The 114,374-nt window shown below is 65.9% G+C and carries 104 protein-coding genes, 1 tRNA gene and 2 pseudogenes (2 of these 107 running past the window's edge); 57 read left to right on the plus strand and 50 right to left on the minus strand.

The features are described from left to right. The 3 genes from CXR02_RS09540 to CXR02_RS09550 form a co-directional block, all read left to right on the plus strand. Positions 1-1,190, plus strand: the 3' portion of a protein-coding gene (locus CXR02_RS09540; protein ID WP_104061775.1) for a geranylgeranyl reductase family protein. Its footprint begins 142 nt before the window's first position; the window shows 1,190 of its 1,332 coding nt (coding positions 143-1,332); its start codon lies beyond the left edge, outside the window; the stop codon is at positions 1,188-1,190. Continuing rightward, positions 1,187-2,287, plus strand: coding sequence for a polyprenyl synthetase family protein (locus tag CXR02_RS09545; RefSeq protein ID WP_104061776.1), 1,101 nt, complete (start codon positions 1,187-1,189; stop codon positions 2,285-2,287). Before CXR02_RS09540 ends, CXR02_RS09545 begins: the two co-directional genes overlap by 4 nt. Before the next feature lie 402 nt (positions 2,288-2,689). Then, a complete protein-coding gene (locus CXR02_RS09550) occupies positions 2,690-3,529 on the plus strand; it encodes a type IV toxin-antitoxin system AbiEi family antitoxin domain-containing protein (RefSeq protein ID WP_104061777.1) in 840 nt (279 codons plus the stop codon). A gap of 109 nt (positions 3,530-3,638) precedes the next feature. On the opposite strand, the gene CXR02_RS09555 is transcribed toward CXR02_RS09550, so the two are convergent. Together CXR02_RS09555 and CXR02_RS09560 are read right to left on the minus strand one after the other, a co-directional pair. Next, complete coding sequence (locus tag CXR02_RS09555) at positions 3,639-4,067, minus strand: hypothetical protein (RefSeq protein ID WP_056344779.1); 429 nt, start codon at positions 4,065-4,067, stop codon at positions 3,639-3,641. Between the two features lie 13 nt (positions 4,068-4,080). Then, complete coding sequence (locus tag CXR02_RS09560) at positions 4,081-4,791, minus strand: trimeric intracellular cation channel family protein (RefSeq protein WP_104061924.1); 711 nt, start codon at positions 4,789-4,791, stop codon at positions 4,081-4,083. Positions 4,792-4,852: 61 nt separating this feature from the next. Between CXR02_RS09560 and CXR02_RS09565 the strand changes: the two genes are divergently transcribed. The 11 genes from CXR02_RS09565 to CXR02_RS09615 all read left to right on the plus strand — a co-directional run bounded on the left by CXR02_RS09565 (position 4,853) and on the right by CXR02_RS09615 (position 16,484). Next, the gene (locus CXR02_RS09565) at positions 4,853-5,587 is read left to right on the plus strand and encodes a sirohydrochlorin chelatase (protein ID WP_104061925.1); all 735 of its coding nucleotides are present in this window, start codon (positions 4,853-4,855) and stop codon (positions 5,585-5,587) included. A 142-nt stretch (positions 5,588-5,729) separates the two neighbouring features. After that, complete coding sequence (locus tag CXR02_RS09570; RefSeq protein WP_058931585.1) at positions 5,730-7,475, plus strand: nitrite/sulfite reductase; 1,746 nt, start codon at positions 5,730-5,732, stop codon at positions 7,473-7,475. Next, positions 7,472-8,182 (plus strand): phosphoadenylyl-sulfate reductase, encoded by a 711-nt coding sequence (locus tag CXR02_RS09575; RefSeq protein ID WP_104061778.1) that lies wholly within the window; start codon positions 7,472-7,474, stop codon positions 8,180-8,182. Before CXR02_RS09570 ends, CXR02_RS09575 begins: the two co-directional genes overlap by 4 nt. Beyond that, positions 8,179-9,126: a sulfate adenylyltransferase subunit CysD gene (gene cysD, locus CXR02_RS09580; protein ID WP_056344773.1), complete on the plus strand. Its 948-nt coding sequence runs from the start codon at positions 8,179-8,181 to the stop codon at positions 9,124-9,126. The genes CXR02_RS09575 and cysD overlap by 4 nt, the downstream gene beginning before the upstream one ends. After that, complete coding sequence (locus CXR02_RS09585; RefSeq protein ID WP_104061779.1) at positions 9,127-10,560, plus strand: sulfate adenylyltransferase subunit 1; 1,434 nt, start codon at positions 9,127-9,129, stop codon at positions 10,558-10,560. Between the two features lie 128 nt (positions 10,561-10,688). Further along, positions 10,689-11,855: an RtcB family protein gene (locus tag CXR02_RS09590; RefSeq protein WP_104061926.1), complete on the plus strand. Its 1,167-nt coding sequence runs from the start codon at positions 10,689-10,691 to the stop codon at positions 11,853-11,855. A gap of 112 nt (positions 11,856-11,967) precedes the next feature. Beyond that, positions 11,968-13,104, plus strand: a complete 1,137-nt coding sequence (locus CXR02_RS09595) for an ABC transporter substrate-binding protein (RefSeq protein WP_104061780.1) — start codon at positions 11,968-11,970, stop codon at positions 13,102-13,104. 37 nt (positions 13,105-13,141) lie between these two features. Then, positions 13,142-13,867, plus strand: coding sequence for an ABC transporter ATP-binding protein (locus tag CXR02_RS09600; protein WP_104061781.1), 726 nt, complete (start codon positions 13,142-13,144; stop codon positions 13,865-13,867). Next, positions 13,857-14,822 carry an ABC transporter permease gene (locus CXR02_RS09605; protein WP_104061782.1) on the plus strand — a complete coding sequence of 322 codons (966 nt, stop codon included), beginning with the start codon at positions 13,857-13,859 and terminating at the stop codon, positions 14,820-14,822. Before CXR02_RS09600 ends, CXR02_RS09605 begins: the two co-directional genes overlap by 11 nt. A gap of 218 nt (positions 14,823-15,040) precedes the next feature. Further along, on the plus strand, positions 15,041-15,982 hold the full coding sequence (locus tag CXR02_RS09610) for a PLP-dependent cysteine synthase family protein (protein WP_104061783.1): 942 nt from the start codon (positions 15,041-15,043) through the stop codon (positions 15,980-15,982). A 52-nt stretch (positions 15,983-16,034) separates the two neighbouring features. Beyond that, positions 16,035-16,484, plus strand: coding sequence for an SRPBCC family protein (locus CXR02_RS09615; RefSeq protein WP_104061784.1), 450 nt, complete (start codon positions 16,035-16,037; stop codon positions 16,482-16,484). Between the two features lie 7 nt (positions 16,485-16,491). Here CXR02_RS09615 and CXR02_RS09620 read toward each other — a convergent pair whose 3' ends face one another. Continuing rightward, a complete protein-coding gene (locus tag CXR02_RS09620) occupies positions 16,492-16,986 on the minus strand; it encodes a cupin domain-containing protein (RefSeq protein WP_104061785.1) in 495 nt (164 codons plus the stop codon). Positions 16,987-17,061: 75 nt separating this feature from the next. On the opposite strand from CXR02_RS09620, the gene CXR02_RS09625 reads away from it, so the two are divergent. The 3 genes from CXR02_RS09625 (at position 17,062) to CXR02_RS09635 (ending at position 20,700) form a co-directional block, all read left to right on the plus strand. Then, positions 17,062-17,679: a TetR/AcrR family transcriptional regulator gene (locus tag CXR02_RS09625; protein ID WP_258060895.1), complete on the plus strand. Its 618-nt coding sequence runs from the start codon at positions 17,062-17,064 to the stop codon at positions 17,677-17,679. A 200-nt stretch (positions 17,680-17,879) separates the two neighbouring features. After that, positions 17,880-19,145, plus strand: coding sequence for a uroporphyrinogen-III C-methyltransferase (gene cobA / locus CXR02_RS09630; protein ID WP_104061787.1), 1,266 nt, complete (start codon positions 17,880-17,882; stop codon positions 19,143-19,145). Positions 19,146-19,233: 88 nt separating this feature from the next. After that, on the plus strand, positions 19,234-20,700 hold the full coding sequence (locus CXR02_RS09635) for an FAD-dependent oxidoreductase (protein ID WP_104061788.1): 1,467 nt from the start codon (positions 19,234-19,236) through the stop codon (positions 20,698-20,700). Between the two features lie 67 nt (positions 20,701-20,767). Here the strand turns inward: CXR02_RS09635 and CXR02_RS09640 are convergent, their stop codons facing one another. From CXR02_RS09640 to CXR02_RS09670, 7 genes are all read right to left on the minus strand, one after another. Continuing rightward, positions 20,768-22,144 (minus strand): MFS transporter, encoded by a 1,377-nt coding sequence (locus CXR02_RS09640; protein ID WP_104061789.1) that lies wholly within the window; start codon positions 22,142-22,144, stop codon positions 20,768-20,770. Between the two features lie 123 nt (positions 22,145-22,267). Continuing rightward, positions 22,268-22,720 carry a MaoC family dehydratase gene (locus tag CXR02_RS09645; RefSeq protein ID WP_104061790.1) on the minus strand — a complete coding sequence of 151 codons (453 nt, stop codon included), beginning with the start codon at positions 22,718-22,720 and terminating at the stop codon, positions 22,268-22,270. A 1-nt stretch (position 22,721) separates the two neighbouring features. Further along, positions 22,722-23,921, minus strand: a complete 1,200-nt coding sequence (locus CXR02_RS09650) for an acetyl-CoA C-acyltransferase (protein ID WP_104061791.1) — start codon at positions 23,919-23,921, stop codon at positions 22,722-22,724. Further along, positions 23,921-24,697 (minus strand): 3-oxoacyl-ACP reductase FabG, encoded by a 777-nt coding sequence (gene fabG, locus CXR02_RS09655; RefSeq protein ID WP_104061792.1) that lies wholly within the window; start codon positions 24,695-24,697, stop codon positions 23,921-23,923. The genes CXR02_RS09650 and fabG overlap by 1 nt, the downstream gene beginning before the upstream one ends. Positions 24,698-24,728: 31 nt before the next feature. Beyond that, positions 24,729-25,883 (minus strand): acyl-CoA dehydrogenase family protein, encoded by a 1,155-nt coding sequence (locus CXR02_RS09660; RefSeq protein ID WP_104061927.1) that lies wholly within the window; start codon positions 25,881-25,883, stop codon positions 24,729-24,731. 41 nt (positions 25,884-25,924) lie between these two features. Further along, a complete protein-coding gene (locus CXR02_RS09665; protein ID WP_104061793.1) occupies positions 25,925-26,365 on the minus strand; it encodes a thioesterase family protein in 441 nt (146 codons plus the stop codon). Then, complete coding sequence (locus CXR02_RS09670) at positions 26,358-27,611, minus strand: CaiB/BaiF CoA-transferase family protein (protein WP_104061794.1); 1,254 nt, start codon at positions 27,609-27,611, stop codon at positions 26,358-26,360. Before CXR02_RS09670 ends, CXR02_RS09665 begins: the two co-directional genes overlap by 8 nt. Positions 27,612-27,785: 174 nt before the next feature. Between CXR02_RS09670 and CXR02_RS09675 the strand changes: the two genes are divergently transcribed. Together CXR02_RS09675 and CXR02_RS09680 are read left to right on the plus strand one after the other, a co-directional pair. After that, a complete protein-coding gene (locus tag CXR02_RS09675) occupies positions 27,786-28,697 on the plus strand; it encodes a LysR substrate-binding domain-containing protein (protein WP_104061795.1) in 912 nt (303 codons plus the stop codon). 144 nt (positions 28,698-28,841) lie between these two features. After that, entirely contained in the window at positions 28,842-30,002 is a 1,161-nt protein-coding gene (locus CXR02_RS09680) for an acyl-CoA dehydrogenase family protein (RefSeq protein WP_104061796.1), read from the plus strand. Positions 30,003-30,242: 240 nt separating this feature from the next. Here CXR02_RS09680 and CXR02_RS09685 read toward each other — a convergent pair whose 3' ends face one another. Then, on the minus strand, positions 30,243-31,070 hold the full coding sequence (locus CXR02_RS09685; RefSeq protein WP_104061797.1) for a DUF1206 domain-containing protein: 828 nt from the start codon (positions 31,068-31,070) through the stop codon (positions 30,243-30,245). A 227-nt stretch (positions 31,071-31,297) separates the two neighbouring features. On the opposite strand from CXR02_RS09685, the gene CXR02_RS09690 reads away from it, so the two are divergent. Beyond that, a complete protein-coding gene (locus CXR02_RS09690; RefSeq protein ID WP_104061798.1) occupies positions 31,298-31,834 on the plus strand; it encodes a hypothetical protein in 537 nt (178 codons plus the stop codon). 195 nt (positions 31,835-32,029) lie between these two features. Here CXR02_RS09690 and CXR02_RS09695 read toward each other — a convergent pair whose 3' ends face one another. Further along, complete coding sequence (locus tag CXR02_RS09695; protein WP_104061799.1) at positions 32,030-33,214, minus strand: AI-2E family transporter; 1,185 nt, start codon at positions 33,212-33,214, stop codon at positions 32,030-32,032. A gap of 233 nt (positions 33,215-33,447) precedes the next feature. Here CXR02_RS09695 and CXR02_RS09700 point away from each other — a divergent pair. Further along, positions 33,448-34,536, plus strand: a pseudogene (locus CXR02_RS09700) (IS630 family transposase). A gap of 119 nt (positions 34,537-34,655) precedes the next feature. On the opposite strand, the gene CXR02_RS22875 reads toward CXR02_RS09700, so the two are convergent. From CXR02_RS22875 to CXR02_RS09710, 3 genes are all read right to left on the minus strand, one after another. Next, positions 34,656-34,781 carry a hypothetical protein gene (locus CXR02_RS22875; protein ID WP_258060897.1) on the minus strand — a complete coding sequence of 42 codons (126 nt, stop codon included), beginning with the start codon at positions 34,779-34,781 and terminating at the stop codon, positions 34,656-34,658. A gap of 198 nt (positions 34,782-34,979) precedes the next feature. Continuing rightward, a complete protein-coding gene (locus tag CXR02_RS22125) occupies positions 34,980-35,207 on the minus strand; it encodes a hypothetical protein (RefSeq protein ID WP_146072502.1) in 228 nt (75 codons plus the stop codon). Between the two features lie 434 nt (positions 35,208-35,641). Then, positions 35,642-36,499, minus strand: coding sequence for a hypothetical protein (locus CXR02_RS09710; protein WP_146072503.1), 858 nt, complete (start codon positions 36,497-36,499; stop codon positions 35,642-35,644). Positions 36,500-36,642: 143 nt separating this feature from the next. On the opposite strand from CXR02_RS09710, the gene CXR02_RS09715 reads away from it, so the two are divergent. Next, positions 36,643-38,574, plus strand: coding sequence for a sigma-70 family RNA polymerase sigma factor (locus tag CXR02_RS09715; RefSeq protein WP_104061802.1), 1,932 nt, complete (start codon positions 36,643-36,645; stop codon positions 38,572-38,574). 222 nt (positions 38,575-38,796) lie between these two features. Here CXR02_RS09715 and CXR02_RS09720 read toward each other — a convergent pair whose 3' ends face one another. Then, the gene (locus CXR02_RS09720; RefSeq protein WP_258060898.1) at positions 38,797-39,288 is read right to left on the minus strand and encodes a tRNA-dihydrouridine synthase; all 492 of its coding nucleotides are present in this window, start codon (positions 39,286-39,288) and stop codon (positions 38,797-38,799) included. 111 nt (positions 39,289-39,399) lie between these two features. Then, complete coding sequence (locus CXR02_RS22880) at positions 39,400-39,525, minus strand: hypothetical protein (protein WP_258060900.1); 126 nt, start codon at positions 39,523-39,525, stop codon at positions 39,400-39,402. Between the two features lie 131 nt (positions 39,526-39,656). Here CXR02_RS22880 and CXR02_RS09730 point away from each other — a divergent pair, with 131 nt between their 5' ends. Next, on the plus strand, positions 39,657-40,493 hold the full coding sequence (locus CXR02_RS09730; RefSeq protein ID WP_146072504.1) for a trypsin-like serine protease: 837 nt from the start codon (positions 39,657-39,659) through the stop codon (positions 40,491-40,493). A 94-nt stretch (positions 40,494-40,587) separates the two neighbouring features. On the opposite strand, the pseudogene CXR02_RS09735 reads toward CXR02_RS09730, so the two are convergent. The 3 genes and pseudogenes from CXR02_RS09735 to CXR02_RS09745 all read right to left on the minus strand — a co-directional run bounded on the left by CXR02_RS09735 (position 40,588) and on the right by CXR02_RS09745 (position 43,590). Continuing rightward, positions 40,588-41,603 (minus strand): annotated as a pseudogene (locus tag CXR02_RS09735) (IS630 family transposase). A 76-nt stretch (positions 41,604-41,679) separates the two neighbouring features. Then, on the minus strand, positions 41,680-42,360 hold the full coding sequence (locus CXR02_RS09740) for a FadR/GntR family transcriptional regulator (protein ID WP_104061805.1): 681 nt from the start codon (positions 42,358-42,360) through the stop codon (positions 41,680-41,682). Between the two features lie 6 nt (positions 42,361-42,366). Beyond that, positions 42,367-43,590 (minus strand): MFS transporter, encoded by a 1,224-nt coding sequence (locus CXR02_RS09745; RefSeq protein ID WP_104061806.1) that lies wholly within the window; start codon positions 43,588-43,590, stop codon positions 42,367-42,369. 167 nt (positions 43,591-43,757) lie between these two features. Between CXR02_RS09745 and CXR02_RS09750 the strand changes: the two genes are divergently transcribed. Then, complete coding sequence (locus CXR02_RS09750; RefSeq protein WP_104061807.1) at positions 43,758-45,422, plus strand: CYTH and CHAD domain-containing protein; 1,665 nt, start codon at positions 43,758-43,760, stop codon at positions 45,420-45,422. A gap of 10 nt (positions 45,423-45,432) precedes the next feature. Here the strand turns inward: CXR02_RS09750 and CXR02_RS09755 are convergent, their stop codons facing one another. Continuing rightward, positions 45,433-46,869 (minus strand): PucR family transcriptional regulator, encoded by a 1,437-nt coding sequence (locus tag CXR02_RS09755; protein ID WP_104061808.1) that lies wholly within the window; start codon positions 46,867-46,869, stop codon positions 45,433-45,435. A 158-nt stretch (positions 46,870-47,027) separates the two neighbouring features. Here CXR02_RS09755 and CXR02_RS09760 point away from each other — a divergent pair, with 158 nt between their 5' ends. Together CXR02_RS09760 and gabT are read left to right on the plus strand one after the other, a co-directional pair. Beyond that, positions 47,028-48,458, plus strand: a complete 1,431-nt coding sequence (locus tag CXR02_RS09760; RefSeq protein WP_104061929.1) for a gamma-aminobutyraldehyde dehydrogenase — start codon at positions 47,028-47,030, stop codon at positions 48,456-48,458. A 94-nt stretch (positions 48,459-48,552) separates the two neighbouring features. Next, complete coding sequence (gene gabT / locus CXR02_RS09765) at positions 48,553-49,923, plus strand: 4-aminobutyrate--2-oxoglutarate transaminase (RefSeq protein ID WP_104061809.1); 1,371 nt, start codon at positions 48,553-48,555, stop codon at positions 49,921-49,923. Positions 49,924-50,028: 105 nt separating this feature from the next. Here the strand turns inward: gabT and rarD are convergent, their stop codons facing one another. Next, on the minus strand, positions 50,029-50,973 hold the full coding sequence (rarD, locus tag CXR02_RS09770; protein WP_258060901.1) for an EamA family transporter RarD: 945 nt from the start codon (positions 50,971-50,973) through the stop codon (positions 50,029-50,031). Between the two features lie 135 nt (positions 50,974-51,108). On the opposite strand from rarD, the gene CXR02_RS09775 reads away from it, so the two are divergent. After that, a complete protein-coding gene (locus CXR02_RS09775) occupies positions 51,109-52,107 on the plus strand; it encodes a DNA topoisomerase IB (protein ID WP_104061811.1) in 999 nt (332 codons plus the stop codon). Between the two features lie 33 nt (positions 52,108-52,140). On the opposite strand, the gene CXR02_RS09780 is transcribed toward CXR02_RS09775, so the two are convergent. The 10 genes from CXR02_RS09780 to CXR02_RS09825 all read right to left on the minus strand — a co-directional run bounded on the left by CXR02_RS09780 (position 52,141) and on the right by CXR02_RS09825 (position 65,259). Beyond that, complete coding sequence (locus tag CXR02_RS09780; RefSeq protein WP_104061812.1) at positions 52,141-52,875, minus strand: class F sortase; 735 nt, start codon at positions 52,873-52,875, stop codon at positions 52,141-52,143. Then, positions 52,876-53,739, minus strand: a complete 864-nt coding sequence (locus CXR02_RS09785; protein WP_104061813.1) for a phosphate ABC transporter ATP-binding protein — start codon at positions 53,737-53,739, stop codon at positions 52,876-52,878. Between the two features lie 26 nt (positions 53,740-53,765). Continuing rightward, a complete protein-coding gene (locus CXR02_RS09790; protein ID WP_104061814.1) occupies positions 53,766-54,734 on the minus strand; it encodes a sortase in 969 nt (322 codons plus the stop codon). After that, the gene (locus CXR02_RS09795; protein WP_104061815.1) at positions 54,731-56,419 is read right to left on the minus strand and encodes a substrate-binding domain-containing protein; all 1,689 of its coding nucleotides are present in this window, start codon (positions 56,417-56,419) and stop codon (positions 54,731-54,733) included. Before CXR02_RS09795 ends, CXR02_RS09790 begins: the two co-directional genes overlap by 4 nt. Next, positions 56,416-57,696, minus strand: a complete 1,281-nt coding sequence (locus CXR02_RS09800) for a PstA family ABC transporter permease (RefSeq protein WP_219816411.1) — start codon at positions 57,694-57,696, stop codon at positions 56,416-56,418. The genes CXR02_RS09795 and CXR02_RS09800 overlap by 4 nt, the downstream gene beginning before the upstream one ends. 2 nt (positions 57,697-57,698) lie before the next feature. After that, the gene (pstC, locus tag CXR02_RS09805) at positions 57,699-58,718 is read right to left on the minus strand and encodes a phosphate ABC transporter permease subunit PstC (RefSeq protein ID WP_104061816.1); all 1,020 of its coding nucleotides are present in this window, start codon (positions 58,716-58,718) and stop codon (positions 57,699-57,701) included. Beyond that, positions 58,715-61,492, minus strand: a complete 2,778-nt coding sequence (locus CXR02_RS22365; protein ID WP_219816412.1) for a hypothetical protein — start codon at positions 61,490-61,492, stop codon at positions 58,715-58,717. The genes pstC and CXR02_RS22365 overlap by 4 nt, the downstream gene beginning before the upstream one ends. Before the next feature lie 237 nt (positions 61,493-61,729). Further along, on the minus strand, positions 61,730-62,950 hold the full coding sequence (locus tag CXR02_RS09815; RefSeq protein ID WP_146072505.1) for a hypothetical protein: 1,221 nt from the start codon (positions 62,948-62,950) through the stop codon (positions 61,730-61,732). Between the two features lie 216 nt (positions 62,951-63,166). Continuing rightward, positions 63,167-64,285 (minus strand): hypothetical protein, encoded by a 1,119-nt coding sequence (locus tag CXR02_RS09820; RefSeq protein WP_104061818.1) that lies wholly within the window; start codon positions 64,283-64,285, stop codon positions 63,167-63,169. Positions 64,286-64,464: 179 nt separating this feature from the next. Then, a complete protein-coding gene (locus CXR02_RS09825; RefSeq protein WP_146072506.1) occupies positions 64,465-65,259 on the minus strand; it encodes a hypothetical protein in 795 nt (264 codons plus the stop codon). A 116-nt stretch (positions 65,260-65,375) separates the two neighbouring features. Here CXR02_RS09825 and CXR02_RS09830 point away from each other — a divergent pair, with 116 nt between their 5' ends. From CXR02_RS09830 to CXR02_RS09885, 12 genes are all read left to right on the plus strand, one after another. Next, positions 65,376-66,830, plus strand: coding sequence for an FAD-dependent oxidoreductase (locus CXR02_RS09830; protein WP_104061820.1), 1,455 nt, complete (start codon positions 65,376-65,378; stop codon positions 66,828-66,830). 142 nt (positions 66,831-66,972) lie between these two features. After that, positions 66,973-68,376, plus strand: a complete 1,404-nt coding sequence (locus CXR02_RS09835; protein ID WP_104061821.1) for a helix-turn-helix domain-containing protein — start codon at positions 66,973-66,975, stop codon at positions 68,374-68,376. 168 nt (positions 68,377-68,544) lie between these two features. Beyond that, positions 68,545-70,068: an aldehyde dehydrogenase family protein gene (locus CXR02_RS09840; protein WP_104061822.1), complete on the plus strand. Its 1,524-nt coding sequence runs from the start codon at positions 68,545-68,547 to the stop codon at positions 70,066-70,068. Positions 70,069-70,196: 128 nt separating this feature from the next. After that, entirely contained in the window at positions 70,197-71,219 is a 1,023-nt protein-coding gene (gene adhP, locus CXR02_RS09845; protein WP_181037187.1) for an alcohol dehydrogenase AdhP, read from the plus strand. After that, a complete protein-coding gene (locus tag CXR02_RS09850) occupies positions 71,219-71,626 on the plus strand; it encodes a DUF779 domain-containing protein (RefSeq protein WP_104061823.1) in 408 nt (135 codons plus the stop codon). The genes adhP and CXR02_RS09850 overlap by 1 nt, the downstream gene beginning before the upstream one ends. Positions 71,627-71,801: 175 nt before the next feature. Continuing rightward, the gene (locus CXR02_RS09855) at positions 71,802-73,370 is read left to right on the plus strand and encodes an APC family permease (protein ID WP_104061824.1); all 1,569 of its coding nucleotides are present in this window, start codon (positions 71,802-71,804) and stop codon (positions 73,368-73,370) included. Positions 73,371-73,565: 195 nt separating this feature from the next. Next, on the plus strand, positions 73,566-74,939 hold the full coding sequence (locus CXR02_RS09860) for an MFS transporter (RefSeq protein WP_104061825.1): 1,374 nt from the start codon (positions 73,566-73,568) through the stop codon (positions 74,937-74,939). Then, positions 74,939-75,916: a C-terminal binding protein gene (locus CXR02_RS09865; protein WP_104061826.1), complete on the plus strand. Its 978-nt coding sequence runs from the start codon at positions 74,939-74,941 to the stop codon at positions 75,914-75,916. Before CXR02_RS09860 ends, CXR02_RS09865 begins: the two co-directional genes overlap by 1 nt. Next, complete coding sequence (locus CXR02_RS09870; protein WP_104061827.1) at positions 75,913-76,980, plus strand: zinc-binding dehydrogenase; 1,068 nt, start codon at positions 75,913-75,915, stop codon at positions 76,978-76,980. The genes CXR02_RS09865 and CXR02_RS09870 overlap by 4 nt, the downstream gene beginning before the upstream one ends. After that, complete coding sequence (locus tag CXR02_RS09875; RefSeq protein ID WP_104061828.1) at positions 76,977-77,747, plus strand: SDR family oxidoreductase; 771 nt, start codon at positions 76,977-76,979, stop codon at positions 77,745-77,747. Before CXR02_RS09870 ends, CXR02_RS09875 begins: the two co-directional genes overlap by 4 nt. Beyond that, on the plus strand, positions 77,744-78,409 hold the full coding sequence (locus CXR02_RS09880) for a bifunctional 4-hydroxy-2-oxoglutarate aldolase/2-dehydro-3-deoxy-phosphogluconate aldolase (protein WP_181037188.1): 666 nt from the start codon (positions 77,744-77,746) through the stop codon (positions 78,407-78,409). Before CXR02_RS09875 ends, CXR02_RS09880 begins: the two co-directional genes overlap by 4 nt. Continuing rightward, the gene (locus CXR02_RS09885) at positions 78,406-79,356 is read left to right on the plus strand and encodes a sugar kinase (RefSeq protein ID WP_258060902.1); all 951 of its coding nucleotides are present in this window, start codon (positions 78,406-78,408) and stop codon (positions 79,354-79,356) included. Before CXR02_RS09880 ends, CXR02_RS09885 begins: the two co-directional genes overlap by 4 nt. 128 nt (positions 79,357-79,484) lie before the next feature. Here CXR02_RS09885 and CXR02_RS09890 read toward each other — a convergent pair whose 3' ends face one another. The 5 genes from CXR02_RS09890 to CXR02_RS09910 all read right to left on the minus strand — a co-directional run bounded on the left by CXR02_RS09890 (position 79,485) and on the right by CXR02_RS09910 (position 83,840). After that, positions 79,485-80,258 (minus strand): IclR family transcriptional regulator, encoded by a 774-nt coding sequence (locus tag CXR02_RS09890; RefSeq protein ID WP_104061829.1) that lies wholly within the window; start codon positions 80,256-80,258, stop codon positions 79,485-79,487. A gap of 53 nt (positions 80,259-80,311) precedes the next feature. Next, positions 80,312-80,947 (minus strand): DUF2461 domain-containing protein, encoded by a 636-nt coding sequence (locus tag CXR02_RS09895; RefSeq protein ID WP_104061830.1) that lies wholly within the window; start codon positions 80,945-80,947, stop codon positions 80,312-80,314. Positions 80,948-81,067: 120 nt separating this feature from the next. Continuing rightward, positions 81,068-82,555: a catalase gene (locus CXR02_RS09900; protein ID WP_104061831.1), complete on the minus strand. Its 1,488-nt coding sequence runs from the start codon at positions 82,553-82,555 to the stop codon at positions 81,068-81,070. A 7-nt stretch (positions 82,556-82,562) separates the two neighbouring features. Then, positions 82,563-83,045, minus strand: coding sequence for a Fur family transcriptional regulator (locus CXR02_RS09905; RefSeq protein ID WP_104061832.1), 483 nt, complete (start codon positions 83,043-83,045; stop codon positions 82,563-82,565). Between the two features lie 30 nt (positions 83,046-83,075). Then, entirely contained in the window at positions 83,076-83,840 is a 765-nt protein-coding gene (locus CXR02_RS09910; RefSeq protein WP_104061833.1) for a hypothetical protein, read from the minus strand. A gap of 78 nt (positions 83,841-83,918) precedes the next feature. Here CXR02_RS09910 and CXR02_RS09915 point away from each other — a divergent pair, with 78 nt between their 5' ends. After that, a complete protein-coding gene (locus tag CXR02_RS09915; protein ID WP_104061834.1) occupies positions 83,919-85,190 on the plus strand; it encodes an MFS transporter in 1,272 nt (423 codons plus the stop codon). Positions 85,191-85,253: 63 nt separating this feature from the next. After that, complete coding sequence (gene htpX / locus CXR02_RS09920) at positions 85,254-86,120, plus strand: zinc metalloprotease HtpX (RefSeq protein WP_104061934.1); 867 nt, start codon at positions 85,254-85,256, stop codon at positions 86,118-86,120. 186 nt (positions 86,121-86,306) lie between these two features. Here htpX and CXR02_RS09925 read toward each other — a convergent pair whose 3' ends face one another. After that, a complete protein-coding gene (locus tag CXR02_RS09925) occupies positions 86,307-86,798 on the minus strand; it encodes a YajQ family cyclic di-GMP-binding protein (RefSeq protein ID WP_104061835.1) in 492 nt (163 codons plus the stop codon). 225 nt (positions 86,799-87,023) lie between these two features. On the opposite strand from CXR02_RS09925, the gene CXR02_RS09930 reads away from it, so the two are divergent. Both CXR02_RS09930 and CXR02_RS09935 read left to right on the plus strand, forming a co-directional pair. Beyond that, positions 87,024-87,278 carry a hypothetical protein gene (locus CXR02_RS09930; protein ID WP_104061836.1) on the plus strand — a complete coding sequence of 85 codons (255 nt, stop codon included), beginning with the start codon at positions 87,024-87,026 and terminating at the stop codon, positions 87,276-87,278. 181 nt (positions 87,279-87,459) lie between these two features. Continuing rightward, positions 87,460-87,541 (plus strand) — tRNA-Tyr (locus CXR02_RS09935). Positions 87,542-87,607: 66 nt separating this feature from the next. On the opposite strand, the gene CXR02_RS09940 is transcribed toward CXR02_RS09935, so the two are convergent. Continuing rightward, positions 87,608-88,264 (minus strand): site-specific integrase, encoded by a 657-nt coding sequence (locus CXR02_RS09940; RefSeq protein ID WP_146072507.1) that lies wholly within the window; start codon positions 88,262-88,264, stop codon positions 87,608-87,610. Here CXR02_RS09940 and CXR02_RS09945 point away from each other — a divergent pair. Next, positions 88,214-88,603 (plus strand): hypothetical protein, encoded by a 390-nt coding sequence (locus tag CXR02_RS09945; protein ID WP_104061838.1) that lies wholly within the window; start codon positions 88,214-88,216, stop codon positions 88,601-88,603. The two genes, CXR02_RS09940 and CXR02_RS09945, sit on opposite strands and share 51 nt — an antisense overlap. A gap of 465 nt (positions 88,604-89,068) precedes the next feature. Here the strand turns inward: CXR02_RS09945 and CXR02_RS09950 are convergent, their stop codons facing one another. Then, a complete protein-coding gene (locus CXR02_RS09950; RefSeq protein WP_104061839.1) occupies positions 89,069-91,222 on the minus strand; it encodes an acyltransferase family protein in 2,154 nt (717 codons plus the stop codon). Positions 91,223-91,886: 664 nt separating this feature from the next. On the opposite strand from CXR02_RS09950, the gene CXR02_RS09955 reads away from it, so the two are divergent. Further along, positions 91,887-92,558, plus strand: coding sequence for a hypothetical protein (locus CXR02_RS09955; protein ID WP_104061840.1), 672 nt, complete (start codon positions 91,887-91,889; stop codon positions 92,556-92,558). A gap of 178 nt (positions 92,559-92,736) precedes the next feature. Further along, positions 92,737-93,168: a CBS domain-containing protein gene (locus tag CXR02_RS09960; RefSeq protein WP_104061841.1), complete on the plus strand. Its 432-nt coding sequence runs from the start codon at positions 92,737-92,739 to the stop codon at positions 93,166-93,168. 107 nt (positions 93,169-93,275) lie between these two features. Here CXR02_RS09960 and CXR02_RS09965 read toward each other — a convergent pair whose 3' ends face one another. Further along, positions 93,276-94,265: a LysM domain-containing protein gene (locus tag CXR02_RS09965; RefSeq protein ID WP_104061842.1), complete on the minus strand. Its 990-nt coding sequence runs from the start codon at positions 94,263-94,265 to the stop codon at positions 93,276-93,278. 372 nt (positions 94,266-94,637) lie between these two features. Next, positions 94,638-95,372 (minus strand): potassium channel family protein, encoded by a 735-nt coding sequence (locus tag CXR02_RS09970; RefSeq protein WP_104061843.1) that lies wholly within the window; start codon positions 95,370-95,372, stop codon positions 94,638-94,640. A gap of 70 nt (positions 95,373-95,442) precedes the next feature. Between CXR02_RS09970 and CXR02_RS09975 the strand changes: the two genes are divergently transcribed. Next, the gene (locus tag CXR02_RS09975) at positions 95,443-96,012 is read left to right on the plus strand and encodes a thioesterase family protein (RefSeq protein ID WP_104061844.1); all 570 of its coding nucleotides are present in this window, start codon (positions 95,443-95,445) and stop codon (positions 96,010-96,012) included. 18 nt (positions 96,013-96,030) lie between these two features. On the opposite strand, the gene CXR02_RS09980 is transcribed toward CXR02_RS09975, so the two are convergent. Together CXR02_RS09980 and CXR02_RS09985 are read right to left on the minus strand one after the other, a co-directional pair. Continuing rightward, positions 96,031-96,831 carry an ABC transporter permease subunit gene (locus CXR02_RS09980; protein WP_104061845.1) on the minus strand — a complete coding sequence of 267 codons (801 nt, stop codon included), beginning with the start codon at positions 96,829-96,831 and terminating at the stop codon, positions 96,031-96,033. Continuing rightward, the gene (locus CXR02_RS09985) at positions 96,828-97,781 is read right to left on the minus strand and encodes an ABC transporter ATP-binding protein (protein WP_104061846.1); all 954 of its coding nucleotides are present in this window, start codon (positions 97,779-97,781) and stop codon (positions 96,828-96,830) included. Before CXR02_RS09985 ends, CXR02_RS09980 begins: the two co-directional genes overlap by 4 nt. A gap of 31 nt (positions 97,782-97,812) precedes the next feature. On the opposite strand from CXR02_RS09985, the gene CXR02_RS22885 reads away from it, so the two are divergent. Both CXR02_RS22885 and CXR02_RS09990 read left to right on the plus strand, forming a co-directional pair. After that, on the plus strand, positions 97,813-97,938 hold the full coding sequence (locus CXR02_RS22885; RefSeq protein WP_258060903.1) for a hypothetical protein: 126 nt from the start codon (positions 97,813-97,815) through the stop codon (positions 97,936-97,938). Between the two features lie 4 nt (positions 97,939-97,942). Next, positions 97,943-98,386, plus strand: coding sequence for a co-chaperone YbbN (locus tag CXR02_RS09990; RefSeq protein ID WP_104061847.1), 444 nt, complete (start codon positions 97,943-97,945; stop codon positions 98,384-98,386). A 91-nt stretch (positions 98,387-98,477) separates the two neighbouring features. Here CXR02_RS09990 and CXR02_RS09995 read toward each other — a convergent pair whose 3' ends face one another. After that, positions 98,478-98,756, minus strand: a complete 279-nt coding sequence (locus tag CXR02_RS09995) for a putative quinol monooxygenase (RefSeq protein ID WP_104061848.1) — start codon at positions 98,754-98,756, stop codon at positions 98,478-98,480. Positions 98,757-98,861: 105 nt separating this feature from the next. On the opposite strand from CXR02_RS09995, the gene CXR02_RS10000 reads away from it, so the two are divergent. Then, on the plus strand, positions 98,862-100,538 hold the full coding sequence (locus tag CXR02_RS10000; protein ID WP_104061849.1) for an AMP-binding protein: 1,677 nt from the start codon (positions 98,862-98,864) through the stop codon (positions 100,536-100,538). Between the two features lie 98 nt (positions 100,539-100,636). Here the strand turns inward: CXR02_RS10000 and CXR02_RS10005 are convergent, their stop codons facing one another. Next, positions 100,637-101,059 (minus strand): ester cyclase, encoded by a 423-nt coding sequence (locus tag CXR02_RS10005; protein ID WP_104061850.1) that lies wholly within the window; start codon positions 101,057-101,059, stop codon positions 100,637-100,639. A 194-nt stretch (positions 101,060-101,253) separates the two neighbouring features. Between CXR02_RS10005 and CXR02_RS22890 the strand changes: the two genes are divergently transcribed. Next, positions 101,254-102,936, plus strand: a complete 1,683-nt coding sequence (locus CXR02_RS22890; RefSeq protein WP_258060904.1) for a LuxR C-terminal-related transcriptional regulator — start codon at positions 101,254-101,256, stop codon at positions 102,934-102,936. Between the two features lie 18 nt (positions 102,937-102,954). On the opposite strand, the gene CXR02_RS10015 is transcribed toward CXR02_RS22890, so the two are convergent. From CXR02_RS10015 to CXR02_RS10025, 3 genes are all read right to left on the minus strand, one after another. After that, positions 102,955-103,758 carry an ABC transporter permease gene (locus CXR02_RS10015; RefSeq protein ID WP_104061852.1) on the minus strand — a complete coding sequence of 268 codons (804 nt, stop codon included), beginning with the start codon at positions 103,756-103,758 and terminating at the stop codon, positions 102,955-102,957. After that, positions 103,758-104,726 (minus strand): ATP-binding cassette domain-containing protein, encoded by a 969-nt coding sequence (locus tag CXR02_RS10020; protein WP_104061853.1) that lies wholly within the window; start codon positions 104,724-104,726, stop codon positions 103,758-103,760. The genes CXR02_RS10015 and CXR02_RS10020 overlap by 1 nt, the downstream gene beginning before the upstream one ends. 95 nt (positions 104,727-104,821) lie before the next feature. Continuing rightward, entirely contained in the window at positions 104,822-105,805 is a 984-nt protein-coding gene (locus CXR02_RS10025) for a DNA-3-methyladenine glycosylase (protein WP_104061854.1), read from the minus strand. Positions 105,806-105,936: 131 nt separating this feature from the next. On the opposite strand from CXR02_RS10025, the gene CXR02_RS10030 reads away from it, so the two are divergent. The 5 genes from CXR02_RS10030 to CXR02_RS10050 all read left to right on the plus strand — a co-directional run bounded on the left by CXR02_RS10030 (position 105,937) and on the right by CXR02_RS10050 (position 110,902). Then, positions 105,937-106,329 (plus strand): VOC family protein, encoded by a 393-nt coding sequence (locus CXR02_RS10030; protein WP_104061855.1) that lies wholly within the window; start codon positions 105,937-105,939, stop codon positions 106,327-106,329. A gap of 43 nt (positions 106,330-106,372) precedes the next feature. Then, positions 106,373-107,758, plus strand: coding sequence for a cystathionine beta-synthase (locus CXR02_RS10035; RefSeq protein WP_104061856.1), 1,386 nt, complete (start codon positions 106,373-106,375; stop codon positions 107,756-107,758). Positions 107,759-107,866: 108 nt separating this feature from the next. Further along, positions 107,867-109,027 (plus strand): cystathionine gamma-synthase, encoded by a 1,161-nt coding sequence (locus CXR02_RS10040; RefSeq protein WP_104061857.1) that lies wholly within the window; start codon positions 107,867-107,869, stop codon positions 109,025-109,027. A 79-nt stretch (positions 109,028-109,106) separates the two neighbouring features. Continuing rightward, positions 109,107-109,595: a helix-turn-helix domain-containing protein gene (locus CXR02_RS10045; protein WP_104061858.1), complete on the plus strand. Its 489-nt coding sequence runs from the start codon at positions 109,107-109,109 to the stop codon at positions 109,593-109,595. Then, positions 109,592-110,902, plus strand: a complete 1,311-nt coding sequence (locus CXR02_RS10050) for an MFS transporter (protein WP_104061859.1) — start codon at positions 109,592-109,594, stop codon at positions 110,900-110,902. Before CXR02_RS10045 ends, CXR02_RS10050 begins: the two co-directional genes overlap by 4 nt. Here the strand turns inward: CXR02_RS10050 and CXR02_RS10055 are convergent, their stop codons facing one another. Continuing rightward, positions 110,903-114,064 carry a glycoside hydrolase family 2 TIM barrel-domain containing protein gene (locus CXR02_RS10055; RefSeq protein ID WP_104061860.1) on the minus strand — a complete coding sequence of 1,054 codons (3,162 nt, stop codon included), beginning with the start codon at positions 114,062-114,064 and terminating at the stop codon, positions 110,903-110,905. A gap of 173 nt (positions 114,065-114,237) precedes the next feature. Here CXR02_RS10055 and CXR02_RS10060 point away from each other — a divergent pair, with 173 nt between their 5' ends. Then, on the plus strand, positions 114,238-114,374 hold the 5' portion of the coding sequence (locus tag CXR02_RS10060) for a TetR/AcrR family transcriptional regulator (protein ID WP_104061861.1). Its footprint extends 475 nt past the window's final position; 137 of the gene's 612 nt are visible here — the first part of the coding sequence; its start codon is at positions 114,238-114,240; its stop codon lies off the right edge, out of view.

Consider the following 114,374-nt stretch of genomic DNA (forward strand, 5'->3'; position numbering starts at 1 on the left):
CAGTACGCGAAATCCAGAAGCTCGGCCTGCCGCACCCTGAAGCGGACGGCTGGCGCCGGAACAAGGGCCTGCGCCTGATCGCGGGCGGCCGCACTATTGAGCTGCCCTGGCCCGAGGTTTCCGACTTTCCGCAGTACGGCCTCATCCGTACCCGCCTGGGCTTCGACGAGGAACTTGCCCGCCACGCCCAGGCTGCCGGCGCCGAAATCCTCGAGCGTAACAGCGTCACCGAAGCCCTGCGGTCTGAAGACGGCCGCGTGACCGGTGTCCGCGTAGCGCTCCTGGACGAGTCCGGACGCAAGACGGGGGAGTCACGCGACTTCAGTGCCGACGTCGTACTCGCCGCAGACGGCAACTCCACGCGAACCGCCGTGTCGCTGGGCATTCACAAGCGGGACGACCGCCCCCTCGGCGTCGCCGTCCGCACCTACTTCACGTCCCCCCGGCACAACGACGACTGGATGGAAGGCTGGCTGGAACTCCCCGGCCGCGACGGAAAACTGCTCCCCGGCTACGGCTGGGTGTTCGGCGTCGGCGACGGCACCTCCAACGTGGGCCTGGGCATCCTGAACTCGTCCAAGGATTTCGGCAAGCTCGACTACAAGCAGGTCCTGCGCGAATGGACCGCCGGCATGCCCGCCGACTGGGGCTTCACCCCCGAAAACCAGGTGGGCGAAATCCGCGGCGCCGCGCTGCCCATGGGCTTCAACCGCACCCCGCATTACTCGCCCGGCCTGCTCCTACTGGGCGACGCCGGCGGCATGGTCTCCCCGTTCAACGGCGAGGGCATCTCCTACGCGATGGAATCGGCGCGGTTCGCGGCCGAGTTCATCATTGACGCGTCCGCCCGTTCCTCTGCTGCGGGGGCAATGTACGACGCCGACGCGCACCTCGCGGGGTACGCGGACTATGTGCGGGGGCAGTGGGGATCGCACTTCACGCTGGGCCGGGCATTTGCCGCGCTGATTGGAAAACCCGCCGTTATGAAGCTCGCGCTGCGGACCGGGATGCCCATTCCCGTGCTGATGCGCTTTGTGGTGCGGCTGCTCGCAAACCTGACCGACCCGGCCGCGAAAGGCTTCGAGGACCGGGCCATCCGCGTCCTGGAATCGCTGGTTCCGGCCACCTCCAACACCCCACCGGCAACGAACCAGCGGTATCCGCAACAAAAAGTTAGGGTTAACCAGTGACTAACTCCGCAGACCACAGCTGGACGCACGCCGGGCACGGCCTGCCGGACTCCGAACCCAGCCTCAATACCACCGCCATTGCCACGGGACTGCAGCTGCCCGCCGGCTTTGCGGCCATCGCGGAGGACGCCGAGCTGGGCCCCGCCATCACCAATAACCTGGCCCGCGTGGAGAAGAAGCTCCGCGAGGCCATTGCCAACTCCGATCCGCTGGCTGATGCAACGTCGCGTCACCTCGTGGAAGCCGGCGGCAAGCGTATCCGGCCTCTGCTGACGCTGCTGTGCGCCCACCTTGGCGACGCCTCACTGCCTGCCGTCGTGCAGGCGGCCGTGGTGGTGGAGCTGACACACCTGGCAACGCTGTACCACGACGACGTCATGGACTCGGCCCCGTTCCGCCGCGGCGCCCCCACGGCCCACGAGGTCTGGGGAAACTCCGTGGCGGTCCTCACCGGCGACCTCATCTTTGCCCGCGCGTCCATCTTGGTGTCCGAGCTTGGTTCCCGTGCGCTGGGCATCCAGGCGCGGACGTTCGAGCGGCTGTGCCTGGGCCAGCTGCACGAGACTGTGGGCCCGCGCCCGGACGAAGATCCGGTGGAGCACTACCTGTCCGTCATCGCGGACAAGACCGGGTCCCTGGTGGCCGCGTCGGGCCAGCTCGGTGCCATCTTCGCCGGTGCCGACGAGGCCTACGAGGACCTGCTGGTGGAGTACGGCGAGAAGGTGGGCGTGGCCTTCCAGCTCGCCGACGACGTCATTGATGTCACCGGCGTCAAGGTGAAGTCCGGCAAGTCCCCGGGTACGGATCTCCGCGAGGGGGTGCCCACGCTGCCCGTGCTGTTCCTGCGGCGCGATGCTGCGGCCGGTGACCAGTCCGCCGTCGAACTCTTGGAGCTCATTGATGGGGACCTGACCTCCGACGCTGCCTTGGCTGCCGCCGTGGCCGGGCTGCGCGAGCACCCCGTCACTGCCGAGTCCTGGGTGGTTGCCCGCCGCTGGGCCGACGAAGCCATTGCGGCACTGGCGCCGCTTCCGGAGGGTGTTGTGAAGTCCTCGCTGTCCAACTTCGCCCTGGCTGTGGTGGACCGCGCCAGCTGATTCTCTTCTCTTGCAGCGGGGCCTCGGCCGGGTTGAACCTTGCCGGGGCCCTCGCTTTTTGCTTGGGGGAGCTCGTTAAATGCAATAGCCCCGGTTCTCAGCAACGAAACGAATCACACGTTGCGTCGAACCGGGGCTATATCTCCGTTCGCATCAGACCCGCCGGAGGCGTTTAGCGGATCCGTTAACAGTCTATGACAGCTTTGTCACAGGATGCAAGCCTGCTGTTACTGCGCGTGTCACAGGCTACTTCGTCCTTCGTGGGGCACATTGCGGCGTCCGATAGGCCTTCCGGGCTCAAGAGACGGCGTGTCCGTGTCGAAGTGCCCCGCGACGGCCGCGTTGTCCACATGCGCCACCTTGGGTCTGCCCTTTGCCGTGGTCCACGTGCACCGTGGAGTAATGGATATTGAGACTTTTCTCGGCGCGCGGGCAGGCGTAGCCCGGGCCTCGACGCTCCGAGAGGCCGGATTTTCCCGAATTTCCCTCGACAAAGCACTGGCGGCCGGGCGAATTGTGCGGATTCGACGAGGCATCTACAGCATGCCGCGAGAGGCAGGCGTGTTCGGGCTGGCGCTGCAGCACAACGCTCTGCTGACATGTCTGTCGGCCGCCCCCACGTACCAGCTGTGGACGATAAATGACGCTGGTCCCGTGCACCTCAGTCCAGGGCATAAGCGGACACCGCCGGGGACGCTGACCCACGGCCGATGTCTCCACCCGTCCCACTCATGGCTGCCGGTGGCCGGCCTGGCCGATGTCCTGATTCACTCGTTGCGTTGTTTGCCGGCAGTGGAATCGTTGGTCATGCTTCAGTGCGCAGCCCAGCAGGGCGACATCAGCCTGGACTTCTTGCGGCGGAAGCTCCCCGGAAACCGGAACGCCCGCGCCAGGGCCGTTCTGGACATGGTGATCCCTCGGGCGGATTCCATCCTGGAGGTGCTGGCCGACTACCATTTCCGGCGTGCGGGCCTCCATGTCCGAAGGCATGTAGAACTTCCAGGGGTTGGGGAGGTGGACTTTCTTATTGAGGAGTGTGTCGTGGTGGAAACCGACGGCGACACTCATCTCGAGCCCAGGCAGGTCAAAAAGGACCGAAAGCGCAACAATGCCACAGTCATCGGCGGACGGCTTGGCCTCAGATTCGGCTATGACGACGTTGTCTATCACCCTGAGCGGATGGTGGGCCAGGTGTTGGCAGTACTGGAACTGTCGCGGCAGGGGGCTTTCGGTGCGAGGTGAGTCGCGCCGTCGTGGGGCACTTTGGGCGACGTAGCCGAGTAAACCGGCTCAGCGCGCGGCGTGTCCGTGTCGAAGTGCCCCGTTTAGGCCGCGCGGGCCAGCGGGAAGCCTAGTTTTCTTCTTCGTCGTTGAAGGCCCACTCGAACATGTCGAAGACGAACTCGGAGAAGGTGCCTTCTTCGCTCTTCCACTGGCCGCGGGCGTTGTTGCGGCGGTACACGATGGGGTCCGGGATGCCGAGGTCGCCCACACGGAAGCCCCAGGTGAACTGTTCTTCCTCGTCCTCGAGGAACATCAGGAAGCCTTCGTCATCCACTTCCAGCTCCTCGGGATCCCAGAAGTAGTGGTACGCCTCCATGATGTCCTCGCAGCCGCCCACCGCCAGGTAAAACTCGCGCAGGACCAGGGGAACCTGGAACTGGTGTTCGGCGAGGGCCGCGTCCAGTTCGTCCGCAGGCAGGCCATCTTCTTCCTGCCATTCGTCCTCGAGATAGGTCGGAACAAGCGCGCGGAACTTCTCGAGGAACATGTCAGTCATGCTCATATCCTAGCTAACTGCGGCCTGCTCCCGAGCCGCTGCCGAAGCCGCCACCGGGGGTCCCGCCGCCGGAGCCCCGCCGGTGCCAGCCGTGCACGGCGAGTGGAACATACCAGGACCGGCGCCAGGCAACCACACGGAAAGCGAACACCACGGCCGCCACCGCACATGCTGTCAGCACGTTGAAGGCCCCGGTGACCCAGAGCAGAGCAGTCAACGCTGCCCCGCTGAAGGCCGGCAGCGCGTAGAGGTCGCGGGGGTTGAACAGCTGGGGCACCTCGTTCGCGGTGATGTCACGCAGCAGGCCGCCGCCCACGGCTGTGGTCACGCCGAGCAGCATGGCGGCCACCGGATTCATCCCCAGGGCCAGGGCCTTCAGCGTTCCGGTGATGCAGAAGAGGGCCAGCCCGCCGGCGTCGAACAGCACCAGCAGCGAGGTGTATCGCTGCACGCTGGAGTATAGGAAGTACACCAGGACGGTGGCCAGCACCGGGGGCACCAAGTAGGCGGGGTTGGAGAAGGCGGCCGGCGTGGTGTTGAGGATGATGTCGCGGATGACGCCGCCGCCGAGGGAGACCAGTGACGCCAGCAGCAGCGACCCCACCAGATCGAACTGCTTCCGTGCCGCCAACAATGACCCGGAGACGGCGAAGAAGAAAACTCCGGCCAGGTCCAGCCACACCAGGTCGATGTCGAACGGCAAAGTGTCGAACGGCGATGTCATGAGGCGTCCCGGCGGTTTCATGGTGGGCGGACAGGGCGGCTCCAACGTTACGCTAGCCCCTATGAACAACCCGATCATGATCGCCTGCGCCCATGGGACTTCCAGCACACAGGGCGCGGCGGAGGTCAACGCCCTGCGCACAGCCATCGCCGCCTTGCGCCCGGGCCTGGACGTTCGCGAGGCCTACGTGGACGTCCAGCAGCCGGACCTCGTGGACGTGGTGGAAGGCCTGCCCGAAGAGGACAAAGCCGTCGTGGTGCCCCTGCTGCTGAGCGTCGGATATCACGTCAAGGTGGACATCGCCCGGGCCGTGAAAAGCCGTCCGGGCAGCCTCGCCGCAGCGCCGCTCGGCCCGGACCCGCGGCTCGCGGCACTGCTGGACCAGCGCCTCCGGGAGGCCGGCGTCACGGACCGTGACGCGATTGTCCTCGCCGCCGCAGGGTCCTCCAATCCCAACGCCGCCGTCAGCGTGGAAGAGCTCGCCGACCAGCTCAGGGCGCTGCGGCGCAACCGGATTCTGCCCGCGTACGGTGCCTCTGCGAAGCCGTCCGTGCCCGACGCCGTCGCCATTCTTCGGCTGGAACTGGCCGGGGGCGCGGGGGCGGGGGAGTCCGCGGGGGCCGTGGACGACGGCGGCCGCGTGGTGATTGCCTCTTACCTCCTCGCGCCGGGGTTCTTCCACGACCAGCTGGCCAAGGCCGGCGCCGATCTCGTAACGGAACCACTGCTGCCGTCCCCGGTGCTTGCCGAGATCGCGCTGGAACGGTTCGACGCCGCCGTCGTACACGGTCAATAGCCGCCCGCCGGGAAACCGCAACCAAGCACAGCGCGTGGCCTTCTTCAAGGCTCTTCGGCGGTTCGTGACGAATTGTTTCCCTAGGTGACTTCCCGTTTCCGGACCTTTGTGACGCGCTTCGGCAGGCACCTACAGTCGATGCATGACTGATACAGCTCTAGCCGGAGCGTCCGTGGACCCCGCCGCCGCCAAGCGCCCTGCACGCGCCTCCCGCCCCGCCGCCAAGCCGCACGGGCAGTGGAAGGTCGACGGTAAGACCCCGCTGAACGCCAACGAAACCTGGAAACAGGAAGACGACGGCCTCAACGTGCGCGAGCGTATCGAGACCATCTACTCCAAGGACGGCTTCGACGCCATCCCCAGCCAGGACCTCCATGGCCGCTTCCGCTGGTGGGGCCTGTACACCCAGCGCAAGCCCGGAATCGACGGCGGCAAGACCGCCACGCTCGAGCCGCACGAGCTGGAAGACAAGTACTTCATGCTCCGGGTCAGGATCGACGGCGGGGCGCTCACCACCGAGCAGCTGCGCGTCATCGGCCAGATTTCCGTTGATTTCGGCCGGGATTCCGCCGACCTCACGGACCGCCAGAACATCCAGCTGCACTGGATCCGGGTGGAGGACATCCCCGAGATCTGGAACCGGCTTGAAGGTGTTGGCCTCTCCACCACCGAGGCCTGCGGCGACGTGCCCCGCGTCATCCTGGGCTCGCCCGTGGCCGGCATCGCCAAGGACGAGATCATCGACCCCACGCCGCTTATCGCGGAGCTGGGCGAGCGTTTCATCGGCAACCCGCTGCTGTCCAACCTGCCGCGCAAGTACAAGACCGCCATCACCGGCCACCCCAGCCAGGACGTGGTGCACGAGATCAACGACTTCGCCCTGGTAGGCGTCCGCCACCCCGAACTAGGCGTCGGCTACGACCTCTGGGCCGGCGGCGCGCTGTCCACCAACCCGATGCTCGGCAAGCGCCTCGGTGCCTTTGTGAAGCCCGAGGAAGCCGCCGAAGTATGGCTCGGCGTCACCAGCATCTTCCGCGACTACGGTTACCGCCGCATGCGCACCAAGGCCCGCCTGAAGTTCCTGATGGCTGACTGGGGTCCGGCGAAATTCCGCCAGATCCTCGAGGATGAATACCTGGGCTACAAGCTAGCCGACGGTCCCGCCGCGCCCAAGCCCACCACGCCGGGCGACCACATCGGTGTGCATGAGCAGAAGGACGGCAAATTCTTCATCGGCGCCACCCCGCTGGCCGGCCGCCTGTCCGGCGCCCAGTTGATCAAGCTCGCGGACACCCTTGAGGCCCGCGGCTCATACCGCCTGCGCACCACGCCGCACCAGAAACTCGTAGTGCTGGATGTTGCCAAGGACCACGTGGAACCGCTGGTTGCCGAGCTAGACGCCCTGGGCCTCTCCGCACGCCCGTCCGTGTTCCGCCGCGGCACCATCGCCTGCACCGGCATCGAATACTGCAAGCTGGCCATCGTGGAAACCAAGGTCACGGCCGCCACCGCCGTCGCTGACCTGGAACGCCGCCTGGCGGACCTCGCGGAGTCCGGCGAACTGCCGCACGCGCTGTCCCTGCACATCAACGGCTGCCCCAACTCCTGCGCCCGCATCCAGACCGCGGACATCGGCCTGAAGGGCATGATGCTGCCAACGCCCGACGGCGACCCCTCCCCGGGTTTCCAGGTCCACCTGGGCGGCGGGCTGGCTTCCAACAGCCGCGAAGAGGCTGGTTTGGGACGCACCGTCCGCGGCCTGAAGGTGTACGTCGAGGACCTGCCGGACTACGTGGAACGCGTTGTCCGCACGTTCGTGGCCCAGCGCGCCGAAGGCCAGACCTTCGCCGAGTGGGCCCACGCAGCAGACGAGGAGGCCCTCCAGTGACAACGGCACTCCGCACCCACGACGAGCTGAAGGCCATCGCCGAGTCCGGCGCTGCCGAGCTCGGCTGGGACGCCCCCGCCCGCGACGTGATCGCCTGGGTGGAGCGCAACTTCGACCTCTCAGCGGTCGCCGTCGCATGCTCCATGGCCGACGCCGTCCTTCCGGCTCTGGTCGCGGACCAGATGCCCGGCGTCGACGTCTTGTTCCTGGAGACCGGTTACCACTTCCCGGAAACCTATGCCACGCGTGACGAGGTGGCCGCGAACCTCCGCGTCAACGTGGTGGATGTGCTGCCTGAGAACACCGTGGAACAGCAGGACCGGCTCCTGGGCAAGGATCTTTTTGCCCGCGACGCCGCCCAGTGCTGTGCCCTCCGCAAGGTGGCCCCGCTGCGCCGCACGTTGGCCGGCTACGAACTCTGGTTCACCGGCGTCCGCCGCGACGAGGCTCCCACCCGGACGAACACCCCGCTGGTGACCTGGGACGAGGTCAACGGCCTCGTCAAGGTCAACCCTGTGGCCGCGTGGACGTTCGACCAGCTGGTCCAGTACTCCGACGACAACCTCCTACCCGTCAACCCGCTGCTTTCCCAGGGTTACCCCTCCATTGGCTGCCAGCCCTGCACCCGCAAGGTGGCGCCTGGAGACGACCCCCGCGCCGGCCGCTGGGCAGGCACCGACAAGACAGAATGCGGACTACACGTATGAGCACTTTCCTAACTGAGGAGACCACCCAGGTGACTGAAGCCGCCGTATCCACGCGCCTCTCCAGCCTGGACGCCCTCGAGTCCGAAGCGATCCACATCATTCGCGAAGTTGTGGCCGAGTTCGAGAAGCCGGCGCTGCTGTTCTCCGGCGGCAAGGACTCCGTGGTGATGCTGCACCTGGCCACCAAGGCCTTCTGGCCGGGCAAGGTCCCGTTCCCCGTGCTGCACGTGGATACGGGCCACAACTTCCCCGAGGTCATCGACTTCCGCGACCGCACCGTGGAGCGCCTGGGCCTCAAGCTCGTCGTCGGCTCCGTTCAGGAGTTCATCGACCGCGGCGAACTGGCCGAGCGCGCCGACGGCACCCGCAACCCGCTGCAGACCGTCCCGCTGCTGGACGCCATCTCGCAGAACAAGTTCGACGCCGTCTTCGGCGGCGGCCGCCGTGACGAGGACAAGGCCCGCGCCAAGGAGCGCATCCTGAGCCTCCGCGACGAATTCGGCCAGTGGGACCCGCGCAATCAGCGCCCCGAGTTGTGGAACCTCTACAACGGCCGCCACACCGTGGGCCAGCACGTCCGCGCGTTCCCCATCAGCAACTGGACCGAGCTGGACATCTGGCGCTACATCGAACGCGAGAACATCGAGCTGCCGGGCCTGTACTACGCCCACGACCGGGAAGTATTTGCCCGCGACGGCATGTGGCGTGCGGTGGGCGAAGTTTCGCAGCCGCTGCCGCACGAGGAAGTCATCGTCAAGACCGTCCGCTACCGCACCGTGGGCGACATGTCCTGCACCGGTGCGGTTGAGTCGGACGCAGCCACCGTGAGCGACGTCGTGATCGAAGTTGCCGCCTCCACCATCACCGAACGTGGCGCCACCCGTGCAGATGACCGCATCTCCGAGGCAGCCATGGAAGACCGCAAGAAGGATGGTTACTTCTAAATGAGCACCGACACATTGGCCGCCGAGCTGGAAACGGCCCTGCCCACCACCCTTTTCCGTTTCGCCACCGCCGGATCGGTCGACGACGGGAAGTCCACTTTGGTGGGCCGCCTCCTGCACGACTCCAAGGCGATTCTTGCTGACACGCTCGACGCCGTTGCCCGCACCTCCGCGGACCGCGGCTTTGGGGGACCCGGCGCAGCCGGTGTGCAAGCGATCGACCTGGCCCTCCTGACCGACGGCCTGCGCGCCGAGCGGGAGCAGGGCATCACTATCGACGTGGCGTACCGCTACTTCGCCACGGACCAGCGCAGCTTCATCCTGGCCGACTGCCCCGGGCACGTTCAGTACACCAAAAACACGGTGACGGGCGCGTCCACGGCGGATGCCGTCGTCGTACTCATTGACGCCCGCAAGGGTGTCCTGGAGCAGACGCGCCGGCACCTGTCCGTGCTGCAGCTGCTGCGAGTGGCGCACGTGATTGTGGCCGTGAACAAGATCGACCTGGTGGACTTCAGCGAGTCCGTGTTCCGTGAAATCCAGGCCGATGTGCAGCAGGTGGCCCGCGAACTGGGCATCGGCTCCGCCGAGCTGGGCAGCGCGGACCACATCGATGACCTGCTGGTGATCCCGGTGTCCGCCCTCGACGGCGACAACGTGGTGGACCGTTCCGAGCGCACCCCCTGGTACGACGGCCCGGCCCTGTTGGAGGTCCTCGAGACTCTGCCGGCCGCGGACGAGATCGACACGCAGCTGGAGAGCTTCCGTTTCCCCGTGCAGCTGGTCATCCGGCCACAGGGTGCGCTGGCTCCCGACGCCGTTGCCGGTGGCCTGGACGTGGAGGCCTACCGCGACTACCGCGCGTATGCCGGCCAGATCACCGAGGGTTCGGTGAAGGTGGGGGACTCCGTATCAGTTCTGACGCCCGGCCAGGCTGCCCGCACCACCACGGTGACCGGTATTGATTTCGCAGGCGAGTCACTGCGGGAAGCGTTCGCCCCGCAGTCCGTGGCGATCCGCCTGGCGGATGAGTTCGACGTGGCCCGCGGTGACACGATCGCCGCTGCGGGCACCGTCCGCGAGTCCACCGCCGACCTTTACGCCGCGCTGTGCTGGCTGTCGCCGAAGCCGCTGCGGGAAGGTGCCAAGGTGCTGGTCAAGCACGGCACCCGCACCGTCCAGGCGCTGGTCCGCAGCGTCAGCGGCAAGCTGGACCTGGCCACGTTCAAGCTCGAAGGCGCGTCCAGCCTGGAGCTGAACGACATCGGCCACGCGCAACTCCGGCTCGCCGCGCCGCTGCCGCTGGAGAACTACCTGCACCACCGCCGCACCGGCGCGTTCCTTGTCATCGACCCCCTGGACGGCAACACGCTGGCCGCGGGCTTGGTCAAGGACCACCCGGGCGATCATGAGGACGAGCGCTACTCGATCTGAGCCTCAGCTTGAGCTGCCCTGCCCCGCATGACCGGTGTTGCCCCACACCGGTTATGCGGGGCAGAGCCGTTCCTGGGCCTTGCCTCCCATTGCCTGCCGCACCATGATCGTGAGTGGGAGGCCGCGGCGTGGAAACCATCAACCCCAAGCTCATCAGCTGGGCCTCGATCCTGGACGCCAAAACCCGGGAACAGGCGCTGGCCACGTCCACGCTGCCGTTCATCTACCCGCACCTGGCACTGATGCCGGACGCGCACCTGGGCAAGGGCGCCACCGTGGGCTCGGTGATCCCCACCCTGCGCGCCATCATCCCGGCCGCTGTGGGCGTGGACATCGGCTGCGGCATGATCGCCGTGCGGACCCAGTACTCGGTCAAGGACCTGCCCAAGGACCGCAAACGGCTGCGCGAGGACATCGAACGGGCCATTCCGTTGTCCGCCGGGCATAACAACAGGAGCATCCAGCACACTGCCGAACCGCGCCTTGCCGAGCTCCGGACGCTCGCGGCGCAGGCCGGCTTCAACCCGGCCCAGTATCTGGCCAAATGGGAGCTTCAGCTGGGCTCGCTGGGATCGGGCAACCACTTCATCGAGGTCTCGGCCGACGAGACTGACGCCGTCTGGCTGTTCCTGCACTCGGGCTCGCGGGGCGTGGGCAACAAGATCGCGCAGCACCACATCGGCGTCGCCCAGCAGGTCAACCGCAAACGCGGAACGAGGCTGCCCGACCCGGACCTCGCCTACCTGGAGGAGGGTACCAGCGAGTTCGCCCGGTACATCAAGGAACTACGCTGGGCCCAACATTTCGCGCTCCTGAACCGCGAGGAAATGATGGACCGCGTCATTACTCAGTTCGGGCACTGGGTGGGCGGCCATGTCAAGGAGCGCGAGCGGATCAACTGCCACCACAACTTCACGCAGCAGGAGACCCATTACGGCAAGCCCGTGTGGGTATCGCGCAAGGGGGCGATCAGAGCCGAGCACGGCGATCCGGGACTTATCCCGGGGTCCATGGGGACGGCGTCGTACGTAGTGGAGGGGCTGGGGAACCCCGTCTCGCTGAACTCGTCCCCGCACGGGGCCGGGCGCGAGTATTCCCGGACGGCTGCCCGCAAAACATTCTCGCTGGCCGAGCTGAAGACGGCCATGCAGGGCATCGAGTTCCGCGCCACCGAGGCGTTCATCGACGAAATTCCGGCGGCGTACAAGCCGATCGATGTTGTGATGCGGGACGCCGCTGACTTGGTCAAGGTGCGGCACAAACTGCGGCAGCTGATCAACGTCAAGGGGGATTGAGCCGGGCCCGGAATGTGACGCTGCATGAACCCGCGTGACCCCCCGTTTCTGCTTCATTGAATGGGTTTATGTCACTCCCTATGGTGAAACAATGACTAGTTCCAAGCCCGGGATGACCCGTATCGTGGCAGGCGAGAGCGCAGTACCCAAGCGCAAGCGTGCCATCGAGGCGGCCCTGGCGATCGGGCTCGTCTTCCTGATCGCCGCCGGCGCGGTAGTGGCGTCGTCCATTTCGCGTAATACGGCGGCAGAGGCAGCCATCCCGGCGCCCACCCCGGCCGCAGAACTGAAGCTGGGCTATTTCGGAAACCTGACCCATGCCCCCGCCCTCGTGGGCGTGAAGCAGGGGATCCTGGCCCGGAATCTGGGCGACACCAAGCTCAGCACCGAAACTTTCAACGCCGGGCCTGCCGCGATCGAGGCCCTGAACGCCGGCGCCATCGACGCGGCATACATCGGCCCGAACCCGGCCATCAACTCGTTTGTCAAGAGCGAGGGGGAGTCCGTCAGCGTCATCGCGGGCGCCGCCGCCGGTGGCGCGCAGCTCGTTGTGCGTCCCGAGATCACGTCCGCGGCCGAGCTCAAGGGCAAGACGCTGGCCTCGCCGCAGCTCGGCGGAACGCAGGACGTGGGGCTCCGCGCCTGGCTCGGCTCGCAGGGCTACAAAACGAACGTGGACGGCAGCGGCGACGTTTCAATCAACCCCACGGAAAACGCCCAGACACTGAAGCTGTTCCAGGATGGAAAGCTCGACGGCGCGTGGCTGCCTGAGCCGTGGGCGTCCCGTTTGGTGCTGACCGCCGGGGCCAAGGTCCTGGTGGACGAAAAGGACCTCTGGGACGGCTCGCTCTCCGGAAAAGCCGGCCAGTTCCCCACCACCATCCTGATTGTGAACAAGAAGTTCGCCGCCGCGCACCCGGACACCGTGAAAGCCCTGCTGCGCGGCCACGTGGAGTCCGTGGCCTGGCTGAATGACACGCCCGCCGCAGAGAAAACAAGCCTCATCAACGACGCCCTGCAGGAATCGGCAGGCGCGGCGCTTCCCACCGATGTCCTTGACCGAGCCCTGCAGAACGTGGTTTTCACGGTGGATCCGCTCGCGGGAACCTACCCCAAGCTCCTCGAAGACGGGGTGAAAGCCGGCACCACCAAGCAGTCGGACATCACCGGACTGTTCGACCTCCGTGCCCTGAACGAAGTCACCGGGACCGCCGAACGGGTCTCCGCGGCCGGCCTCGGCCAGGACTGACCGCCACCTACCGCACCAACTACTTAAGGACGGGACCATGCCAGTCGTACTGGAAAACCTGGGCAAGCGCTTCGGCGACGGCGCCCCGGTGCTGGACGACGTCAACGCCAATATCGGCGCGGGCGAATTCGTAGCCCTCCTCGGTGCGTCCGGCTGCGGCAAATCCACCCTGCTGAACATCATGGCGGGACTGGAGGTCCCGACGTCGGGCGCCCTTGAAGTACCCAGCGACGGAGCAGCCTTTATGTTCCAGGACGCTGCCCTCTTCCCCTGGCTGACGGCGCGGGAGAACATCGAGCTGGCCCTGAAGCTGCGCGGTGTGGGGAAGGCTGAACGCCGGATCAAGGCCAACGAGCTGCTCGAACTGGTGCACCTCGGCGAGGCGGGGGACAAGCGGCCGCACGAGCTGTCCGGCGGCATGCGCCAGCGCGTGTCACTGGCCCGTGCCCTGTCTCAGGACCGGCAGCTGCTGCTGATGGATGAGCCGTTTGCGGCCCTGGACGCCATCACCCGCGACCTGCTGCACGACGAGCTGGAACGCATCTGGAAGGAAACCGGGCGGACCATCGTTTTTGTGACCCACAACGTCCGCGAGGCCGTGCGGCTGGGCCAGCGTGTGCTGCTGCTGTCGTCCCGGCCCGGCCGTGTGGTCCAGGAATGGGCCGTCACCGAGGAACACCGAACCGACGCCGGCCTGGCCGGACAGCTGACCGGGGTCATCACCGCCCGGCTGCGGGAGGAGATTCGCCGCCATGCCAAATAACCCCACGCCCCTCGCCGAGACCGAACCGGCGGTAGAGCCTCTCGGGGCCAAGCCGGAAACCCGCAAAGTCCACGCCGCCCTGACCCGGACTTCCACCGGACATGAGGACCTGCGCGAGCTCGAGGCCGGGCTGGATTCACTCCAGTCCGACGCCGCGCGCAAGCACCGGATCGACTGGAGCCGGGTGCTCCTGCCCGTCGCCGCACTGGTGGTCCTCGTCCTGATCTGGCAGTTCTACGTCTCCCTGGGCCTCAAACGCCGCGACCTGGTTCCCGGTCCGCTGGACGTCCTGGGCCAGATCGGCGCGCTTTGGGGCGAGGCCAAACTGCAGGAAGCGGTGTGGACCTCGCTGCAGCGCGGGCTGGTCGGGTTCCTGATCAGCGTTGCCATCGCCACGCCGGTGGGGCTGCTGCTGGCCCAGGTTGCGCCGCTGCGCCGTGCCTTCGGGCCGCTGATTTCCGGCCTTCAGGTGCTGCCGTCCGTAGCCTGGGTGCCCGCGGCCATCATCTGGTTCGGCCTCACGGATGCCACTGTCTACTTCGTGGTGTTTATGGGTGCGATCCCGTCCATCATCAACGGGCTGATCTCCGGCGTGGACCAGATCCCGCCGCAGTACCGCCGCGTCGGCACGGTCCTGGGTGCCAACCGTTTCCAGATGGCCGTGCAGATTGTCCTGCCGGCGGCACTTCCCGGATACCTGGGCGGGCTCAAACAGGGCTGGGCATTCTCCTGGCGGTCGCTCATGGCCGCGGAAATCATCGCCGTGGGCGGCACCATCGGCTTCGGCCTCGGCTCGCTGCTTGACCAAGGCCGGGTCCTGTCCGACATGACGGTTGTAATGGCCGCGATCCTGCTGATCCTGGCCGTCGGCATCCTGATCGAGCTGCTGGTGTTCGCGCCGATCGAGAAGCGCCTCCTCCGCAGCCGCGGCCTTCTCGCCGGCAGCACCCGCTGACCCTCCCTCCAACGCGGGGTCAGATCCAGCCCAATAACCACCGTCTATTGGTCCGGATCTGACCCCGCGTTGGTTTTACTGCCCAGCAGAGCCCGACGACGAGTCCCGCCGTCGGGCTCTCTGGTGTGCGGAAACTTTTGATGGCGCCCTGTTTCTGCCGGGTATACCTTGATTACCTCAAGCCTTGCGGGCCTGGATTGCTCTGTGTGAGGGAAATTATGGAATATGCATTGGAACCAGGCAGTGGGGTACTGGCAGGCATCGGATCAACACCGCTTATCGAACTCAGCAAAGTCGTGCCGGCGGGGTCAGCCAGAATTTTAGCCAAGCTTGAGTTCGCGAACCCCACGGGAAGCATGAAGGACCGCATGGCGCTGGCAGCGATAGCGGGAGCCGAAGCGCGGGGCGAGATCACCCCCGGCGACACTGTGGTTGAGTACACGGCGGGGACAACAGGCATCTCCCTCGCCTTGGTTTGTGCCGCCAAAGGCTACGGGCTCCACGTCGTATTTTCCGATGCGTTCAGCGATGAGAAACGCCGGACCATGGAGGCTCTGGGCGGATTTGTGGAAGACGTCCCCAGCGACCATGGACGGATCACGGAGCAACTGATCAAAGCGATGATGGCCCGGGCCGGAGAGCTCAGTGCGCAACCAAACTACTGGGCGTGTGACCAGCTCAACAACAGGGACGCGGTCACAGGCTACCTCGCGCTCGGGGAAGAAGTCTGGCAGCAATCCCACGGCCGGGTGGACGCCTTCGTGCAGTCCGTCGGTACAGCCCACTCCATTCACGGAGTAGCCCGTGCTCTGCGCCTGCACCTGCCTGGGCTGAAGGTCGTAGCAGTCGAGCCGGCTGAGTCTTCCGTACTTTCCGGCGGCCCTACTGGCTCCCACAGGATTGAAGGAATCGGGATCGGGTTTGTGCCGCCCCTTTGGGAACCCGAGGAAGTGGAGGCCATAGAACAGGTCTCGTCCGAGGAAGCGATGGAGATGAGCCGTCGCCTTGCCCACGAGGAAGGCATCTTCGCCGGCACCTCCTCAGGAGGAAATGTTGTTGCGGCCTTGCGTGTAGCTGAACAACTTGGTCCGGACGCGACCGTTGTCACCATCATGGTTGATTCCGGGTTCAGGTATCTGAGCACGGGGCTGTACGGATAGGTCTGCGGTTCCGTGGGTCAGTCAGCTGGCCTGGGAATGGGAGACTGGCTCCATGACTGTCAGCTTCGTATGCCGCACCGCGTCCGCCCTCCCGCGGGAGCGCCTGTTCGATCTCGCCCGCAGCGTTGAAGCGCACCTGGATTCCCAGAAAGCCGCCGGTGAACGGGCCGTAGCCGGGGTCACGTCAGGCCTGATCGGCGAGGGTCAGGAGGTAACCTGGCAGGCCCGGCATTTCGGCGTCCCGCTGAGGATGACCAGCCGCATCACCACACTGGACTTCCCCGGCAGCTTCACGGACGAGCAGGTCAAGGGCCCGTTCAAATCCTTCCGCCACGTCCACGAGTTCGAGGCCACGGCCACCGGCAGCATCATGACTGACCGGGTGGAGTTCACGGCTCCGTTCGGGATCCTGGGCCGGCTGGCGGAGGACCTGGTCCTGCGCCGCTACCTGCAGCGGCTCATCACCGACCGTGGCCGGTTCGTGGCCGGCATTGAAGAATAGACCGCGGTTAAGCCTGAGGGAATGGCGACGGCCCCAGGATCTCGATACCGCCGTTCAGCTGACCTGATTCTCGGATGCGGTCGAAATCCACAACACCTGAATCTTCGCCGTCGATGAGCGGTTCGCTTGCGCCGAAGTAGAAGGCCTGCGCGCCGCCGGGGGTGTGCAGGCACAGCACCCGGGTCCCCTCCTGGAGGACTTTGAATGCGTGCGGGACACCCCTCGGCGCAACGGTTACGCCGCCCGCTGCGACGTGATGCTCCGTGCCGTCCATGTTCATCAGGATCTCGCCGGCGAGCACATACATCGTTTCGTCGGAGTCCGGATGGGTGTGCATCGGCGTCACCTTGTTCAAGCCCATCTCATCTTCGAAGAGCAGGAAGGCCCCCGCGGTGTCTTCCTCCGTGGCCTTCCAGGTCTGCACTCCGCCGCCGAAGAACCAACGCCTGGCCCCTTCGCCTGGCTGCAGGACTACTGCGGACGCTGAGTTCTTCGTCTTCATGGTGATCGCCTCGATAATGGTCGGAAGACTTATGGGACTAACGTCCCATAACAAGGCTGGAGTACCATGAAGAGCATGTCAAGACCCTATATAGACGTCGGCCGCACCGGCCAGAAACGCCGCACCCTTGATGCACTGGTTGCTGCGGCGCGGCAGCTCGTGGCGGACGGCGCCGCGCCTACAGTGGACGATGCCGCGCTGGTCGCCGGGGTCGCGCGCAGCACCGCGTACCGGTACTTCCCAGGGCAGCGGGAACTGCTGGCTGCCGCCCACCCGGAAACTGCCGCCACGTCGTTGCTGCCCGAAAATCCGCCGGCCGACGTCACGGAGCGGCTGGACGCCGTGGTTGAGCAGTTCACCCGGATGATTCTCGAAACCGAAGCGCAGCAGCGGACCATGCTGAGGCTCTCCCTGGAGCAGACGGCCGACGAGCGCCGAAGCCTGCCGCTGCGGCAGGGCCGGGCGATCGCATGGATCGCCGAGGCACTGTCGCCGCTCCAGGGGCAGATGACGGAGGAGGACATCCACCGGCTGGTCCTGGCCATCCGCAGCGCCACCGGCGTTGAATCCTTGGTCTGGCTGACGGACATCGCCGGCCTGAGCCGCGACGAGGCCGTTGCATCGCAGCGATGGACCGCACGCGCCCTGCTCCGCCAGGCCTTGACGCAGGGGCCTCCTCCCGCAGCGGGCTAGCCCCACAGCCGCCGCCGATCTGGGGCACTTCGACACGGACACGCCGGCGATCGAGCCGGCTTTGGCGTTCCTGACGGCCAATGTGCCCCACGATGGCGACCCGGGGCTGCAGCCTCGCCTATGTGACGCAGGGTTACCTTACGTGAACTGGTGTTTCCGCTGCCGTTGTTGGTGAAACTGCGTGGCCCTACCGTTGATTCATGGCAATTCAGGATATTTACCCCACAGCACTGCGGCTGCTCGGCCGCCCCGTGCTGGTGGTGGGCGGCGGCCCCGTGGCCTCCCGCCGCGCCAAAGGGCTGCTCGACGCCGGTGCACAGGTCACCGTCGTGGCTCCCGTTGTCTCCGCCGCGCTCCGCGAACTGTCCGACGCCGGTCTCCTCGCCTGGGAGCCGCGCACTTACCTTCCGTCCGACGTCGACGGCGTCTGGTTCGTCCAGACCGCCACCGGCGATCCCACCGTGGACACCCAGGTCTCAAAGGATGCCGAGGCGCAGCGCATCTGGTGCGTCAATGCCTCCGACCATGAAGCCTCAGCCGCGTGGACGCCCGCCGTTGCCGTGGTTGATGACGTGCAGATCGCCGTGAACGCCGGGGGAGACCCGCGCCGCGCCATGGCCCTGCGTGACGCGGTCGCCACCGCCCTGGAAACCGGCGACCTCCCGCTACGCCGCCGTCGTGCGACTGCTGGCTCCGTAGCACTGGTTGGCGGTGGGCCCGGCGACACCGGCCTCATCACCGTCCGTGGCCGCCGGCTCCTGGGCCAGGCCGACGTCGTGGTGGCAGACCGTCTCGGCCCGCGCGAACTGCTCAACGAACTGGCCCCCGACGTCCGCGTCATCGAAGTGGGCAAGACCCCCGGCCACCATCCCGTACCGCAGGCCGAGATCAACCGGATCCTTGTGGACGAAGCCCTGAAGGGGCACCGCGTGGTCCGGCTCAAAGGCGGCGACCCGTACGTCCTGGGCCGCGGCGGCGAGGAAGCCGAATACTGCCGGCAGCACGGCGTCGAGGTTGAAGTGGTCTCCGGCGTCACGTCCGCGATCTCTGTCCCGGCCGCCGCCGGCATCCCCGTGACGCACCGTGGCCTGGCCAAGGGCTTCAGCGTTGTCACCGGCCATGAAGAGCTGTCCGAGGTCCCCGCCCGGGCAGACCACACCATCGTCCTGCTGATGGGCGTCGCCGCACTCCGCGATTCCGCCGCTGCCCTGGCCGGCGCCGGTTTGCCTCTGGACACTCCAGTTGGCATCGTTGAGAACGGCTATCTGCCGAATCAGCGCGTGACGATCGGCACGCTCGGTTCCATCGCCGACCAGGCGGAAGCCACCGGCGTCGCAAATCCTGCCGTGATTGTGATCGGCGACGTTGTCCGCGTCAGCCCCTTCGCGCCGTCGCACTTCAGGACAGCGGACTACAGCACCACCACCCCGAACAGCCCCCGCACCACCCGAGTTCTAACCCCCTGAAACCCATCGATTGCTCCGCAACTGCCCTTATGAAGGCTCAAAAGGGCACCTACGGAGCAACCGATGCAGAAGATAAAGGAACACAGCCGTGTCATCAAGCACCTCCGTAGGATCTGCCGAGCGTCCGCTGCGCGTTGCCGTTGTAGGCTCGGGCCCGGCCGGCGTCTACGCCGCGGACATCCTCACCAAGAGCGAAGCCGTCAAGAGCGGCGGGCTGACCGTGAGCATCGACCTCTTTGACCGCTACCCGGCACCCTACGGCCTGATCCGCTACGGCGTGGCCCCGGACCACCCGCGCATCAAGGGCATCGTCAACGCCCTGCACAAGGTCCTGGACCGCGGCGACATCCGCTTCTTCGGCAACGTGGATTACGGCACGGACATCTCCATCGAGGACCTCCGCACGCACTATGACGCCGTCATCTTCGCCACCGGCGCCATCAAGGACGCGGACCTGAACATCCCGGGCATCGAGCTGGACGGCTCCTACGGCGGCGCGGACTTCGTCTCCTGGTACGACGGCCACCCCGACGTAGCCCGCGAATGGCCGCTGGACGCCAAGGAAATCGCCGTGATCGGCAACGGCAACGTGGCCCTGGACGTGGCCCGCATGCTCTCCAAGCACGCCGACGACCTGCTGGTCTCTGAAATCCCGGACAACGTCTACGCCGGCCTGAAGAACTCGCCGGTCACGGACGTGCACGTCTTCGGCCGCCGCGGCCCGGCCCAGGTCAAGTTCACGCCGCTGGAGCTCCGCGAGCTGTCCCACTCCAAGGACGTGGACATCATCCTTTACGCCGAGGACTTCGAGTTCGACGAGGAATCGGACCGCCAGATCCAGAGCAACAACCAGACCAAAACCATGGTGGGCACCCTCACGAACTGGATCGCCGAGCAGCCCGAGGACCTCTCCGAGCTGACCGCCTCCCGCCGCCTGCACCTGCACTTCCTGCACAGCCCGGTGGAAATTTACGACGACGCCGTGACGCCGGGCAAGGTTGCCGGCATGAGGTTCGAGCGCACCGAGCTGGACGGCACCGGCAACGCGCGCGGTACCGGCGAGTTCGTGGATTACCCCGTCCAGGCCGTCTACCGCTCGATCGGCTACTTCGGTTCGGCGCTGCCGGAGATCGAGTTCGACCACAAGAAGGGCGTGGTACCGAACGACGGCGGCCGCGTCCTGGATGCCGACGGCACCCACGTGCCGGGCATCTACGCCACCGGCTGGATCAAGCGCGGACCGGTGGGCCTCATCGGCCACACCAAGGGCGACGCCCTCGAGACCGTGACGTACCTGCTGGAAGACCGCGAAAACCTTCCGGTCGCCGCCGTTCCCGAAGCGGACGCCGTCGTCGAACTCCTCGACGCGCGTGGCGTGAAGTTCACCAGCTGGGAAGGCTGGCTGGCACTGGACGCGCACGAACTGGCGCTGGGTGCCGCGGCCACGGAGGCCGGCGGTTCGCACGGTGTTGAGGTCAAGCGTGAGCGCATCAAGGTGGTGCCGCGCGAGGACATGGTTGCCATCTCCCGCGACGGCGTAGCCGCGAACGTCTAGTTTCTGAATAAGCAAGCAGCGCGGGGCCACACCGGCCCCGCGCTGCTTCGTTTAACCGTCGACGGCGTCAGCAGGCGTCCGCTTCAGAGTTGAGGTCCCGCCCTCTGGTCTCGGGTGCAAAGTACCCGGAAATCCAGCCGATGGCGGCGTAGCTCATGAGTATGGCGGCAACCGGAAACCACCCGGGACCTGTGGCGGCCACCACCGCGGCCGCAATGATGGGGCCAAGCCCGCCGGAGAGCACTGATCCCACTTCCTTGACTGTGGTCATAAAGGAGAACCTGCGCTTGGAACCGAACATTTCCACCAGCCACGTGGACTCAACGCCGTACATATTGGGAATGGGGCCGCCGATGTAGATCACGAACACCAGCGCCACCAGTACGGGGTTCCGGGTTTCAATGAGGAGCATGGCCGGAATGGTGAACGCAAACTGGAACGCTGAGAGCCACAGCCATACTTTTCTGCGGCCGAACCTGTCCGTGAGCTTGCCTGTCAGCAGGACCGTGGCTATGCCCATAATTGAACCGAGCATAACGCCCGTGGTGACGACGTTGGCGTCCATCTTGACCACAGACACGGTCCATCCGATCAGGAAGCCCTTCACCAGGTACACCGAGCCGTTCTCACCCAGCTTGATGCCCAAAGACACGAGGAAGGGTTTCCGGGCATCCGCCACATCCCGCCACACGCCCTGCTGCTTCTCCTCCGCACGCAGCGCCGCCCTGCGTTCTTTGATTTTCTCGAAGACTGGGGATTCGCTGATGGAGCGCCGCAGGTACAGGGCCATCAGGGTAGTGACGATGCTCAGCAGGAACGGAATGCGCCAGCCCCAGCTCAGGAACTGGTCTTTGGGCAGTTGTGACAGTAGCAGCCACATGGAGCTGGCCAGCAGGACACCAGTGGCGGTCCCCATGGCCACCACAGCCCCGTAGAAGCCGCGGCGTCCGTTGGGTGCGGACTCCACCAATAGCAGCGAAGCGCCGGAGAGCTCCGCGCCCGCACCGAACCCCTGGATCAAGCGCAGCAACACCAACATGATCGGAGCCCCGACGCCGATCTGGGCGTACGTTGGCAACAGGCCCATGCCCAGGGTGGCCACTCCCATCATGGCCAGCGTGATGATCAGGACGAACTTCCGGCCGTACCTGTCACCCAGATAGCCAAAGTAAATGCCACCCAGGGGCCGGACCAGGAATCCTGAACCGTAGGCTGCAAAACTGGCCAGTAGCGCCATGGCCGGGTCCGCGTTCGGAAAGAACAGCGGCCCGAACACCAGGGCAGCCGCCAACGTGTAGAGCGTGAAATCCATGTACTCCAGCGCCGAGCCAAGCCACGAGGAGATGGACGTGCGGCGGAGTTCAGCCGGAGACACGTTCGGCTCCGGGACGGTGTTCCGCGGTGTTGAGGCCGCATTTCTTAACTGCAGGTTTTCTGTTGCCACGGATTATCTCCTTAGCGACGAGCCAGTTAGCGGGCTCTGCCGTAACGTCATTGTTCGGATGTTGCCGGGGCGAGAGGAAAATCCACCTCGCGGGCAGTAATGTCTTGCGGTCCTGCCGCCGGGTCAGCGCCTCAGCAGGGCAACAGTCTCCGCGATGCAGGCAGGTTTGGCCGAGCCTTCAAGGTCGATCTCATGCACGAAGACCAGCTGCCGCCCGTGTGCCGTGGCGGTTACGGATTTCAACGTGAGCCGGTCCCGGATGCGCGAATTGACCGTGGCCGGAGCCGGGAACCTGACTTTATTCAGCCCGTAATTGATCACCATCGCCGCGCCCTGGACCCTGTACACCTGGGCCGCAAGATAGGGAAGCATCGACAGGCTCAGGTACCCGTGTGCCACCGTGGCCCCGAAGGGTCCACTGGCTGCGCGCTCCGCATCAACATGTATCCACTGATGATCCAGCGTAGCGTCCGCAAACGCCTGGATCTGCTCCTGTTGCAGCTGGTGCCAGCCGCTCACCCCGAGCTCCTGGCCCACAGCATCCTCGAGCTCCGCGGCGTTCTCGAAAATCCTCATCTCATACCCTTTCCAGCAGCATGGCCACGCCCTGGCCAAGGCCCACGCACATCGTGGCCAGGCCCCGGGACGCACCTTCGCGTTCCATCCGGCCGAGTAGCGTGACCACGATCCGTGATCCGGAGGAACCCAGCGGATGCCCCAAAGCGATCGCGCCGCCGTCGTTATTTACAGTTCCCTCATCCAGCCCCAGCAGACGCATGCAGGCCAACGACTGGGAGGCAAAAGCCTCATTAAGTTCGACGGCGCCAATACCGTCAAGCGTCCACCCCGCCTTCGCCAGTGCTTTCCGCGTTGCCGGTACCGGCCCGATGCCCATCACTTCCGGGGCAACGCCTGCCACCTGGCTGGTGACGATCCTTGCCCGCGGCGTCAGCCCCCAGCGCTCTACAGCTTCGCCACTGGCCACCACAATGGCAGACGCGCCATCGTTGAGTGAACTCGAATTCCCGGCCGTCACAATGCCGCCCGGCTTCACAATCGGCCGGAGCGCCGAGAGCGCGTCCAGATCGGAACCGCGCCGCGGCCCCTCATCCGTATCAACCAGCGACGGCCCGCTCCGGTGGCCAGGCACGGGCACGGGCACAATCTCATCCCGGAACCGGCCGGCGTCGATCGCGGCGAGCGCCCGGTCATGCGAGCGCAACGCAAAGGCGTCCGCGTCCGCCCGAGAGACGGACTCCCGTTCCGCTACTTCCTCAGCTGTTTCCGGCATGGTCATGGTGGCGTTGGGCCGTTCCTTCATCCGGGGATTGACGAACCGTGCGCCGATGGAGGTATCCGCGAGTTCTCCCGGTTTGGCGAAGGCCTTGCTGGGTTTAGCCATCACCCAGGGTGCCCGGGTCATGGATTCCACACCTCCGGCGACCACGATGTCTGCGTCACCGTTGCGCACAGACTGGGCGGCCATGCTGATGGCGGTCAGTCCGGAGGCGCAGAGACGATTGACGGTGACTGCGGGGACCGCGTCCGGGAATCCGGCCAGCAGCACGGCCATCCGGGCGACGTTCCTGTTGTCCTCTCCTGCCTGATTCACACAACCGAGGATGACTTCGTCCACGCATGATGCATCCAATCCGGCCCTGGCGACGGCCGCCCGAAGCACCAGGGCGGCCAGATCGTCCGGCCGGACTCCGGCAAGGACGCCACCGTAGCGGCCGACAGGCGTGCGGGCGCCGCCGACGAGAAATGCTTCCGCCATCAGCGGGCACCGCCATTGATATAAAGCGTCTGCCCCGAAACGTAAGAGGAGTCGTCGCTGGCAAAAAAGGCGACGGCAGCCGCTATCTCCTCGGGCTGGCCGACGCGTCCCAGGGGAGTCCGGGCGGCCACTGCTTCCTGGTGCTCGGCCGGGCTGCTGCCAACGCGCTCCGCTGTTGCCGCGGTCATGGACGTGGCAACGTAGCCGGGGGCCACCGCGTTGACATTGATGTTGAACGGGCCCAGCTCAATGGCCAGCGTTGACGTGAGGCCCTGGATGCCGGCCTTGGCCGCGGCATAGTTGGCCTGTCCGCGGTTTCCCAGTGCGCTGCGGCTGCTCAGGCAAACGATTTTGCCGTATTTGGCCGGCACCATGTAACGCTGCGCGGCCCGGGAGCACAGGTAGGCGCTGGTCAGGTTCGTGGTGAGCACCGCCTCCCATTCGGGGAGGTTCATCTTGAAGAAGAGATTGTCGCGGGTGATGCCGGCGTTGTTCACCAGGATGTCCAGGCGGCCGAACTCGCTGTGGATTTCTTCGAAAACCCGATCAACGGCGGGTTCATCCGTTACGTCGCAGACGGCGGCAACGGCCTGGCCACCCGCTGTCACCACCTCGTGGTGGGCGGAAATCTGTTGCGCTGTTGCCTTGGCACCGTCCGCGTTGAGGTCAAGCACCACGACGGTTGCGCCCTCGGTGGCGAGTCTCAGTGCCGTGGCTGCGCCGATTCCCTGCGCGCCGCCGGTGACAATTGCCACCCTGTTGTTGAATCTGCTCATGGTTTTTCCTTTGTTTGCGTTTGGACCGGGTCTAGCTGAAAGCTGAGATTCCGGTGATTTCACGGCCAACCAGGAGGGACTGGATGGAATCGGTGCCCTCGTAGGTGGAGACCACTTCCATGTCCGTCATGTGCCGCGCTACGTGGTTTTCCAGCAGCACGCCGTTTCCGCCCAGCATGTCCCTCGCTTCCGAGCAGATCCACCGTGCCTTTTGTGCCGTGTGCATCTTGGCCAGCGAGGCCATCGGACCGGTCATGCGGCCGTCCTCGGCCAGCACCGCCAGCCTGTAGCAGATCAGCTGCATGGCGGTGAGCTCAGCGAGCATGTTGGCCAGTTTGTTCTGTACGAGCTGGAAACTGGCAATCGGCTTGCCGAACTGCTCGCGGGATTTTGAATACGCCACGGCCGCTTCGTATGCCGCAATGGCGTGACCGAGCGATTCCCAGGAGGCCCCGCTGCGTGTGGACGTCAGCACCCGAGTCACGTCCTTGAAGGAGTGGCATTCAGTGAGCCGGTTCTGCGCGGGCACCCTGACGTTTTCCAGGGTGATGTCCGGCTGCAGGATGGCGCGCTTGCCGATCTTGCCGGTGATCACCTCGGCGCTGTACCCCGCAGGGTACGTGCCGTCGTCGTTCCTTTCCATCACAAAAGCCTTGACCTTCGAGTCGGCCTCATCCCGGGCAAAAATAATCACGACGTCGGCCATGCTGGCGTTTCCGATCCAGCGTTTGCGCCCGGAGATGATGTAGCTGTCGCCCTCACGCCGGGCGCTCGTTTCCAGGGCCACCGAATCTGACCCATGGTCGGGCTCAGTCAGCGCGAAGGCGCCGATCTTTTCCAGCGCGGCCATTGCCGGGAGCCAGCGCTCCTTCTGTTCCTGGCTGCCCAGCATGTTGATGGTGCCCATGGCCAGGCCGGACTGGACGCCAAGGAAGGTGTTGACTGACCCGTCACCGCGTGAAATTTCGGTGGCCACCATGCCGGCGGCGAGCCGGCTCAGTCCTGGGCAGCCGAAGCCCTGGATGGTGGACCCGATGATTCCGAGCGCCGCGAGTTTGGGAATGAGTTCGAACGGGAACTCTGCCCTTTCCCAATAGCCATTGATAACAGGCAACAGATCCTTGTCCACGAAATTCCGGACCCTGCCCCTCAGCTCGCGCTCCTCGGCGGTGAGGAACTCGTCCATCAGGTAGAAATCCGTGCCGCTTTCGGCTTGGTCGGGTGTGATCACAGCTGCTCCATTGGATTGCGGGTGGAATGGTGGTGCACTTCCGGTTGGAAGTCTTCAAGCCAGCGCCGTTCTGGTTCCTCAAGCGGTCGTGGAGCTCCGGATTCCGGTGTGACCGAGACGAGTACCGTACGTCCGTCGACGGCCAGCAGGCCGTTTTGCCTGGCTTCGCAGTTGAGGGTGTAGGAAGACGAACCGATCCTGGTAACCCAAAGGTCCACGGTCAGGTCCTCGCCATGTGTCACGGGTCTGCGGTAGTTCAGCTCGAGCGCTGCCACCACTGTGGGGGCGCCCGCTGGCCATGGATGCCCGGGCATGCCCGATCGCCACCGAATCCTCGATTCCTCCAGGAGGGTGACAACGGCGGCATGGTTAACGTGGCCGTTGAGATCCTGGTCAGACCAGCGTGAGGAGACCGTCGTTCGGAACGGTTCAGGCATGGGTCGTGGCTTTCTGCGACTGGAGCCAGCCGCGAACCAGTTCCGAGCCGTTGTTCAGCTCCGGCGGCGCCAGCTCATAGTCAACGGGTGTGCGGGAGTACGCCACTGGATGCCGGACCGTTGGGATCCTGCGCGATCCCGTGCCCGCCAGAACCACGGGCTCCAGGCCGAGCCGCTCCGCAAATTCGATGCCGCCGCGGACGTCCTGAATGGGGGCACACGGCAGCCCTGCCTCGGAGAGCTTCGTGAACCACTGATCGGCAGACTGCGTGGCCAGCCGGCTGTGGAGCATGTCGCGGAGCTCGTCCCGGTTGGCATTGCGCTGCAGCGTCCTGGCGAACTTCGGGTCCTTGGCCACTTCCGGCATTGCCAACGCGGCACAGAGTCTCGCGAACTGGGCGTCATTGCCGGTGGCAATGATGATCATGCCGTCGCCAGTCTGCATGGATGCGTAGGGGTACATGCTGGGGTGTTCATTTCCCATCCGGGTTGGCACCACGCCGCCAGTGACGTAAGCCGCGGACTGGTTCACCATGCCGGAAAGGGCGGAGTTCAGGAGGTTAAGTTCCACCAGTTGGCCTTCGCCTGTCTGGTCCTTGTGGTGCAGGGCGCCCAAAATTCCGATCGCCGCGTGCAGGCCCGTGATGACGTCGAAGAGAGCCACTCCCGCACGAAATGGTTGCGTGTCCTGATCCCCGGTGAGGCTCATCATGCCCGAGGCTGCCTGAACCAGCAGATCGTAGCCCGGGATGTGGGCTCCGGCGCCAGTACCGAAGCCGGTAATCGAGGTGTAAATGATCTCCGGGTTCAGCTCCGCCGCTGTGGCATAGTCCAACCCAAGACGTTCCATATTGCCGGGCTTGAAGTTTTCAATCATGACATCCGAGGCCCGCACCAGATCCCGGGCAACCTCAAGGTCTTGGGGATCCTTCAGGTCAAGGGCTATGGAGTGCTTGTTGCGGTTTACGGACAGGAAGAAAGTGGCTTCACCATCGCGTACCGGTGGCATGTAAGTGCGCGTGTCATCACCGTCCGGGCCCTCGACTTTGATCACCGTGGCCCCCATGTCCGCCAGGAGCATGGTGGCGTACGGGCCTGCCAGCACGCGGCTGAAATCCGCAATAACGATCCCGCTGAGCGGACCGGAACCTGAGCGGCCGAAAACCTCATCAACTCCCCGGCTGCTGCGCGAGCCGCCAAGGTTTTCACCTTGGCGGCTCGTTGGGTCGGTGCTCGGCTGTTTCATCTGTCTCCTCCGGTGTGTGGTCTACGTCACCTACCCTTGCAAGACAATTGATGCAGGTCCAATACATTCTTGGTGTGAGATTGATACCTCAGAGTCATTACCGACGACGGCGGACTCTTCGGTACCTTAGGCATATGAACAACGTCGTTTTCTCGGACCGGAGCTAGTCAAGCAGTGGAATTACACCAAATCCGAGCCTTCCTGGCCGTCGCGGAGGAACTGCACTTTGGCCGCGCCGCAGCGAAACTGCACATGGCCCAGCCACCCCTGAGCCGCGCCATCCAGCGCCTGGAACACGAACTCAAGGCTGCGCTGTTTGTCCGCAGCACCCGGACCGTCCACTTGACCGCAGCAGGAGAAGCACTGCTGGCGCCTGCCCGGGACATCCTGGATGCCTGCCGGAGATCCGCCCTGGCAGTGGCATCCGTGGGAAAGGGTGAAACGGGGCGCGTGCGGGTGGCGTTCGCAGGAGTTTCCTCGCACGTTATGGTTGGCAAACTCGCCAAACGGGTCCGGGAGACGCATCCCGGCATCGACTTCGAGCTCTACAGTTCAAATTTCGCTTTGCCGGCCATGGACAAGGTGGTCGGTGGCGTCATGGAAGTTGGACTTGGCCGGTGGAACTTCATTCCTGCAGCCCTTGAGTCGCGCATCGTGGCCAATGAACGGCTGGTCATTGCCCTTCACGAGGGGCACCCGCTGAGCGGTCGCCCATCGCTGCTGATGTCTGACCTGGAGGGGCAGCCTTTTGTCACGCTGCCCCAGCACCCGGGAGCCATCCTGCATGACTTCCTGCACCGGCTCGCGAATGGCGCCGGCTTCGCTCCCTCAATAGTGCACATGGCCCCGGATTCCCAGACGCTGATGGCACTTGTGGGCGCAGAAATGGGAGTGGCGCTGACGGTTTCCTCAGTTCCGGATAATTTCCAGTACCCAGGGGTGGTGTTTCTGCCGCTGGATGACCCCGTAGAACCCATCCAGCTGAGGCTGGCCTGGCGTAAAGACAACAACAGCCCCGCACTGCGCGAAGTGCTCAGGCTCTCGGAAGAAGTGCTGCCGACACCCGGGATGTCACCCGATTCATGACTTCGCGGTATCAGCTGATGTCCCATTAAGTATTGGATCTGCAGTAATTCGGCTGGCACAGTGGTGATCACTCGCTGGCTACCCGGAGTCGACCGGGTTGCCGCCCCACCCCAGGAGAATTCTGTGACCACAGCTGCGACCGCAATGTTGAACGATGACGTCCTCAACCTGGACAGTTTGCTGACCACTGACGAGCTCGCACTGCGCAGCAAAGTCCGCGGTTTTGTGGCGGAGCGCATCAGACCCAACATCAACACCTGGTACGAGGACGCCCATTTTCCGCTGGACCTTGTACCTGAGCTGGGAGAGCTCGGCGTCCTGGGCATGCACCTGAAAGGGTACGGCTGTCCCGGCCGGACCGCCGTCGAATACGGCATCGCCGCGATGGAGCTGGAAGCCGGCGATTCCGGTCTGCGAACCTTCGTCAGCGTCCAGGGTTCCCTGGCCATGACCGCCATCCACAAGTGGGGATCCGAGGAACAGAAGAACGAACACCTACCGCCGATGGCGCGCGGTGAAGTGATTGGCTGCTTCGGACTTACCGAACCCACCGCGGGTTCGGATCCTTCGAGCATGGCTACCGAAGCCCGACCGGACGGTCACGGCGGATGGATCATCAACGGTGCAAAGCGCTGGATTGGTCTCGCGTCCGTGGCCCGGATTGCTGTCATCTGGGCTAATACCGAAGACGGGATCCGCGGGTTCATCGTACCCACGGACACTGCCGGGTTTACCGCCACCGCCATTGGATCGAAGCTTTCCATGCGGGCCTCGATCCAGTGCGACATCACGCTCGAAGATGTCCGGTTGCCGGGAACGGCAATACTGCCGGGAGCCAAGGGGCTCAGGGGGCCGTTTTCCTGTCTCAACGAGGCGCGCTACGGAATAATCTGGGGCGCCATGGGTGCGGCCCGCGATGCCTACGAAGTCGCATTGGGCTACTCGCAAGAGCGAATGCAGTTCGGCAAGCCCCTGGCCGGCCACCAACTTACGCAGGAGAAGCTGGTGAACATGCTGTTGGAGATCCAGAAGGGCACTTTGCTGGCCATCCACACCGGCCGGCTGAAAGATGCGGGAGCGCTGGAGCCGGTTCAGGTCTCCGTGGGGAAGTTGAACAACGTCCGCGAAGCCATTGCCATCTGCCGGGAGGCGCGGACCATTCTGGGTGGCAACGGCATCACCCTGGACTATTCACCGCTGCGGCACGCCAATAATCTCGAATCCGTCCGCACCTATGAGGGGACAGACGAAGTGCACACCCTGATTCTTGGAAACCACATCACGGGCGTGTCAGCGTTCCGCTAGCTGAATGCCCGGCGGCTGGTGCGACGCGCACATGGGCTGGCGACGCGCAAAAAAGTTGGCGACGCGCAAAAAAGTTGGCGACGCGCAAAAAAGTTGGCCACCCGATATTCCACGTGCGCCAGCCACTTTGCGCCTCGAAAATGGCTTTGCGCGTCGAAACTGGCCGACCGCGTCGACGGCCCGGATGCGGGAGGCGAACAGTTGGCTCACGGCTGACATGGCTTTCCTCTTCCTGGGTGGTTACATCCGGCCAAACCGGGCCCGGACCAGCGCGAACAGGCCGTAACAGATAAAGCCTGCCCCGATCGCCACGAGCAGGTACGGGCCGAACGGATGGTCGCGGAGTGCCTTCAGGCTGCCGTCCAGACCGGTGGATTCCTCGGGACTCTGCTTCCCGGCGGCGATAACAAACAGCAGGCCGGCCAGGTTCAGTGCAATTCCCTTGGCCACGTGCCCGGTGACGCCGAGGGCGTCGATGAGCTTGCCGCGGCGGGTGCCCTCGAAGTGGAAAAGCTCGTCCTTGAACCCTCGCCGCAGCCCCTTGACTACGAAGTAGACGCCCACGCCCATGGTGGTCAGGCCCACCGTCACCAGCAGGGGCAGTCCGAACGGTGCGTCCAGGAGGGCGGTGCTGAAATCCCGGGTGGTGTCGCCGGAGTCCCCGCGTAGGCCGACGGCGAATCCGGCGAAGCTGAACCCCACGCTTCCGTAGGCAACGGTCAGGCACCCTGACGAGATCAGTTTTCCCAAACGCTTCGCACTGGGCAGGTGTCGGGCGCGGAGGGTGGCCTCGCTCAGTTGCCACAACGCCAGGCCGGTGCACGCCACCACGCAAGACCACAGCACGGCCGGTCCCCACGGGTTGGCGCCCAGCTGCTCGATGGCCCCCGTGGAATCGGCCTGTCCCGGCTGGCCGAAGGCCAGGGCGATGGCAATCGCGCCAACAATGATGTGGAGCAGGGCCATCACGGCGAATCCGGAGCGCGCCACAACGTCCAGCGCCTTGGTGTCTGACGCGTCCTCGACGGCGTCCGCCGCCTCGCTGATGCCGGATTCCCCGTCTGCCATTGTTAGCTCTTCGTCGGTCGTTCGGCGTGCATTTCGCCAGCGCCGGGCCAGGTCATGTCCGTCTTTCCATGGCGACGATATTACGCGCAACCCAGCTGAACGTCGGGCTTTCGCAATATTACTAAGTGTGCTTACGATAACACGACCATGACTTCGATGGGACAAAGGCCAGTACAGACCGCACCAGCGGCATCTCGGAAGCAAATTCGACGTTAGGAAGCCACAACATGGCAGGAAATCTTATTGCCCGGTCCATTCACGATCTGAGCGCTGCGGCCTGGTTCGGCGGCGCGCTGATGGGAGCCATCGGTCTGAACGGGGCGACGGCGGAGGCCAAGGATCCGACGGAACGCACCCGTCTGTCCAGTGCGGGCTGGATGAAGTGGGCTCCGATCCAGACGGCGGCATTCGCCTCCCACCTGGTGGCCGACCTCGCCATCGCCTGGGAGAACAAGGGACGCATCGCCAAGCAGGACGGAGTTGCCCGCGACACGGCGATCAAGACGGCGGTGACGGTTGCCGGTGCCGCCGTGACGCTCTACGCCGGCATCCTTGGCAAAAAGGTGGAGAAGCTCGCGGACCAGGGCAGCGAGGGCGCCACCGAACCCAGGCCGGGAGCCTCGGACGAGTTGAAGTCAGCGCAGGAGCAGCTCAAGTTGCTGCAATGGGCCATTCCGGCGTTCGCCGCGGCCGTGATTATCCTTGGCGCCAAGCACGGCGAGATGCAGCGGCCCAAGAACGTGTTCCAGGGCCTCCGCCCCTAAGCGGTAGCAGCAGTACTAGGACGCGGCAACACTAGGACGCGGCAACGCCCGACGGCGGTTCGGCACCCAGGTGCCGGACCGTCGTGGGGCGCTGTTGTTGCGACGCGCAAAGCCGTTCGCGACGCGCAGGTTTCTTGGCGCACTCGATATTTCCAGCGCGTCAGGGAATAGGCGCGTCGATTTTGAAGATCCGGCTCAGGCGGGCTGGCTGTTGGGCGACGGGAGCTCCGGATTCATATCCTCAAGGTCCGGATCCTCAGCGGTCCACACTTGAATGACAGCCCAGATGACGGCCGCCATGGGGACGGACAGGACCGCCCCGATGATGCCCGCCAGAATGGTGCCGGCAGTCAGGGCCATCAGGATCACCAGCGCGTGGAGCTGAAGCGACTTGCCCATCACGACCGGCTGCAGCAGGTCACCCTCCAGCTGGTTCACGGCGATCACCACGGCCACGACAATCAGCGCCACCACCGGACCGTTGGCCACGAGGGCCACCAGGGCGGCCAGGATGCCGGCAACCGTGGCTCCCACCAGCGGGATGAAAGCGGTCATGAAGATGATAATGGCCAGCGGGAACGCCAGCGGAACCTGCAGGATCAGGAGCGCCGCGCCGATGGCCACGGCATCCACCAGGGCCACGACGGCGGTGCCGCGGACGTAGCCGCCCAGGACTTCGAGCGTGCGGCTGCCCACCCGGCGGAGTTTTGCTTCCCGCTGCCCGCTGAAGGGCCGCAGGAAGAAATTCCAGATTTTGGCGCCGTCCTTGAGGAAAAAGAACAGGATGACCACCATCAGGGCGCTCCCGGCCAGGAACTCCGTCACCACGGACAGCCCGGTGATGGCACCCGAGCGGACCTGGCTGCTGGTGGCAAACTGGATGATCCCCTCCCGTGCCTGGTTCAGCTGCTCCTGGTCGATCGGAACCGGACCGGTGAGCAGGAACTGCTCCAGCTCGTCCAGTCCAGAGGAGGCCTGCTGCGCCAGCTCGGCCCACTGGCTCCGGACGGAGAAGTAGATGACCGTACCAACGCCTGCCAGCAAGAGCAGGAGCGCCACAAACGCCAGTCCCGTGGCCGCGGCGCCCGGCAGGCCGCGGCGGCGGAGCAAGTTGACGAACGGGCCGATGGCCGCGGCAAGGATCAGGGCGATCAGGACTGGGATGACCAGAAGCTTGATCTGCATCAGGGCGTACACAGAGACCACGGCCACTGCCAGGATCAGCAGGACCTGGGCCGAACGGATCCCCACTCTTCCCAGGCCATCGGCCCACAGCGCGCCGGGCGGTTTCCACTCCCGCGGCTTCGCCGGCGTCACTTCACCCGGCGTCACTTCACCCGGGGTCTCTTCGTTCAGGGCCTGGTGGGTTGCTCGTGACATGGAAACTCCTGGTCATCGGCGGGCACCCAGGATGCGGGCGGCACCCGGGGCGTAACTACCTGCGTCAGGTAGTAAGCCTACTGATGTGGCTGCACCTGCGGGGAAACCCCACCTCTGCGCGCCCCTGAAAGTAGGTAGCAGTAGATGTCGTTATGAGCGCTCATAACGACACCTACTGCGACCTAGTGGTGTGTCTCCAAAATAGTTTATGAGTGTTCCGTTAAAGTGGGGGTATGTCGAATCCAGCTCCTGCTTTGGTGGTCTCAGAGGGTCAGCGTGCCGCGTTGGAGGTGCTGTCGAAATCGCACACAGCGTCTCATCGTGAGGTGCAGCGGGCACAGGTCTTGTTGATGGCCGCGGAGGGGTTGGCTAATGAGTCGATCGCGAAGGTCGCGGGAACGAGCCCGGGGACGGTGAGATCGTGGCGGGCCCGGTTCGAGGAAGAGGGCCTGGCGAAACTGGGGAAGGTTCGTTCCGGTCGGGGCCGCAAACCTGTGATTCCACAGTCAACGATCGATGAGATCGTTGACTTGACGCGGAACTCGAAGCCGGAGGGGCATACGCACTGGTCGGTACGGACGATGGCCGCGAAGGTCGGGGTGTCTCCGGCGCAGGTGCAGCGGATCTGGTCGGCCCGCGGGCTGAAGCCGCACCGTGTCGAAGCGTTCAAGCTTTCCACCGATCCACGGTTCGAGGAGAAACTCATCGACGTGGTGGGACTGTATCTGAATCCACCGGAGCAGGCGATTGTCTAGTGCATGGATGAAAAGTCCTCCATTCAGGCCCTGGACCGCACCCAGCCGTCGCTGCCTATGAAGAAGGGCCGGGGCGAAACGATGACCCATGACTACAAGCGGAACGGCACGACGACGTTGTTCGCGGCCCTGGACGTCGCCAGCGGAAGGGTCATCGGTTCCTGTCTGCCCAAGCACCGGCACACCGAGTTCCTGACATTCCTGAAAACCCTCGAGAAGGAAGTCCCGGACGGACTGGCCGTGCACCTTATCCTCGACAATTACGCAACACACAAACATGCCAACGTCAGGACCTGGCTGGAAAAACATCCAAGGTTCCACCTGCACTTCACACCCACGTCCTCGTCCTGGCTGAACCTGGTCGAGCGGTGGTTCAGGGAACTGACGGACAAGGCCTTGCGGCGCGGCGCTTTCCACTCAGTCCCGGACCTCATCACGGCGATCGAGGACTACCTTGCCGCCCACAACGACGAGCCCAAACCCTTGGTATGGACAGCCACCGCCGAGAGCATCCTCGAAAAAGTCGCTCGTGGCCGAGTCGCACTCCAAGCCGTCAAGCAAAACTGAGACACACCACTAGCACGTCGGAGATGAGGCCTTGGCTGCTTTACGGCGATCCAACTGCCGGCTCTTGGCTGTAGAAACCCGGGTGGTGCGTCATATCCTGAGCGACTTGAGGTACTTCTTCAGGAGAAGGACAGGCCGAGGATGGTGCCGGTGGCCTGGTAGGGGCAGGCCCCGCCTTGCTCCTCAATGGTGCGGGTCTGCAGGATCAGGTCGGTGAGCCGCGGCAGGCTCGTTGTCTCGGTCATGGTGTCCTCCGGTTTGCGGGCAGCAGTTCCGCCCTGTCCCGGATCATGTGTGTGGATCCCCAGCGGGGCCTCTTCAGGGGCGCTGGTCAGAACTTCCGGCAGGATACTGCCGGAATGCTCGAAACAGGTGCCGCCTGGGCACCTCAGAAGAACAGGCCGGAATCATCCTTTCGATTCGGGACGGAGACATCGGACGGATCAAGTCGTCGAATTTTTCTTTCGTATCCAGAGCCACACGCCCGTACCGAGTAGCACGGCGACAACAATAGCTCCGGCGCCCAGCATGGTGGGGTCCACCGGCGCGGTTGCGGACGCCGCCTCGGCGTCAGCATTGACCGTCCCAGGCTCCGTGGTTTCGATCACGGATGGCGTCGGAGTCGCGCTCGGGTTGGCTGTCGCGGACGAAAGGGAAGCAATCGGGGTCACGGTGGCCCCATCGGTTGTCACCCGCGGTGGCCGGGCCAACCGCGGGAGCTTCAGCGGCCGGCTCAACAACTGCGGGCACCGGGTCATTCGACGGGACGTACTGATGGACCGGGGCGACCGGCACGACAGCTGGTGCGGGCGCCGGAGCCTTGACTGGGGCCGGCTGCTGGGCCGGAGGGACGTAAGGTGCCGCCGGAGCGGGTGCCTGGGGCAGAGGAGGACTGGGCGACCTACCTTTGCAATGGCACAAAAAATGGGAGGTCCCCTGCAACAGCAGGGGACCTCCCCTTCATACGGCTTTGCCTGACACCCCCGGCGGGCCAGGCAGAGCCTTTCGTGCAACCTTGCCTGACACCCCCGGCGGGCCAGGCAAAGCCTTTCGTGCAACCTTGCCTGACCCCCAGCGGGCCAGGCAAAGCAGTTCTTGCCCCGCGTCAGCGCCGCAGGCTGTCCAAGAGCCGGGCAACGTCGTCGACGTCGTCCGGCAGAGGTTCGACGTCGATCCTGACGGTCGCTGATGGGATCTCGGCCTCCAGCAAGCTGTTCAGTTCCGATGCGCACCTGTTGATGCGTCCGAACGCATCCTGCGTCCTTTCACACAGAATGATGACGGCGTCGGAGGTCCGGCTCAGAACCGTCCCGCTGCGGGCAAAGTTGTCAGCGCAGATGCGACCGATCGTGGCCTCCAGCTCCCAGCGGCGCCCCGACCCCTGGTGTATGGGGTGCCTAAGCACCGCCACCAGAAAGCCCCGGCCAACGTCGTCGTGCGCGCCATAGAGCTCGTAAAGCCGGTTCCGGAAATGCGGCCACGTGGAAAGGCCGTTGGCTGGATCCGTGCAGGAGATCGCCACGCTCAGCAGCGAGGAGGCGTCCACCCACGCTTCGGCGAAGCCGGCCGTCACCCACAGGGGCGTCGGCAGATCGAACGCAGAAAACAAGGCGCCGACGTCGGCCAGTGCCTCAGCGATGCCCACGCCATCGTATGCCCGGGCAGCCGCGAGCTTCCTGATGGCCTCCATGGCCATCGGGTCGCCGGTCCTGAATCCCGTGCCTGCGGGACCCAGGCTGAAGACCCTGCCCGCAGGGTGGCCGCCGGAATGGTCTCTGGATGCAGCCGCAGTTTTGGAGTCAAAAGCGCCGCGGGCAAAGGCGGTGGCGAGTGCTTGGGTGTCGGGGCAGAGCCAGTCTGCCTCCACACGCCAAGCGGCAGCCATGGTGCGGCGCCGCCAGCGCGCAAGGACGTCCATGGCATCTATTGGCCTGGTGCCGGCCGCGGGCTGAAGTATGGTCACACCAGTTAAGAGCGGCTTGCCCAGCAGTCGTGACGCGACTTTCTCAAGATTCCCGAAATTACCGTCCGAACCCCTAATTGCCGCCGTAAACTGGGGGTCCTTCACTGTCCCACGGGGGGATAGACAGCCTGTCAGGAAGACTTATGCTCAGCGAAGCCACATCCAGTGCGGAATCTGCCGAGCCTAGCGACGCGGAGCTCATCGCCAAGGTCCGGGCCGGGGAGAGCGATGCCTATGGTGAGCTTTTCGGACGCCACCACGGCGCCGCCGTCGGCCTTGCCCACCGCTACGCCCGCAATGCTTCCGACGCCGAAGATCTCGCCGCTGAGGGCTTCGCAAACGTCCTGGCAGCGCTGCAGTCCGGGTCCGGACCCGACGCCTTTTTCCGGGCCTATCTCCTTTCCTCGATTGCTCGGCTCGCTGCCCGCAAGAACATCGGTGACGGCCGGCAGAGCCTCAGCGATGACATGACCGCCTACGAGACTCACACCGGCTACACCGACCCCGTACTGCAGTCCTTCGAGTCGAAAACCGTGGCAGACTCCTTCCGCTCCCTGCCGGAACGCTGGCAGGCCGTGCTCTGGTACACAGAAATTGACGCCATGACCCCTGCGGCTGTTGCCCCCTTGCTGGGACTCTCCGCTAATGGCGTGTCCGCGCTCGCCGTCCGCGCACGCGAAGGCCTGCGTCAGGCCTATCTTCAGCACCACATCACCGCCACGGTGGACGACCCCGGTTGCGCCGCCATCACAGACAAGCTCGGTGCCTACGCACGGACCGGCCTGAGCCCCCGGAACGAAACAAAGGTCCGCGAGCACCTGGAGGACTGCAACAAATGCCTGGGGTTGTTCCTCCAGGTGCAGGATGTCGGCGCCGGAATGAGGGGAATTATCTTCCCGCTTGCCGCAGGCCTGGCATTCCCTGCTGCTGCCAAAATCGCAGCAGGAGGAATCTTCGGCGGCACTGTCCTGGGTATCCAGCAGGGTGCTTCCCGCAGCTGGGAGTGGATTCGCCAGAACGCTCTGCTGAGTGCCAGCGCCGCATCAGTTGCCGCCATCGCTGTCGTGATGGCGGTGGTGGGCGGTCAAATTGGCGGGGTCAACGCTGGCGGTGGAGGTCTGGCCGTTCCGGGTTCGCAAACGCCGGGAGACAGCAGATCAACGGATGCGGCCGATGGCTCCGGCCCGGGAGGAACTTCGCAGGCGGACGGATCATCGACCGACGGCACCTCGGATGCTGAGAGCGAAAACGGCGGCGCCGACGGTGATAATGCCGGGCCCGGTAGCGGAACAGAGGACGCAACCGCTGACGACGCAACTGCTCACGGCGCAACAGCCGACGACTCGGCAACGGCAGAAAATCCCTCCGGGGCAGCACCGGCTCCAGTGGGAGTATCACTGCCGGACTCAACAGGAACGACCAGCGGTTCCCCTGGGCAGCCCCCCGCGGGCGAGCCGGCCCCGCAGCAGCCAGCACCGGCTCCTCCGGTACAGGCCCCTGCTCCTGCTCCCGCTCCCGCTCCCGCTCCGGCGCCGGCTTCGGCGCCGGCCCCGGCGCCGGCCCCGGCGCCGGCCCCGGCGCCGGCCCCGGCCCCGACCCCGACCCCGACCCCCGAGTCTCCTCCTGCCCCAGCCCCGGTGCCTCCTTCTGACTCAGCTCCGGTCCCGGGGCCGCCTCCTGCCCCGGTGCCCGCTCCTGCTCCGGCCCCGGTGCCGCCTCCTGCGCCGGCCCAACCAACCCTGTTCAGCGCCACCGCCTCCGTCAGTCGTGGCGGAGAGGAGCAGTTCATGGATGTTATTGTCATCTCTCTCGCGCCCGTGACAGGCGGAACGGTTCCCACAGATGTGACAGTGGCACTGCAATACCACGGCTCCAAAATCCAGCCGACCGGCGCCGGTTCGGCTGGATGGCAATGTTCGGTCTTCGGCCGTCGGGTCAGCTGCTCATTACCAGCGGCCACTGCAGGGACCCTCCCGCCCCTTGTGGTTACCGGCGAGAGTCGATCGGCCGAGCGTCCCGACATTGACCTCAGCATCGGCGGAACGCTGGTGGTGCCCACCTCCGGCCGGTATTAGCCTCCAGCCACCCCGCCGTCTCACGATCCGGGACAAATGTGGCCGCTACGTCCATGCCCTCGGCGGGTGCAGTCGGCTCCGGGAACGGAAGGGAGCGGTCGGTGCGGTAGTTGGGGGCCATAGCTAGTCCTGATTCCTTGGTGCGATGAGCTGTTTGCGTGAGCCCTCCCTTGCGCGGGTCCCTGTGGAGCTGATCGGAGGTGTCCGCGAGGGTCTTTCCGGTCAGCCTCCAGTGCTGCCGCCTTTGGCGCTGCCACCGAAGCCGCCGCGGGAAACGGATGTTGCACCCTTGCTAGGGATGCCGCTCTTGGCTGTTGCCTCGGCCGGGATGGAGGTGACACCACCTGCCAGTCTGGCTCCGACGGCGGGCAGCGCCCGGGAGCTGGAGGATCCGCTGCTGCCCATCGGCAGGAAGTACCAGCCGTAGTGGCCACTGGATCGTCCCTCTTCGGAGCACTTCTCGTCTTCGGCCCGCTCGTCGGTGGTTTTGTTTTGGCATGCCTGGGCGTAGTCGGCATCGATCACGTCCCCGTAGGGTGAGCAGCCGGTCAGTACGGCGCTGGCCAGAAATGCCGAGACGCCCAGGACGACGGCAGCTGAATTCCGGTTCCGGGACCGGGGCAGTCGGACCTCCGGCTCGGCGCGCAGCTGGCTGCCGAACTTACCGTTGGGCTGCCGTGCTGCTTCGCGGCGTGGATCGTTGTTCTCGTGCACGGAGTGCCTTTCTGGTCTCGTCCGCTGACACCTGTTTGTGTGCGGCGTTCCGTAGCGCGTGCGCGCTGTCCGGCTGTATGTGTGCGGAGGTTCTGCACGATGTCACCACCGTCAGGCGGCGTGCTGCGCTTCGGCGGCCATGGGTTCGAGCAGCTCCCGGAGTTCGCTGGTCAGCGGGTAGCTCTGCCTGGTGGCGTCGTCGAGGATGATTTGGGCCATGCCGCCCGCTTCTTCCATGACTCCTTTGATGTGGGAAGCCGGTTCCGCGAGTTCGTTGTCCCCCTCCGCGATCGGCAACCAGCCGCCAATTCGGGATCCGCCGCAAGGTCAAGGCTGCCTGCGTTCTGGCCGTAGCGGCGGTGCTGGCCATGACGACGGCGATTCCGGCCAATGCCATCACCGGTGACTACGTCAAAGACAATGAGCACCCCTTCGTCGGGCTCATTGTCTTCTACAGTCCGGACGGCGCGTTCCACCACCGGTGCTCGGGATCCTTGCTGACGCCCACCGTGTTCCTGACCGCCGGACACTGCACTGCCGGCGCTTCCTCGGCGCGGGTCTACTTCCAGCAGGACGCCGGCGTTGACTGGAGCGCTGAGACAGGATCGGATCCGGACACCGGCTATCCGAACGCCTGCGCGGAGGGAACGGCAGGAACCCTGTGTGCGGTGTCCCACGAGATGTACAACTACGGGTTCACCGGCCTGGACACGGTTCCCGAGACAAAGGACGCCGGGCTGGTGATCCTGGAGCAGCCCATCATGCTCGATGAGTACGCGCGTCTGGCGGCACCTGGGACTTTGGACGCGCTGGCCGCCAAACGCGGACAGCAGGAAACAACGTTCACCGCCAGCGGCTACGGGTTTTCCGAGGTGAACCCGGTGTCCGTGACCTCGTTCCGGGAACGGCTTATGGCCGAATCCAGGCTAACAAACCTCGCCAGTGCAACTAATGACGGCTACAACATCCAAACCAACGGCAACGGCAACAGCCACGGTGGCACCTGCACAGGGGACTCCGGCGGACCCTTGTTCTATGGCACCTTCGATTCCAACACCGTCACCGCCATCACCTCGTTCGGACACCGGTATTGCAAGGGAACCAATTTCTCCTACCGCACCGACCGGCAGGACGTGATCGACGAGATCGCCTCCAAGACCGGAAGCGAGTTCACAAAGATCGGCATCGAAGCCCCCGCCAGCTAGCTGTATTGACCAGGGACGTTAGTGATGGTCAATACATCTGATATTTAGTCCGCGTTTGTCACGAGCATCGGGAGGCAGTCCTTAGTGGTGTGTCTCAGTTTTGCTTGACGGCTTGGAGTGCGACTCGGCCGCGGGCGACTTTTTCGAGGATGGATTCCGCGGTCGCCGTCCACACCAAGGGCTTGGGCTCATCGTTGTGGGCGGCGAGGTAGCCTTCGATCGCTGAGATCAGGTCGGGCACGGAATGGAACGCACCGCGCCGCAGGGCCTTGTCCGTCAGTTCCCTGAACCACCGCTCGACCAGGTTCAGCCAGGACGAGGACGTGGGCGTGAAATGCAGGTGGAACCTTGGATGTTTCTCCAGCCAGGCCCTGACGTTGGCATGTTTGTGTGTCGCGTAATTGTCGAGGATAAGATGCACGGCCAGTCCGGCCGGGACTTCCTTCTCGAGTGTTTTCAGGAACGTCAGGAACTCGTTGTGGCGGTGCTTGGGCAGATGGGCACGTCCGGTTCGGAGGGCGGGCGGCAGAAACCCACCAGTCGAAATGACTGGCAGGGCGCTGCCGTCCGACCCTGCTCATCCATGCACAACACGATCGCCTGCTCCGGTGGGTTCAGATACAGTCCCACCACATCGATGAGATTCCCCTCGAACCGCGGATCGGTGGAAAGTTTGAACGCCTCGACGCGGTGCGGCTTCAGCCCGCGGGCCGCCCAGATCCGCTGCACCTGCGCCGGAGACACCGCGACCTTCGCTGCCATTGTCCGCACCGACCAGTGCGTATGCCCGTCCGGCTTCGAGTTCCGCGTCGAATCAACGATCTCATCGATCTTGGACTGCGGAATCACCGGCTTGCGGCCCCGCCCGGCACGAACCTTCCCCAGCTTCGCCAGACCCTCTTCCTCGAACCGGGCCCGCCACGACCTCACCGTCCCCGGGCTCGTCCCGGCGACCTTCGCGATCGACTCATTGGCCAGCCCCTCCGCAGCCATCAACAAGACCTGTGCCCGCTGCACCTCACGATGGGACGCCGTCTGCGATTTCGACAGCACCTCCAACGCGGCACGCTGACCATCGGAGACCACCAAAGCAGGAGCTGGATTCGACATACCTCCAGTTTAACGGAACACTCATAGACTATTTTGGAGACACACCACTAGTTGGGCCACCACGCAGGAACTGGACTTACGCCCGCAGCCACTCCGCGCAGGTGTTCAGGTTCTGGTTGACGCTGGCCACTGCGGCGTCGGCGTCGTGGGCCTCGATCGCGTCCACCAGGGCCCCGTGGCCCTCGTACGTGAGGCCGTCCAGCCGGCCCTTGCGCTGCTGCTTGAGCAGGTCCTGGTGGAACACGTCGCCGAAACTGACGTAGAGCTCGTGCAGCAGCGGGTTCCCGGTGGCCTGGGCAACGCGGGCGTGGAAGTCCCAGTCGGCCCGGGCCCAACCCTCGAAGTCCCCGGCGTTCCAGGCGACCTCCCGGGTGGCGAGCACGGCACGCAGGGCGGCGACGTCGTCGGCCGTTGCGTTCCGGGCGGCCAGGCGCGCGGCCTGCGTGTCCAGGCCCAGCCGGACCTCGAGGATGTGTTCGTCCGAGTGGTCCTGGTACATACGCCGGGCGGCGCCGGACATCTCGCTGGTGGCGCGGACGTAGGTGCCGTCGCCCCGGCGGACCTCCAGCATCCCGCTGTGGGCCAGGGCTCTGATGGCCTCGCGCAACGTGCCGCGCGAGACGCCCAGGCCCTGCATCAGTTCCGGCTCGGCGGGGATGCGCTGGTCAAGGGGCCACTCGCCGGAGTGGATCATCTGCCGGAGTTTGGCGGTGACCTCGTCGGCGAGGGGCTGGCGGTGCGAGGTGCTCAAGGTCATGGCGTCCTACTTCTTCAGACCGGACAAGGGGGCACGCGAGATCAGGTGGGCCACCACCACTTGGGCCAATGCGAGGCCCAGCAGGAGTGCCACTGGAAGCGACCAGCCGCCGGTGCCGCTGAACAGCAGACCGGCGCCGAAGGGGCCCGCCGTGGCCAGCAAGTAGCCGGTGGACTGCGCCAGGGTGGACAGGGCTGTGGTCTCGGCGGTGCTTGTCCCGCTCCGGCTGATCATCACCATCACCAGCGGGAAAATGCCTAGGCCGAAGCCGAGCAGGACGGTGGGAATGATGGCCAAGCCCACCGGGACAACCAGCAGTGACGCCAGGCCGGCCACCATAGTGATGCTGACCAGATATAGCGCCGGCCGAAGCATCCGGGGCCGCGAGCCGATGGCGAGCAGCACCATGCCGGCAGGCACGGAGACCAGCTGCATCAGCCCGTACATCAGGCCGCTGTCCGCTGAGCTGAGGCCCATGCTGATCAGCATGGACGGGAACCAGCTGATTAGTGAGTAGGCGAGCAGCGCCTGGAGGGCGAAAATGGCGGTAAGCAGCTGGCCCTTCCGGGTACGCAGCAGTGGCCACGGGGAGATGCGGGGTGCGGTGCTCCGGACGCTGTTGCGGTGCGCATGCAGCACGACGGGCAGGAATCCCAGGAAAGCAGCCACCGCCAGGAATCCGATCGCGCCAACCGCGGCGGACGGCGAGCCGAGCGTCAGGGCCAGTGGGACCACGGCGACGGCGGTGACAGTGGCGCCGGTGGTCATGGTGACGGTGTACAGCGCCGTCATCCCCGACGTCCGGTGGGCAAAATGCTCGCGGATGAATGACGGCATGGCCACGTTGCAGACCGCCAAGCCGGACATCCCCACCACGGTGCCCGCCACCAGCATGCCCGTTGCCGGGATCCCGCGGAGCAGCAAGCCGCCCGCCAGGAATCCAAGCGCCAGGAGGATTGCCTTCTCGACGCCGAGCCGTCCAGTCAGCCACGACGTCGCCGCGCCTGCCACCGCAAAACAGAGCGTCGGGATGGACGGAATGATCGCCGCCACCAGCGGCCCGTAGCCCAGGACCTGCTGAAAATCATGGAGGAGGGCAGATGCGCCGGCAATCCCCGCCCGCAGGTTCAGCCCAATCAGCACCAGCGCAATGACGCCGAAGACGACGGCGGAGCGCGGCTTGAGCGGCGCGTCGGACAGCGTCGGGGCATCGGAAGGGGCAACAGTCATGTCCTTAACGTTAGACGTTAGACGTTTGATGTCTAGGGTTCTGTGGTGAACCTCTCCCGGCCGTTAATGTTGCGGGCATAGACTCGGGCCACCAGAGTTCAGCCCCGGGCTCAAGGGAACTCGCCCGGCAGGATCTGGCGCCCATCAACGTGGAAGGACGGCCGGTCATGGCTTCGCAGGCAGTTGAGGTCGAAAAAAAGTACGACGTCGGTCAGGACGCCGAGGTGCCGTCGCTCGCGCAGATCCCCGGGGTCACCCGGGTGGGGGAGCCCCACGTGGACACCCTGGAAGCGGTGTACTTCGACACGCAAAGTCACACGCTCGCCTCCCGTGACATCACGCTTCGCCGCCGCACCGGCGGAGTCGACGCCGGCTGGCACCTGAAGCTGCCCGCCCAGGGCCCCGGATCCGACGAGGGGTCTGGCGACGCAGCCGGCGGCTCCGGCTCGGAACCCCGGCGGCGCCGCGAGCTGCACGCCCCGCTGGGCCAGCCCGGCGTCGTTCCTGACAGCCTGTTGGCGCACGTGCTGGCCTACCTCCGCGGTGAGGACGCCGCCCCGGTGGTCCGGCTGAAAACCCACCGGACCGCCTATGCGTTATATGGCGAGGACGGTGTCCACCTGGCGGACCTGGCGGACGACCACGTGAGCGCAGAGCTGCTCGGCGCCGCGGGCGCCGCGGGCGGCGCGGGCGGCGCGGGCGGCGCGGGCGCCGCGGTGGGGGAGGCGGCAGCGCCCGAGGGGGAGGCCCGGACGCGGCAGTGGCGTGAATGGGAGCTCGAGCTGGTGCACGGGAGTCCTGAACTGTTCCCGGCCGCTGAGGAAATCCTGGCGGCCGCCGGGGCGCTCCCGGCCAAGCACGGCTCCAAGCTGGCAAAAGTCCTGGCCCTGCCTGCCGGCGAGTCCGGTGCCGCGGCCGGGCCAAAGAGTCCCGGCCCGAAGAGTCCCGGCCCGAAGGGGCCGGTCTCGGACCTCCTGACCGAATACCTTGCTGGGCAGATCAGCGAGATCCTGGCGGACGATCCCGGCGTCCGCCTGGAGGAACCCGAGGCGGTGCACGATCTGCGGTCCGCCACCCGACGAGCCCGTTCCGCGCTAGCAGCGTACCGCCGGCTCTACAGTCCCGTGGCCGGGCGGCGCCTTAGGGACGAACTGAAGTGGCTTGGCAGCGTGCTGGGATCGCCGCGCGACGCCGAAGTGATGCTGGCTCGCCTGCTCGGGCACACGGCCGAACTGCCGCCCGGGCTGGCCTCGGCAGTGAAAGGCAGGCTGGACGATGAACTCGGCAACAGATTGAACACTGCCTCCCGGAAACTCCAGAAGGCACTGCTTTCCGAACGGTATTTCCGGCTCCTGGATGACCTGGAGGCTTTCCGTGACCATCCGCCGGTGCGGTCGGAGGGTGCTGCCCCGGCCCGCAAGGCGGCGGTCAAGCTGGTGGCCAAGGCAGCCAAGAGGCTGGAGCGCGCAGCCAGGACAGCCAAACGGACACGCAGGGGAGCCGAGCACGAGACGGCGCTGCACCAGGTGCGCAAGGACGCCAAGCGGCTGCGGCACGTGGCGGAATCCGTGGAGCCGGTCCACGGCCAGCACGCCACGAAAATCGCCAAGGCCGCGCGCCGCCAGCAGCAGATCCTCGGCGATTTCCACGACAGTGTGGTGGCCCGGGACCTGCTGGCCAACCTGGCGGCGGCGCCGGACCTGCCCGAGGCCGTCGCGTCGGCCTACGTCACGCTCCATACCCGGCAGGTGCAGCTCGCGGCCGAGGCCGAAGCCGAGTACTGGAAGGAACGCAAGAAGTCCCGAAAGGTCCTCCGGGGGAAGGTCCTTTAGGGGAGCGGGCCTACCTGGCCTGCCGCGCTCCGAGCCGCGACACGGCGAGCGCCAGCCACAGCTGCACACGGTCCGCCGTGACCGCAGGATCGTAGCCGGTCAGCTCGGTGATTTGCGCCAGCCGGTACCGCACGGTGTTCCGGTGCAGTGTCAGGGCTTCGGCGACGGCGGCCACGGAACCGTTGTTGTTCAGGTAGCTTTCCAGCGTGGTCACCAGTTCCGCACCGTGGGCGGCGTCGAACGCGCGCAGCGGGTTCAGCGACTCGTGGGCCATGTCCGCCAGGGGAACGTCTTCACTGGCCAGCAGCAGGGAGGTCAGGCTCAGCCGTTCCGGCTCGTTCACCGGCAGGCCGTGGCTGGCCGCATCGCGGGCCTCGAAGTAGCTCCAGCGCAGGCCGTTCGGCTTGGTGTACGCACCGCCGATCCCGATCGTCGCGTGGATCCCGGCCTCAGCCAGGTGGTCGCTGAGGCGCCTTGCCAGCGCAGGTGCCGCGCCGCCGTCGTCGTTGATCACCACCACCAGGTCCTTCCCGACGACGGCGGCCACCGCCGTCTCCAGCGGCTGCGGCACCGAGGTGCTCACCAGGGCCTTGTGATGGGCGGCGGACACCGCCAGCAGCACCACGTTTTTGCGTGTGCTGTTCAGGCCCACACCGGCGAGCCGGCGCTGTGCCTCGCTGGTCTCCAGGGCGCCGTGGATGACGTCCTCCAGCACCTGGCCGCACAGGGCGCGCTGGGCCTGGCGCTGCTTGACCATGTTGTTCAGCTCCACGCTGATCAGGTTCTGGGCGTAGCCGATGATGCCCGAATCCTCGAAGGGCTGGCGGACCCACAGCGTGCAGGCATCTCGGCGGCCGGTGGGGATGGGGTAGGAGGCCCACGTGTCCGCGGAGGGGAGCTCGGCGCCGCTGTTGTACAGGTGGGCGGTGAACTGGGTGAGGGCAATCTCTGTCCTCAACATCCCGCCCAGGTGCTTCAGGAGCTGGATGAGGCCGCCGCCCGTGAGTAGCGCGCGTGCAAGGATCTGGTGGCCCGCGATCAGGCGCTCCAGCTTGGCGACATGATCAGCGGCCTGCGCTTCCGCCACCAGTTTGCCGATGGCAATGAACGGAGTCGCGTAAGGCACCTGCACGATCGGCAGCCCCCAGCGGTTGGCCTCCGCAATCAGGGCCGGCGGGACGGCGTCGTGCGTCAGTCCTGTCCCGAACCCGATGCCCACGGCTCCGGCGCGCTGGACCTGCCGGACGAAGCGCCGCTGCTCGGGCGCGGACCGCAGGCGCATGCCGGTGGTGAGCACCAGTTCGCCGCCGCTGAGGAAACGCTGCGGGTCCTCCAGCTCCGTGACGGCAACCCAGTTGATGTCCTCGTGCCAGGTGGTCTCGGCAAGGCCTGCATTGGACAGGTGGAGGGAGTGCACGCCGAGCAGGGTGGCGAGGGAAATGGCCATGGATCAAGGATAGACGGACGCTGGTCAACCGCACTAAACATTGCGGCCAAGGGTGTGCAGGTGGCTATTCCCCGGGGTCAAGGTGCTGGCATAGGCTCAAGGCAGTCGCAACCATCCGCTTCGCAGCTGATGTTCCCTTATGAAAGAGGTTGTACACCGTGGTTCAAACCTTGCAGAACTTCATCAACGGTGAGTTCGTTACGCCCGCGGGCACCGACCTGCTGGACATCGTTAACCCCACCAACGGCGAGGTAGTGGCGCAGTCTCCCGTGTCCATCCAGGCCGACGTCGACGCTGCCATGACCGCGGCCAAGGACGCTTTCAGGACCTGGAAGCACGTCACCCCCGGGCAGCGCCAGCTCATGCTGCTCAAGCTCGCGGACGCCGTTGAAGCCAGCAGCGACGAACTTGTCGAGGCCCAGCACCGCAACACCGGGCAGGTGCGTTCGCTGATCGCGTCCGAGGAAATTGCCGCCGGCGCCGACCAGCTCCGCTTCTTCGCCGGTGCCGCACGCATCCTGGAAGGAAAGTCCGCGGGCGAGTACTTCGAAGGCCACACTTCCTACGTGCGCCGCGAACCCATCGGTGTCGTGGCCCAGGTTGCGCCGTGGAACTACCCGTTCCTGATGGCCATCTGGAAGATCGGTCCCGCGCTCGCGGCCGGCAACACCGTGGTCCTGAAGCCCTCCGACACCACGCCCGAATCCACGCTCGTGCTGGCCCGCCTGGCCGGCGACATCCTGCCTGCCGGCGTGTTGAACGTAGTTCTGGGAACCGGCGCAACCGGCGCCATGATGGTGGAACACAAGGTCCCCGGCCTGGTCTCCATCACAGGCTCGGTCCGCGCCGGCATCGCCGTGGCCTCCGGGGCCGCGAAGGGCCTCAAGCGCGCCCACCTGGAGCTCGGCGGCAAGGCCCCGGCCATCGTGTTCAAGGACGCCGACATCAAGAAGAGCGCCGCGGCCATCGCCGAATTCGCGTTCTTCAACGCCGGCCAGGACTGCACCGCCATCACCCGCGTGCTGGTGGAGGACTCGGTCCACGACGACGTCGTGGCAGCGATGGTGGAACACACCAAGACCCTGCACACCGGCTCGCAGAACGACGAAGACAACTACTTCGGCCCGCTGAACAACGTGAACCACTTCAACGCCGTCACCTCCGTGGTGGAACACCTGCCGGAAAACTGCAAGATTGTTACGGGCGGGCACCGCGCCGGGGACAAGGGCTTCTTCTTCGAACCGACCATCGTCACGGGCGCCAAGCAGACGGACGACATCGTCCAGCAGGAAACCTTCGGCCCGGTCATCACGGTGCAGAAGTTCTCCTCCGAAGCAGAGGCTCTTGAGCTGGCCAACGACGTCGAATACGCCCTCGCCTCCAGCGTCTGGACGTCCGACCACGGCACGGCCATGCGAATGAGCCGCGACCTGGACTTCGGCGCGGTCTGGATCAACACCCACATCCTCCTCACCGCCGAAATGCCCCACGGCGGCTTCAAGCAGTCCGGCTACGGCAAGGACCTCTCCATGTACGGGGTCGAGGACTACACCCGCATCAAGCACGTCATGAGCGCACTCGACGCCTAAATACACTTCTCCGGTGGTTGAGCTTGTCGAAACCAGATTTCGACAAGCTCAATCACCGAGAGACCCCCGCCACGCTTTCAAGAAAGGCCCTCCCATGAGCACCACAGCAAGTGAAATCACCTTCCGCCTGGAACAGAAGCGCCGTGTCCAGGCCGACTTCCCGGGCCCCAAGTCCATCGCCCTGACCGAGCGCCGCAAGGCAGTGGTCGCCGCTGGCGTCGCCTCAGCCGTTCCGGTCTACGTTGCGGACGCCGACGGCGGCATCATCCACGACGTCGACGGCAACTCCTTCATTGACCTCGGCTCGGGCATCGCGGTGACCAGCGTCGGCGCGTCCGATCCCGCCGTCGTCGGGGCCGTGAAGGAAGCCGTTGAGCACTTCACCCACACCTGTTTTATGGTCACCCCGTACGAAAGCTACGTGGCACTCGCCGAGCAGCTGAACCGGCTCACCCCGGGTGACCACCAGAAGCGCACCGTGCTGTTCAACTCCGGCGCCGAGGCCGTGGAGAACGCCGTCAAGGTGGCCCGCCTCGCCACCGGGCGTGACGCCGTCGTCGCCTTTGACCACGCCTACCACGGCCGCACCAACCTGACCATGGCGCTGACCGCCAAGGCCATGCCGTACAAGACCAACTTCGGCCCGTTCGCGCCCGAGGTCTACCGTATGCCCATGAGCTACCCGTACCGCGAGGAGAACCCCTCGATCACCGGTGCCGAGGCCGCCAAGCGCGCCATCACCATGATCGAGAAGCAGATCGGCGGCGACCAGGTTGCCGCGATAATCATCGAACCCATCCAGGGCGAGGGTGGCTTCATCGTCCCCGCCGAGGGCTTCCTCCCCGCGCTGGCCGCCTGGGCCAAGGCCAACGGCGTCGTGTTCATCGCCGACGAGGTCCAGTCCGGCTTCTGCCGCACCGGCGAATGGTTCGCGGTCAACCACGAGGACGTTGTCCCGGACATCATCACCATGGCCAAGGGCATCGCGGGCGGTATGCCGCTCTCCGCGATCACCGGCCGTGCTGACCTGCTCGACGCCGTCCACCCTGGCGGACTGGGCGGCACCTACGGCGGCAACCCGGTGGCGTGCGCTGCCGCATTGGCCGCGATCGGGTCCATGGAAGAGTACAACCTCGCGGGGCGCGCCCGCCACATCGAATCGCTCGCCACGGGACGCCTGCAGGAACTGCAGGCCGAACTGGCCTCCTCCGGGAGCGCAGTGATCGGCGACATCCGCGGCCGCGGCGCCATGCTGGCCATCGAACTGGTCCAGGCCGGCTCCAAGGAACCCAACCCCGAGCTGACCAAGGCCGTGGCGGCTGCCTGCCTCAAGGAGGGTGTCATCATCCTCACCTGCGGCACGTACGGCAACGTCATCCGCCTGCTGCCCCCGCTGGTCATCACCGACGACCTGCTGAACGACGGCCTGGACGTCCTGGCCGCGGCCATCAAGGCCAACGCCTAGGACCCCGCCCAACAGAGTCAGCGCCCCCTCGCAACGGCGCGAACGAACACTTGAGGCCCCGGAAACATAAGTTTCCAGGGCCTCAAGTGTTCTTTCGCGCTCGTTTTATGAGGTGCGGGCCCGCTTCCTGGCCCTCGAGTTCTTGCCTGCCATCCGCAGCATGTCGACGGTCAGCACCAGCAGGGCCAGCCACACCACACCGAAGCCGATCCAGCGGCTGGTTGTCATGGCTTCCTGGAACACCACCAGCGCCGCGATGAACTGCAGGAGCGGGGCAACATACTGCAGCAGCCCGATGGTGGTCATGGGCAGCCGGCGGGCCGACGCACCGAAGAACAGCAGCGGCACCGCGGTGATCACCCCGGAGGCCACCAGGAGCCAGAAGTGCCCTGGGCCCTGGCTCGTCAGGGTGGCCGCGCCGCTGGCGCCGAGGAACACCATGGTGGCCGCGGCGATCGGGGCCAGCACGATGGTTTCCACGCTGAGGCTGGTCACCGCGTCCACCTTCGGGCCAACGCGCTTCTTCACAAACCCGTACAGGCCAAAGCTGACGGCCAGCGTCAGGGCGATCCAGGGCAGTTTGCCGTAGCTCACCGTGAGCACGCCCACCGCTACAAAACCGATTCCGACGGCGGCCCACTGGAGGGGGCGCAGCTTCTCCTTCAGGACGAACACACCCAGGAGGACCGAGACCAGGGGGTTGATGAAGTAGCCCAGTGCGGCTTCGACGGCCTGGCCGGTGGTGACGCCGTAGGTATAGGTCAGCCAGTTCACGGCAATGAGTGCGGCCGCGATGGCGAGGGTGCCGAACACGGAGCGGTCGCGGAAGGCTGCGGCCAGCGCACGCCAGGACCGGGTGACCGTGATCAGGAGGATGCAGAAAAACAGGGACCACACAACGCGGTTGGCCACGATCTCCACCGCACCGGCGGGCATCAGCGCAAAGAAGTACAGGGGGAGCAGCCCCCACAGCCCGTACGCACCGAAGCCGAACAGGACTCCCGCCGTCGTCTCTTTGTCTACAGCCTTGATGCCTGCTGGCGCGGTCACAGCGGTCTTGGGTAAAGAGTCGGTTTCAGGGGGAGTAGGCACGTAACCAATAACACCAGTTGATGGACGCGTATTCCAGTCAAAAGTCAGTACGCTTTCCTTCATGGAACCGATGACCCCGCAGGTTGCCGTCCCGTGAGGCTCCGCCGCAGCAACACCAACGGCCGCGGCTACCGTCGCGTGCCCGCCGGGACGGGCTTCAGCTACCGGGACCTGGACGGCTCCACACTGCAGCAGGGGCCGGTCCGGGAACGGCTGGAAAGCATCGGCATCCCGCCGGCCTGGACGGACGTGTGGATTGCGCCGTTCGACAACGGGCACATCCAGGCGACAGGCCTCGATGTGGTGGGCCGGCGGCAGTACATCTACCACCCCGCCTGGCGGGAGCGGAAAGACCGCGTGAAGTTCGACCGTGCCCTGCAGTTGGCCGAGTCGCTGCCCACTGCCCGCCGGCTGGTCACCCTGGACCTGCGCAGCGACGGTCCAAGCCGCGAACGCGTCCTGGCGGCGGCCTTCCGGATGCTGGACAGCGGGTCCCTGCGCGTGGGGTCCGAGCGCTACACCAACGAGAACGGCAGCCGCGGCCTGGCCACGCTCCTGTGTGCGCATGTGCATGTCCGGAAGGAGTGCCTGGAGCTGAGGTTTCCGGCCAAGAGCGGCAAGGACTGGGAGTCGGAAATCCACGACGCCGACCTCTCCGCCTTGGTGCGGATGCTCAAGCGCCGCGGTGGAAATGCCAGGCTGCTGGCGTTCAAGGAGGGTCGGACCTGGCGGCCGGTCACCAGCGCGGACATCAATGCCTACGTCAAGGAGCGGACGGGTTTGGACTTCACCGCCAAGGACTTCCGGACCCTGCACGGGACGGTGGCCGCCGCCGTCAGCCTGGCCCGCAGCGGCCCGCAAAAGACTGTTACGGCGCGGAAAGCCGCCATCAGCGTGGCCATGCTGGAGGCTGCCGTGGTGCTGGGGAACACGCCGTCGATCGCCCGGAAGAGCTATGTTGACCCCCGGCTGCTGGACCACTTTGCCGCGGGGGAGACCATCGACCCCAAACGCCTGGACTCCGCGGAAGCCGAGCTCCGGGCGCTGCTGTACCGGGAAGGTGACGTGGTGCCGCTGCGCCAGAGCGGCTGAGGCCCGTCGTTGCTGCCGGTTGTTGCCGCCTGCTCAGCCCGTTTGCTCGGCGTACACAACGTAGTTCTCGGTGGCGCCGGCGTCGTTCAGCTGGAAGCACGTCACCAGCACCAGCCGCCCGGGCACGGCAGCCCAGAGGTCGTCCCGCTGCCCGAGACTGGTCTTTGCATAGCCGGCCGCCCCCGTGACCGTGTATCTCGTGACGCCCTCCGGCGTGGTGACCAGCACCGCATCGCCCGGCTGTGCCCGGCCCCTGCCGGCCTGGATGTCCATCAGTCCGTTGAATGCCGAGTAGCCGAGGTTCCAGGAGTGGGCGGCCAGGTAGGTGGTGTTGGTGGCCCCGGCGCCGGCCGGTCCGTAGTCGCTGATCCAGTACGCGAATCCATTGGACGGCGGGTTGACCCGGCGGTCGGCCGGGAGGGCCATCGGCAACACGGGGATGTCCATACCGAGCCGCGGCACTTGCACCCGCACCGGCTGGCCCGGCCCTGCAGGTGTCCGGGCCAGTTCCCGGCCGGCCACCGCCTCAGCCTCTGCCGGCGTCTCCACTACCAGCGGGGCGCCGGCGCCTGGCGTAGCGGCGGAGTCCGGCGGTTGCGGTGCAGATTCCGTGGCCTGCCCGGGGACTGCCAGCAGCGGCTGGGCCCCCGTCAGGAGCGGGATTCCGTACACTAGCACCACGGCAAGGCCCAGCCCGGTCAGGCCGACGGCGGCAAGGTTGCGGTAGCGGCGGCGCCTGCGGGCGGCGGATGTGGGGGCCCGTCGCATTTACCCGAAGCGTCCGTTGACGTAGTCGCTGGTGCGCTGGTCCTGCGGGTACTGGAACATGGCGTCAGTGGGGCCGTGTTCAACGATCGCCCCGGGCGCGTTGTGTGCCGCCAGGAAGAAGGCGCACGTGTCCGAGATACGCGCGGCCTGCTGCATGTTGTGGGTGACGATGACGATCGTGACGAGTCCGCGCAGCGACGCGATGGTCTCCTCGACGCGGCGGGTGGACGTGGGGTCCAGCGCCGAGCATGGCTCGTCCATCAGCAGCACCCGCGGGGAAACCGCCAGGGATCGGGCGATGCACAGCCGCTGCTGCTGGCCGCCTGACAGTCCGCCGCCGGGCTGGTGCAGCCGGTCCTTGACCTCGTCCCACAGGGATGCCTTGCGGAGTGAATCCTCCACCAGGTAGTCCTTCTCCAGCCGGCTGGCCTTGATGCCCGCGAGCTTCAGCCCGGCGACGGTATTTTCGTAGATGGACATGGCGGGGAAGGGGTTGGCTTTCTGGAAGACCATGCCGATGTTCCGGCGCGCCAGGGTCACCCGCCGGCCCGGATCGTAGATGTCGGCCCCGTCCAGCAGGACCTGCCCCGCCAGCGACGCTGTTGGCACCATTTCGTGCATCCGGTTGAGGATCCGCAGGAACGTGGACTTGCCGCAGCCCGACGGGCCGATCAGGGCCGTGACCTGTCCCGCTTCCATGGTCAGCGAGACGCGGTCCAGGACCTTGCGCTCGCCGAACCAGGCGCTGACCGCCCTGGCGTCGAGCTCGGCCGCCTCGCTCCCGGCGAACGGGTCCGGGAAGCCCTCGCCCTCGGGCGGATCGAACACGGCCAGTGTGTGGCCGGAGGATGATTGCGTGGTCATCAGGGTTCCTTCTATGGAGATTTTCACTAAAGCAGGTTGGGCAGCAGGAGGCTGACCTGCGTACCGGTCAGGACTGACAGCGCGCCCAGCATCGGCAGGAACACCAGCCAGGTCTCGCGTTGACCCCAGCGGTACCACGACCAGACGGCGGCCATGGCGGCCAGGATCAGCAGTTCCAGGCACACCAGGAGTCCTACCAGGTCCGAGGTGTCAGATCCCAGGGGCAACTCGGCGGCTTCCAGGGATGCGGGATAGAGGACCGGCGCGGTCTTCGGGAAAGCCTTGGACAGCAGCTTGGCGTCGACCCGCAGGACGCCGTCGGGAAGGAAGGCGGCCCCGGCTGCGGTGGTCAGGGTCAGGCGCCCTTCGTCACCGGTGGGGATGGACGGGCCGGGGTCACCGGCGCGGCGATGGCCCATCACCTCGAACTCGGCCACTCCCAGCCCGGTGGTCACGGTGAACCGCTCGCCCGGTGCGAGGCGGGTCAGCTGGCCCAGGGGGCCACCGTAGGCGGCGGCCCTGCCCATCAGGACGCTTGTGCCGCTCTGCCCCGGCAGGGGAGTGTCCCGCCGGTGGCCGACGCCGTCCATCAGTTCCCGGGATGTGGTTCCCTCCACCACCGTTTCCTGGATGTCCAGTGCGGGAATCGAAAGCAGGGCCAGCGGTGTCCCGGGGGCCACCAATGCGCCCGTGTGGTCCGTCTGGCCGAGCGGTGCGGAGCCTTCCGCCAGGCCGGTCCGGAGCTCTTCAAACAGCCGGGTCTGCGTGGTGGAGTGCTGCACCTGCGAGATGATCACAATGTTGATGATCTGGCCGAAGAGGATCACCGAGACCATCGCCAGACCCAGCGAAATCGCCTTGTTAGTGTGCGACGGCGGGAGCCTGACAGGGGTGGCCCGGCGCCTGTTCCGTGCCGTACGGCGGAGCCACGCGAGCGCGCCGCGGTGCAGGAAACGGGGGCCGGTCTGGCGCCGGCCCGTGAGTGTCGCGGTCATGCTTTGGTGCCGCGCTTACTCCCCGCACGCCTGGCCAGGGCGCCGGCGGTCAGTGGCGGGACGAGGACCAGAAGGCCCACGAGGCCGCCGATGATCAGCAGGAGGTTCTGGGGTTGTCCCCAGCCGCGGCTGGAGGCCAGCGTGGTGGTGACAGGCGTTAACTGCCCGGCGACGCCGCTGGCGGCCCCGGCGGCTACGGCTGTGCAGGTGCCGCTGTCGGGGTCACAGGCTGCCGCTTCGCTGGCCGGATCGACGGCAGCCGCTCCGGCGTCGGCCAGGTCAGTCACTTCGGCGGTGCTGGCCGGAACTTCGGCTCCTGCTGCGGCCGGGGCCCCTGCCGGGCCCTGGTTGACGGCCGCGTCGGCACCGCGCCAGGGCACCTGGCAGGCAGCGTCGCAGGCCTTGTCGAACGGTGCGCTCCGCACGAGTTGGTTGGCCGAAGGTGAGTCGCCCGGCTTGAACGTGGGGTTGTTGCAGGCGGGCGCCGAACCGCCGGACACACTGTCGCGGGTCTGGTCCATCTTGCGGATGGTGTCCTGGTCCACGCCCGGTATCTTGCGGATCTGTTCCATCCCGGCCAGGACCAGGTTCATGGGCAGCGGCGAGTATCCGAGCTGGCCCATGGGGCGCTGGCCCTCGCACAGGGCGTAGTTCGCGAAGAAGCCCAGGGTGGCTCCCTGCGCCGGGTTCAGGGCATTGGTGGCCTGGGTCGGGACGATCATGTACGAATACGCCGACATGGGATACGTGCGGGGGTCCTTGTAGCCGTACACCTTGGAGAGGTCCTGGGAAAGGTAGTTCGCTGACCCCTTGTCCTGGTTGATGCTCGCCTGGGTCAGCGCCACGGCCACTGCGTGCTCCGTGGGCAGCGTGTAGAAGCCGGCAGCGTTCTTGACCTGTGCCACCGGAAAGCCGATGCCCTGGGCGTAGGAGTACTCGTCGTAGTTGATGGTGAACTGGTTGTTCGCCGAGTACGTGGTGACACCCTGCGAGCCGTTCTGGGCCACGAAGTTCTTGAGACCCTGCGTGGGGTAGAAGGACGTGGCGTGCTGCGGGTCGCAGCCGGTGACGGCGCACAGCTTGGCGTAGTCGGCAGGGTACTGGCGCAGCAGCCAGAGCGTGAACTGGGCGGTGGCGCCGGAGCCGTCAGAGCGGACCACCACGTTGATGGTGGCGTCAGGCAGGGCAACACCGGGGTTGTCGGCGGTGATGATGGGATCGTTCCAGCGGGTGACCTGGCCGGTGAAGATCTTGGCGATGGCCGGCTGCGAGAGTTTGAGGCTGGTCATCCGTGAGCTGCCGGCCTTGAGGTTATACATAAAGGCGGTACCGCCGGCCACCACGGGCAGCATGCCGTAGGCGAAGCCGGGCATGCTGTTGTCGCGCGGGTCGGCGGTGTCCCCGGTGTAGGGGATTTCCGAGACGGCGAACTGCTTCATCTGGTCGGCGAATTCCTTGCGCCCCGTGGAGGAACCCTTGTTCTCGTAGTCCACCGTCACGCCCTGGGCGCCGACCCGTGCGATCCAGTCCTGCAGCGCGTTGCCCGCCCAGGAGGATCCGGAGCCGCCGATGCGCAGGTAGTTGGCCGCCTGGGCAGGCGCCAGGCCAGTCAGCACCATACCGAGTGACAGCAGGATTCCCAGGACCGCCGGAACGGTCCGTCGCTTGGAAAGGGGGCGGATCATGGTTTCTCCTGCATGTTGTCGGTAGGTGCTGCGCCCAGGCTCGCCAGCAGTTGGGCGTGGTTGCGTTCAATGCGGGGCAGGTCGCGCCGGGACCTGGCGGCCGCGCGCCGTGCCTGGGCCTGTGTCTGCTTGCCGGCGTCCTGGCCGCCGATGATGCGGGCGATGATGAACAACACCAGGACCACGAACAGCAGGAACGCCGCGGTGGCGAAGCCGCGAGCCACCATCTCCGGCACGGGGGAGCGGACGTAGTCCAGGGCAGCCAGCGGAAGCGGTGTCTGCGGACCGGAGAACGGATTGGCATTCATCACGCCGGTAAAGCCGGACGTCAGCAGGACCGGCGCGGTCTCGCCGATGCCGTGGGCGGTGGCCAGGATGACGCCGGTGGTCAGGCCGGAGCGGACGGTGGGCAGCACAATGTGCCACACCACCCGCCATTGGCCCGCGCCCAGGGCCAGGCCTGCCTCGCGCAGGTTCCCGGGCACCAGCCGGAGGACGACGTCGGCCGAGCGGATCATGATCGGCAGCATCAGGACGGTGATGGCCAGCGAAGCGGCAAAACCATTGGTCTGGTGCGTGATGGCCATAACCACCGCCGCGTAGATGAACAGGCCCGCCACAACGGACGGCAACGCCGTCATTGCTTCCACGACTGTGCGCACGATGCGGGCCAGGCGCCCGCCCACTTCGTTGAGGAATACCGCCGTCGTCATTCCCAGCGGAATGGTGATGGCCAGGGCGATGCCGATCTGTTCCAGCGTTCCCACCAGGGCATGCAGCACGCCGCCCTGGTCCAGGCCGGACAGGGGCCCGGCGCCGGTCATGTCAGTGGTGAAGAAGTTGACGTGGAACAGCGCTTCCTGGCCGCGGGCGAACGTGAACATCACCACCAGGCCAAGAGTGCCGGCGACGGCGGCGCCCGCCGAGCTGAGCAGGACCGTCACCAGTCCGTTGCGGACTGCCGGAGCCGGCTGCCGCAGGTGTATCAGGGCGGTATACAGCAGCAGGAACCATAGGTAGGAAACGATGAACAGCCAGCCCAGGGGGATCAGTCCCAGGGCCACGGTCAGCAGGAGGCCCATGGCCAGCCCGCCGGCGGCCGCGCCGGCCAGCGACAGGACGTGGTTGCGGCCAACGCCAAGCCGTACCCGGACTTCGTCCGGGGCGCCGGCAGAATTGGACAGCTGCGGCAGCTCAGTAGCTGGGCGGCGTGGCCCGGGATCGGCAGGCAGATCGGTCACCTCGAAGGTGGCGGGTCCGTCGTCGGTGGTCGTCATGGTCAGCCCTCGCTTTCTGCGCCGGACCGGGACCTCGCCATGATGGCTGAGGCCGTGATGTTGACCAGCATGGTGATCACGAACAGCGTCAGTCCTGCGGCCATCAGCGCGCTCATCGCAGATTCGTTGGATTCGGAGTACTTCAGGGCAATCATGGCGGCGATCGAGTTGGCGCCCTTTTCCAGGACATGGAAATTGATGGCATAGACAGGGCTGATGATCAGGTAGATGGCGATGGTTTCGCCGAGCGCCCGTCCCAGCCCGAGCATGGTGCCGCCGATGATGCCGCCGCGGCCGAAGGGCAGCACTACGGTGCGGATCATGCCCAGCCGCGTGGCGCCCAGGGCGTAGGCGCCCTCTCGCTCACCCGTTGGTGCGCGCCGAAAGGACTCCGTCATGATGGAGGTCTGGATCGGGACGATCATCATGGCCACCACCAGTCCGGCGATGAAGGCGGAGGCGGTGAACGGCACGGTGTCCCGCAGCGGACTGCCCGGGTCAACGCCGTCCACCTGCAGGAACGGTATCCAGCCGAACCACGTGGACAGCCACTTGCTGAAGTCCACCACGTTGGGCTGCAGCATGTAGGCGCCCCACAGGCCGAAGACCACCGACGGCACGGCGGCCAGGAGGTCAATCAGGCTGGTCAGTGCCTTCTGCATCCAGCCGGTGGCGACTTCGGTGATGAACAGTGCCGTCCCCAAGGCCAGCGGCATGGCGATGGCCAAGGCAACCGTGGCGATCTGCACCGTGCCCCACAGAACAGCGGCGATGCCGAAGTCATTGGTTTCCGGTGCCCAGTTCTGGGTGGTCAGGAATTTGCCCAGCCCCACCTCGCTGATGGCGCCGACGCCGTTGCCGGCCAGGAAGAGGCCCACCAGGACCATGATGGCCAGGACGATTCCGCCGCCGATCCGGGTGACGGTCCGGAACAGGTAGTCCTGTTGTTCCAGCTGCTGGTGCAGGGTGCGGGGAGTATCCTGCGCTTCATCGGCGCGGGAACGGGGCAGTACCGTGCTCATCGACGCCGCCCCCGTGCCAGCAGCGGCGCGGCGGCAGCGCTTGCCAATGCTGCCACGAGTCCGATCACCAGCGTGTACTGGGGCCAGGCGCTGCTGGTGGCCGCGGTCCGGCTGGGCACCGCAGCGGCGGCCGCGGGGGCAGCCGCAGGTGCTGCCGCCGGGACGACTTCTGCTGCGGCAGCGGCCGGTGCGGCCGGTGCCAGGACTGCGGGCACCACGTTCGCGCCGGACACGGACTCCATCGGCATCAGGTCGGTGGTGGCGGCCGCGGCTTGCTGTGGCCCCTGGATTCCCTGCAGGGTCTGGATGCCGGCGGCGGCCAGCTGCAGTAGCGCCGGTGTGAGTGGCGCGTAGCCGGGTGGCAGCATCCCGCTCCTGAAGCCGGTCTTCTGGCCTTCGGTGCTGATGTACGAGAAAAGCTGCGCGAACGTTGCGGCCTGGGTCTGGCTGACCGAGGCAAGGTTCACCACGCCGTAGATCGGCAGGGTCAGCGGATACGCGGTGGTGTAGTCCGGGACGTTGGCAGGCCGCATGGCGCCGGGGGTACCGGTGGGTTCGAACTGGCCGGCTGCTGCCTGCAGGCTGCTGGCGGTGGCGCCAATGCACTGCGAACCGCTGACGTTGCACAGCTGCGCGGTGGGCAGCTGGAACTTCGCCGCCGAGGCCGCATCCGTAATGGACAGGATGCTGCGGCTGCCGTAGCCCTGGCGCGCCACGGATTTGTAGGCGGGCGGGCTGCAGTCGGCGCACCAGGACGTGGTGGATGCCGGCTGGGCGCGCACGGTGTTCTGGGCCGCCGCGGCCATGTCCTGGACGCGGGAATACTGGTCGCCTACGGTCAGGGCCGGCTCGGCGATGGAACCGTCGCCGGCCATAACGGCCTGCTTCTGCGCCCAGTAGACCTGCGGGTACGCGGCCCCTTCGGAGGGGTAGGACTGGCGGGCGTACGTGAACCCGTCGGGTGTCTTGGTCTCGGCGACCTTCCGTGCGGCCTGCTGGTCCAGCTCGGTAGCCCTCTCCTGGCATTCGCTGTAGGTCCGGGTCGAATAGAACGGGTTGATGGTCATGCCGGACGGATCCGGGCAACCGTTCAGGAAGGCCCGGGAATCCTTGTCGTTGAGCAGCCAGTCCCAGACGGCGGACGCGGCATCGGAGCGCAGGCCTTCCACCACGGGTGGGCTGAGGTTGCCGGACGAACCCAGGCCCTTCGGATTCAGGGCCCTGAACTCCGGATCATTCTGGATGGAAAACGTCATCGGCTGGCCATACGCCGTGCTGCCGGGCTTCGTGAAGGGGGCCTCAACGGCGGAAGCCGGGGCCGTGTGCTGCACGTAGCTCTGTGTGAGCAGTTTGGCCAGCAGCCTGGCATTGAGTTTCAGGTCGCGCACCAGACCGGCGCTGCGTGCCTTGTCCGCCTCCCACTCTGCCTTGTCCTGGTAACCGCAGTCGGCCAGCGTGTATTGCGTGAACGCTGCCGTGCAGGCGTTGTCAATGGTCATCGCGACCACCACCCCGGCCAGCGCTGTCGGCACGTACAGGGCGTTGAGGTCACCGGCGGCGGGGCGTGTGATAAAAGCGAGGGTGTCGGGCTGCTGCAGCTGGGTACGGGCCTGCAGATCCGCCAGCGGTGAGAAGCCCAGCGTGAACTTCTTGGTGTCGCACACGGCGGGGATCCAGGACTTCATTGCCGCACTGAGGGCTTCGGAGCCCACGCTGAGGGTTGCCGCCTGATCGGTGGGGCAAACTGCGGCCACGTCCTGGAAGTGGAGCGGGACCTGCAGGCGCATCGCCCACAGGCTGGGGGCCAGCGGTCCGGCCGGCAGGACGGCGTCCATCGCGGCGGTCCGCGGTACGGCTACCAGCCAGCATTTGGCCACGCTGGGTGCATCCGGGCGGTAGCCGCAGCCCATTCCGGAGGCTTCTGCGCCGCTCTGGACCTCGAAGGTGCGCGAGCCTGCGCCCTGTTCGGAGGACATAAAGCGGGAGAACTCGTTGGTGCTGGTCCGGCTGAAGAAGGGGTTGCGGTATTCGCTGAGGTTGAAGCCGTCCGTGATCCGCGTTTCTTCGCCGGTGACGGCCTGGAAGGGGGCCGGAAGGTTCATGGTGGGGGATGACGGATCCGGGGCTTCCCAGTCGCCGCCGCGGACCAGGGGATCGTTCAGCAGCGAACGCTGGTGGGCTGTGCTGGAGATATCGCCGTCCAGTCCGGTCGCGCCGAACTGGCAGGTGGAGGGGTCGGGCTCATTGGCCGCGGGGTCAGGCTTGTTGTCCGTGCCCGGTTTGCCCCAGCACTGGAACACCTGCAGATAGGACGTGCTGGCACCGTTGCTCCCGGCGGCGGGATCCGCGCCGGTGAAGCTGACGGTCACTGACTGGTTCTGCAGGTTCCTGGTCTGGGAAACGCTCATGGACAGGCCGCCCAGCCCGTTGCCCGGGCCGAAGGCACGGGTCGCTGAGTCGCGCAGCCGCTGATCGACGTCGTCGTACGTCTTCCCGGCAGTGTGCGGCAGCTGCTGCTGGTTTCCGCGGGGAACCGTGCTCTCGGGCGCATTGTCAGTGTTATCCCACGCGACGGTCGCCGCGGTGTCGCTGACCATGGAGCCGCGCGGCCCCCAGTCGGTGCCCGGAACGGTCGGATCTGCCGAGCTGGGCGGCAGCGAGACCAGCAGGAGGGCGCCCACAGCGGCCGCAGCGGCCAAAGGGGAAGCCCACCGGGCGCCGTGTTGCTGACGGGGCCTGGCGCCGGCCTGTCGGGTATTCCATGGAAGCGGCATGAATTCTTTCTTTTCAATATTCCGGGTCGGTCATCAACCTGCGGGCCGATTGTTCAGACCTGTCAGTGGAAGGTCCAGCCGGGTGGCAGCGGAAGCTGCTGGACTATTATTTCCCTAAACCGTCCCGGACCCGCTGTGGCCTGACTAAGGAGGGATTTCCGGGAGGTGAACAAAAGGAATTGGTGTTGAAAGCGAAATTGCCCGGACCCTAGCGGGATCCGGGCAATTCCTGGTGAATCAGGCCCGGGTGGCCTTGCGGCGCCGGGAAATGTAGATCCCGCCGCCTACACCCATGAGGGTCAGTCCGCCAATGACCATGGCAGCCAGTCCGGCGGTGCTCGCCGGGTTGGCGGTGGCAGCGCCGAACCAGTTGGTGTCGGCCAGGAACGGAGCGTTGGATCCGGCGGTCACGGTCAGGCCGGTGACCTCGAACGTTGCGCCGGCTGCACCCGTAAGGACCAGGGTGTGCGTTCCGGCAGGCAGGCCGGCCGGAACGGTGAAGGTGTAGCTGACCGAACCGTCAGCGTTGGCCACGGCGGTTTCGGCCAGGACAACCGGCTCGGAGTGGATCTCGCCGGTGACCGTTTCGCCTGCGACGAAGGTGCTGGCGGGAGCGTTGACCACGAACTTCTGGCCGCTGACCAGTTCGGCGCCGGCGGTCAGTTCCTTGACGGATCCGGTGGTGGCCAGCGGGACTGACGTGCTGCTGGGCGTCGCGGTTCCGGTCGGTGTGGCCGACGGCGTCTCCGTGGCGGTCGGCGTCGGGGTGGCCGTTTCCGTCTCGGTGGGCGTGGCGCTCGGCGACGGCGTTGCAGTCTCCGTGGCCGTCGGCGTGGCGGTCGCCGTCGGGGTGGTCACCACCGGCTGGCTGATGGTCCAGTTCTTGGACGCGTCGGTGGTGAGCGTGGCCCAGGAAGCTACGGACTTGCCCGCGACCGGGTTGATCTTGGCGGTGGTGACGCTCTCGTTCGAGACGGTGCAGACGTAACCAATGCTGTAGGTGTGGTTGGCCTGTACCACGGCTGACATGTCAGCAATGGGGGCCTTGCTGCTGTTCACAAAACCGGATTCCAGCGTGTTGTCGTCAGCAATCGTGCCATTGGCATTCAGGGACATCGCGTACTGGGGATCCTGCGTCAGGGGGTAGACCGTCTGCGCTTCCACGGTGCTGCTCGGCGCCGGCTGGATTTCCTGCCCGGGCTCGGACATAAAGATCAGCGCGCCCTCGAGGATGTTGCCGGTGGTGGGGCAGACCATGTCGCTGTGCAGCTTCAGCACGGACAGGCTCAGGGCGCTCCAGTTGCCGCTGGTCGGGTTGGCCGTGACGGTTCCTGCCGAGCCGGCCGGGAGGGCCGCGTTGGCAACAGCGATTCCACCGCCCAGCAGGAGGGCGGTGCCGGCAACGGCGGCCGTGGCGTTCAGGCCCCAGCGGGATTTCATTGTCGTGGCGTTAGCCATAATCATTTCTTCTTTCTCAGGTAAACGTGTCTACTGCTGCGGTGTTGCCCGGCGCCGGGAAATTAAATCCACCGGCCAACCAGCGAATATCGCTGCGAAGAATTACCGATCAGTCTGGGTCATCAGTCGAATTCTGCGGGCGTGGCAAAGTAAAGCAAGCCGGTACTGAAAGTAAATTCTTTATGAACGGAATTCAGGACCAGGCCGGAGGAATTGTTAGTTGGTGTAACCCGACTTTTTGCCCATGGTCCAGTCGCCCACGTAGGAGAGCGTCTTGAAACCAAACTTGTTGATGATGACCTTGCTGCCAATCGTCTTCAGGTTGGTGGTCACGGCATTGCTCAGGACCAGGCTGTAGATGAGCTTGCTGGTCTGGGTGGAGCTGGCCACCACGTTGTAGGTGTCGCGTGCGAAGGTGCCCTTGCCGCTCGCGGGCGCCACGGCAGCGTTACCGTAGAGGTCGCCGGGGGCCAGGGACGGAGCCGTGGTGGCCGGGTCAATGGCCTTGAGTCCATCGATGTTGGCCAGCACCTGACCGTCAGCGGTGGTGTTGGCCATGGCGCCGTTCTTCTGGGCGATCCACTGTGCGGCGGAGAAGGGGATGATGTCGCCGTCGTTGATGAGGGCTGCGCCAGAGTTTTCGGGGTAGTTCTGCTCGACGTTGGGGATGCAGGTGGTGTTCGGGGTGACGCCAGTGGCCTTCAGGAAGAAAGCACGGGTGCCCGAAGCGGCCTGGGGCAGCTTGGGCGTGAAGGTCATGGTTCCGATGACGGGCTTTCCGGTGGTGCCGTCGATGGTGACGCCGTCACCGGCGGTGCAGCTGAAGATGTTGGCGATCTGCTGGGTGGTCAGGTTCAGCGCCGTGTTGGTGGAGTCCTTGACGGCCACGGTCACCGCGTCACGTGCGAACGGCAGGAACGTCAGGTCGGTGCCCGTCACGCTCGGTGAGGAAGAGGACCGGGCGATGTCGACGTCGTTCCTTTTCAGCGTGAAGGTGTTGTTGGCCGAGTCCTTGTAGACGTGGTTCAACGGGTTCAGGCTGGCGCTCAGGGCCTTGACGCCGGCACCGGAGCCGTTGGGTCGGGTAAACGCGGTGACGCCGGTCTTGGTCACGATCGTCGCCGGCGTGCCGAAGGCGTCGTAGGAGGCCACGGTCTTGATGGGGCCCGCGTTGGTCAGGGCGTTCCAGACGTCTTGGATGGTGTCGGAACCAACGGCCGCCAGCGGGCGGTCCGGTGTCGTGGGCTCCGCAGACGCGCTGGCTGAGCTGATCAGGCCGAGTGCCAAGGCGGTCACGCAGATAGCGCCGACAGCCTGGAAGGACTTCAATTTCATGTCAAGATTCCCCATCTTAGGTACCGAGTGGATTAGCTGGTGCAGGTGGGCCACGGCGCAGTGCGGGCACTGCCGCTGCGGTCTGCGGCTGCCGGAGTAGTCAGGACAGTGCCGGCCGCTATGAGTCTGCGGCGGCGCTGCCCGGCATTTCGAATTGCTTGGCTAAGAAGAACCTGCGATCAGGTGAACGTTTGGTGAAGCGCCGGCAAGGGGGCTTCGGGCAGCCGTTCCACGCCGGGAGCTCCTGCACGCAGGAGCTCGGGCGGGAACTCAACCGGAAGATGCCGGTGTCCGTGGCGGATCACTGTTTCCAGCAGGCGTGCGCCGCCAAGCAGGTCCAGTGCCGCAAGGGCGCTGCGGTCCCGGTCCCGGATGGTGGGGTACCAGGCGCTGGCCATCAGCACGGGGCGTCCGCCCAGGCTGACGTACCACCCGTAGTCCCGGGCCTGCTGGTTCTGGACGAAGGTAATGGTTAGGTCCTGGGCGGCCTTCTTGGCGGCCGTCGCATTCGCGGCCGCCACCGCATAGCTCGGGAAGAGGCCAACCCCCCGGCCGAGTTCCCTGTGGTTGGCCGAGATCAGGCGCCAGACGACCAGTGGCTGGTTGAAGTGATCCATCCGGCGCACCAGTTGGTGGATGGCCGGCAGGCGGACTGCCTGTGCCAGGACTTCGGTTGGCTGTTCAACGGGATTGGTCAACCGTTGCCGCACGTTAAGTGATGGCAGCGCGGAAACATGGCCGTGCTGAACGCCAGCGCTGAAGACGGCGAGTTCGCGCTCCTTCCAGCGGGTCGCCGCAGGAAGGGCCTGACTAACAAGAGAGGTGAAGGAAATGCGTTCATTGGAAATGATGGCTCCCCAGGGATCCTGTGACTGGACGCCGCCCATGCGGTCGTGATAAGGCTCAAGCCGGATGGTTGCCAGCCGGGGTGTCGCTGGTAAAGGAAGAGTGACGGGCAGCTGAACGTCTGGCATCACACGATGCCGCCTCCCGCGGTGGGCAACATTTAGAATGGGACATTGTGCGCAACTGCACTGTGCACTGCACTAAGCGCCTCCGGCGCGAAATCCTCCTTCCAGAAGGGCTCCCGGTGTCCAACCCAGGCGAAACCACCTCCAAACGTCCACTCCGCGTTGCCATTGTGGGTGCGGGACCGGCAGGTGTTTACGCGGCGGATATCCTGACCAAATCCAGCGGCGTCAAGGACGGCGATTTTGAGGTCAGTATCGACCTTTTTGAGGCCTACCCTGCCCCGTACGGCCTGATCCGCTACGGCGTGGCCCCTGACCACCCGCGCATCAAGGGGATCGTGAACGCGCTGCACAAGGTCCTGGACCGCGGCGACATCCGCTTCCTGGGCAACGTCACGTACGGCCGCGATCTCACCCTCCATGACTTCCGGGCCTTCTACGACGCCGTGATCTTCTCCACCGGCGCCATCAAGGACGCGGACCTGGCCATCCCTGGCATTGACCTGGCCGGATCGTTCGGTGGCGCCGACTTTGTGTCCTGGTACGACGGCCACCCGGACGTTCCCCGCGGCTGGCCGCTGGATGCCAAGGAAATCGCCGTGATCGGCAACGGCAACGTGGCGCTGGACGTGGCCCGGATGCTGGTCAAGCACCCCGATGAACTCCTCACCACCGAAATCCCGGACAACGTCTACCAGGGCCTGAAGAACTCCCCGGTCACGGACGTCCACGTCTTCGGCCGCCGAGGCCCGGCACAGGTCAAGTTCACGCCGCTGGAACTGCGCGAGCTGAGCCACATGAAGGACGTGGACATTGTCCTGTACCCGGAGGACTTCGAGTTCGACGAAGCCTCCGATGACGCCATCCGCAGCAACAACCAGATCAAAACCATGGTGAACACGCTGACCAACTGGCTCGTGGAGGAGCACGCCGAAGCGGAAGAGCCCTCCTCCCGCCGCCTGCACCTGCACTTCCTGCACAGCCCGGTGGAGATCTACCAGGACCCCGACGACGGCGGGTCCGGCCGGGTGGCCGGGATCAAGTTTGAGCGGATGGAGCTGGATGGCACTGGCAACGTCAAAGGCACGGGCGAGTTTGTGGACTACCCCGTCCAGGCCGTGTACCGCGCCATCGGCTACCACGGTTCGCCACTGGACGAGCTGGAGTACAACGCCAAACGCGGAGTGATCCCCAACGAGGGCGGCCGCGTGCTCGACGCCGACGGCAACCCCGTCCCCGGAATCTACGCCACCGGCTGGATCAAGCGCGGGCCGGTGGGCCTGATCGGGCACACCAAGGGCGACGCCCTGGAGACCATCGGCTTCCTGCTGGAGGACCGGCTCACCCTCCCACCCGCCCAGAACCCGGACCCGCAGGCCATCATCGACCTCCTGCAGGAGCGCGGCATCGAGTTCACCACTTGGGAGGGCTGGATCAAGCTGGACGCGCACGAAGCAGCCCTCGGCGCTGCGTGGACAGAAGGCGAGACAGGCGCCGACGGGACCGCCGCCGTTGTGCGTGAACGCATCAAAGTAGTCCCGCGCGACGAAATGATCAGCATCTCCCGCGCCTGACCCAGCGTCACCCACCAAAGCAGCGCGAACGGACACTTGAGGCCCCAGCCAGAGGGGCCTCAAGTGTCCGTTCGCGCAAGACGGGCTGGCGCTGGAGGGTTCGCGCCGGCGGCCGTAGACTTGCAGGACCGATGGGAGTTCGATGAGGAACCTGATCCTGCCGCCGACGTCCGGCGGCGAAGCAATTGCACTTGCCCAGCGTCATGCCCTGGCCGCCCATGAGCAGCTCGACGCCCATGCGTTTCCGGGCACACCGGAAATCCCCGGCCTGCGCAGGCTGATCCGGGAATCCTGGCAGCGGTCCGCCCGGTTGAAAGCCAACCCGGACAACCCCGAAGCGCCCCTTGCCCTGGACACCGACGAGCTCGAGGAATACCGGCGGCAGCACCCCCTGGCCAGCATCATGCCCGTGATCCACAAACTCCTGGTCCAGCCGAGCCACGACAGCGGCTTGCTCGTTGCCGTGGGTGATGAAGTGGGCCGGCTGCTCTGGGTGGAAGGCGATCCGGCCCTGCAGCGCCGTGCCGAAGGCATGATGTTCGTGCCGGGCGCCGACTGGTCAGAGGCCACCGTGGGCACCAGCGCTCCCGGCACTGCCCTGGCCCTGGGCCGCGGCATCCAGATTTCCGGGGCGGAGCATTACCAGCGGTCCGTGCACGCGTGGAGCTGCACCGCCGTCCCGTTCCACGACCCGGATTCCGGTGCGCTGCTGGGCGTTGTGGACATCACGGGCAAAGCCAGTGCCGTGGCGCCCCACACGCTGTCGCTCGTCGAGGCAACCGTCGCTGCCGCGCAGGCGCAGCTCCGTGTTGAGCGGCTGCAGCTGGCGGCCACCCTTGCCAGCCGGCCGGCCCGACGGCGGAACGCCAGTTCGGCGGCCAGATCGGATTCGGCGCGGGCCGGGGGAGCGGGCGGCGCGAAGGAAGGCAGCCTGTACCGCAACAGCCTGCAGCTTCTGGGCCGCGACCAGGCATTGCTCAGCATCGAAGGCAAAACGGTGGCGCTGTCCGCCCGGCACAGTGAAATCCTCGCCTTGCTCAGCACCCACCCGGACGGGCTGAGCGCCGAGGAGCTCAGTGTCCTGCTCTACCCGGGCGACGGTCCCACCATGACGCTCCGCGCGGAAATGGTCCGGCTGCGCAAGATCCTCCAGCAGCTCAACCCGGCCGCCGTCCCCGAATCCAGGCCGTACAAACTCACCATGGACCTGGTCCCGGACAGCGGGCAGGTGCTGAACTGCCTGCAGCGCGGCGCCCACCGGATTGCGCTGGAAATCTACCGCGGCGCGGTGCTGCCGCGCTCCGAAGCGCCGGGCATCATCGACCTCCGCGACAGGGTCTCCTCGCTCATGCGCGAAGCGGTCCTGACGGACGGCAGTGCCGAGACGCTGCTCAAGTACGCGGCCCTTCCGGAGGCGAGGGACGACGTCGACGTCCGGACCGTCGCCCTGAAGCTGCTGCCGGCGCGCTCGCCCAAGCGGGCCGCCGTCGTCGCGGACCTTGAGCGGCTGGAAGCGGAACTGAGCGCCTCCCCACCCGCCCCCTAACCTCGCAAGCTCGGCCAGGGAACCCTGCAGGCGTGGCCCCACGCCGAATCCCCAGTGAGCTGGCTCACATGCGCGCAACCTGACTGCAACCTTCACCCTCCTACGCTGAAACCAACGGCGGCCGCCATCATCAGGCGCCACCTTTCATGCACAGCAAAGGAGCTAGCAATGACTGTTTACGCACAGCCCGGTACCGAGGGTTCGAAGGTCACGTTCAAGGACCGCTACGAGAACTGGATCGGCGGCGAGTGGGTTGCCCCCGTCAAGGGCCAGTACTTCGAGAACATCACACCCGTCACCGGCAAGGTCTTCTGTGAAGTGGCCCGCGGCACCGCGGAAGACATCGAGCTGGCCCTGGACGCCGCCCACAAGATCGCACCGTCCTGGGGCAAGACCTCCGTCGCCGAGCGCGCCGCCATCCTGAACAAGATCGCCGACCGGATCGACGAGAACCTCGAGATGCTCGCCGTCGCCGAATCCTGGGACAACGGCAAGCCCATCCGCGAAACCCTCAACGCGGACATCCCGCTCGCCGCGGACCACTTCCGCTACTTCGCCTCGGCCGTCCGCGCCCAGGAAGGCCGGCTCTCCCAGCTCGACGACGACACCACCGCCTACCACTATCACGAGCCTCTCGGCGTCGTCGGCCAGATCATCCCCTGGAATTTCCCCATCCTGATGGCCGTCTGGAAGCTTGCCCCGGCCCTCGCGGCCGGCAACGCCGTGGTCCTCAAGCCCGCAGAGCAGACGCCGTCGTCCATTCTTGTCCTGATGGAACTTATCGGCGATCTCCTGCCGGCCGGTGTCCTCAACGTGGTCAACGGCTTCGGGGTCGAGGCCGGCAAGCCGCTCGCTTCCAGCCCCCGTATCCGCAAGATCGCCTTCACCGGCGAAACCTCCACGGGACGCCTGATCAGCCAGTACGCCAGCCAGAACCTGATTCCGGTCACCTTGGAACTCGGCGGCAAGAGCCCGAACATCTTCTTCAACGACGTCGCGGACACCAACGACGCGTTCTACGACAAGGCGCAGGAGGGCTTCACGCTCTTCGCCTTCAACCAGGGTGAAGTCTGCACTTGCCCGTCCCGCGCCCTGGTCCAGGAGGACATCTACGATTCCTTCATGGCCGACGCCGTGGCCCGGGTGGAGAAAATCATCCAGGGAAACCCGCTGGACACCAACACCCAGATTGGCGCCCAGGCCTCCAATGACCAGCTCGAAAAGATCCTCTCCTACATCGACATCGGCAAGCAGGAAGGCGCCAAGGTGCTCACCGGCGGTGCCCGGGCCGAAATGCCCGGCGACCTGGCTGGCGGCTACTACGTCCAGCCGACCATCTTCGAAGGCCACAACAAGATGCGGATCTTCCAGGAGGAGATCTTCGGCCCTGTTGTTTCCGTGACCCGCTTCAGCGACTACAACGACGCCATGGGCATCGCCAACGACACCCTCTACGGGCTTGGCGCCGGCGTCTGGTCGCGTAACGGCAACGTCGCCTACCGTGCCGGCCGCGAGATCCAGGCCGGCCGCGTCTGGGTCAACAACTACCACGCCTACCCGGCCGGCGCTGCGTTCGGCGGGTACAAGTCCTCCGGCATCGGACGTGAAAACCACTCCATGATGCTGGACCACTACCAGCAGACCAAGAACCTCCTGGTCAGCTACAACGAGAACAAGCTCGGCTTCTTCTAAGCCGCCCTTAGCCCGGGCGGGGACGGATCAGCACTGGTCCGTCCCCGCCTGCACCGTCCTGGCCACCCCTCAGGAAGGCAGCACCACCTCCACCGCACCATCGCTTTATCTACGCAAGGATTTCGCCAATGACGACGACAATGCAAGCAGCAGTAGTAACCGAATTCGGCAAGGATCTTCAGATCCAGACCCTCCCCATTCCTACCCCGGGCCGGGGTGAGGCGCTGGTCAAGGTCATCACTACCGGCGTCTGCCACACAGACCTCCACGCGGCGGAGGGCGACTGGCCGGTCAAGCCGACACCGCCGTTCATTCCCGGCCACGAAGGCGTGGGCGAAGTGGTTGCCCTGGGCGAAGGTGTCACCGACCTTGCTGTCGGCGACCTCGTCGGCAACGCCTGGCTCTGGTCCGCCTGCGGCGACTGCCAGTACTGCCGCACCGGCTGGGAGACACTGTGCGAAGTACAGAAGAACGCCGGCTACAGCGTGGACGGTTCGTTCGGGGAGTACATGCTCGTGGACACGCGCTTTGCCGCACGCATCCCGGCGGGCTCGGACCCCGTTGAAGTCGCACCGGTGCTTTGCGCCGGCGTCACGGTCTACAAGGGCCTGAAGATGACCGAAGCCAGGCCAGGGCAGTGGGTCACCATCTCCGGTATCGGCGGACTGGGGCACATTGCCGTCCAGTACGCGGTTGCCATGGGACTGCGGGTTGCTGCCGTGGACATCGCGGACGACAAACTCGCCCTGGCCAAGAAGCACGGCGCCGAGCTCACCGTCAACGCGCTGCACGAAGATCCCGTCGAAGTCATCCAACGTGAAACCGGAGGTTGCCATGGAGTCCTGGTCACCGCAGTACACCCGTCTGCTTTTGGCCAGGCGATCGGCATGGCCCGCCGCGGCGGGACGATTGTGTTCAACGGCCTGCCGCCGGGCGACTTCCCGGCACCGATCTTCGAGATTGTGCTCAAGGGCCTGACCGTCCGCGGCTCGATCGTGGGGACCCGGCAGGACCTGGAGGAAGCCCTCGAGTTCTACGCGGAGGGCAAGATCCACCCCACGGTCTCCACCCGGGAGCTTTCCGAGGTCAACGCCGTTCTTGACGAGATGAAGCACGCCAAGATCGACGGCCGCGTCGTTATCAAGTACTGATGATGGGGGCGAGGCTTGACGCGGCGGTGACGTTGCCCGGGGAGGACATCTCCCGCGTGGCTCTCACCGCCGAGGCCCTGGGACTGCTCAGGAAGTTGTGGGGGCAGCACGGGCCCCTGATGTTCCACCAGTCCGGCGGCTGCTGCGACGGGTCCTCGCCTATGTGTTATCCGGCCGGGGAGTTCATCACCGCGGAAGCGGACGTCCTCCTGGGGCTGTTCGACATCGCCGACGGCCTGGATCCGCAGCCTCTCGAGTTCTGGATGTCCAGGGAGCAGTTCAACTACTGGAGCCACACCCATCTGACCGTGGACGTGGTCCAGGGCCGGGGGAGCGGGTTCTCGGTTGAGTCGCCGGAAGGCAAACGGTTCCTGATCCGGTCAAAGCTGATGGACTGGCCGGTCTAGTCGGTTCGATGCTTTAGCCTTGAGGCCCTCCAAAAGGAGGGCCTCAAGGTGTTTTTCGCAATTAACTTCGGCACTATGGGTGTCTCACGATGCGGGACGGTTGGAAGCGTCCAGTGGCTGGACAGTAAAGTTGGTAAGTCTGTTTCCATCCCCTATCAGGATTGTGGATCTCCTTATGAACCTTCTCCGGACCAAATCCATCGAGCAGTCCATCGCCGACGCCGATGAACCCGGACGCAAGCTCAAGCGGTCGCTCAGCAGCTGGGACCTGATGATCATGGGTGTCGCCGTCGCTGTCGGCGCCGGCATTTTCTCGGTCGGCGCCAAGGCTGCGGCCAACTTCTCCGGCCCCGCTGTGACGTTGTCCTTCGCCATTGCCGCTGTGACGTGTGCCTTGGCCATCATGTGCTACGCCGAGTTCGCCACCGCCATTCCGGTCGCCGGGTCGGCCTACGTCTTTACGTACGCCACCATGGGCGAGCTGCTGGCGTGGATCATCGGCTGGAACCTGATCCTGGAACTTTTCACCGCCGCGGCAGTGATCGCCAAGTACTGGGGCATCTACCTCAGCAAGGTGTTTGCGCTGATGGGGGCCGACGTGCCGCCAGCACTGTCTCTGGGCGGCGTGGACCTCTACTGGGGCGCGTTCCTGATCGTTGCCGTCTTCACCGTGCTCCTGGTGCTGGGCACCAAGCTCTCCGCCCGTGTGGGCAACGTCTTCACCCTGATCAAGATCGCCGTTGTGCTGTTTGTGATCGTGGTGGGCTTCACGTACGTGAAGTTCGAAAACTACACGCCGTTCGTGCCCGCCGCGGAACCCACCGCCGGTGGCTCCGCGGATGTCCTGAAGCAGTCGTTCTTCGGCTTTCTCACTGGTGCCGCGCCCGCCCAGTACGGCACGCTCGGCATCTTCGCCGGCGCCGCGCTGGTGTTCTTCGCCTTCATCGGCTTTGACGTCGTGGCCACGTCCGCGGAGGAAGTCAAGAACCCGCAGAAGACCCTGCCGCGCGGCATCTTCGGCGGCCTGGCCGTGGTGACGCTGCTCTACATCCTGGTGTCCCTCGCGCTCACTGGCATGGTGTCCTACACGGACCTCGCGGCAGCCGAGACACCCACCCTCACCACCGCCTTCGAGGCCGTCGGCAACACCACCGCGGCCAAGGTCATCGCCTTCGGCTCCCTGATCGGCCTCACCACCGTAATCATGGTGCTGCTGATGGGGCTGTCCCGCGTAGTGCTGGCCATGAGCCGCGACGGACTGCTGCCCCGCGCGCTGTCCAAGACCAGCGAAAAGCATTCGACGCCGGTCCGCCTCCAGATCATCTGCGGCGCCGCCGTAGCACTTGTGGCTGGCCTGACCAACGTTGACCTGCTGGAGGAAATGATCAACATCGGCACACTGTCGGCGTTCGTTGTGGTGAGCCTGGGCATCCTGGTGCTGCGCAAGAAGCGCCCGGACCTGAAGCCGTCCTTCCGCGTCCCGTTCGGCAAGGTCCTCCCGGTGGTTTCGGCCGTCCTGTGCCTGTACCTGATGACGAACCTCGCCGTGGAGACGTGGATCTTCTTCGCCGGCTGGCTGGTCATCGGCGTCGTGATCTACTTCGCCTACGGCCAGCGTCACTCCCGCCTGAACGAAAAGTTCGCCGAGGCCAAGTCCGCCGTGGACGCCACGGAGTCCGGCGCGGACGCCCGCCTTGCCGGCAGTGCGGCCGCAGCCCGCGACGAGGCACTCACCCGCCGGTAGGCCCGCATCCCCGCGGCTGCCAAAGCTGCAAACAAGACAGAGGCACCCGTCCACCCCTTTGGTGGCAGGGTGCCTCTGCCGTTAACCCGCCTTTTGTGATCTGGCCGATAAGACCTATATAGTCGTGCTTGAAGTTTTCGGGATGTCGTCCCGATAATCGGAATGTGCTTCGGCACCAAAGAGAAATGGTGAACTGTGGCTGAGAACGATGTTGTTCGCAGTAAGTCGGCGGTCCTCGACCCCCAGGGCAATCAGGCAGCAACCGGGGCCACGGACAAGGCGCCCGTCCGCCGGGCCGCGTGGGCCGGCCTGATCGGCACCGCGCTCGAACAGTACGACTTTGTGATCTACGGAACCGCATCGGCGATCATCTTCAGCAAGATCTTCTTCCCGAACATCGACCCCGCCATCGGTATCATCGCCGCGTTCGGTGCCTACGCCGTCGGCTTCGGGGCACGCCCCCTCGGCGGCCTCTTCTTCTCCAAGTACGGTGACCGGCTGGGACGCAAGTGGGTGCTGGTTGCCACGCTCTTCCTGATGGGCATCGCCACGTTCGCCATCGGCCTGCTGCCCACCTACGAGCAGGCGGGCATCTGGGCCCCCGTGCTGCTGGTTGCCTGCCGCTTCCTCCAGGGATTCGGTGCCGGCGCTGAACAGGCCGGCGGCGTGGTCCTGGTGGCGGAAACTGCGCCCAAGGGCAGCCGCGGACGCTACGCTTCGCTCGTCTTCGTTGGTGCCGCCGCCGGCACCGCGATGGGCGCCGTCGTCTGGATCCTGGTGCAGATGATGCCCCGCGAAGCCCTGGAAGCCTATGGCTGGCGGCTTGTGTTCTTCTCGTCGATCTTCGTCACCATCGCCGCTTATGTGATCCGCCGCAAGCTGAAGGAATCACCGGTCTTTGAGGAAAAGAAGGAAGAGATCGCCGGCGCCGTCCGCGCCACCCCCGTGTCCGACGTCGTCAAGAACGGCCGTGCGGGCCTGTTCCGGGTCTTCTTTATGAACGTGGGCGCCAACGCGCACTCGTACATCTTCCAGGTCTTCCTGGGCTCCTACCTGATCACGCAGCTCAAGATTGACGCGACGTTCATTCCCAAGGTCCTGCTCGTGGGCGCGCTCTTCGCCTGCGTCTCGGCATACGCCTTCGGCACCCTCTCCGACCGCTTCGGCCGCCGCCGGATGTACCTCATCATCACGGCGTTCCTGTTTGTCTTCCCCGTCCCGGCCTTCCTGCTGCTGAACACCGGAAACCTGTTCCTGATCTCGCTGGTGATCGTGCTCGGCTTCATCTTCGCCGCGCAGGGATCCGTGGGCGTCCAGGCAGCGTACTTCCCCGAGCTGTTCGGCTCCCGGTACCGCTACGCCGGCGTCGCGCTGGGCAGGGAGTTCTCCTCCGTCTTCGGCGGCGGCATCGCACCGCTCATCTGCTCGGCGCTGGTCACCGCGTTCAGCGGCTCCTGGATCCCGGTCGCCATCTACATGATGGCCATGATGGGCATCAGCCTGGTCACCACCATCAAAGCCCCCGAAACCGTCGATCGTGACCTGCTCACAGAAGAGGACGCCAAGTAATGCCAGCCACGCCCACCCGCATCGTTATCACCGACTGCGACCACGACTCCATCGCCATCGAGCAGGCCGTCGCCGACGCCGCCGGCGTGGAACTGGTCCTTGCCCAGTGCCGGACCGAGGAGGACGTTATTGCCGCCGCAGCCGGTGCCGACGCCATCGTGGTCCAGTACGCCCCCATCACGGACCGCGTCCTCGCGGCCCTGCCGCAGCTGAAGGCGATCGGCAGGTACGGCGTGGGCGTGGACACCCTCGACGTCGAGGCGGCCACCGCCCGCGGCGTCGCCGTCTGCAACGTGCCGGACTACGGCACCGAGGATGTCAGCGACCACGCCATTGCCCTGGCCGTCAGCCTGGCCCGCGGAATCACCCGGCTGGACCGCGGCATGCGCCGCGGGGAACACTCGCTGCTCCCGGTCCAGCCCCTGCACCGGATATCCACCAGGGTGTTCGGCGTGGTGGGCCTGGGACTGATCGGCGCGGCCACCGCACGCAAGGCCAAGGGGTTGGGCTACACGGTAATCGGGTCTGACCCGCTCGCGGAAATCGGTACGACGACGGCGGATGGCGTCGCCGTCGTCGGGTTTGAGGAAGTGATTTCCCGCGCTGACGTGGTGTCCCTCCACGTGCCGCTCAATTCCCATACGCATCACCTGATCAACGCCGGTGTGCTAGCGCAGATGAAACGTGGCGCTGTGCTGGTCAACACCTGCCGCGGGGGAGTCGTGGACACGGCTGCGGTTGCCGGTGCCCTGGCAAGCGGCCAGCTCTACGGTGCCGGGCTGGACGTCTTCGAAGAAGAACCCCTGGCCCTGACCAGCGCGCTGATCGGCTGCGAAAACGCCGTGCTGACACCGCACGCTGCCTGGTACAGCGAGGAATCCTATGCGGAACTGAAACGCCGCACCGTCGAAAACGTCATCGAGGTCTGCGCCGGTCGCATGCCGCGCAACGTGATGAACGCAGGAGTGTTGGTATGAGCGCCGTACTCCTGAACAGCACCATGCGCGCCGCTGTGTGGACGGCGCCGGACACGATCGAGCCGCGGCAGCTGCCCGTGCCGGAAATCCCCGCAGGCTGGGCCCTGGTCCGGACGGAAATGACCGGCCTGTGCGGCTCCGACTTTTCCATCCTGCACGGAACGCACCCCCGCGCCGAAGCTCCCCTGGTCATGGGCCACGAGATCACCGGCATCGTGGAGGTCGCGGCGGAGACCGGCCCGGCAGCGGGCACCCGGGTCACCGTGGAGCCCCTCATCCACTGCGGCGAATGCCACCCGTGCAGCGGCGGGGACACCCACGTCTGCCGGGCGCTGAAACTGTACGGGATCGACGTTGCAGGCTCCCTCGCCGAGTACGTGGCCCTGCCTGCCTCCGCACTCATCCCGGTCAGCAACGCCGTGCCCCTCCAGGAGGCCGCCCTCGCCGAACCCCTGGCTGTGGCCGTCCACGCGGTATCCCGGGCCGGCCTGGCCGGCGGCGAACGGGTGGTGATCTTCGGCGCCGGGCCCATCGGTATCCTGACAGCCCTGGTGGCGCGCCACCAGGGAGCCGGCAGCGTCCTCATTTCGGAGCCCTCCGAGGCCCGCCGCCAGGTGGCCGAAGAACTGGGCTTCGCCACGGTGGCACCCGGGGATGACCCCATCCAGGCCATCCTTGGCGCCACGGGCGGGGACGGCGCGGACATCGTCTTTGACTCCGCCGCCCACCCCTCGGTCGCGGCGATGCTGCCCCGGGCCGTCCGCGTGCGCGGGACCATCGTGCTTGTGGGCGTCTACAAAAAGCCCGTCGAACTCGACCTCCAGGCCCTGACGTTCGCCGAGAACACCGTGGTGGGCGTCCGGGTCTACACCAGGGCGGCCGTGGAACGCGCGGTGGAACTCATCGAAAGCCGTGAGCTGGGGCTGGACCGCATTCCCACCCAGGTGTTCGCCCTGGAGGACACCCGCCAGGCCTTTGACCAGGCGACGGCGTCCGGGCGTGTCCTCAAAGTCTTTGTCAGTCCAGCTGCGGCGCCCGCCGCGAGAACCCAGGAAAGCTCATGAACCACACAGCAGAGAAATCGCCGTTTGACCTCAGCGGCAAAACCGCAGCCGTGACCGGCGCCTCCCGCGGGATCGGCCTGGGCATTGCCCTCGGGCTTGTCAACGCCGGCGCCAGCGTTGTGGCACTCCAGCGCGGCCCGTTGGCGCCGGAACTGGCCGCCGCTGCGGAAAAGGCAGGCGTCAGCGCCGCGGCGGTCCACGTGGACCTGGCCAGCGAAGAATCCGTTGCCGCCGCCACAGCGGAAACCCTCGCGGGACACCAGATCGACATCCTGGTCAACAACGCCGGAACCCAGATCCGGCACGACGCGACCGAGTTCCCGCTGTCCGACTTCGACCGCGTGATGGCCATCAACACCCGCGCCGTCTTCCAGCTGTGCCAGGGTTTCGGCACCCCGATGGTGGAGCGCGGTGGCGGAAAGATCATCAACATGGCTTCCCTGCTCACGTTCCAGGGCGGCCTGCGGGTTCCGGCCTACGCCGCGTCGAAGGGCGCCGTGGCGCAGCTGACCAAGGCGTTGTGCAACGAATGGGCGCCACGCGGCGTGAACGTCAATGCGGTTGCGCCGGGCTATATCGCCACTGACATGAACGAGGCGCTGCTGGCAGACGCCCAGCGCCACGAACAGATTTCAGTCCGGATCCCGGCGGCACGCTGGGGCACCGGCGGCGACCTCGCCGGCGCCGTGGTGTTCCTGGCCTCCCCGGCCGCGGATTATATCCACGGCGTCGTACTGCCGGTCGACGGCGGGTGGCTGGCCCGGTGAGCGATCGCCAGAGCCCTCCCGTTTCCGCCATCCTGCAGGCCAATCCTGTGGTGGCCGTCCTCCGCGCCCGCCATGCCCGGGAATACGCGCCGGTCATCGACGCCCTGGTCAAGGGCGGCGTCCGATCCATCGAACTGACCCTCAGCACTGACGGCGTCTTCGACCTCCTGCCGGACATCAAACGGCAGTTCGGCGCCGACGCGGAAATCGGCGTCGGCACCGTCACCTCCGGTGACCAGGCTGCGCAGGCGCTCGACGGCGGCGCGGACTACCTGGTGACGCCCGCCATGGTGACGGACGTGATCCGTGCGGCGGTTGCGGCCGGCGTTCCGGTGTTCCCCGGCGGGCTGACTCCCACCGAGCTGCTGACCGGCATGCAGGCGGGGGCTACGGCCGTGAAGCTGTTCCCCGCTTCCACCGTTGGCCCGGGCTACATCGGGCAGCTGCGCGGGCCCTTCCCGGACATGCGTGTGATTCCGTCCGGCGGCATCGGCATCGATGACGCCGCGGACTGGATCGCCGCAGGGGCGCTTGCCGTCAGCCTGGGCGGGCCGCTGCTCCGTGATGCTTTCTCCGGCGGCGACCTCGCTGCCCTCACCGCCCGCGCCCGGCAGCTCAGTTCCCTGGTGGCGGACGCCGTCCAGGCGAGGGGTGCCCGGTGACCTTTACCGACGTCGTGACCCTCGGCGAAACGATGGGCCTGATGAAGGCCGAGACGCCCGGCCCGCTGGCCCAGGTGTCCTCGCTCAGCTTGGGCATGGGCGGCTCCGAGAGCAACTTTGCCATCGCGCTGCGGCGCCTGGGCACGTCGGTGACCTGGGTGGGACGCGTCGGCAACGACAGTCTCGGCGATCTCGTCCTGCGTGAGCTCGCGGCCGAAGGCATCGTGGTTGACCCCTTGCGTGACGAGTCGGCACCCACCGGCCTCATGATCAAAGAGCGGCGCACCATGGACCAGCTCAAGGTCTGGTACTACCGGGCCGGCAGCGCCGGCTCCCGGCTGTCTCCGGAGGACATCCCGGCCGAGCGGATTGCCAACGCCCGGCTGCTGCACCTCACGGGCATCACGCCCGCACTTTCGCCGGAGGCAGCACGGGCGGCGCAATATGCCCTGGACGTTGCCCATGAAGCAGGCGTCCTGGTCTCGTTCGACCTCAACTACCGCGCCGCGCTGTGGTCCGCCGACGACGCCGCTGACGTTTTCCGGAACTTCATTGCCCAGGCGGACATTGTGTTCGCCGGGGACGACGAAGCCGCCATCGCGGTAGGAAAATCGGATGATTCGCTGGAGCTTGCCCGCAGGGTCGCCGCCCTCGGGCCGGGCCAGGCTGTCATCAAGCGGGGAGCCGCAGGCTGTGCCGCCGTGATCGATGGAGTGGAATACGTGCAGGACGCCGTCCGCGTCAGCGCCATCGACACCGTGGGGGCCGGCGATGCCTTTGTGGCCGGCTACATCTCGGACCTCTTGGCCGGGGCCTCGGTGCAGGAGCGGCTGCTGACCGCGGTCCGCACGGGAGCCTTTGCCTGCCTGGTGCCCGGCGACTGGGAAGGTATGCCGCGCCGGCACGAGCTGGCCATGCTGGACGCCACGGAACCGGTGGCACGCTGAGCCGGGGTTGAACCCTTCAGCCGGAACTGATCCTGTCGCGGGATCTGGCCCCGTAACGGGATCTGGCACTAGCGGGAACTGGTCCCGTAAAGGGGCCGGCGGAAAGGGCCCGGATCGGCGCGAGGGCGCTAGATCCAGGCCCTTTCAAATCCTGGCGGCAGGCAGCGGCTGAGCTCAGGCTGGACGTCCTGGAGCAGCGCCACGAGTGATCGAATCCGTTCCGGCGTCATGTGGACGCTGGGGGCTGAGATGGAGACAGCGGCCGCGACCCTGCCGAGCAGGTCCGGGATGGCGATGGCAACACAGGTGATGCCGAGTTCGTTCTCCTGGTCATCCAGCGCGTAGCCGTCCGCCCGGGCTTGATCCAGTACCGCCCGGAACGCGTCAACATCCTGGATGGAGCGGGGTGTGGCGATCGCCGCCGTATCGAAGGCGCGGACGGCCTCGTCATTTCCATACTGGGCTGCCAGCAGGGCCTTGCCCATGGCGGTGTTCTGGGCCCGCAGCCGTGCCCCGGGGCGGGACGCCATTTCAATGCCGCGATGGCCGCGGGCCTTGGCCAGGTACAGGACATCGTCGCCGCTGAGGATGCCCAGGTGCGTGGTGTCCTGCGTGGTCTTGGCGATCCCGGCGAGGATGGTCTGCACGGTGTCGGGAAGGCTGATCTTTGCCTCCGCCTTGGTGCCGAGCTCCAGCAGTTTGATGCCCAGGTGGTAACTGTGGTCCGGCTGCTGGCTGAGGTACCGGCCCGCCACGAGTGTGGTCAGCATGCGGTGGGTCGCCGAGCGGCTGAGTCCCGAGGCCTGAGTGATGTCTTCTAGCCGGTGGGCGCCCGCAGCGACGTGGTCGAGCAGGCTGAGTCCGCGCTCCAGCGTGCGGGCCCCTGCGGGATTAGCTTCCATGCCCCCAATTATCCCACGTATAGGGAGCTATCCCATCTACAGGAAGTACGGCGTCACGGGGCCGCATGCCGGCCCACCCAGTCCACCAAGGGCCGCAGCTTGTCCCAAAGCGCCTCGATTTCCTGCACTGCCGCCGGCGAATCCAGCCACTCCGGCTGGCCCAGTTCGATGCCGGCGGACAGCGACTTGTGCTTCAGCAGCTCCGCCCGGGGATGGTCCTTGTCGAAACCGCGCGGCACGGTCTTGAGTTTTTCGCCCTCCACGGCAAAGCCCGCGGCAGCCACGGTCTCCACGATGTGCCGCAGCGCTTCGCCGGTCCCGGACGCATCCACGGAGTTCCGGAAGCGGGCCAGCTGGGCCGGCGTGCTGGTGTGGCAGCCGCCGCCCACCAGCAGCCCGTCGGCGCTCACCTGGACGTAATACCCCACGCCTTCCTGAGACGACGCGAACGCTCCCTGGGCAGTCTTGTAGGGCGATTTGTCCTGGGAGAACCTGATGTCCCGGTTGGGCCGGAAGATCTTGCCCGGCCCGAACCGCGGCTCCAGTTCGGCCAGCAGGGCGGTGACCGGACCCCGGACCAGCGTGTTGTAGCTGTCCTTGTGCTCCAGCCACCACTCCCGGTTGTTGTTGTGCTCAAGTTCGGCATAGAACGCGAATGCCCCTGCAGGGATGCCCTGGAATGTACTCATGCAGTGATCCTAGGGACCACCGGGCAGCCCGGCCAGAGCGGCAGGCTCCTATGTGGAAACAAGACCGCCCCGCCACGGAAACCGTGACGGGGCGGACGTTGCACCACAGGGGCAGAAAGGCTAGCCGATCTTGTTGGCAGCCTCGGCGTCGGAATCGGTGGAGCCCGCACCCAGGTTGGCGCGCAGCTTGGCGCCGAGTTCGGCGTCCACGTTGGTCCAGTACTGGATGGCGCGTTCCTTGATCTCGGCGTTCTTCACGCCGCCCACCGCACCGGTGATGGTGTCCAGCAGACGGGCCTTGGCGCCGTCGTCGAACACCTCGCGGTACAGGGTGCCGGCCTGGCCGAAGTCGCCGTCCTCGGCGTGCAGGGAGTGCGCGGAGAGCGTGAGCTCGCCGTCGTTCTCCCAGCCGCCGGCCGGGGAAGCCGGCTCAACGGCTGCAGGGCCGTTGAAGGAGTTGGGGGCGTAAACCGGTACGGACGGGGCGTTGAAGTGGTAACGCCCGGCGCCGTCCTGGCTGTAGTTGTTGACCTGGTTCTTCGGCTGGTTCACCGGGATCTGCGCGTGGTTGGTGCCCACGCGGTAGCGGTGTGCGTCGGCGTAGGAGAAGATGCGGGCCTGCAGCATCTTGTCCGGGGAAGCGGCGATGCCCGGCACGAAGTTCGACGGCGCGAAGGTGGCCTGCTCGATCTGCGCGAAGTAGTTCTCCGGGTTCTTGTTCAGCTCCATGGTGCCCACGTAGATCAGCGGGTAGTCCGAGTGCGGCCACACCTTGGTGAGGTCGAACGGGTTGAAGCGGTAGCCCTTGGCGTCTTCGTACGGCATGACCTGGACGTGCAGTTCCCAGGACGGGAAGTTGCCCTCGGCGATGTTGTCCTGCAGGTCGCGGATGTAGAAGTCCGCGTCCGAGCCGGCCAGCTCTTCAGCCTGGTCACCGGAGATGGTCTTGACGCCCTGGTTGGACTTGAAGTGGTACTTGACCCAGAAGCGCTCGCCCTCGGCATTGATCCACTGGTAGGTGTGCGAGCCGTAGCCCTGCATTTCACGCCAGGACGCCGGCAGGCCACGGTCACCCATAAGCCAGGTCACCTGGTGTGCAGATTCCGGGGACAGGGTCCAGAAGTCCCACTGCATGTCCGCATCGCGCAGGTGCGTGCCCGGGAGGCGCTTCTGCGAGTGGATGAAGTCCGGGAACTTGATGCCGTCGCGGATGAAGAAGACGGGGGTGTTGTTGCCCACGAGGTCGTAGTTGCCCTCGGAGGTGTAGAACTTGACGGCGAAACCGCGGGGGTCGCGCCAGGTGTCCGGGGAGCCGGCCTCGCCGGCAACCGAGGAGAAACGGATCAGCATCTCGGTCTCAACGCCCGGCTGCAGGAACGCGGCCTTCGTGTACTTGGAGATGTCCGAAGTGGCCTTGAACGTACCGAACGCGCCGCCGCCCTTGGCGTGCACTACGCGCTCCGGCACGCGCTCGCGGTTGAACTGGGCGAGCTTTTCGATCAGGTAATGGTCCGTGAGGATGATGGCGCCGTCGGCACCGACGGACTGTGCGTGCGCGTCGGAAGTGACGGGCGCGCCGGACTGGGTTGTAGAGATGTTCGCAGTCATTTTTCTCCTATTTCTCGATTACTTGGGACGTACTAGAAGGAAGTTTTTGGGACGCCTGGCAGTCCTGGCAGATGCCCTGGTACATCACATCGGCGATCTGGATGGTCATCGGCTTGGAGTTCTCATCCCAGTGCGGGGTGAGGCAGGGCGCGTGCCCGACGGCGCATTCGACGTCCTCCACGCGGCCGCAGCTGATGCAGATGGCGTGGTGGTGGTTGTCACCGACGCGGGTCTCATACAGGGCGGGGGAATGCGGCGGCTCGAAGCGGCGCAGCATGTGCAGATCGGTCAGGTCGCCGAGGACCACGTATACCGATTGCGCGGTCAGCTCCGGAAGTTCGGTGCGCGCGGCAGCCAGGATGCTCTCCGCGGGGGAGTGCGGATGATGTTCGACGGCGGTCAGCACGGCGAGCCGCTGTTTGGTCACCCGGCGGCCGTGGGCACGCAGGGCGGCAGCCCATGCATCGTGGCCGCCAAAGTGTTCCGTCATGCTTCTATTGAAGCACTTATTATGAGTCGATCACAATAAGGCTTGGCTTACCTTCGGCAGGTCCAGGAATTCGTGCATGGGGGTGCGGGATTCTCCTGCCGAGCGGCCCATGGCATGGACTTCCAGGCCGCCGGGTTCGGGTTCCGGCACCACGCAGCTCAGCCCGGTCACGCCGGGGCGGGCTGCCAGGCCCTCGACGGCGGCGGCCAGCGCCAGCAGGTGGCCGGGTGTCAGGCCGGGACCGCCCGGCGCCGGCGGCAACGCCGGCGCGAGCACCGTGTGGTGCGCGCCGGCCTTGAATTTCGGAGTCCTGGCAGTGAGTTCCGGGAGGGTGCCTTCCACCGGCGGGACGGGCTCCGCGGGGCGCGCAGCAGCCAGCCGGCGCAGGGCGGTGCGGAGGCCGCCGTCGTACTCGCTAAGTTCTTCCGCTGCGGCCGGCACGCGGCGCTGAACGGGCAGGCGCAGCTGTTCGCCGGGCGTGACCGGCTCGGCGTCCCAGCGCCCGAAGACGTGGAACGTGGGCGTGGAGGATTCCGCTTCCGGTTCGCCGATGGCCGCTCCGATGGGGTGCCACTGGTGCGCAAACATAACGGTGCAGCGGCCGGCCCCCAGAACTTCGGCGAGGGCCTGCCGGGCGGTGTTGTGGCAGTGCAGCCAGTCGGTGGCGGAGCGGAGATCGAACGCCATGGCCGGATTCGTGAGCCTGATCAGGAGATGGCCGGCGTTCAGGGCGGTCCGGGGCCGGGCAACCTCCCAGCAAGCCGAGGCAAAAAGCAGCCGCCTGGACACATGCATATGCCGACTCCTTTCCCCCGCCTGAGGATACCAAGCGTGTGACAGAACAGGACACTGATGCGCTATTAGGGTTGCAGGGTGGGGAAACTGCTGGCCGATATCACACCGCTCCGGGAGAGCCCGGCCTTCCGCCGGCTCTGGCTGGGTTCCGCCGTCTCGGCCGTGGGGAGCCAGCTCACGCTGGTGGCCGTGAGCCTGGAGGTGTACCGGCTCACGCAGGACAGTTTCTATGTGGGTCTGCTGGGTGTGTTCGCGCTGGTGCCGCTGGTGTTCGGCGGCCTGCTGGGCGGGTCCATCGCCGACTCCCACAACCGCCGCACGGTGGCTCTCCTGGCAACCTCGGTCCTGTGGCTGACCACCGGCCTGATCGCGCTGCAGTCCTGGCTGCAGCTGGGCAACGTCTGGGTCCTGTACCTCCTGGTGGCGCTGCAAAGCGGCGCCCAGGCCATCAACCAGCCGGCCCGCAGTGCCATCATCCCCACGCTTATCCGCAAGGAACTGCTTCCAGCGGCCAACGCGCTCAGCATGATGTCGTTCGGGTTGGCTTTGACGGTGGGACCCCTGCTGGCGGGGGTGCTGGTGGCGTGGGTGGGCTTCGGCTGGACCTACACCATCGACTTCATCAGCTTCGCGTTTGTGCTCTGGGCGGTCTTCAGGCTCCCGTCCATGCCGCCCTCGGGAAGCGCCGGGCGGGCCGGGATCCGGTCTGTCATCGAGGGGTTCCGGTTCCTGAGCACCCGGCCCAACCTGCGGATGACCTTCATCATCGACCTCGTGGCCATGATCCTCGCCCAGCCGCGCGCGCTGATGCCCGCCATCGGTGCGCTGATGATCGGCGGCGGCGAAACCACGGTGGGCATCCTGCTGGCCTCCAGCGCGGTGGGCGCATTCCTGGCCGGCCTGTTTTCCGGGCCGCTCGGCCATGTCCGGTGGCAGGGGAGTGCCGTGGTGTGGTCGGTGATGGGCTGGGGCGCCTCGATTGCGGGCTTTGGTGTGGTGGTGCTCCTGGCAGGACGGGCGGACGACGGCGGGGCCACAGTTTGGCTGGTCCCGGCGGCTTTGTGCTGCGCCCTGGCCGGAATCGCAGACTCCATCAGTGCCGTCTTCCGCAACACCATCCTGCAGGCCGCTGCGCCGGACCACCTGCGCGGACGGCTCCAGGGGGTCTTCATTGTGGTGGTGGCCGGTGGGCCGCGCGTGGGTGACCTGCTGGCAGGCGGCGGGACTAAGATTCTCAGTGAGGGCTGGGTCCTGCTTCTGGGCGGGGTTTTGTGCATCGCGGTGGCCTGGCTGGCGGCACAGCTGCAGCCGGGCTTCCGGCAGTACGATGCCCGGGACCCCGTGCCATAGGGCCATGCCTTGTTGGGGCAACCTGTCGGGGCAACTTTGTCAGGGCGACGTGGAGGAGTGGACGTGCACAAGCATTACAACGGCCTGAAAACTGCGGCGCTATTCGGCGTCCTGTGGGCGGTCCTCCTGGGCCTGGGCGGACTGATCGGGATCAATACCCGCAGTTCAGCGCCCATCTGGATCATGGCCCTGATCGGCGTGGCCACCACCGCGTACGGCTACTGGAACAGCGACAAGATCGCCATCCGTTCCATGCAGGCCTACCCCGTCACGGAGGCCCAGGCGCCACAGCTCTACCAGATTGTCCGGGAGCTCTCCGTCCGGGCCAACCAGCCGATGCCCCGCATCTACCTCTCACCCACCATGAACCCGAACGCGTTCGCCACCGGCCGGAACCCCAAAAACGCCGCCGTGTGCTGCACCGAAGGGATCCTGCAGCTGCTGGATACCCGCGAGCTGCGCGGGGTCCTGGGGCACGAGCTGATGCACGTGTACAACCGGGACATCCTCACGTCCTCGGTGGCAGCCGCGGTGGCCGGCGTCATCACATCCGTGGGCCAGATGCTGCTGTTCTTCGGCGGCGACCGGCGCAACTCCAACCCGCTGGCCATGCTGGCGATGGCCCTTTTGGCACCGTTTGCCGCCTCGCTCATCCAGCTGGCCATCTCCCGGACCCGCGAGTACGACGCCGACGAGGACGGTTCGCAGCTCACTGGCGATCCGCTGGCGCTCGCCTCAGCCCTGCGCAAGATTGAGCAGGGCGTGCGGATCGCGCCGCTGCCGCAGGAGCAGAAGCTGGTCAACACCTCGCACCTGATGATCGCCAACCCGTTCCGCGGCGGGGCCATGACCAAGCTGTTCGCCACCCACCCGCCGATGAAGGAGCGGATCGCCCGGCTGGAACGGATTGCCGGCCGGCCGCTGAACTGAGGCTGACTGACCGACCCGGGCGCCGCCGTCGTACCTCCTTTTTTGGCGACACCTTTGGCGACACCTTCGGCGACACTGAAAATCAATCGTGACACGCAAAAACGCCGGCGCTACCCGCATTCAGGTAGCGCCGGCGTCTATTGCCAGCGATAGAATTCTTGCGCCTCGAAAACGAAGGCCTGGTGGCTAGCTGCGGAAGTTGACGAACTGCAGGTCCGCCTCGTCAAAGTCCTTCAGCAGCGCCATGACGGACTGCAGGTCATCGCGGGACTTGGACGAGACGCGGAGTTCGTCGCCCTGGATCTGGGATTTGACGCCCTTGGGGCCCTCATCGCGGATCAGCTTGTTGATCTTCTTGGCCAGGTCCTGCTCGATGCCTTCCTTGATGGAGGCTTCGAGGCGGAATTCCTTGCCGGAGGGGTAAGGCTCGCCGGTGTCCAGGGACTTCAGGGAGATGCCGCGGCGGATCAGCTTGGACTGGAGGACGTCCAGCACGGCCAGGACGCGTTCCTCCGAGTTCGCCTTCATCAGGATCTTCTCGCCGCTGAATTCGACCTCGGCGCCGACGCCCTTGAAGTCGTAGCGCTGGACCAGTTCCTTCTGGGCCTGGTTCAGCGCGTTGGCCACTTCCTGCTTGTCCACTTTGCTTACGACGTCGAACGTTGACTCGCCTGCCATGATTCTCCTTGTGCCGGTGGTTGCCCTGACAATGGCTCTGCAGGGCGTGGATCTCTGCATTCCAGCCTAATACGGATCGCCTGCCTGTGGCGCTGGTGCGTGTGCGGCGCTGTTGTGGATTCGGCGCTGTTCGTGATTCACAGTTCTCTCATAGCGGACGCACTGCGGGAACGAAGCCGGGCAGGCGAGAGTTGAACGAGTTGGAAACAGGTCGAAGGGAAAGCCATGCAACACAAAGCCGTCCGTTACGTCACCCGAACCACCGCCGCAGCTGCGGGCGCTGTCGCCACTGCTGCCACATCAGTCGCCGCTGCAGCCCTGGCAGGCTCTATTATTTTCGGCCCGGTCCCGGATGCCTCGGCCCGCATGGAGGGTGTGAGCGAGGACCTGCTGCGGGCGGTCCAGCTGAACCAGATCACCGAGGAGCAGGCCGTGAAGTTCGAGGCGCGGCTGGCCGGGCGGATTCTCGGCGACGCCTGAGCCGCCGGTTTTTCCGCGGAATTGCGGGGCTTCTGACAGCATTTCCAAGGGTCCGCAGCCTCGATTCGATGTTTCGGCAGAAGTTCTGTAAAGTTGTCTTGCCCGCGGTTACTGGAAGCGGAACGGCCCGGAAACGGACGTTCTGACCACTGCAGCCGGGGGTGATCTTCTTTTGAAGTTCGGCAGATTACCCGAGCGGCCAAAGGGGGCTGACTGTAAATCAGCTGGCAACGCCTACGGGGGTTCGAATCCCTCATCTGCCACCGCCCCGGATTCTAGGGGAATTTAGACCCGTTCGTATCTCTTCGGAGGTGCGGGCGGGTCTTTTTTTACTTCCCGGTGATCACACTTGTGATTACACCTTGGCTTTTCTTTGACATCGGCAGCAGTGAGGACGCACGTTCCGCGGCGTTGTGGGCGGCGTCTCCCACCATGTGCGCGTACAGGTCGCGGGTGATCTGGCTGTTGCTGTGTCCCATGGTCTTGGACACAATGGCCATGTCCTGCCCCGAGGCCAGCATTAGAGACGCGTGGAGGTGGCGGAGGTCATGGAAGCGCATGTGCGGGAGGCCCAGCTTCTCCACCGTCAGCTCGAAGAGTTTGGACGGGTAGCCCGGGCGGAGCTGGCTGCCGTCCTCGTACGTGAACACGCGGCCCGAGTCCTGATAGGCGTCTCCCCATGCCTCGCGTTCCTGCCCCTGCTGGAACTGCCACGTCAGAAGAGCGGCGACGGCCCGGTCTGACAGTGCGGCCACGCGGTCCTGTCCGGCATCCGTTTTGATTGTGCCCTCCACTACTTCCTTGCCTACCTGTACAAGCTGCACACAGACAACCAGGCGGCGGGCGGCAAGGTCTACGTCCTGCCAGCGTAGGCCGCACAGTTCACCGCGGCGCATACCGGAGAGGATGGCCACCTCAAACAGTGCGCCCAGCCGGTGCTCAGTGGCGGCGTCCAGGACGACCGCTCCACCTACTACTGGAAGCACGTCTACGAGCGGAACACCGAAGGACTCTACCTACCCAACGGCGCCTTCGCCTTAGCGGCAACCCTCGCCGGACTGCCGATGGACTGGTCCGCCTACAACCCCACCATCCACGCCCGGGAATCCCGCCACAACCCAATCGGGGCCCTCGTGACTAATCCCCGCCGATTCAAGGACACCGCGGCCAGCGTGCCCGAGTTCAGCGCCCTCATGAACGCCCAGGTCCGAGCCACGCTGCCATGCAACGGAGGGACCGAATGGATGGCCGAAGACCATCGTCTCCAGCAACGGGCAGCCGAGCTGTGCCGCCCGTGCGCCCTCCTGGTATTGTGCTGCACCTAGGCCATCACCGCTGGGGAAAGAACCGGCATCTGGGGCCAACATCTGGTCTCTGTTCATCTGGCCCTGGCTTCCTGCCGACGGGTCGAGGGCATGCGCTCGCCCCTGACGCCGCCCTGTTAATAACAAAGCCGAGTCAATGGTCGCGTCGGTTTTAAAGCACTTTGAAAGTATTAGAGCCCGCCACGTCTGCCTACCGCTGACCAACGGACGAATGGAAAGACTACAGTCGATTTTTGTTGATATTGATCTTGGCTCCTTCAGATGAAGAGATATTTCACCATCGGGACCAGGCCCCTGAGAACACCCATTTTTGAACCGCGTGGTCAGGCATCCCCCGGTGACAGAGACGTGCTTCTGCCAGTGCGGCGCATGTATCGGTCACAGGCGGCCCTTTTCGTTACGGAGGCTTGCTTGACACCCAAACGCCAACCCACCGGCGGCGCGCACAACGCTGCTGACGCCACATCAGGGAAGCAAGGCGGCCGCCTCAGCAAGAGACCGACGCAACCACAGGGCGTAGTTGGTGGAGATGTGCTGAGCATCCTTATGGGTTGCATATCCCGCGACAACCGCGGGACAGACATCCTCCGCGCACAACCACGGAACAACGTCCACGTATTCCGCGCCACCGGCCTCGGCGACGCGCTTCTCCATCTCATTGTGTTCGGTGTCCACCGCGTAACTCCGCTGAGTGTGGCAGCGACGGACGTCGTCGGAATTCGATGTGACGCAGTCCTCGGGATCCTTTTCCGAGTACGCGATGTCCCCGATCACGACCACACGATCACTTATCGCGCTCAATGACTTTATGGTCGAGGCGAGACCCTCCTCCCAGGCGGCCTCCGTGTTTTCTTTGTCAGGGCGCCCATCCTTCTCAAGCCAAGTACCCTGGCGCTGACCCGAGATGAGGACGACGCTCGGGTGAAGTGCCTCGATCTTCGCCAGCGAGTCAGCACGGAATGCCTTGCACTCGGGATAATCACCCTTGCGCTTCGCGTTGTAGACCGAAAAGTCGGCTGGCGGACACGAGAACATCGAAAAGACTTCGAAGCGCCGCCCAAGTTCAGTGGCTGTCACGCCGAGCGGACTTTCCCACATCTGAGCGTGCGAGTCGCCATAAACCACCACTGTCTCGCCGCCGCTGGCGTCACCATAACTGCATGTGACTTTACCTGTTGGGGCATCTAGGCCCCCTAGACACGCATGTTGGTTGAAGAGGAATCTCCCAACAGGCGGCTCCGGCGGCCACCCTGCGACGTTTACGCTGTCAGCCACGGCCTTTGCCACTTCGTCAGCCGTCGGTAGGTCACTGCCAGGGGCAACTGCAAAATCGCCTACTTTGTCTGTGGGGGAAGGCTTGGGCAGGATCGACACCAGATTGCTCGTGAGGCCAAGTGATAGCGCCACCAGTGCGGCGCCGAAAGCCACGCTGACTGACGGCCGGCGGGCCTTGAGCCAGTTGGAGTTCCGTACGGGCAATTCCACATACTTGAAGGTAACGACAGACAAGGCCAGCGCCACACCGACAAAGGCAAGCTTGGTGGTCATCGCCAGTTCGGTCCCGAGCGATGCCGCGGGGAGGATCAGCACGGGCCAGTGCCACAGGTACAGGGAATAAGAGAGCTTGCCAAGCCATTGCAGAGGTCGACACTGCAGGAGCACTTCGGCTCCTCGCTTCGGTGTGATTGTCCCGCCGATTATCACAAGAACCGTTCCGCCAACCGGAAGAATAGCAGCGGACCCTGGGTACCTGGTGTACTCGTCCAGCGTGAGCGCTGCTGCCGCAATCGCGATGAGTCCGGACACACTCGTAACGGCAGCAAGAAAAACCGGCAGCCGCATGATCGTCGGTGTGAGCACGGCAAGAATTGCGCCAGCCGCAAGTTCCCAGGTCCTCGTCAAGGGAGAGAAGTAGGCCGCACTCGCGTTCTCCGTCGTCGCGTACACCGACCACATAAGGGAGACTGCAATCGTGACAGCGAGGAGAACCGTCAGTCGCGTGCGTAGCGGAACTCTCCATCCGATCGCAGCGACCGCCATCATTAAGGCTGGCCATAACAGGTAGAACTGCTCTTCGATGGCCAGTGACCAATAGTGCTGTAACGGGGATGGAGAAAGGTCGCTGGCCCAGTAGTCCGTCCCTTGTGAGGTTTCGCGAAAATTGCTGGTGAAAAGCGCGGCCCATTGCCCGTCTTCGGCGGTTCGAGCAGCACTCGTACCGCCGATCAAAGCGAAGGATGAGACTACTGTGACGGCGAGGACAAGAGTCGCGGCAGGCAGGATTCGCCGAGCCCGTCGTGCATAGAACCACAAGAGGGAGATCCGCCTACCCCGTTCAGCTTCTTTGAGCAGGAGGCCGGTGATGAGGAAGCCGGAGACCACGAAGAAGACGTCGACACCGACGTAGCCTCCTTGCAGCGCCGGCACGCCTACATGGTCCAGCACGACCAGTAGAACTGCGATCGCGCGAAGACCCTCTATGTCCGGACGGAACGTGCGTGGAACGGATGAAGAGCGATCGGCTCCCTTCGTGGCACGCTTACTCGTTAGCAGACGGCGTCGGGGTTTACGCGCGTCAAGGTGGTTTCCATTGAGCAATCCGCTGGCCAGATGCATCATGTCGCCCCTTTGGCCCGACGTCTCTTACCGGCTCGTGCGGCCGACAGTAGCGCTCTTTGCGGCCAGAATCAATGCATTTCCCCGAAGATAGGCGTGCGGTCGTGAACTGGGCAAAAATTCTTGACCTCGCCCGGCAATTTTCTCAGAAATCGGGCGCCTCCAGCTTGATGCTGACCCGACTTGCTCGCCTCGATCGGCGTCGAAAGTCCGCTTCAATCCGCGCTGCTGCGGGCGTAAATACCAGTACGCTCACCCGCCCCGTGGACCGGACCCACGGAGTCCCGGTCCCTTATCGTCTGACCTATGGAAATCGTGAGCAAGTCATAAACAGTGTTCGTCGCTTGGCATCGGGAGCAACTCTTATCTCAGCCCTCGCAGCCGTCGGAGTAACCGGGTCGTCGGCGCCACCCGGAGACGCGGTTGCCAAGGGTCAGGAAGCGCAAACGCAGATCTGCGGCGGCAGCATTCAGGGGAACAGCGTTCTTACCGCGGCTCTCGCGGGCGCTGTGCAAGGGAGCAACCTCAGCCCATTGGCTCCTAAGTGCAGCTGCGGCAACAAATGTCCCTTAGGGAATCCGCCAGCAAGCTGCGGACCTGGAGAGAAACGCTGCAAGGAAACCGCGTCCTGCAACTTCAATATCTCGTGCGACGGAATCGTCGTTGCGTGCTCAGCGAAGGTGCGAGTCGAGTACCTGAGCGAACGGCGGAAACCGCTGAGTCTGATACCTCGACCGGCCCGTCGTGGCTCCGCTACGACATTGGCATAGAGCCGACCCTGTCGCCAGAGTCAATTGCCATCATCGATGGGGTTATCTCCTACCTGTGCAGCGTCGTGGAGCAAGGAGCACCCAGAGCGGAATGGCGGGTCGGCTACAACCGGATCAAGTCCTACATCTGGCAGAACCACCCAGTGCTCGTGCACGTCAACCAGGAGGTTCCACTGGCTGACCTGGTTCCAGGCCTTGCCCGAGGACAAGCCAGCGGGCGGCTCCCCTCAGATGATGACAAGCTGGCTCGCATGGCCGCCGCCGCCATCAAGCAGCTGAACGGTAATGACGAGGAAACAGTCGTTGAGGACGAACCGCTTATCGAGGTCGAGGACCCAGGCGAAGACGCACTCCGCGGGCGGGAGCTTGAGGTGTCTTTGAGGGAGGACATCGCCAACGAGTACTCCCGGGAGGTGGACCGGCTGGTCAAAACCCTCGCGAAGGAGGACGGGATCACCGGCGTCGTCCGCGAAGACCGCGAAGTACTCCTCGTTGCCACACCCAGCTGGGACACCGCGCAGCTTCAAGAATGGCTCACTCGATATATCGAAACCAATATCCATAACTAGCGGCACTCTTTGACGCGGGTGCAGGGGAGTTGACCACTCGAGGGGGAGCCTTGGCGGGCCGGCGGGACAGGGGGAGAAACCGTCGTCGACAGCAGCGTTGCCCCCGGCGTAGGCTGGCAGCATCGGCGCATGTGACCCCGATGCCCTGCGTCGATACATCAATCGATGAAGGAGAACCATGAGCGTTGTACGTGAATTTATGACCACGGATGCACAGTGTATTAAGGAGCATCAGTCCCTCGCAGATGCCGCTCGGATGATGTTGGATCTGGATTGTGGATCGCTGCCGATCTGCGGCGATGACGGCAAGTTGAAGGGCATGATCACCGACCGCGACATCGTGCTCAGGTGCGTTGCTGCCGATCGTGATCCCCGCGAGATGTTGGCCAGCGAGCTAGCCACCGGCAAGCCCTACTGGGTTGACGCCGATGCCAGCGTTGACGCAGCCATCGAAATCATGGAGAGGCACCAGGTCCGGCGCCTCCCGGTCATCGTCGACCACAAGATGGTCGGCATCATCAGCCAGGGTGACATTGCGCGCAACTACACCGAGGAGCGCGTGGGCGAACTGGTGGAGCACATTTCGGAACGCCACCCGATGTCTGCATAGTCTGACTAATTCCCGCATGGCCTTGTTCGCGGCTCCTTGCCTTGAAGGTTCGGAACCGCGAACAAGCTTTGGAAACTCTGGACCGCGAAACCCGGCCGGACCAGAGCCTAGTTCAGGGCGATCAGGAGCATCTGGTTGGTCCCCGGGATGCACGTCTGCAGGATGGCCCGGGGGAATCCGCCGAATACCGCGATGACATCGTTGGTGGTTCCCGGGTTGGGGACCTGGCCCCGGGCCGTCGCCGTGTATGTCCCGTAGCCCGGAATGCTGACGGTCTCGCCCACGCCGATGCCGGAGAAGCGCGCCCACCCGCCGCAGAAGTCGTGCTCCGTGATGAACAGCGAGTAGCCGTCGTTGGGTGTGTAGTGGATCGGCCCGATGCACGCGTCCACCATGGCCTGTCCGCCAGCGCCCGCGACATAGATGGTGCGGACAGCGGGCGCGGCCTGGACCGGCGCCGGGGCGGGGACGTAGGCCGGAGAAGCAGCAGCGGGTGCCGCCGCAACCGCGGCCGGCGCCGGTGCGGGGGCGGAAGCCTCGACGGCGGGTCCCGTCAGCTTCAGCGTCTGGCCCGGGACGATGATGCTGTAGAGGCCCAGCCCGTTGGCGGCCAGCATCGCGTTCGTGTCAACGCCGTACCGGCCGGCGATCCCACCCACCGTATCGCCGGGGACAACTATGTAGAGGTTGGGGTCGCCCGCGGGTGCCGGAGCAGGTTCGGGCGGTGGTGGGGGAGCCTGGGCAGGCGCCGCAGCTTCTGCGACTTCCGGCTGCGCAGTGCCAGTTCCCGCACTGCCAAACTCAACGGACCCAACATAGGGCGCATCCAACGGCACCGCGGCCAAAGGCCGGGCAACGCGCACAACTGGCGAAGCCGCCGTCGTGATGGCCTCCGGTGGCGCGGATATCTCTGCCGTGGGGACGGGGCCGGCCAATGCGCCGACTCCGAAGGCGGAAATCACGGCGGCGGTGGCCATGCCGGCCCACAGCTTGTTGCTGATCGTCCCGCTCCTCGGTGCCAGGAGATCGGCCCGCGGGACATCGGTTTCGAAATTTCGGCGGGGTGGTTCGGGAATAGGTGCGGTCAACTGGAACATGGGTGGCCCATCGCAGGTCGGTCCGGCAACAGGGCGGCAGTGGTGCCGCGAGTTCCAATGCAGGACGGATCGAGGAGTGATGCGCTGCGCGGTGCCGTCTATGACGGAACCGCGCACGGAAAGCGCGCATGATGGGAGCGCCCGCATACCCAGAAGATACGGATGCCCCGCTATGAAGCGGCATCATCCACCCCAGCTCGGAGGATGCGCCGGCAACTTTGTTTGGCCCTAGGAATTTCGAGTCTAGGAAGCTGCGCCAGGCACTGCACGAGTAGGCGTTACCTGAATTTTTCCGCCGAATACTTGGCCCCGCGGCGGCGACTACTCGGTGTCCAGCCGCCTGCCCCGCTGGACATTTCTACCGGGACATTCCTACAACGAGGGGCGGTCCTTGAGCTCGGCCACTTCGCGCCGCAGCGCAGCGATCTCCGTGGCCAGGCCGGCGAGCTCTGCCCGCAAGGGTTCCTCCACAGACTCCGCGGCAGCTTCCGTTGACTCCTCTACACGCTGGACAAGCCAGGAGGCGATGGACGCGGTGACCACACCCAGCACGGCAATGCCGCTCATCATCAGCGCCGAGGCCACCAGCCGGCCGAGCGGCGTCACGGGGTACATGTCGCCGTAACCCACCGTGGTGATGGTGGTGATGGCCCACCAGAGGGCGTCGCCGAACGTCAGGATCTTGGCGTCCGGGGCCGACTGTTCAACGTCCAGTACCGCCAGCGCGCCCACAAATACCAGGAGCGCCGCCGATCCCGCCACGTACGTGACCACCCGGCCCCTGAGGGTCTCGCCGATGGTCCGGTGCAGCACCGAAAGCAGCGTGACCAGCCGGAGCAGGCGCAGCGGCCGGAAGAACGGAAGGGCCACGACCAGGAGTTCGTGCAGGTTCCAGAGGAACCAGCGGCGGCGCTCTCTGGCCAGCCATAGGTTCGCGGCGTAATCAAGGGCGAAGATACCCCACGTCAGCCACATCACCGTCTCAAGCCATTCCGCGCCGCTGCCGTCGACGCGGCCAATCACCTGCCATGCATACGCCGCCAGGAAAACCAGTGCAGTCCCCATCAGGGGCCACTCGGCGAGGTCCCGGTAGCGTTGTTGCGTCATGCGCCACATCCTACGTGGCGGGCCGGACCTACGGACTTGCCAGCAAGTTACTGATGGGTAACATTGGAGCATGCACCTGCTTCTGCGAACCCTCCTGATGCTGTTCACGTCCGCCCGCCGCTCCGCAATGACAATTTGGGACGCGTCGTCCCTGCCGCTGCGCGTCCTGCCCACCGACATCGACATCGCCATGCACGTCAACAACGGCATGTACTTTTCCCTTATGGACCTGGGCCGGTTCGACCTCATGGTCCGCAGCGGCGTATGGAAGACCATGCGCCGGCGCGGCTGGAGCCCGGTGGCGGCGGGGGAGACCATCGCCTTCCGGAAGTCGCTGCAGCTGTGGCAGCAGTACACCATCGAAACAAAGGTCATCGGCCTGGATGCCAAGGCCATCTACTTTGAGCAGCGCATGGTGTCCGACGGCGAGATTTACGCGCGTGCCTACATCGCCACCCGCCTGGTCAACAAGGGCAGGCCGGTCAGCCAGGAGGAGATCCTGCGCGAGTTCGGCCAGCCCCCGGCGGACCTGGTGCTGCCCGAGTGGATCCACGAATGGCGGGAGACCAACGCCCTGCCCGGTAGCCGGACGCCGGCGCCGCACGTTTGGGACAGCCTCACCCGGGAACGCAAGGCCTGAGCGCCGGTCACCCGGAAGCTACGCGCCGACGTCGCGCCTGTTCACGGCGAACGCGGCCACGGCCACCAGCGCAGCCGAAATTCCCCAGAGCCACCCTGCCGCGGCCCAGTCCGCACCGTTGGCCACCGGCGAATTCCCGTAAGCCCAGTGGTAGGGGCTCAGGTCCAGCAGCCATTCGACGTCCGCGCTCTGCCGGCCGACGGCGTTGAAGACGTAACCAAGAACGCCGACGGCGGCGCCCGCGGCCAGTCCGTACGTCCGCCTTCCGGACACTGCCCCGGCGCATAATGCGGCCGTACCGCTCAGCAGGGCAAGCCCGGCAAACAGCACCGCTGCGCCGAAGAGGTTCTCGGGCCGGATATTCAGATGGGCAGAATCATTGAGCAGCCGGACCAGCACAAAAACGAAGGCCGCGAGCAGCACTACCCGCAGGAACAGGGACAGCGCTCGTTCCAGCACCACCTGGACGCGGGTCACCCCGTGCGCGAGGGTCAGCTCCAGCTGCCCCGATTCCTCGTCCCCGCCCACCGCGGCCGCACCCCATCCCACGGAGGCGATGGTCATCAGGAGGAAGCCGATCAGCCCGAACAGCGTGGCCTGGGTGTACCCGGGACCGGTGGCGATCTGGTCGTAGTTCAGCGCCTTGGTCATCTCGGCCGGGAGGGCGTCGATCATGTCCTGCATCTGCGCGCTCCCGCCGATGGACGGGTACAGCGGCAGATAGAGGAACGTGGCGGCGGCCAGGCCCGCGGCCCACGCCGCGGTGGAGCGCCAGGAATCAAAGAAGGCCCGGCGGAACAGCGGCAGGGTGGTGCTCATCGGGCGGCCTCCGCCGTGCCGGGCAATGCCGGGTCCGTGGCTGCGGGAGTTGAGTACATCTTGAGCACCGACTCCTCAAGATCCGGTTCCTCCAGCACCAGGTCGGTCAGCTCCAGGGTGCCCAGGGCCCTGACCAGCGGCTGGATGGCCCCCTCCACGGTCGCCGAAAAGGTGATGCTGCCGCCGGACTCCAGCACCTCAACGTGCCCGACGCCGGGCACCCCACCCAGCAGCGCGCCGGCGTCGTGCGCTGTTATTCCGTTCGCGGTGAACCGGACCCGGCGCACCGCACCTTCCCGAAGCCCGCTCACGGACTCGACGGCGATGATCCGTCCGTCCCGGAGGATCGCCACGGTGTCAGCGGTCTGCTGGACCTCGCTGAGGACGTGGGAGCTGAGGAAGATGGTCTGGCCGCGGTGCTGCGCCTCGCGGACCATCGCGTGGAATTCCTGCTGGACCAGCGGATCGAGGCCGCTGGTGGGTTCGTCAAGAACCAGGAGCTCGGGGTCGTGCATAAATGCCTGGACCAGGCCGAGCTTCTGCTTGTTGCCCTTGGACAGTTTGCGCGTGTGGCGGTCCAGGTCCAGCCCCAGCCGTTCGGCAAGGCCGTCGATCCTGCCCGGGGCCACCGGACCGCTGATGGCCCAGTAGTGGGCCAGGAGCGTCCGGCCCGTGACACGGCCCTCGAGGAACAGCTCGCCAGGAAGGTAACCGATCCGCCGCCGGAGTTCCGGGCCGCCCGCCCGGGGGTCCTTGCCCAGGACCCTGACCTCCCCCGACGTGGGGCGGATGATGTCCAGCAGGCAGCGCATGGTGGTGGTCTTGCCCGCGCCGTTCGGGCCGATCACGCCGAAAACGGAGCCCGCTTCGACGCTGAAATCCACCCCGTGGAGCACCTCGCGCCGGCCGAACTTCTTGGTGAGGGACCGGGTGGAAATAGCCTGGGCCATGAACCCTCCTGTGTGCGGCAGTCAGCGGCTGATGACCCCAAGGGTAGGCCTCGCCGTGCCCGGTGTACACGGCCCCGTACCGGATATTCCCGATGACGCGAGGAGCGAACAGGACGCCCCCGGCTGGGACATCGGCCTGCGCCTCGCGTACCGTTGAAGGCATGGCAACCGTAGACATCACAGGTGAACAGTTCGCATCGACCATCGAAGGCAACGACATTGTCCTGGTGGACTTCTGGGCTGAATGGTGCGGTCCCTGCAAACAGTTCGGGCCCACGTACAGCGCCGTGTCGGAGAAGCATTCCGACGTCCTGTTCACGAAGGTGGACACCGAAGCCCAGCAGCAGCTCGCCGCCGAGGCCGGCATCACGTCCATCCCCACCCTGATGGCCTTCCGCGAAAAAGTCCTGGTCTTCTCCCAGCCCGGCGCCCTGAACGCCCAGCAGCTGGAGCAGGTTGTTGACGCGGTCAAGGCCCTGGACATGGACGAGGTTCACGCCCATGTGGCGCGCTCACAGGCGGAAGCCGAAGCGGCCGCGGAAAGCAACCCGGCCGTGACCAAAAGCTCGGGCCCCCAGGACGGCTCGCAGATCCCCGACCTGTAATCCTTTTCTTAAAACAACGCGGGGTCACATTTCGCCCAATAACTTCGGTTCTTTGGGCGAAACGTGACCCCGCGTTGTGGTTTGCGGAGGGTTAGAGGCGGGCCAGCTGCACGGGTTCCGCCAGCAGCGCGCTCAGGGATTCGTTCAGGTCCTGGACCGCGGTGCCCTTGGAGTGCTTCGCCAGCAGTTCCTCGGATTCCCACTTTTCCGTGAGGACCAGCTTCTCTTCGGTGGCCTCGGTCAGCTCGTAGCGGATGCAGCCGGGTTCGTTCACCACCTCGTCGATGGCGATTTCCAGGGCGAGCTTCACACGGAAGAACTCGCCGTCGTTGGGGATGAACGTTGCCTGCAGGTCGATGGGTGCACTCATGGATTTCACAATACCGGGACTCGGGATGCACGCCCGCCCTGTTTACGCGCGGACACCCCTCCTGTTGCGCTTCTCATGCCCGGCTCCTATTGGTAGCGTGCCAGCATGCGCGCTTACACAGCCGGGGACACTGACGTCCCGCTCCTCGAGGAAACCATCGGCCAGAACTTTGAACGGGTGGTGGCCCGGTTTCCCCTCCACGACGCGCTGATCGAGGCCGCGCCGGTCCCGGGCGCTGACGCCCGCCGTTGGAGCTACACGAAAATGAACGACGACGTCGATCGCCTCGCGCGTGCGCTCCTCGCCTCGGGGGTGGCCAAAGGGGACCGGGTGGGCATCTGGAGCCCGAACTGCGCTGAGTGGACGCTGCTGCAGTACGCCACGGCCAAAGCCGGTGCCATCCTGGTCAACGTGAACCCGGCCTACCGGAGCCACGAGCTGGAGTTTGTGGTGAAGCAGAACGGCATGCGGATGCTGGTGGCGGCACCGTCGGACCGGAACAGCGACTACGTGGGGATGGCGCGCCAGGCGCTCGCCGGCTGCCCGGACCTGCGGGAACTGGTGCTCCTGCCGGATTACGGCATGGACGGGCTCGACGCCGGGGATCCCCAAAGTGACGGGGAGCTGACGTACACCGAGCTGCTCAAGCGGGCTGACGCCGTCGGCCATTCCTCCCTGAAGGCGCGGATGGCGGAGCTGGACCCGCACGATCCCATCAACCTGCAGTACACGTCCGGGACCACGGGCTTCCCCAAGGGCGCAACGCTGACGCACCACAACATCCTGAACAACGGCTACTCCATCGGTGAGCTGCTGGGCTACACCGAGCACGACCGGGTGGTGATTCCGGTGCCGTTCTACCACTGCTTCGGGATGGTGATCGGTAACCTGGCAGCCCTCAGCCACGGTGCGGCCACTATCATCCCCGGGCGCGGCTTCACGCCGGCGGCCGCGCTGGAGGCGGTCCAGGACTTCGGCGGGACATCGCTGTACGGCGTGCCCACCATGTTCATCGCGGAGCTTGCGCTGCCGGACTTTTCCTCCTACGACCTGGCAACGCTCCGCACCGGCGTCATGGCGGGATCGGTGTGCCCCATCGATGTGATGAACCGGGTGATCTCGGAGATGCACATGGTGGATGTGGCCATCTGCTACGGCATGACCGAGACCTCCCCGGTGTCCACCATGACCCGGAACGGTGACACGCTGCAGCATCGCACCGAGACCGTGGGCCGGACCATGCCGAGGCTGGAAAACCAGATCGTGGACCCTGGCACCGGCGAGGTGCTGGAGCGCGGCGAGATCGGCGAGCTGTGCACCCGGGGCTACGCCGTCATGGCCGGGTACTGGGACCAGCCGGAGAATACCGCGGAGGCCATCGACGCCGACCGCTGGATGCACACCGGCGACCTCGCCCGGATGGACGACGAGGGCTACGTGGTGATCGAAGGCCGGATCAAGGACCTGGTGATCCGCGGCGGCGAAAACATCTACCCGCGCGAGATCGAGGAGTTCCTGTACAGCCACCCGTCCATCCAAGACGTGCAGGTGATCGGCGTGCCCGATGCCAAGTACGGCGAGGAACTCATGGCCTGCGTCATCCTCAAGCCCGGCGCGGACCCGCTGGACGCGGCCGCCGTCGCCGACTTCTGCCGCGGGAAACTTGCCCACTACAAGATCCCCCGCTACGTGGACGTCCGCGAAAGTTTCCCCATGACCGTTTCCGGGAAGATCCGCAAGGTGGAGATGCGCGAGGAAGCCGTGGCCCGCCTGGGGCTCTGACGCGCGGCGTCCCACAATCGGGGCCGCAAGTGTCCGTTCGCGCTGTCTGAGCCCCCTCGTTGAGCGCGAACGGACAGTTAAGCCCCCCGCTCCGCGGCTCAGGTTGCCGGGGTCACCCCAAGCTGCGCCATGATGCCGGCTACATCGTAGTAGCGGCGTTCCTCCGTGACTTCCCCGTCAGCATTGAACGTCGAGAAGACGGCCGCGTTATTGATGAAGGACTTTCCGGTGGCGGGAATCTCGCCACCGGGCGATGCCAACGGGCCCTGGTGCGTTCCGCGCAGGGTGTACTCGGCTGCGAACGTCTCGCCATTCTGGAACAGGGGCCCCACGGTGAGACTGACGTCCGGGAAGGCCCGCAGGAGTTCCACCATGTCCTGCTCAACGGCGTCCCGCCCCTTCAACGGCTGCGGGTAGAGCGGGTCGTGGACAACCGCGTCCGCGGCATAGGTTGCGGCGAAGGCCTTCGCATCATGAGAGTTCATGGCGTCTACTGACCTGGCAATTGCGTCTGCACTCATCGTTTGCTCCCTTATTGGTCCTGTTGTCCGTTATTCGGGACAACTTCAGACTGCCCGGCTCCAAGGCCAGGCGGATGGGTCAACTGACCCATTTTGTGGCCAATGCCGGCGGAGCCCACCAGGCGGATCCGGGGCGGCCCGCGCCCGTAGTGCCGTCCCTAGAGAACGGCAGTGTCAAGTGCTCTAATTGAATCGTGGCGCTGGAGGAAGTGACAGCGAGAGGCTACGCGGCACTGGAAGCGGGGCGGTGGGTGGATGCGCGCGCCGCGTTTGAGGAGGTCCTCTCGGGCACCGGATCGCCGGGCGCGCTCGCAGGCTTGGGCGACGCCCTCTTTTTTCTCGGCGACCTTGGTGAAAGCGTCCGCTGCCGTGAGCGCGCCTACGCTGCCAGCCGCCGTGCCGGCAATGTTCCGGAAGCCATCGATTCCGCTGTATGGCTGTGCCTTGTCTACGGGATGTCCCTCGGCAACGAGGCTGCGGCGCGGGGCTGGCTTGCCCGGGCGGAGAGCATGGCCGGGCCCGACGACGGACTGTCCCGGGCCTGGGTTGATTACTGTGCGGCGCTGCTGGCTACGGATGCCCATCACTGTCGCGACCTGATCGAGCGCGCGCTGGCCATGTCGCATGAATTGGGCGACCCCGACCTGGCAGTCTGTGCGCTTGCGGAGCGTGGCGTTGTCCTGGTCAAGGGTGGGGAGGTCCAGGCCGGGCTTCGCTGCGTGGACGAGGCCATGGCCAGCGCCCTGGGTGGCGATGGAACGACGTTCTACACAGTGGTCATGGCGAGTTGCTCGATGCTGACCGTCTGCGACCTGCTCAGCGACCTTGGGCGAGCTACCCAGTGGTCGCTGGCGGCAGATGACTACATGAGGGCCTACGGCTGTCCATACCTTTACGCTCAGTGCCGCATGGTCCACGGGCGAGTGCTCCTGCTGACGGGTCATTGGGCCGAAGCCGAGGACGAGCTGCGGCATGCGGCGGCGAGTACAAAGGACGTCTTCCCCGGTATGTACCACAGGGCCGTCGCGAGCCTCGCCGAGCTCCGTGTGCGCCAGGGTCACTTCGACGAGGCCAGGGCCTTGATTGAGAGGATCGGCGCTCCGGTCGAGACCAGCCTGGTGGCGGCAGGACTTGCCCTCGGAAGCAACGAACCGGCTGCGGCCGTGGCCCTGGCAGAGCGCTGGCTTCGTTCGGAAAATGAGGGTACCGGCGACGTCGTTCCTCCACTGCACGCCGGCGGGCACCGGACCTCTCTGGAAACAGCGAGCGCACGCGGCCTGCTGGTGCAGGCACAGCTGGCAGCAGGCAATCCTGCCGCTGCTGCAGTGGCCGCCGAGCACCTTGGCGACCTTGACGCCAGCGCCGGAGGAGTATGCCTGGTGTCCGCGCATGCCGCTCTGGCAAGGGGCCGGGTTGCAGCGGCCGAGGGCCGGCTGGAGCCTGCCACGTTGTATTTTGAGGACGCCCTCAAGTGGTTCGGGCACTTGGACCTTCCGCTGGAAGCCGCGCGCACACGACTGGAACTTGCGCGTGTTTTAGCCCAAGTCCAGCCCACACTCGCTATCTCCGAAGCCCGCGCTGCCCTGTCAGCGATGGACAGGCTGGGGGCGTCCCATGATGCCGATACGGCAGCGGCACTGCTGCGTTCGTGGGGCGCGGGGGGCCGGTCCGTTCCCCGCGAGGCAGGTATTCTCACCCGGCGTGAGCATGAGATTCTGGGGCTGCTGGTTGAGGGCTATTCAAATCCTGAAATTGCGGGGCAGCTGTTCATCAGCAGCAAAACAGTGGCCCACCATGTGAGCAGCGTGCTGGAGAAGCTGGGCCTTCGCAACCGTGCTGAAGCCGCTGCTTACGCCGCTCGCCTGGGCTCTCTCTGATGCTGCTGGGCAGCGGGCTCAATTGATGTTGCGGTTGATGGCCCGCACACCCACTACAAGCCCGACGGCGGCCGTCACCGATGCGGCGAGGAGGCCCAGGAGCGTGTCGGTCCCGACGCTGCCGGCGAACAGTTCCCGCTCGGCGTTGACCAGGTAGGTCAGTGGGTTGAAGCGGCTGGCGGTCTTCATCCAGTCGGGGCCGGCTTCGATAGGCAGCATGATGCCGGACAGGATCATCAGCGGGAAGAGCAGCGTCTGCTGCACACCCCAGAAGATCCACTCCTTGTTCTGCGATACCAGGGCCAGCGCGTAGGAGAGGGCGCCGAGCCCGATGCCGAAAATGCCCAGGATGACCAGGCCGAACAGCACGTGCAGCGGGTAGAAGACGAAGCCGAACGGGATGCAGACCAGGGCGATCAGCAGTCCCTGCACTACCAGCGGCGCCCATTCCTTCAGCGCCCGCCCGATCATCAGCGACGAGCGGGACAGCGGCGTCGCCAGGATCCGTTCGTACGAACCGGTCATCAGCTCGTACTGCAGATTGGAGCCCGTCATGGAGGTGCCGAACAGGGCAATCATGACCACTACGCCGGGCAGGAACCACTGCAGCGTGGACTGGCCGCCGAATGCCGGTGCCCCCACGGCCGCGCCGAGCAACGGGCCGAAGAGCCCCAGGAACACGAGCGGCTGAAGCAGCGAGAAGACCAGCGAGAACGGGTCCCGCAGCGGCAGCAGCATTTCCCGCCAGAACACATATTTGGTGTCATGCAGGATCTGGACCAGGCCCGGCTTTGCCAGGACCTCGGTGCTTTGCACAGCCATCAGCGGTCTGCTCCTTCCCGCAGATTACGGCCGGTCAGTTCCAGGAACACGTCGTCCAGGGTGGGCGGTTTCAGCTCCAGGGACTGGGCGGGAGCGCCGGCGTCGTTCATCTGCTGCAGCAGCACCGGTGCTAGCCGGGCGCCTTCGGTGAGCCGGAGGCGGAAGCGAACCACGCCGTCGTACGTGTTTTCGTTGACCTCACCGCCCGCGGCGGCCCGGCCCAGCAGCCCGCGCACGCCCGCGGCGGACTCCGCCGCCACCTCGACGGCGAGCAGGTCGCCGGCCAGGTTGGCCTTCAGCCGGGCGGCTGTGTCATCGGCGATGATCTGGCCGTGGTCAATCACGATCACGCGCTCGGACATCAAATCGGCCTCGTCCATGTAATGCGTGGTCAGGACGATGGTGGTGCCGTGCTCGGCGCGCAACCGCATGATGTGGTCCCACAGGTTGGCCCGGTTCTGCGGGTCCATGCCGGTGGACGGTTCATCCAGGAACAGCAGCCGCGGGGAGTGCATCAGGCCCAGGGCCACGTCCATCCGCCGCCGCTGCCCGCCGGACAGTTTGATGACGGTGCGTTTGGCGAGGTCGGCCAGGTCCATGGACGTCAGGAGCTCCTGTGCCCGGGCAGCGGCATCCGTGGAGTTCATACCGTAGAAGCGGCCCTGCATGATCAGTTCGTCGATGACCCGGAAGCTGTGCCCGCCGCCGTTGCCCTGGCCGATGTAGCCGATCCGGGCGCGTACGCCAGCCGGGTCCGCTGTGACGTCCACCCCCGCGACGGTTGCCGTGCCCGACGTGGGCCGGAGCAGCGTGGTGAGCATACGCAGGGTGGTGGATTTGCCCGCACCGTTCGGGCCAAGGAACGCCACAAGCTCGCCCGGGGCAACATCGATGTCGACCCCCTTGACGGCTTCTACCGTTTCCTTCTTGACGGTGAAAGTTTTGCTCAGCTTGTCAGTGTGGATCATGGCTGACTCCAGAGAATGCGGAATTCCGGGGCTCTGGTGCGGGCTCCATGGCGCCACGCTATACCCATCCGCGGCCCGAGTCCACGGCGGAACCGTCAGTGCCGGCGGTGGTCCTGGATGGTCATCCGCGGCCCGAACGTCGGTTTGCGGAAGCCGCTCAGGCCGATCATCCGGACCACCCGCTGCCGGTGCCCCGTCCACGGCTCAAGCAAGGCCAGCATGCCGGCGTCGTCCGTCCGGCGGCCGGTAAGGGCGGCGCCCACATAGGCGGCGAGGTGGTAGTCGCCCACGGCGATGGAGTCCGGGCAGCCGTGGGTCCGCTGCACCACTTCGGCCGCGGTCCACACCCCGATACCGGGAATCACCTGCAGCTTTGCTGCCGCCTCCGCGGACGGAAGGGCGGCCAGCCGTTCAAGCGCGACGGCGGATCGCAGCGCCCGCATAACGGTCGCCGAACGCTGTGGTCCTACGCCGGCCTGGTGCCATTCCCACGAGGGGATGCGCAGCCACTGCTCAGGCGTGGGCTGGAGGCGGAGCCCTTCCGGCGCGGAGGTTCCGGCCGCCGGAGCGGGTGAGCCGAAGCGGTACATCAGGTACCGGTAGCCGCGGCGTGCCTCAATGACGGTGACCTTCTGCTCGAGGATGGTGGGCACGAGGCAATCAACCACCCGCCCGGTGGAGGGCAACCGGACAGCCAGGTTCCGGCGTCGGGCGTCCCGGACCAGCCTGGGAAGGGTGGCATGGAAGGCCGGCTCGTCAAACGCCGACCAGTCGTCCTCGGCGCCCAGGAGCCGGGGCACTCCGGCTAGTACGGCGGCGGAACCCGGACCCCAGGCCTGGGCGTCAACAGCGGCATCAACAGCCCTATCCGCGGCAGCGGTGAGGCGCAGCGTGACCGGGCCGTCCGGCGTCGTAAACGCCGTCCATAACCCGTCCGGCCCGAACGAAAACGACGGATCTCCGGTACCCCGCAGGAGAGTGCCCAGCGTCTGGTGCAGGCTGTACGGGCCGTCCGGATGCCAGCGCAGGGACGCATCCGCGGCGGCGGCAAGCCGGGCGGGGGCGTCAAGGATGGTCATGTATTCATGGTCCCACGATGGGCTGACAACGCAGCTTCCGGAGCCCCTTTCAGGCCGAAGATGCCAGGACTAGACTCCAACATGTGGCGCGGGGCGTCCGCGCCTTCCCATCGCATTCAAAGGAGCATGCAGTGGCTGGAGTTGTGCATTTCGAGATACCCACGGAAAACAAGGAACGCGCCAACACGTTTTACCAAAGCGCATTCGGCTGGAACCTGATCCCCATGCAGGGGATGGACTACACCAGCGCCATCACCACACCCTCGGACGAACAGACAGGCCTGCCAAGCGCGCCAGGGGCCATCAACGGGGCCCTGTTCCCCCGCACGGACAACCTCAAGACCCCCATCATCACCATCGATGTGGAGGACGTGGACGCCGCGCTGGCACAGGTCGAATCCGCTGGAGGTACTATCGCCCAGGCCAAGGACGCCGTTCCGGGAATGGGCTATTACGCCTATTTCAAGGACACCGAAGGCAACACCCTGGGCCTCTGGCAGACAGATTCCTCGGCAGGGAGCTGAGCCCCGGCCAGGACCTGCGGCGGCAGGCGGTAACTTTGTACCTATGAAGTACGCGCAGTCCGTCCTGGACCTCATCGGTAACACGCCGCTCATCAAGCTCAACCACGTGACGGAAGGCCTCAAAGCCACAGTCCTGGTCAAGCTGGAATACATCAATCCCGGCGGTTCCATCAAGGACCGCATCGCGGTGAAAATGATCGAAGAGGCCGAACGGACCGGCAAACTCCTGCCCGGCGGGACCATCGTTGAGCCGACGTCGGGCAACACCGGCGTGGGTCTGGCGCTCGTGGCCCAGCAAAAAGGCTACAAATGCATCTTCGTCGTGCCGGACAAGGTGGGTGAGGACAAGCGCGCCGTGCTTCAGGCTTACGGCGCCGAAGTGGTGGTCACCCCCACGTCCGTGGCCCCGGACAGCCCGCAGAGCTACTACAGCGTCTCGGACCGCCTGGTCACGGAAATTCCGGGCGCCTACAAGCCGGACCAGTTCTCCAACCCGGCCGCCCCCGGCAGCCACTACGAGACCACGGGGCCGGAAATCTGGCGGGACACGGACGGCACGGTGACGCACTGCGTGATCGGCGCCGGCACCGGCGGCACCATCACCGGCACCGGCCGCTTCCTCAAGGAGATCTCGGCGGACCGTCCGGAGGCCGACGGCGGCCGGGTCAGGATCATCGGGGCTGACCCCGAAGGCTCGGTCTACTCCGGCGGCACCGGGCGCCCGTACTTCGTCGAGGGCGTGGGCGAGGACATGTGGCCGGCGAACTACGACAAGTCCGTCCCGGACGCCGTCATCGCCGTCACCGACGCCGATTCCTTCGCCATGACGCGGCGGCTGGCCCGCGAGGAAGGGCTGCTGGTGGGCGGCTCGTCCGGCATGGCGGTGGTGGCTGCGCTGCAGACCGCCCGCGACCTCCCGGAAAGCGCCGTGGTGGTGGTCATCCTCCCGGACTCCGGCCGCGGCTACCTGGCCAAGATCTTCAACGATCAGTGGATGCGTTCCTACGGCTTCCTCTCCGGCGGCGAGGAGACGTCAGTGGGCGAGGTCATCAAGTCCAAGACCGGCGAGCTGCCGGACCTGGTCCACATCCACCCCAACGAGACCGTCCGCGACGTCATCAACATCATGAACGAGTTCGGTGTCAGCCACATCCCGGTCCTCTCGCAGGAACCGCCGGTGGTGATGGGCGAGGTCCTCGGCGCCGTGGATGAGCGCAGCCTGACCTCCAAGCTGTTCCGCGGCGAGGCCAAGCTGACGGACAAGATCTCGGAGCACATGGGCCCCCGCCTGCCGGTCATCGGCTCGCTGGAAACCATCTCCGCAGCCCGTGAGCTGCTCTCCGACGTGGACACCGTGATGGTGACATTCGTCGGCGCCCCCGTGGGAATCCTCACCCGCCACGACCTCCTCGCCTACCTCAGCAACTAATCCTCCGGTGGTTGAGCCGTAACCTCGGTGGTTGAGCCTGTCGAAACCTAGATCTCGACAGGCTCGATCACCGGCGGCAGGCTTGATCACCGCATGAAAGGACTTTCAATGTCTGCAGAAAACCAGGGTTTCAACACGCGCGCCGTCCATGCCGGCCAGGCCTTCGAGCCCCGCACCGGCGCCGTGGTTCCGCCGGTGCACTTCAGCTCCACGTACGCCCAGGACGGCATCGGCGGGCTCCGCGACGGCTACGAATACGGCCGTGGCACCAACCCCACGCGCGACGCCCTGCAGGAGCAGCTCGCGGCGCTCGAAGGCGGAAGCCACGCGTACTCCTTCAGCTCCGGCCTTGCGGCGGAGGACTCCCTGATCCGGGCGCTGACCCGGCCGGGCGACCACATTGTGCTCGGCAACGACGCGTACGGCGGCACGTACAGGCTGATCAACCGCGTGCTCGGCGACTGGGGGATCGGCAACACCCCCGTGGACATGGCGGATCTGGACGCGGTGCGCAAAGCCGTGGCCGCGAACAAGACCCGCTTCGTCTGGGTGGAGACCCCCTCCAACCCGCTGATGAAGATCACCGACATCGAGGCGCTCGCCGCAATAGCGCACGACGCCGGGGCCCTCCTCGTGGTGGACAACACCTTCGCGTCGCCCTACCTGCAGACCCCGCTCGCCCTGGGTGCCGACGTCGTGGTCCACTCCACCACCAAGTACATCGGCGGGCACTCCGATGTGGTGGGCGGCGCCATTGTGGTCAACGACGCGGACCTCGCGGAGAAGATCGGCTTCGTGCAGTTCGCGGTGGGTGCGGTGTCCGGCCCCATGGACGCCTTCCTCACCACCCGCGGCCTGAAGACACTCGGCGTGCGCATGGACCGGCACAGCGACAACGGGCAGGCCGTGGCCGAATGGCTGCTCGAGCGCCCCGAGGTGGAGGCCGTCCTGTACCCGGGCCTGCCGTCCCACCCCGGCCACGAGCTGGCGAAGAAGCAGATGAAGAAGTTCGGCGGCATGGTGTCCGTCCAGTTCAAGGGCGGCGAGGCGGCGGCCCGCACGGTCGCGGAAAACACGTCGGTGTTCACGCTGGCGGAATCCTTGGGCGGCATCGAATCGCTGATGAACTACCCGTCCGAGATGACCCACGCATCGGTCAAGGGCACGGAACTGGCGGTTCCCGTCAACCTGATCCGGCTGTCCTGCGGCATCGAGGACGTGGAAGACCTCATCGCCGACCTCGAGCGCGCCTTCACCTTCCTCAAGTAGCAGCGCCCCTCCAGTAGCACCGCGCTCGCCAGCCAAAGGCGCCCTGGCTTTCTTCAAGAAAGTTAGCTAGGGTGCCTTTATGGTTCTCCGCTCCGACTGGTCCCAGCGCAACTGCAGCATGGCACGAGGTCTCGACATTTTGGGTGACCCCTGGAGCATGCTGGTGCTCCGCGAGGTCTTTTTCGGCAACGGGCGCTTCGACGCCATGAAGTCCCGGCTCGCCGTCGCGGATTCGGTGCTCACCAGGCGCCTGGTGGGTCTCGTGGAGTCGGGGCTGCTTGAGAAGAAGGCGTACGACGACGGCGGCCGCCCCCGCCAGGAGTACGTCCTGACCCCCAAAGGTGAGGACGCCCTCCCGGTCCTGAACGCCGTGGTCATGTGGGCGGAAAAGCACCTCCCGGCACCTTCTGACCAGGCCCACATGTTCGTGATCCATTCCGGCTGCGGCCAGCGGACCAGCTCCGCGGACACCTGCACCGGCTGCGGGGAACGGCTCACGGCCGCGAACACCAGCTGGCACAGTCTCACCCGGACGGACGCGCCCGTGCAGCTGGCCACGGCCGCATGAGTGCCACCGAAACCACGCGCCGCCGACTGCACCCCGCCTGGATCGTCGCGGCCGTCGCCTTCCTGGCCCTCGTGGGAGCGGCCGGATTCCGGGCCGCCCCGGGTGTCCTCATGGTGCCGCTGCAGCAGGAGTTCGGCTGGTCCACCACCGTGCTGTCCGCAGCCGTCAGCATCAACCTGGTGCTGTTTGGCCTGACCGCCCCCTTCGCCGCTGCCCTGATGGAACGGTTCGGGATCCGGACCGTCACCGCCCTGGTGATGATCGGCGCCGGCAGTGCGCTCACGGTCCTGGTCACCGAGTCCTGGCAGATCCTCCTGACCTGGGGCCTGCTGATCGGGCTGGGCACCGGCTCCATGGCGCTCGTCTTCGCCGCCACCATAGCCAACACCTGGTTCTCGAAGAGCCGGGGCCTGGTGATCGGCATCCTGACCGCCGGCAGCGCCGCGGGCCAGCTGGTGTTCCTGCCGTTCATTGCCATGCTGGCCCAGGATCCGGGCTGGCGGCAGGCCTCGCTGCTGATCGCCGCCGGCGCGCTGGCGGTGGTGCCGCTGGTGCTGAAGTTCCTCAAGAACTCACCGGCCGACGTCGGCGCCTTGCCTTACGGTGAAACGGCACCTGAGGAGGGAACGGCTGAGTCTGCCGCCGCCCCTGCCGTGGAAAGCGGGCGCAGCAGCAACGCCGCAGTGCGCGCCCTCCAGGTACTCAAGCGGGCCAGCAAGGTGCGGACATTCTGGGCGCTGGTGGCCGGTTTTGCGATCTGCGGGGCCACCACCAACGGGCTGATCGGCACCCACTTCATCCCCTCCGCCCACGACCACGGCATGCCCGAAACCACCGCGGCCGGGCTGCTCGCCGTCGTCGGAATCTTCGACATCCTGGGCACCATCGCGTCCGGCTGGCTGACCGACCGGTACAACCCCAAAATCCTGCTGGCCGTCTACTACCAGTTCCGGGGGATCGGCCTGCTCGTGCTGCCGCTGCTCCTGAGCGCCACCGTCCAGCCGAGCATGATCGTTTTTGTGGTGATCTACGGCCTGGACTGGGTGGCGACGGTACCGCCCACCGCGGCAATCTGCCGCAAAACGTTCGGCGCGGACGGCAGCGTGGTGTTCGGCTGGGTGTTCGCGGCCCACCAGCTGGGCGCGGCCGCCGCCGCCCTCGGCGCCGGTGCCATCAGGGACGCCACCGGCCAATACACTTACGCCTGGTTCGGCGCGGCCGCCATGTGCACCATCGCCGCCGTGATCAGCGCGACCATCCGCAAGGACGCTGGCGCCAAGGAACCCGTCCCGGTCGGAGCTGCGTAACTACCCGGCAGTCCCGATGCGCAGCGTCAGCGTGCGGGCCTCCGGACGAAGGGCGAAGTCCGGCCAGACGTCCGGGCCGCAGGCCCGTGAACCCAACCCATGCTGGGCGGCGTCCAGGTAGAGGTAGCTGTGCTCGCTCGGAGGCAACTCGTGGGGATGGGCTGCGGAGCTGACCTCCTGTGCGGTGTGACGGGCCAGGGTGAAACCGGGCCGGCGCCCGCGGGAATCCGCCACCGTCTCGATTTTCAGCCAGGGCGCGCCCGCATTGTTCAGCTCAAGTGAACGCACGGCACTGCGGTGCCCGCTCTCCTGGGGCTTCGCGTACGTCACCGTGAGGTCGTCGATTGCTGCCGAATACCGCCCGATCAGTGCCGCGTGCATGCTGTCCGGATACGATTCCCGGGGGCCCGCGCCAAACCATGAGGCGCCGTCCACGGAGCCGGGCAAATCGAATCTGACCCCGATGCGCGGCCAGATCATGTCCCAACCGGCACTGGGAACGATGTCCAGGCGCAGCCACAGCTCCCCATCCGCGAGCTGCCACTGCTCTTCGACCGTCACAGAGTCGGCGCTGTCCGCCGGCGCATACCGTGTCCGGACCACTACGGATTCGTCGTTCGCCGCGACTTTCTCCACGCGGGCAGTCAGACGGTCCAGGCCTGCTTTCCGCCACACCGAGGCCGACGTCGGGGCGGGCACGCCGTTTCCATTGTTCAGCCACGGGTCGGCGAGATCGTAGCTGCCGCGGCCCGCTCCGCCGTCGTTATCCGTCGGTGCGCGCCAGAGCTCCAGGCGGGGACCGGCCACGGACAAACCGCCAAGTGACACGAGCCGGCCCTCCTCGAAGCCAGCCGGTCCGAGGTTCAGCTTTCCGGTTCCCGAGGATTCGGCACGCGCAGACTCGGCCCCCAGAGAGCCGGTCCGGCCTGCGGAAGCCAGCGGGCGCGGCGACTGAACCGGTGCCGCAGGCTCCGAGAGATCCAGTTGGGCGGCTGAAATCACGTGCCCGGCCGGAGCCCAGTCGGTGTTCTTGCGGAGAACGGCATCGACGGTGAGCCAGTGCTCGCCGTGACCTGGGACGGCGAACTCGGGTAGCGCGAGGGTCACTGATTCGCCGGCCGCAAGCGCCTTGCCGGACGTGCCGGCCACTGCCAGTTCGCCCGAGTCGCTGCGGACCCCATCCACCTCCGTCCGCCACTGGAACACAACGTCGGACGCGTCCGCCGAGTGCCGCAGATTCGTGACGGTAACGAATCGCCGCGCACCGCCGTCGGACGCTGTTCCGACGGGCACCTCGGTGCCGAAGCCCAAACGGATCGGCGCCACGATCTGCTTGTATTCGAACAGCCCCGGACTCGGCGTCGAATCGGAGAGGACCATTCCGTCCATCACAAAGTTGCCGTCGTGGATGACCTCGTTGAAATCGCCGCCGTAGGCGAAGAATTCGGTGCCGTCTTCCGTCCGGGTGCGGATGCCGTGGTCCCGCCACTCCCAGACGAACCCACCGTGCAGCCGTGGGTAGCGGTCAACGAGGTCCTCATACTGGTCGATGGCGCCGGGGCCGTTGCCCATCGCGTGAACGTACTCGCACAGGATGAAGGGTTTGGTCCGTTGGCGTGCCGACTCGGCGGCGGAACAGCCGAGCAGCAGGGATCCGGAGTCGTCGCGGCCGATCGCCTCGGTCTCGGGGACGGAGGAGTACATCCGCGAATACACGTCCGTGTAGGCGCCGCTGTAGTCGCCCTCATAGTGGACCGGGCGTCCGGCGTCACGGGCATGGGCCCACGCGGCCATTGCGGCGAGGTTGGCGCCTGTGCCGGCCTCGTTACCGAGCGACCACATAACGATGGAGGGGTGGTTCTTGTCGCGCTCGATGGTGCGCTCGATGCGGTCCACGAAGGCGTCACGCCAGGCAGGATCATCACTGGGATTTCCGGCCCACTGCTGGGCATCGAATCCGTGCGTTTCGAGGTCGCATTCGAGGACCACCCAGAACCCCATTTCATCGGCCAGGTCCAGCAGCCTCGGATGCGGGGGATAGTGGCTGGTGCGGATCGCATTGACGTTGAACTGCTTCATAAGGGCCAGATCGGCGCGGGCAGATTCTTCGTCGAAGACGCGGCCCCGGTCCGGGTGTGTCTCGTGCCGGTTCATGCCGTGGAACACCACCCGCCGGCCGTTCACCAGAAAGCGGTCCCCCACGATTTCCACCGTGCGGAAGCCCAGGCTGAGGGAGAGCGTTTCGGCAGCGCTGCTCACCGTTGCGTCATACAGCCGCGGGATCTCGGCAGACCACGGTTCGACGGCGTCGATCGCCACCGGGGCAACGTCCGCCGCGGAGTTCCACGTGACGTCCACGCCCAGCTCCGGCACGGACAGCGTCACCGGAAAGGCGTCACCGTTTGCCGTGATTTCAGGGTCAATTATGCCGGCGCCGGAATCACCGGAGCCGCTGAACGACGTGCGCAGCCAGGCATCGTCGATGCCGCCCGCGGGCCGGGCCTGGAGCGTCACGTCACGGAAGATGCCAGGCAGCCACCACTGGTCCTGGTCTTCGAGGTAGCTCGACGCCGACCATTGGTGCACCCGGACGGCCAGCACGTTCGATCCCGGGCGGACAGCGTCCGTTACGTCGAACTCCTGGGCCAGCCGGCTCCCGACGCCGACGCCGATCGGCACCCCGTTGACCCATACCTTGTACCGCGACTCGACGCCGTCGAACCGCAGAAGGATCCGTTCGGCTTCGGTCCATGCCTCCGGCAGTTCGAAGGTGCGCCGGTAGTCGCCGGTGGGATTCTCATCGGGGACGTTGGGTGCATCGGTGGGGAAGGGAAAACGCACATTCGTGTAGATCGGCCGCCCATAGCGCCCGTCGCCTTCCAACACCCAGTGGGCCGGAACGACGATCTCGTCCCACGAGGAGTCATCGAAGGTCACCTCGGCGACGCCCTCGAGAGCCTCGCCTGCGGGCAGGACGCCGCGGCCCCCGGGGGTTCCCGGTGCACCGGGCAGGAGCCGGAAGCGCCAGTTGCCGTTCAGTGACTGGGCGGGAGCGGTGGTGTGCAGCCAGGATCGGGCGGCTGTCCGCCTGCCCGAACCCGGTCCGCGGTCGATGATGTAGGAAACATCGGCGGTGCGCCCGGATGCTGTGGACTGGGACATTACTTGACTGCTCCTTCTATAAGCCCGCCGCGCCAGAAGCGCTGCAGGACCACCATGGCAAGACTGTGAGGCCCGACACATCTGGGGGCCGATACGAGAAAGGCTAACACAAAATTCGAGTAGTCACTCGAGTTTTGAATTTATCCCCATATCCGCCTGTACACTGGCTTGCCATGACCACAAACGAGGCGAGCCGGCCCTCCCGGCGGGGACCATATGCGAAGTCGACGGAGCGCCGGCAGGCGATCCTTGTTGCCGCGCACGCCGTGTTTGCGGCCCGCGGGTACCGTGGCGGCTCCTTGCAGGACGT

This window comes from Arthrobacter sp. 4R501 (assembly GCF_002929755.1).
Lineage (GTDB): Bacteria > Actinomycetota > Actinomycetes > Actinomycetales > Micrococcaceae > Arthrobacter.

Bases quoted from the DNA above. Each gene is read 5' to 3' on its own strand.
- CXR02_RS10000 (WP_104061849.1), top strand. From the start codon at position 98,862: ATGCGCGCTTACACAGCCGGGGACACTGACGTCCCGCTCCTCGAGGAA.
- CXR02_RS09550 (WP_104061777.1), top strand. From the start codon at position 2,690: ATGGATATTGAGACTTTTCTCGGCGCGCGGGCAGGCGTAGCCCGGGCC.
- fabG (WP_104061792.1), bottom strand. From the start codon at position 24,697: ATGAGCAGATTCAACAACAGGGTGGCAATTGTCACCGGCGGCGCGCAG.
- CXR02_RS09755 (WP_104061808.1), bottom strand. From the start codon at position 46,869: ATGGCCATTTCCCTCGCCACCCTGCTCGGCGTGCACTCCCTCCACCTG.
- CXR02_RS09895 (WP_104061830.1), bottom strand. From the start codon at position 80,947: ATGAGTACATTCCAGGGCATCCCTGCAGGGGCATTCGCGTTCTATGCC.
- CXR02_RS09870 (WP_104061827.1), top strand. From the start codon at position 75,913: ATGAGCGCCGTACTCCTGAACAGCACCATGCGCGCCGCTGTGTGGACG.
- CXR02_RS09795 (WP_104061815.1), bottom strand. From the start codon at position 56,419: ATGATCCGCCCCCTTTCCAAGCGACGGACCGTTCCGGCGGTCCTGGGA.
- CXR02_RS09600 (WP_104061781.1), top strand. From the start codon at position 13,142: ATGCCAGTCGTACTGGAAAACCTGGGCAAGCGCTTCGGCGACGGCGCC.
- CXR02_RS09565 (WP_104061925.1), top strand. From the start codon at position 4,853: ATGAACAACCCGATCATGATCGCCTGCGCCCATGGGACTTCCAGCACA.
- CXR02_RS09690 (WP_104061798.1), top strand. From the start codon at position 31,298: ATGGCAGGAAATCTTATTGCCCGGTCCATTCACGATCTGAGCGCTGCG.
- CXR02_RS10045 (WP_104061858.1), top strand. From the start codon at position 109,107: ATGGTTCTCCGCTCCGACTGGTCCCAGCGCAACTGCAGCATGGCACGA.
- CXR02_RS09740 (WP_104061805.1), bottom strand. From the start codon at position 42,360: ATGACCTTGAGCACCTCGCACCGCCAGCCCCTCGCCGACGAGGTCACC.
- CXR02_RS09835 (WP_104061821.1), top strand. From the start codon at position 66,973: ATGAGGAACCTGATCCTGCCGCCGACGTCCGGCGGCGAAGCAATTGCA.
- CXR02_RS09595 (WP_104061780.1), top strand. From the start codon at position 11,968: ATGACCCGTATCGTGGCAGGCGAGAGCGCAGTACCCAAGCGCAAGCGT.
- CXR02_RS10005 (WP_104061850.1), bottom strand. From the start codon at position 101,059: ATGAGTGCAGACGCAATTGCCAGGTCAGTAGACGCCATGAACTCTCAT.
- CXR02_RS22365 (WP_219816412.1), bottom strand. From the start codon at position 61,492: ATGCCGCTTCCATGGAATACCCGACAGGCCGGCGCCAGGCCCCGTCAG.
- CXR02_RS09625 (WP_258060895.1), top strand. From the start codon at position 17,062: ATGTCAAGACCCTATATAGACGTCGGCCGCACCGGCCAGAAACGCCGC.
- CXR02_RS09785 (WP_104061813.1), bottom strand. From the start codon at position 53,739: ATGACCACGCAATCATCCTCCGGCCACACACTGGCCGTGTTCGATCCG.
- CXR02_RS09610 (WP_104061783.1), top strand. From the start codon at position 15,041: ATGGAATATGCATTGGAACCAGGCAGTGGGGTACTGGCAGGCATCGGA.
- CXR02_RS10015 (WP_104061852.1), bottom strand. From the start codon at position 103,758: ATGGCTGTGCAAAGCACCGAGGTCCTGGCAAAGCCGGGCCTGGTCCAG.
- CXR02_RS09815 (WP_146072505.1), bottom strand. From the start codon at position 62,950: ATGGCTAACGCCACGACAATGAAATCCCGCTGGGGCCTGAACGCCACG.
- CXR02_RS09780 (WP_104061812.1), bottom strand. From the start codon at position 52,875: ATGCGACGGGCCCCCACATCCGCCGCCCGCAGGCGCCGCCGCTACCGC.
- CXR02_RS09975 (WP_104061844.1), top strand. From the start codon at position 95,443: ATGCACCTGCTTCTGCGAACCCTCCTGATGCTGTTCACGTCCGCCCGC.
- CXR02_RS10035 (WP_104061856.1), top strand. From the start codon at position 106,373: ATGAAGTACGCGCAGTCCGTCCTGGACCTCATCGGTAACACGCCGCTC.
- CXR02_RS22885 (WP_258060903.1), top strand. From the start codon at position 97,813: ATGACCCCAAGGGTAGGCCTCGCCGTGCCCGGTGTACACGGCCCCGTA.
- CXR02_RS10020 (WP_104061853.1), bottom strand. From the start codon at position 104,726: ATGATCCACACTGACAAGCTGAGCAAAACTTTCACCGTCAAGAAGGAA.
- CXR02_RS09900 (WP_104061831.1), bottom strand. From the start codon at position 82,555: ATGACTGCGAACATCTCTACAACCCAGTCCGGCGCGCCCGTCACTTCC.
- CXR02_RS09865 (WP_104061826.1), top strand. From the start codon at position 74,939: ATGCCAGCCACGCCCACCCGCATCGTTATCACCGACTGCGACCACGAC.
- CXR02_RS09555 (WP_056344779.1), bottom strand. From the start codon at position 4,067: ATGACTGACATGTTCCTCGAGAAGTTCCGCGCGCTTGTTCCGACCTAT.
- CXR02_RS09850 (WP_104061823.1), top strand. From the start codon at position 71,219: ATGATGGGGGCGAGGCTTGACGCGGCGGTGACGTTGCCCGGGGAGGAC.
- adhP (WP_181037187.1), top strand. From the start codon at position 70,197: ATGACGACGACAATGCAAGCAGCAGTAGTAACCGAATTCGGCAAGGAT.
- gabT (WP_104061809.1), top strand. From the start codon at position 48,553: ATGAGCACCACAGCAAGTGAAATCACCTTCCGCCTGGAACAGAAGCGC.
- cysD (WP_056344773.1), top strand. From the start codon at position 8,179: ATGAGCACTTTCCTAACTGAGGAGACCACCCAGGTGACTGAAGCCGCC.
- CXR02_RS09905 (WP_104061832.1), bottom strand. From the start codon at position 83,045: ATGACGGAACACTTTGGCGGCCACGATGCATGGGCTGCCGCCCTGCGT.
- CXR02_RS09715 (WP_104061802.1), top strand. From the start codon at position 36,643: ATGCTCAGCGAAGCCACATCCAGTGCGGAATCTGCCGAGCCTAGCGAC.
- CXR02_RS09910 (WP_104061833.1), bottom strand. From the start codon at position 83,840: ATGCATGTGTCCAGGCGGCTGCTTTTTGCCTCGGCTTGCTGGGAGGTT.
- CXR02_RS22880 (WP_258060900.1), bottom strand. From the start codon at position 39,525: ATGGAAGAAGCGGGCGGCATGGCCCAAATCATCCTCGACGACGCCACC.
- CXR02_RS09585 (WP_104061779.1), top strand. From the start codon at position 9,127: ATGAGCACCGACACATTGGCCGCCGAGCTGGAAACGGCCCTGCCCACC.
- CXR02_RS09855 (WP_104061824.1), top strand. From the start codon at position 71,802: ATGAACCTTCTCCGGACCAAATCCATCGAGCAGTCCATCGCCGACGCC.
- CXR02_RS09605 (WP_104061782.1), top strand. From the start codon at position 13,857: ATGCCAAATAACCCCACGCCCCTCGCCGAGACCGAACCGGCGGTAGAG.
- CXR02_RS10055 (WP_104061860.1), bottom strand. From the start codon at position 114,064: ATGTCCCAGTCCACAGCATCCGGGCGCACCGCCGATGTTTCCTACATC.
- CXR02_RS09930 (WP_104061836.1), top strand. From the start codon at position 87,024: ATGCAACACAAAGCCGTCCGTTACGTCACCCGAACCACCGCCGCAGCT.
- CXR02_RS09615 (WP_104061784.1), top strand. From the start codon at position 16,035: ATGACTGTCAGCTTCGTATGCCGCACCGCGTCCGCCCTCCCGCGGGAG.
- CXR02_RS09650 (WP_104061791.1), bottom strand. From the start codon at position 23,921: ATGGCGGAAGCATTTCTCGTCGGCGGCGCCCGCACGCCTGTCGGCCGC.
- CXR02_RS09685 (WP_104061797.1), bottom strand. From the start codon at position 31,070: ATGGCAGACGGGGAATCCGGCATCAGCGAGGCGGCGGACGCCGTCGAG.
- CXR02_RS09840 (WP_104061822.1), top strand. From the start codon at position 68,545: ATGACTGTTTACGCACAGCCCGGTACCGAGGGTTCGAAGGTCACGTTC.
- CXR02_RS09985 (WP_104061846.1), bottom strand. From the start codon at position 97,781: ATGGCCCAGGCTATTTCCACCCGGTCCCTCACCAAGAAGTTCGGCCGG.
- CXR02_RS09660 (WP_104061927.1), bottom strand. From the start codon at position 25,883: ATGGACGAGTTCCTCACCGCCGAGGAGCGCGAGCTGAGGGGCAGGGTC.
- CXR02_RS09990 (WP_104061847.1), top strand. From the start codon at position 97,943: ATGGCAACCGTAGACATCACAGGTGAACAGTTCGCATCGACCATCGAA.
- CXR02_RS09960 (WP_104061841.1), top strand. From the start codon at position 92,737: ATGAGCGTTGTACGTGAATTTATGACCACGGATGCACAGTGTATTAAG.
- CXR02_RS09730 (WP_146072504.1), top strand. From the start codon at position 39,657: ATGACGACGGCGATTCCGGCCAATGCCATCACCGGTGACTACGTCAAA.
- CXR02_RS09965 (WP_104061842.1), bottom strand. From the start codon at position 94,265: ATGTTCCAGTTGACCGCACCTATTCCCGAACCACCCCGCCGAAATTTC.
- CXR02_RS09570 (WP_058931585.1), top strand. From the start codon at position 5,730: ATGACTGATACAGCTCTAGCCGGAGCGTCCGTGGACCCCGCCGCCGCC.
- CXR02_RS09820 (WP_104061818.1), bottom strand. From the start codon at position 64,285: ATGAAATTGAAGTCCTTCCAGGCTGTCGGCGCTATCTGCGTGACCGCC.
- CXR02_RS09890 (WP_104061829.1), bottom strand. From the start codon at position 80,258: ATGGAAGCTAATCCCGCAGGGGCCCGCACGCTGGAGCGCGGACTCAGC.
- CXR02_RS09665 (WP_104061793.1), bottom strand. From the start codon at position 26,365: ATGCCTGAACCGTTCCGAACGACGGTCTCCTCACGCTGGTCTGACCAG.
- CXR02_RS09620 (WP_104061785.1), bottom strand. From the start codon at position 16,986: ATGAAGACGAAGAACTCAGCGTCCGCAGTAGTCCTGCAGCCAGGCGAA.
- cobA (WP_104061787.1), top strand. From the start codon at position 17,880: ATGGCAATTCAGGATATTTACCCCACAGCACTGCGGCTGCTCGGCCGC.
- CXR02_RS22875 (WP_258060897.1), bottom strand. From the start codon at position 34,781: ATGACCGAGACAACGAGCCTGCCGCGGCTCACCGACCTGATCCTGCAG.
- CXR02_RS09995 (WP_104061848.1), bottom strand. From the start codon at position 98,756: ATGAGTGCACCCATCGACCTGCAGGCAACGTTCATCCCCAACGACGGC.
- CXR02_RS10040 (WP_104061857.1), top strand. From the start codon at position 107,867: ATGTCTGCAGAAAACCAGGGTTTCAACACGCGCGCCGTCCATGCCGGC.
- CXR02_RS09980 (WP_104061845.1), bottom strand. From the start codon at position 96,831: ATGAGCACCACCCTGCCGCTGTTCCGCCGGGCCTTCTTTGATTCCTGG.
- CXR02_RS09950 (WP_104061839.1), bottom strand. From the start codon at position 91,222: ATGATGCATCTGGCCAGCGGATTGCTCAATGGAAACCACCTTGACGCG.
- CXR02_RS09680 (WP_104061796.1), top strand. From the start codon at position 28,842: ATGTTGAACGATGACGTCCTCAACCTGGACAGTTTGCTGACCACTGAC.
- pstC (WP_104061816.1), bottom strand. From the start codon at position 58,718: ATGAGCACGGTACTGCCCCGTTCCCGCGCCGATGAAGCGCAGGATACT.
- CXR02_RS10050 (WP_104061859.1), top strand. From the start codon at position 109,592: ATGAGTGCCACCGAAACCACGCGCCGCCGACTGCACCCCGCCTGGATC.
- CXR02_RS09695 (WP_104061799.1), bottom strand. From the start codon at position 33,214: ATGTCACGAGCAACCCACCAGGCCCTGAACGAAGAGACCCCGGGTGAA.
- CXR02_RS09750 (WP_104061807.1), top strand. From the start codon at position 43,758: ATGGCTTCGCAGGCAGTTGAGGTCGAAAAAAAGTACGACGTCGGTCAG.
- CXR02_RS09875 (WP_104061828.1), top strand. From the start codon at position 76,977: ATGAACCACACAGCAGAGAAATCGCCGTTTGACCTCAGCGGCAAAACC.
- CXR02_RS09925 (WP_104061835.1), bottom strand. From the start codon at position 86,798: ATGGCAGGCGAGTCAACGTTCGACGTCGTAAGCAAAGTGGACAAGCAG.
- CXR02_RS09970 (WP_104061843.1), bottom strand. From the start codon at position 95,372: ATGACGCAACAACGCTACCGGGACCTCGCCGAGTGGCCCCTGATGGGG.
- CXR02_RS10025 (WP_104061854.1), bottom strand. From the start codon at position 105,805: ATGACCATCCTTGACGCCCCCGCCCGGCTTGCCGCCGCCGCGGATGCG.
- CXR02_RS09745 (WP_104061806.1), bottom strand. From the start codon at position 43,590: ATGACTGTTGCCCCTTCCGATGCCCCGACGCTGTCCGACGCGCCGCTC.
- CXR02_RS09790 (WP_104061814.1), bottom strand. From the start codon at position 54,734: ATGACCGCGACACTCACGGGCCGGCGCCAGACCGGCCCCCGTTTCCTG.
- CXR02_RS09560 (WP_104061924.1), bottom strand. From the start codon at position 4,791: ATGACATCGCCGTTCGACACTTTGCCGTTCGACATCGACCTGGTGTGG.
- CXR02_RS09670 (WP_104061794.1), bottom strand. From the start codon at position 27,611: ATGAAACAGCCGAGCACCGACCCAACGAGCCGCCAAGGTGAAAACCTT.
- CXR02_RS09825 (WP_146072506.1), bottom strand. From the start codon at position 65,259: ATGCCAGACGTTCAGCTGCCCGTCACTCTTCCTTTACCAGCGACACCC.
- CXR02_RS09800 (WP_219816411.1), bottom strand. From the start codon at position 57,696: ATGACGACCACCGACGACGGACCCGCCACCTTCGAGGTGACCGATCTG.
- CXR02_RS09645 (WP_104061790.1), bottom strand. From the start codon at position 22,720: ATGAGGATTTTCGAGAACGCCGCGGAGCTCGAGGATGCTGTGGGCCAG.